At 72.0% G+C, this 113,104-nt stretch carries 102 protein-coding genes (1 of these 102 cut by a window edge); 36 read left to right on the forward strand and 66 right to left on the reverse strand.

Annotated features, from left to right (window positions below):
- Positions 1 to 321 precede the first annotated feature (321 nt).
- Together ACFE7W_RS14715 and ACFE7W_RS14720 are read right to left on the reverse strand one after the other, a co-directional pair.
- Complete coding sequence (locus ACFE7W_RS14715) at positions 322 to 876, reverse strand: cysteine hydrolase (protein WP_375425561.1); 555 nt, start codon at positions 874 to 876, stop codon at positions 322 to 324.
- Entirely contained in the window at positions 873 to 2,360 is a 1,488-nt protein-coding gene (locus ACFE7W_RS14720) for a purine-cytosine permease family protein (protein ID WP_375425562.1), read from the reverse strand. Before ACFE7W_RS14720 ends, ACFE7W_RS14715 begins: the two co-directional genes overlap by 4 nt.
- Before the next feature lie 92 nt (positions 2,361 to 2,452).
- Between ACFE7W_RS14720 and rarD the strand changes: the two genes are divergently transcribed.
- Positions 2,453 to 3,367, forward strand: coding sequence for an EamA family transporter RarD (gene rarD, locus ACFE7W_RS14725; protein WP_375425563.1), 915 nt, complete (start codon positions 2,453 to 2,455; stop codon positions 3,365 to 3,367).
- Positions 3,368 to 3,385: 18 nt separating this feature from the next.
- On the opposite strand, the gene ACFE7W_RS14730 is transcribed toward rarD, so the two are convergent.
- From ACFE7W_RS14730 to ACFE7W_RS14755, 6 genes are all read right to left on the reverse strand, one after another.
- Complete coding sequence (locus ACFE7W_RS14730; protein WP_375425564.1) at positions 3,386 to 3,994, reverse strand: TetR family transcriptional regulator; 609 nt, start codon at positions 3,992 to 3,994, stop codon at positions 3,386 to 3,388.
- Positions 3,995 to 5,248, reverse strand: coding sequence for an FAD-dependent oxidoreductase (locus ACFE7W_RS14735; RefSeq protein ID WP_375425565.1), 1,254 nt, complete (start codon positions 5,246 to 5,248; stop codon positions 3,995 to 3,997).
- Positions 5,249 to 5,316: 68 nt separating this feature from the next.
- Positions 5,317 to 6,219, reverse strand: coding sequence for an ABC transporter permease (locus tag ACFE7W_RS14740; RefSeq protein WP_375425566.1), 903 nt, complete (start codon positions 6,217 to 6,219; stop codon positions 5,317 to 5,319).
- Complete coding sequence (locus ACFE7W_RS14745; protein WP_375425567.1) at positions 6,216 to 7,070, reverse strand: ABC transporter permease; 855 nt, start codon at positions 7,068 to 7,070, stop codon at positions 6,216 to 6,218. Before ACFE7W_RS14745 ends, ACFE7W_RS14740 begins: the two co-directional genes overlap by 4 nt.
- Positions 7,067 to 7,885, reverse strand: coding sequence for an ABC transporter ATP-binding protein (locus ACFE7W_RS14750; protein WP_375425568.1), 819 nt, complete (start codon positions 7,883 to 7,885; stop codon positions 7,067 to 7,069). The genes ACFE7W_RS14745 and ACFE7W_RS14750 overlap by 4 nt, the downstream gene beginning before the upstream one ends.
- Positions 7,886 to 7,924: 39 nt before the next feature.
- On the reverse strand, positions 7,925 to 9,067 hold the full coding sequence (locus tag ACFE7W_RS14755) for an ABC transporter substrate-binding protein (protein ID WP_375425569.1): 1,143 nt from the start codon (positions 9,065 to 9,067) through the stop codon (positions 7,925 to 7,927).
- 232 nt (positions 9,068 to 9,299) lie between these two features.
- Between ACFE7W_RS14755 and ACFE7W_RS14760 the strand changes: the two genes are divergently transcribed.
- Positions 9,300 to 11,273, forward strand: coding sequence for a M13 family metallopeptidase (locus ACFE7W_RS14760; RefSeq protein ID WP_375425570.1), 1,974 nt, complete (start codon positions 9,300 to 9,302; stop codon positions 11,271 to 11,273).
- 171 nt (positions 11,274 to 11,444) lie between these two features.
- Here ACFE7W_RS14760 and ACFE7W_RS14765 read toward each other — a convergent pair whose 3' ends face one another.
- From ACFE7W_RS14765 to ACFE7W_RS14850, 18 genes are all read right to left on the reverse strand, one after another.
- Complete coding sequence (locus ACFE7W_RS14765; RefSeq protein ID WP_375425571.1) at positions 11,445 to 12,425, reverse strand: polyprenyl synthetase family protein; 981 nt, start codon at positions 12,423 to 12,425, stop codon at positions 11,445 to 11,447.
- 42 nt (positions 12,426 to 12,467) lie between these two features.
- Positions 12,468 to 14,120 (reverse strand): NADH-quinone oxidoreductase subunit NuoN, encoded by a 1,653-nt coding sequence (gene nuoN / locus ACFE7W_RS14770; RefSeq protein WP_375425572.1) that lies wholly within the window; start codon positions 14,118 to 14,120, stop codon positions 12,468 to 12,470.
- Entirely contained in the window at positions 14,121 to 15,704 is a 1,584-nt protein-coding gene (locus ACFE7W_RS14775; protein WP_375425573.1) for an NADH-quinone oxidoreductase subunit M, read from the reverse strand.
- Positions 15,705 to 15,715: 11 nt separating this feature from the next.
- A complete protein-coding gene (nuoL, locus tag ACFE7W_RS14780) occupies positions 15,716 to 17,629 on the reverse strand; it encodes an NADH-quinone oxidoreductase subunit L (RefSeq protein WP_375425782.1) in 1,914 nt (637 codons plus the stop codon).
- 31 nt (positions 17,630 to 17,660) lie between these two features.
- Positions 17,661 to 17,960 (reverse strand): NADH-quinone oxidoreductase subunit NuoK, encoded by a 300-nt coding sequence (gene nuoK / locus ACFE7W_RS14785; RefSeq protein WP_375425574.1) that lies wholly within the window; start codon positions 17,958 to 17,960, stop codon positions 17,661 to 17,663.
- Positions 17,961 to 18,032: 72 nt separating this feature from the next.
- Positions 18,033 to 18,818, reverse strand: coding sequence for an NADH-quinone oxidoreductase subunit J (locus ACFE7W_RS14790; RefSeq protein WP_375425783.1), 786 nt, complete (start codon positions 18,816 to 18,818; stop codon positions 18,033 to 18,035).
- 14 nt (positions 18,819 to 18,832) lie between these two features.
- Positions 18,833 to 19,444, reverse strand: coding sequence for an NADH-quinone oxidoreductase subunit NuoI (nuoI, locus tag ACFE7W_RS14795; RefSeq protein ID WP_375425575.1), 612 nt, complete (start codon positions 19,442 to 19,444; stop codon positions 18,833 to 18,835).
- On the reverse strand, positions 19,444 to 20,829 hold the full coding sequence (gene nuoH, locus ACFE7W_RS14800; RefSeq protein WP_375425576.1) for an NADH-quinone oxidoreductase subunit NuoH: 1,386 nt from the start codon (positions 20,827 to 20,829) through the stop codon (positions 19,444 to 19,446). Before nuoH ends, nuoI begins: the two co-directional genes overlap by 1 nt.
- Positions 20,826 to 23,342: an NADH-quinone oxidoreductase subunit G gene (locus ACFE7W_RS14805; protein ID WP_375425577.1), complete on the reverse strand. Its 2,517-nt coding sequence runs from the start codon at positions 23,340 to 23,342 to the stop codon at positions 20,826 to 20,828. The genes nuoH and ACFE7W_RS14805 overlap by 4 nt, the downstream gene beginning before the upstream one ends.
- Before the next feature lie 130 nt (positions 23,343 to 23,472).
- Positions 23,473 to 24,792, reverse strand: a complete 1,320-nt coding sequence (nuoF, locus tag ACFE7W_RS14810) for an NADH-quinone oxidoreductase subunit NuoF (protein WP_375425578.1) — start codon at positions 24,790 to 24,792, stop codon at positions 23,473 to 23,475.
- Entirely contained in the window at positions 24,789 to 25,625 is an 837-nt protein-coding gene (gene nuoE / locus ACFE7W_RS14815; RefSeq protein ID WP_375425579.1) for an NADH-quinone oxidoreductase subunit NuoE, read from the reverse strand. The genes nuoF and nuoE overlap by 4 nt, the downstream gene beginning before the upstream one ends.
- A gap of 307 nt (positions 25,626 to 25,932) precedes the next feature.
- Positions 25,933 to 27,291: an NADH-quinone oxidoreductase subunit D gene (locus ACFE7W_RS14820; RefSeq protein WP_375425580.1), complete on the reverse strand. Its 1,359-nt coding sequence runs from the start codon at positions 27,289 to 27,291 to the stop codon at positions 25,933 to 25,935.
- Positions 27,291 to 28,091: an NADH-quinone oxidoreductase subunit C gene (locus ACFE7W_RS14825; RefSeq protein ID WP_375425581.1), complete on the reverse strand. Its 801-nt coding sequence runs from the start codon at positions 28,089 to 28,091 to the stop codon at positions 27,291 to 27,293. Before ACFE7W_RS14825 ends, ACFE7W_RS14820 begins: the two co-directional genes overlap by 1 nt.
- A complete protein-coding gene (locus ACFE7W_RS14830; protein ID WP_375425582.1) occupies positions 28,088 to 28,642 on the reverse strand; it encodes a NuoB/complex I 20 kDa subunit family protein in 555 nt (184 codons plus the stop codon). The genes ACFE7W_RS14825 and ACFE7W_RS14830 overlap by 4 nt, the downstream gene beginning before the upstream one ends.
- A 49-nt stretch (positions 28,643 to 28,691) precedes the next feature.
- Positions 28,692 to 29,051, reverse strand: coding sequence for an NADH-quinone oxidoreductase subunit A (locus ACFE7W_RS14835; RefSeq protein ID WP_375425583.1), 360 nt, complete (start codon positions 29,049 to 29,051; stop codon positions 28,692 to 28,694).
- Between the two features lie 34 nt (positions 29,052 to 29,085).
- Positions 29,086 to 30,378, reverse strand: a complete 1,293-nt coding sequence (locus ACFE7W_RS14840; protein ID WP_375425584.1) for a geranylgeranyl reductase family protein — start codon at positions 30,376 to 30,378, stop codon at positions 29,086 to 29,088.
- Positions 30,379 to 30,566: 188 nt separating this feature from the next.
- Positions 30,567 to 31,772 carry an NTP transferase domain-containing protein gene (locus ACFE7W_RS14845; RefSeq protein WP_375425585.1) on the reverse strand — a complete coding sequence of 402 codons (1,206 nt, stop codon included), beginning with the start codon at positions 31,770 to 31,772 and terminating at the stop codon, positions 30,567 to 30,569.
- A 4-nt stretch (positions 31,773 to 31,776) separates the two neighbouring features.
- Positions 31,777 to 33,114, reverse strand: coding sequence for an isochorismate synthase MenF (locus ACFE7W_RS14850; RefSeq protein WP_375425586.1), 1,338 nt, complete (start codon positions 33,112 to 33,114; stop codon positions 31,777 to 31,779).
- 88 nt (positions 33,115 to 33,202) lie between these two features.
- On the opposite strand from ACFE7W_RS14850, the gene ACFE7W_RS14855 reads away from it, so the two are divergent.
- Positions 33,203 to 34,768, forward strand: a complete 1,566-nt coding sequence (locus ACFE7W_RS14855) for a molybdopterin-dependent oxidoreductase (RefSeq protein ID WP_375425587.1) — start codon at positions 33,203 to 33,205, stop codon at positions 34,766 to 34,768.
- A 61-nt stretch (positions 34,769 to 34,829) separates the two neighbouring features.
- Here ACFE7W_RS14855 and ACFE7W_RS14860 read toward each other — a convergent pair whose 3' ends face one another.
- The gene (locus ACFE7W_RS14860; protein WP_375425588.1) at positions 34,830 to 36,467 is read right to left on the reverse strand and encodes a DUF6297 family protein; all 1,638 of its coding nucleotides are present in this window, start codon (positions 36,465 to 36,467) and stop codon (positions 34,830 to 34,832) included.
- Positions 36,464 to 37,108 carry an ATP-binding cassette domain-containing protein gene (locus ACFE7W_RS14865; protein ID WP_375425589.1) on the reverse strand — a complete coding sequence of 215 codons (645 nt, stop codon included), beginning with the start codon at positions 37,106 to 37,108 and terminating at the stop codon, positions 36,464 to 36,466. Before ACFE7W_RS14865 ends, ACFE7W_RS14860 begins: the two co-directional genes overlap by 4 nt.
- 191 nt (positions 37,109 to 37,299) lie before the next feature.
- Between ACFE7W_RS14865 and ACFE7W_RS14870 the strand changes: the two genes are divergently transcribed.
- From ACFE7W_RS14870 to ACFE7W_RS14895, 6 genes are all read left to right on the forward strand, one after another.
- Positions 37,300 to 37,986 (forward strand): fasciclin domain-containing protein, encoded by a 687-nt coding sequence (locus tag ACFE7W_RS14870; protein ID WP_375425590.1) that lies wholly within the window; start codon positions 37,300 to 37,302, stop codon positions 37,984 to 37,986.
- A 34-nt stretch (positions 37,987 to 38,020) separates the two neighbouring features.
- On the forward strand, positions 38,021 to 38,689 hold the full coding sequence (gene sigK / locus ACFE7W_RS14875; protein WP_375425591.1) for an ECF RNA polymerase sigma factor SigK: 669 nt from the start codon (positions 38,021 to 38,023) through the stop codon (positions 38,687 to 38,689).
- Complete coding sequence (locus tag ACFE7W_RS14880; RefSeq protein WP_375425592.1) at positions 38,686 to 39,471, forward strand: anti-sigma factor domain-containing protein; 786 nt, start codon at positions 38,686 to 38,688, stop codon at positions 39,469 to 39,471. Before sigK ends, ACFE7W_RS14880 begins: the two co-directional genes overlap by 4 nt.
- 87 nt (positions 39,472 to 39,558) lie before the next feature.
- The gene (locus tag ACFE7W_RS14885) at positions 39,559 to 40,971 is read left to right on the forward strand and encodes a hypothetical protein (protein WP_375425593.1); all 1,413 of its coding nucleotides are present in this window, start codon (positions 39,559 to 39,561) and stop codon (positions 40,969 to 40,971) included.
- Positions 40,972 to 41,027: 56 nt separating this feature from the next.
- Complete coding sequence (locus ACFE7W_RS14890; protein ID WP_375425594.1) at positions 41,028 to 41,738, forward strand: demethylmenaquinone methyltransferase; 711 nt, start codon at positions 41,028 to 41,030, stop codon at positions 41,736 to 41,738.
- On the forward strand, positions 41,735 to 43,516 hold the full coding sequence (locus ACFE7W_RS14895) for a TM0106 family RecB-like putative nuclease (protein ID WP_375425595.1): 1,782 nt from the start codon (positions 41,735 to 41,737) through the stop codon (positions 43,514 to 43,516). The genes ACFE7W_RS14890 and ACFE7W_RS14895 overlap by 4 nt, the downstream gene beginning before the upstream one ends.
- A 4-nt stretch (positions 43,517 to 43,520) precedes the next feature.
- On the opposite strand, the gene menD is transcribed toward ACFE7W_RS14895, so the two are convergent.
- Together menD and ACFE7W_RS14905 are read right to left on the reverse strand one after the other, a co-directional pair.
- Complete coding sequence (gene menD, locus ACFE7W_RS14900) at positions 43,521 to 45,155, reverse strand: 2-succinyl-5-enolpyruvyl-6-hydroxy-3-cyclohexene-1-carboxylic-acid synthase (protein ID WP_375425596.1); 1,635 nt, start codon at positions 45,153 to 45,155, stop codon at positions 43,521 to 43,523.
- Positions 45,148 to 46,098, reverse strand: coding sequence for an o-succinylbenzoate synthase (locus ACFE7W_RS14905; protein ID WP_375425784.1), 951 nt, complete (start codon positions 46,096 to 46,098; stop codon positions 45,148 to 45,150). The genes menD and ACFE7W_RS14905 overlap by 8 nt, the downstream gene beginning before the upstream one ends.
- A gap of 65 nt (positions 46,099 to 46,163) precedes the next feature.
- Between ACFE7W_RS14905 and ACFE7W_RS14910 the strand changes: the two genes are divergently transcribed.
- Positions 46,164 to 47,333 (forward strand): AMP-binding protein, encoded by a 1,170-nt coding sequence (locus ACFE7W_RS14910; protein WP_375425597.1) that lies wholly within the window; start codon positions 46,164 to 46,166, stop codon positions 47,331 to 47,333.
- Positions 47,330 to 48,232 carry a 1,4-dihydroxy-2-naphthoate polyprenyltransferase gene (locus ACFE7W_RS14915; RefSeq protein ID WP_375425598.1) on the forward strand — a complete coding sequence of 301 codons (903 nt, stop codon included), beginning with the start codon at positions 47,330 to 47,332 and terminating at the stop codon, positions 48,230 to 48,232. The genes ACFE7W_RS14910 and ACFE7W_RS14915 overlap by 4 nt, the downstream gene beginning before the upstream one ends.
- Here the strand turns inward: ACFE7W_RS14915 and ACFE7W_RS14920 are convergent.
- Genes ACFE7W_RS14920 through ACFE7W_RS14930 form a run of 3 tightly spaced genes read right to left on the reverse strand, consistent with a single transcriptional unit; the run spans position 48,229 to position 51,062 of the window.
- Complete coding sequence (locus ACFE7W_RS14920) at positions 48,229 to 49,347, reverse strand: PLP-dependent cysteine synthase family protein (protein WP_375425599.1); 1,119 nt, start codon at positions 49,345 to 49,347, stop codon at positions 48,229 to 48,231. The genes ACFE7W_RS14915 and ACFE7W_RS14920 overlap by 4 nt on opposite strands.
- A 36-nt stretch (positions 49,348 to 49,383) precedes the next feature.
- Entirely contained in the window at positions 49,384 to 50,214 is an 831-nt protein-coding gene (locus tag ACFE7W_RS14925) for a glycosyltransferase family 2 protein (RefSeq protein ID WP_375425785.1), read from the reverse strand.
- Between the two features lie 50 nt (positions 50,215 to 50,264).
- Positions 50,265 to 51,062, reverse strand: a complete 798-nt coding sequence (locus ACFE7W_RS14930; RefSeq protein ID WP_375425600.1) for a CDP-alcohol phosphatidyltransferase family protein — start codon at positions 51,060 to 51,062, stop codon at positions 50,265 to 50,267.
- Between the two features lie 87 nt (positions 51,063 to 51,149).
- Between ACFE7W_RS14930 and ACFE7W_RS14935 the strand changes: the two genes are divergently transcribed.
- On the forward strand, positions 51,150 to 51,407 hold the full coding sequence (locus tag ACFE7W_RS14935; protein ID WP_375425601.1) for a PLDc N-terminal domain-containing protein: 258 nt from the start codon (positions 51,150 to 51,152) through the stop codon (positions 51,405 to 51,407).
- A 26-nt stretch (positions 51,408 to 51,433) separates the two neighbouring features.
- On the opposite strand, the gene ACFE7W_RS14940 is transcribed toward ACFE7W_RS14935, so the two are convergent.
- The gene (locus tag ACFE7W_RS14940; RefSeq protein ID WP_375425602.1) at positions 51,434 to 52,651 is read right to left on the reverse strand and encodes a CDP-glycerol glycerophosphotransferase family protein; all 1,218 of its coding nucleotides are present in this window, start codon (positions 52,649 to 52,651) and stop codon (positions 51,434 to 51,436) included.
- Between the two features lie 38 nt (positions 52,652 to 52,689).
- Positions 52,690 to 54,183: an NADP-dependent phosphogluconate dehydrogenase gene (gene gndA / locus ACFE7W_RS14945; RefSeq protein ID WP_375425603.1), complete on the reverse strand. Its 1,494-nt coding sequence runs from the start codon at positions 54,181 to 54,183 to the stop codon at positions 52,690 to 52,692.
- 149 nt (positions 54,184 to 54,332) lie between these two features.
- Here gndA and ACFE7W_RS14950 point away from each other — a divergent pair, with 149 nt between their 5' ends.
- Positions 54,333 to 55,334, forward strand: coding sequence for a hypothetical protein (locus ACFE7W_RS14950; protein ID WP_375425604.1), 1,002 nt, complete (start codon positions 54,333 to 54,335; stop codon positions 55,332 to 55,334).
- 122 nt (positions 55,335 to 55,456) lie between these two features.
- Here ACFE7W_RS14950 and ACFE7W_RS14955 read toward each other — a convergent pair whose 3' ends face one another.
- Entirely contained in the window at positions 55,457 to 55,609 is a 153-nt protein-coding gene (locus ACFE7W_RS14955) for a hypothetical protein (protein ID WP_375425605.1), read from the reverse strand.
- 494 nt (positions 55,610 to 56,103) lie between these two features.
- Between ACFE7W_RS14955 and ACFE7W_RS14960 the strand changes: the two genes are divergently transcribed.
- Positions 56,104 to 57,486 (forward strand): protealysin inhibitor emfourin, encoded by a 1,383-nt coding sequence (locus tag ACFE7W_RS14960; RefSeq protein WP_375425606.1) that lies wholly within the window; start codon positions 56,104 to 56,106, stop codon positions 57,484 to 57,486.
- 25 nt (positions 57,487 to 57,511) lie between these two features.
- On the opposite strand, the gene ACFE7W_RS14965 is transcribed toward ACFE7W_RS14960, so the two are convergent.
- Positions 57,512 to 58,027: a universal stress protein gene (locus ACFE7W_RS14965; RefSeq protein ID WP_375425607.1), complete on the reverse strand. Its 516-nt coding sequence runs from the start codon at positions 58,025 to 58,027 to the stop codon at positions 57,512 to 57,514.
- A 158-nt stretch (positions 58,028 to 58,185) separates the two neighbouring features.
- Between ACFE7W_RS14965 and ACFE7W_RS14970 the strand changes: the two genes are divergently transcribed.
- Positions 58,186 to 59,853, forward strand: coding sequence for a phospholipase D family protein (locus tag ACFE7W_RS14970; protein ID WP_375425608.1), 1,668 nt, complete (start codon positions 58,186 to 58,188; stop codon positions 59,851 to 59,853).
- 39 nt (positions 59,854 to 59,892) lie between these two features.
- Here ACFE7W_RS14970 and ACFE7W_RS14975 read toward each other — a convergent pair whose 3' ends face one another.
- Positions 59,893 to 60,636: a YoaK family protein gene (locus tag ACFE7W_RS14975; protein ID WP_375425609.1), complete on the reverse strand. Its 744-nt coding sequence runs from the start codon at positions 60,634 to 60,636 to the stop codon at positions 59,893 to 59,895.
- Between the two features lie 89 nt (positions 60,637 to 60,725).
- On the opposite strand from ACFE7W_RS14975, the gene ACFE7W_RS14980 reads away from it, so the two are divergent.
- Together ACFE7W_RS14980 and ACFE7W_RS14985 are read left to right on the forward strand one after the other, a co-directional pair.
- Positions 60,726 to 61,778: an aldo/keto reductase gene (locus tag ACFE7W_RS14980; RefSeq protein ID WP_375425610.1), complete on the forward strand. Its 1,053-nt coding sequence runs from the start codon at positions 60,726 to 60,728 to the stop codon at positions 61,776 to 61,778.
- A 113-nt stretch (positions 61,779 to 61,891) separates the two neighbouring features.
- Positions 61,892 to 62,815 carry a homocysteine S-methyltransferase family protein gene (locus ACFE7W_RS14985; RefSeq protein ID WP_375425611.1) on the forward strand — a complete coding sequence of 308 codons (924 nt, stop codon included), beginning with the start codon at positions 61,892 to 61,894 and terminating at the stop codon, positions 62,813 to 62,815.
- A gap of 24 nt (positions 62,816 to 62,839) precedes the next feature.
- Here the strand turns inward: ACFE7W_RS14985 and ACFE7W_RS14990 are convergent, their stop codons facing one another.
- The 3 genes from ACFE7W_RS14990 to ACFE7W_RS15000 are packed head-to-tail and all read right to left on the reverse strand — an operon-like array spanning position 62,840 to position 65,840.
- Positions 62,840 to 63,493, reverse strand: coding sequence for a lactate utilization protein C (locus ACFE7W_RS14990; protein ID WP_375425612.1), 654 nt, complete (start codon positions 63,491 to 63,493; stop codon positions 62,840 to 62,842).
- Positions 63,490 to 64,986 carry a LutB/LldF family L-lactate oxidation iron-sulfur protein gene (locus ACFE7W_RS14995; protein WP_375425613.1) on the reverse strand — a complete coding sequence of 499 codons (1,497 nt, stop codon included), beginning with the start codon at positions 64,984 to 64,986 and terminating at the stop codon, positions 63,490 to 63,492. Before ACFE7W_RS14995 ends, ACFE7W_RS14990 begins: the two co-directional genes overlap by 4 nt.
- Positions 64,983 to 65,840 carry a (Fe-S)-binding protein gene (locus ACFE7W_RS15000; protein ID WP_375425786.1) on the reverse strand — a complete coding sequence of 286 codons (858 nt, stop codon included), beginning with the start codon at positions 65,838 to 65,840 and terminating at the stop codon, positions 64,983 to 64,985. The genes ACFE7W_RS14995 and ACFE7W_RS15000 overlap by 4 nt, the downstream gene beginning before the upstream one ends.
- Positions 65,841 to 65,920: 80 nt before the next feature.
- Between ACFE7W_RS15000 and ACFE7W_RS15005 the strand changes: the two genes are divergently transcribed.
- Both ACFE7W_RS15005 and ACFE7W_RS15010 read left to right on the forward strand, forming a co-directional pair.
- Positions 65,921 to 66,223 (forward strand): putative quinol monooxygenase, encoded by a 303-nt coding sequence (locus ACFE7W_RS15005; RefSeq protein WP_375425614.1) that lies wholly within the window; start codon positions 65,921 to 65,923, stop codon positions 66,221 to 66,223.
- Positions 66,224 to 66,310: 87 nt separating this feature from the next.
- Positions 66,311 to 66,859 (forward strand): dihydrofolate reductase family protein, encoded by a 549-nt coding sequence (locus ACFE7W_RS15010; protein WP_375425615.1) that lies wholly within the window; start codon positions 66,311 to 66,313, stop codon positions 66,857 to 66,859.
- A gap of 10 nt (positions 66,860 to 66,869) precedes the next feature.
- On the opposite strand, the gene ACFE7W_RS15015 is transcribed toward ACFE7W_RS15010, so the two are convergent.
- From ACFE7W_RS15015 to ACFE7W_RS15030, 4 genes are all read right to left on the reverse strand, one after another.
- Positions 66,870 to 67,697 carry a carbohydrate ABC transporter permease gene (locus ACFE7W_RS15015; RefSeq protein WP_375425616.1) on the reverse strand — a complete coding sequence of 276 codons (828 nt, stop codon included), beginning with the start codon at positions 67,695 to 67,697 and terminating at the stop codon, positions 66,870 to 66,872.
- Positions 67,697 to 68,629, reverse strand: a complete 933-nt coding sequence (locus ACFE7W_RS15020; RefSeq protein ID WP_375425617.1) for a carbohydrate ABC transporter permease — start codon at positions 68,627 to 68,629, stop codon at positions 67,697 to 67,699. Before ACFE7W_RS15020 ends, ACFE7W_RS15015 begins: the two co-directional genes overlap by 1 nt.
- A gap of 95 nt (positions 68,630 to 68,724) precedes the next feature.
- A complete protein-coding gene (locus ACFE7W_RS15025) occupies positions 68,725 to 70,065 on the reverse strand; it encodes an ABC transporter substrate-binding protein (RefSeq protein WP_375425618.1) in 1,341 nt (446 codons plus the stop codon).
- A 213-nt stretch (positions 70,066 to 70,278) separates the two neighbouring features.
- The gene (locus ACFE7W_RS15030; RefSeq protein ID WP_375425619.1) at positions 70,279 to 72,549 is read right to left on the reverse strand and encodes a family 78 glycoside hydrolase catalytic domain; all 2,271 of its coding nucleotides are present in this window, start codon (positions 72,547 to 72,549) and stop codon (positions 70,279 to 70,281) included.
- A 164-nt stretch (positions 72,550 to 72,713) separates the two neighbouring features.
- On the opposite strand from ACFE7W_RS15030, the gene rhaI reads away from it, so the two are divergent.
- From rhaI to ACFE7W_RS15045, 3 genes are read left to right on the forward strand one after another with little or no spacing between them, the layout of a single operon-like run.
- Entirely contained in the window at positions 72,714 to 73,877 is a 1,164-nt protein-coding gene (rhaI, locus tag ACFE7W_RS15035) for an L-rhamnose isomerase (protein ID WP_375425620.1), read from the forward strand.
- Positions 73,878 to 73,889: 12 nt separating this feature from the next.
- Positions 73,890 to 75,923 carry a bifunctional aldolase/short-chain dehydrogenase gene (locus ACFE7W_RS15040; protein ID WP_375425621.1) on the forward strand — a complete coding sequence of 678 codons (2,034 nt, stop codon included), beginning with the start codon at positions 73,890 to 73,892 and terminating at the stop codon, positions 75,921 to 75,923.
- Positions 75,920 to 77,383: a rhamnulokinase family protein gene (locus ACFE7W_RS15045; protein WP_375425622.1), complete on the forward strand. Its 1,464-nt coding sequence runs from the start codon at positions 75,920 to 75,922 to the stop codon at positions 77,381 to 77,383. Before ACFE7W_RS15040 ends, ACFE7W_RS15045 begins: the two co-directional genes overlap by 4 nt.
- On the opposite strand, the gene ACFE7W_RS15050 is transcribed toward ACFE7W_RS15045, so the two are convergent.
- Positions 77,370 to 78,431, reverse strand: coding sequence for a LacI family DNA-binding transcriptional regulator (locus tag ACFE7W_RS15050; protein WP_375425623.1), 1,062 nt, complete (start codon positions 78,429 to 78,431; stop codon positions 77,370 to 77,372). The genes ACFE7W_RS15045 and ACFE7W_RS15050 overlap by 14 nt on opposite strands.
- A gap of 145 nt (positions 78,432 to 78,576) precedes the next feature.
- Positions 78,577 to 79,521 (reverse strand): substrate-binding domain-containing protein, encoded by a 945-nt coding sequence (locus ACFE7W_RS15055; RefSeq protein ID WP_375425624.1) that lies wholly within the window; start codon positions 79,519 to 79,521, stop codon positions 78,577 to 78,579.
- Between the two features lie 205 nt (positions 79,522 to 79,726).
- On the opposite strand from ACFE7W_RS15055, the gene ACFE7W_RS15060 reads away from it, so the two are divergent.
- Positions 79,727 to 80,170, forward strand: coding sequence for a DUF3099 domain-containing protein (locus ACFE7W_RS15060; protein ID WP_375425625.1), 444 nt, complete (start codon positions 79,727 to 79,729; stop codon positions 80,168 to 80,170).
- A 19-nt stretch (positions 80,171 to 80,189) separates the two neighbouring features.
- Here the strand turns inward: ACFE7W_RS15060 and ACFE7W_RS15065 are convergent, their stop codons facing one another.
- From ACFE7W_RS15065 to ACFE7W_RS15090, 6 genes are all read right to left on the reverse strand, one after another.
- The gene (locus ACFE7W_RS15065) at positions 80,190 to 80,675 is read right to left on the reverse strand and encodes a hypothetical protein (RefSeq protein WP_375425626.1); all 486 of its coding nucleotides are present in this window, start codon (positions 80,673 to 80,675) and stop codon (positions 80,190 to 80,192) included.
- A gap of 32 nt (positions 80,676 to 80,707) precedes the next feature.
- Positions 80,708 to 80,953, reverse strand: coding sequence for a hypothetical protein (locus ACFE7W_RS15070; RefSeq protein WP_375425627.1), 246 nt, complete (start codon positions 80,951 to 80,953; stop codon positions 80,708 to 80,710).
- 112 nt (positions 80,954 to 81,065) lie between these two features.
- Positions 81,066 to 81,536, reverse strand: coding sequence for an RpiB/LacA/LacB family sugar-phosphate isomerase (locus ACFE7W_RS15075; RefSeq protein ID WP_375425628.1), 471 nt, complete (start codon positions 81,534 to 81,536; stop codon positions 81,066 to 81,068).
- A gap of 28 nt (positions 81,537 to 81,564) precedes the next feature.
- Complete coding sequence (locus ACFE7W_RS15080; RefSeq protein ID WP_375425629.1) at positions 81,565 to 83,289, reverse strand: dihydroxyacetone kinase family protein; 1,725 nt, start codon at positions 83,287 to 83,289, stop codon at positions 81,565 to 81,567.
- A 34-nt stretch (positions 83,290 to 83,323) separates the two neighbouring features.
- Positions 83,324 to 84,106: a triose-phosphate isomerase gene (locus ACFE7W_RS15085; RefSeq protein WP_375425630.1), complete on the reverse strand. Its 783-nt coding sequence runs from the start codon at positions 84,104 to 84,106 to the stop codon at positions 83,324 to 83,326.
- 38 nt (positions 84,107 to 84,144) lie between these two features.
- The gene (locus ACFE7W_RS15090; protein WP_375425631.1) at positions 84,145 to 85,278 is read right to left on the reverse strand and encodes an alcohol dehydrogenase catalytic domain-containing protein; all 1,134 of its coding nucleotides are present in this window, start codon (positions 85,276 to 85,278) and stop codon (positions 84,145 to 84,147) included.
- A 92-nt stretch (positions 85,279 to 85,370) separates the two neighbouring features.
- On the opposite strand from ACFE7W_RS15090, the gene ACFE7W_RS15095 reads away from it, so the two are divergent.
- Together ACFE7W_RS15095 and ACFE7W_RS15100 are read left to right on the forward strand one after the other, a co-directional pair.
- Entirely contained in the window at positions 85,371 to 85,685 is a 315-nt protein-coding gene (locus ACFE7W_RS15095) for a hypothetical protein (RefSeq protein WP_375425632.1), read from the forward strand.
- A 54-nt stretch (positions 85,686 to 85,739) separates the two neighbouring features.
- Positions 85,740 to 86,372, forward strand: coding sequence for a GNAT family N-acetyltransferase (locus ACFE7W_RS15100; protein WP_375425633.1), 633 nt, complete (start codon positions 85,740 to 85,742; stop codon positions 86,370 to 86,372).
- Between the two features lie 104 nt (positions 86,373 to 86,476).
- Here the strand turns inward: ACFE7W_RS15100 and ACFE7W_RS15105 are convergent, their stop codons facing one another.
- Positions 86,477 to 88,171: a hypothetical protein gene (locus tag ACFE7W_RS15105; RefSeq protein WP_375425634.1), complete on the reverse strand. Its 1,695-nt coding sequence runs from the start codon at positions 88,169 to 88,171 to the stop codon at positions 86,477 to 86,479.
- Between the two features lie 188 nt (positions 88,172 to 88,359).
- On the opposite strand from ACFE7W_RS15105, the gene ACFE7W_RS15110 reads away from it, so the two are divergent.
- The 6 genes from ACFE7W_RS15110 to ACFE7W_RS15135 all read left to right on the forward strand — a co-directional run bounded on the left by ACFE7W_RS15110 (position 88,360) and on the right by ACFE7W_RS15135 (position 94,126).
- A complete protein-coding gene (locus tag ACFE7W_RS15110; RefSeq protein WP_375425635.1) occupies positions 88,360 to 89,205 on the forward strand; it encodes a 50S ribosomal protein L11 methyltransferase in 846 nt (281 codons plus the stop codon).
- Positions 89,206 to 89,260: 55 nt separating this feature from the next.
- The gene (locus ACFE7W_RS15115; protein WP_375425636.1) at positions 89,261 to 90,139 is read left to right on the forward strand and encodes a hypothetical protein; all 879 of its coding nucleotides are present in this window, start codon (positions 89,261 to 89,263) and stop codon (positions 90,137 to 90,139) included.
- Between the two features lie 145 nt (positions 90,140 to 90,284).
- The gene (locus tag ACFE7W_RS15120; protein WP_375425637.1) at positions 90,285 to 91,589 is read left to right on the forward strand and encodes a hypothetical protein; all 1,305 of its coding nucleotides are present in this window, start codon (positions 90,285 to 90,287) and stop codon (positions 91,587 to 91,589) included.
- A 76-nt stretch (positions 91,590 to 91,665) separates the two neighbouring features.
- Complete coding sequence (locus tag ACFE7W_RS15125; protein ID WP_375425638.1) at positions 91,666 to 92,214, forward strand: hypothetical protein; 549 nt, start codon at positions 91,666 to 91,668, stop codon at positions 92,212 to 92,214.
- Entirely contained in the window at positions 92,205 to 93,449 is a 1,245-nt protein-coding gene (locus ACFE7W_RS15130; protein ID WP_375425639.1) for a sensor histidine kinase, read from the forward strand. Before ACFE7W_RS15125 ends, ACFE7W_RS15130 begins: the two co-directional genes overlap by 10 nt.
- On the forward strand, positions 93,446 to 94,126 hold the full coding sequence (locus ACFE7W_RS15135) for a response regulator (RefSeq protein WP_375425640.1): 681 nt from the start codon (positions 93,446 to 93,448) through the stop codon (positions 94,124 to 94,126). The genes ACFE7W_RS15130 and ACFE7W_RS15135 overlap by 4 nt, the downstream gene beginning before the upstream one ends.
- Before the next feature lie 49 nt (positions 94,127 to 94,175).
- Here ACFE7W_RS15135 and ACFE7W_RS15140 read toward each other — a convergent pair whose 3' ends face one another.
- Together ACFE7W_RS15140 and ACFE7W_RS15145 are read right to left on the reverse strand one after the other, a co-directional pair.
- Positions 94,176 to 94,664, reverse strand: coding sequence for a hypothetical protein (locus ACFE7W_RS15140; RefSeq protein ID WP_375425641.1), 489 nt, complete (start codon positions 94,662 to 94,664; stop codon positions 94,176 to 94,178).
- 207 nt (positions 94,665 to 94,871) lie between these two features.
- Entirely contained in the window at positions 94,872 to 95,075 is a 204-nt protein-coding gene (locus ACFE7W_RS15145; RefSeq protein WP_375425642.1) for a hypothetical protein, read from the reverse strand.
- 195 nt (positions 95,076 to 95,270) lie between these two features.
- On the opposite strand from ACFE7W_RS15145, the gene ACFE7W_RS15150 reads away from it, so the two are divergent.
- A complete protein-coding gene (locus ACFE7W_RS15150) occupies positions 95,271 to 98,198 on the forward strand; it encodes an AAA family ATPase (RefSeq protein ID WP_375425643.1) in 2,928 nt (975 codons plus the stop codon).
- Positions 98,199 to 98,233: 35 nt separating this feature from the next.
- On the opposite strand, the gene ACFE7W_RS15155 is transcribed toward ACFE7W_RS15150, so the two are convergent.
- Positions 98,234 to 98,587, reverse strand: coding sequence for a hypothetical protein (locus ACFE7W_RS15155; RefSeq protein WP_375425644.1), 354 nt, complete (start codon positions 98,585 to 98,587; stop codon positions 98,234 to 98,236).
- Positions 98,588 to 98,814: 227 nt separating this feature from the next.
- Positions 98,815 to 99,135: an EthD family reductase gene (locus tag ACFE7W_RS15160; protein WP_375425645.1), complete on the reverse strand. Its 321-nt coding sequence runs from the start codon at positions 99,133 to 99,135 to the stop codon at positions 98,815 to 98,817.
- Between the two features lie 176 nt (positions 99,136 to 99,311).
- On the opposite strand from ACFE7W_RS15160, the gene cls reads away from it, so the two are divergent.
- From cls to ACFE7W_RS15175, 3 genes are all read left to right on the forward strand, one after another.
- A complete protein-coding gene (gene cls / locus ACFE7W_RS15165) occupies positions 99,312 to 100,721 on the forward strand; it encodes a cardiolipin synthase (RefSeq protein ID WP_375425646.1) in 1,410 nt (469 codons plus the stop codon).
- Positions 100,722 to 100,825: 104 nt separating this feature from the next.
- Positions 100,826 to 102,142: a bifunctional o-acetylhomoserine/o-acetylserine sulfhydrylase gene (locus ACFE7W_RS15170; RefSeq protein ID WP_375425647.1), complete on the forward strand. Its 1,317-nt coding sequence runs from the start codon at positions 100,826 to 100,828 to the stop codon at positions 102,140 to 102,142.
- Positions 102,143 to 102,167: 25 nt separating this feature from the next.
- Positions 102,168 to 103,295 carry a homoserine O-acetyltransferase gene (locus ACFE7W_RS15175; protein ID WP_375425648.1) on the forward strand — a complete coding sequence of 376 codons (1,128 nt, stop codon included), beginning with the start codon at positions 102,168 to 102,170 and terminating at the stop codon, positions 103,293 to 103,295.
- 35 nt (positions 103,296 to 103,330) lie between these two features.
- Here the strand turns inward: ACFE7W_RS15175 and ACFE7W_RS15180 are convergent, their stop codons facing one another.
- The 5 genes from ACFE7W_RS15180 to ACFE7W_RS15200 all read right to left on the reverse strand — a co-directional run bounded on the left by ACFE7W_RS15180 (position 103,331) and on the right by ACFE7W_RS15200 (position 109,844).
- A complete protein-coding gene (locus ACFE7W_RS15180; protein WP_375425649.1) occupies positions 103,331 to 105,061 on the reverse strand; it encodes a dipeptide ABC transporter ATP-binding protein in 1,731 nt (576 codons plus the stop codon).
- Entirely contained in the window at positions 105,058 to 106,728 is a 1,671-nt protein-coding gene (locus ACFE7W_RS15185; RefSeq protein WP_375425650.1) for an ABC transporter substrate-binding protein, read from the reverse strand. The genes ACFE7W_RS15180 and ACFE7W_RS15185 overlap by 4 nt, the downstream gene beginning before the upstream one ends.
- A 94-nt stretch (positions 106,729 to 106,822) precedes the next feature.
- The gene (locus ACFE7W_RS15190) at positions 106,823 to 107,830 is read right to left on the reverse strand and encodes an ABC transporter permease (protein ID WP_375425651.1); all 1,008 of its coding nucleotides are present in this window, start codon (positions 107,828 to 107,830) and stop codon (positions 106,823 to 106,825) included.
- A complete protein-coding gene (locus ACFE7W_RS15195) occupies positions 107,827 to 108,750 on the reverse strand; it encodes an ABC transporter permease (protein ID WP_375425652.1) in 924 nt (307 codons plus the stop codon). Before ACFE7W_RS15195 ends, ACFE7W_RS15190 begins: the two co-directional genes overlap by 4 nt.
- 242 nt (positions 108,751 to 108,992) lie before the next feature.
- Positions 108,993 to 109,844: an SDR family oxidoreductase gene (locus ACFE7W_RS15200; protein ID WP_375425653.1), complete on the reverse strand. Its 852-nt coding sequence runs from the start codon at positions 109,842 to 109,844 to the stop codon at positions 108,993 to 108,995.
- A 77-nt stretch (positions 109,845 to 109,921) separates the two neighbouring features.
- Between ACFE7W_RS15200 and ACFE7W_RS15205 the strand changes: the two genes are divergently transcribed.
- Positions 109,922 to 110,419, forward strand: a complete 498-nt coding sequence (locus ACFE7W_RS15205; protein ID WP_375425654.1) for an Rrf2 family transcriptional regulator — start codon at positions 109,922 to 109,924, stop codon at positions 110,417 to 110,419.
- On the opposite strand, the gene ACFE7W_RS15210 is transcribed toward ACFE7W_RS15205, so the two are convergent.
- From ACFE7W_RS15210 to ACFE7W_RS15220, 3 genes are all read right to left on the reverse strand, one after another.
- On the reverse strand, positions 110,406 to 111,266 hold the full coding sequence (locus ACFE7W_RS15210) for a sulfurtransferase (protein WP_375425655.1): 861 nt from the start codon (positions 111,264 to 111,266) through the stop codon (positions 110,406 to 110,408). The genes ACFE7W_RS15205 and ACFE7W_RS15210 overlap by 14 nt on opposite strands.
- A 27-nt stretch (positions 111,267 to 111,293) precedes the next feature.
- Positions 111,294 to 112,670: a purine-cytosine permease family protein gene (locus ACFE7W_RS15215; RefSeq protein WP_375425656.1), complete on the reverse strand. Its 1,377-nt coding sequence runs from the start codon at positions 112,668 to 112,670 to the stop codon at positions 111,294 to 111,296.
- 88 nt (positions 112,671 to 112,758) lie between these two features.
- Positions 112,759 to 113,104, reverse strand: partial view of an FMN-dependent NADH-azoreductase gene (locus ACFE7W_RS15220; RefSeq protein ID WP_375425657.1) — the 3' portion only. 305 nt of this gene lie beyond the right edge of the window; 346 of the gene's 651 nt are visible here — the last part of the coding sequence; its start codon lies off the right edge, out of view; its stop codon occupies positions 112,759 to 112,761.

Raw genomic sequence — 113,104 nt, forward strand, 5'->3', positions numbered from 1 at the left:
CTTTTAGCACGCTGTTAAGTTCTCAAAACTCAGACACACACCACACCAGAACCAACCAATCCCGGCTCGGGGCAACTCGCTAAACATTAGTTCGTAGCCGGGTCGGAGTCAAATCCTCACCTTTTCGAACTACCGCCGCCCGCAACCGAACCGATCGATCCGAAAGGACCGACCTGCACGGTGAGGATCAGTGGTGCCCTCGGGCCGGCCGTCAGGTCTTGCGACCGACGTCCCGCTTCCCTCAGGGCCTCGCCTACGTTACACCTTCTGGCCGGAGACGCAAGCCAGACCGGCGGACCCGCGAGGGGTGGGAGCTCGAGGCTACGAGCCGAGCCCGGCCGAGCGCCGGACCTCGTCGACCGTGGTGAGGGTGATCAGCGGAGCGAAGAGCGCCATCGCGTCCAGGGCCCGTTGGTGGTCGGAGTCGCTGGCCCCGGCACAGGCGTCGCTCACCACCCGGACGGTCACGCCGGCGTCCGCGGCGGCGAGGGCGGTGGCCAGCACGCAACAGTCGGTCGATACTCCGGTGAGGACGAGGTCGGCCTCTCCCACCAGGGTCGCCAGCTCGGTGCCCCACTTGCCGAAGGTCGTGGCGGTCACGACCGGGTCGTCACCCGGGGGCAGCACCAGGTCGTAGAGCGCGTCGTCCGGCGGGACCAGCGCGAACGGCCAGTCCCGGTAGTACGGAATCCACGAGCCGGCCGGTTCGGCGGGGGCGACGAAGCGGGTGTGGACCGTACGGCCGACGAAGGCGGGCAGCAGGGATCGGGTGCCGGCCAGGGAGTCGGCGAACTTCTCCGTCGCCCACGGGCTGGCCGGGTCGGCGAAGACGGTCTGCAGGTCAATCGCCACCAACCAGGGAGCGGCCGGGCTCACCGAGCTTCCGACGGGAACGTCGCCTCCTGAGCCCGGACCGCCTTCGCGGTAGCCAGCGTGCCGAGGAAGCCGACGAGCAGGGCCACGAGCACACCGAGGTTCGCGTACGCCCAAGCGCCCTCGCGGCCCCCGATCGGACCCAGCAGGTAGCCCTGCCAGCCCAACCAGGACGCGAGGGTGTTGGTCACCAGTCCCCAGCCGAGGAACGTCCCGACCACGATCAGCACGACGGGCCACCAGCGGACGTCGCCGTACCGGCCGGCGCGGTCGTAGAGCGCCGGCTCGTCGTAGTCGCGCCGCCGCAGCGCGAGATCGGCGAGGAAAATCCCACACCACGTGGCGATCGGCACCCCGAGAGTGATCAGGAAGCCCTGGAACGGGACCACGAAGTCGGGGGCGAAGAAGACGACATAGATCGCACCGAGCACCATCAGCACGCCGTCGACCCCGGCCGCGGCGTAGCGGGGGACGCGGACGCCGGCACTGAGCAGCGCCAGCCCCGAGGAGTAGATGTCGAGCACGGCCCCACCGACCAGTCCGAGGACGGCGACCAGGGCGAAGGGCACGAGGAACCAGGTGGGGAGCAGCGTGGTCAGGGCACCGATCGGGTCGTTGGCGATGCCGTCGTTCAGCTCGGTGGACGATCCGGCCAGCAGCACCCCGAACACCACCAGCAGCACCGGGGCCAACGCACCGCCCAGGGTCGTCCAGCCCACCACGCCGGCGCTGCCGGTGCGCCGCGGCAGGTAGCGGGAGTAGTCCGCCGCGGCGTTCACCCAGCCGAGACCGAAGCCCGTCATCATGAAGACCAGCGCGCCGATCACCGCCGGCGCGGCCCCGCCGGGGATCGCGGTGACGGCGCCGAGGTCCACCTTGCCGGCCACCAGCACGATGTAGACCACCGTGAGCACGCCGGTGATGACCGTGATCCAGCGCTGCAGCCGCATGATGACGGTGAAGCCGGCGACCCCGGCCGCGACGATCAGGGCGGCCACGACCACCAGGGCCACGAGCTTGGTGCCCGTGCCCCCGCCGGCGCCGAGCCGGGTGAAGACGGTCGCGGTGCTGAGCACGGCCAGCGCGGTGAGCGCGGTCTCCCAACCCACGGTCAGCAGCCAGGACAGCAGCGAGGGCAGCCGGTTGCCGCGAATCCCGAAGGCGGCCCGGCTCAGCACCATCGTGGGTGCCGAACCCCGCTTGCCCGCCAGGGCGACGATGCCGCAGAGCAGGAACGACAGCACGACGCCGGCGATGCCGACCACGGTCGCCTGGACGAACGAGATGCCGAAGCCGAGCACGAATGACCCGTAGCTGATTCCCAGCACGGAGACGTTGGCGCCGAACCAGGGCCAGAAGAGGTCGCGGGCGCGGCCGTGGCGCTCGCTCTCGTCGATGGTGTTGAGTCCGTTGAGCTCGATGCCCCCACGCGTTGCTGACGGTGCGTCGGGCGCGGTCGAGGCGGCGCTGCGGTCGGTCGCGGTCATGGCTTGATCGTAGTGATCGGACCAGCCCCACACGGACTAATCTCGACGGGGCCGGCGGCGGAGCCGGCGGCGGACAGGGAGAGGCGGGGCGGGTGGCCGAGCGGGACCGCGAGCGTGCTGGCGTCGGGTACGGGCTGGGCGCGTACGTGCTGTGGGGGGTGGTGCCCCTGTTCTGGCCGCTGGTCAAGAGCTCCGGGGCGCTCGAGGTGCTCGCACACCGGATCGTCTGGTCGCTGGTCATCTCCGTGGTGCTGGTGGTGACCCTGCTGCCGAAGGGCTGGTTCGGCCGGATCGGGACGCGGCGCAACCTCGCCATGCTGGCCCTGGCGGCCGCCGTGGTCTCGGTGAACTGGGGGACCTACATCTGGGCGGTCAACCATGGCCACGTCCTGGAGACCTCGCTCGGCTACTACATCAACCCGATCCTCTCGATCCTCGTCGGCGTGGTGGTGCTGCGGGAGCGGATGGCCGCGGTGCAGTGGGCCAGCGTGGGGCTGGCCGTGCTGGCGGTGGTGGTGCTCACGGTCGACTACGGCCGCCTGCCCTGGATCTCCCTGGTGCTGGCGACCAGCTTCGCGACGTACGGGGTGATGAAGAAGCGGGTCAACGGCGGGGCGGTGGAGACGCTGGCCATCGAGTCCGCTGTGCTGACGCCGGTGGCGCTGGGATACCTGGTCTACCTGCAGGTCCAGGGCGGCACGACGTTCGTCGTCCTGGGCTGGGCCCACAGCCTGCTGCTGGTCGCGACCGGAGCGGTGACGGTGCTGCCGCTGCTCTGCTTCGCGGCCGCGGCGACCCGGCTGCCGCTGAGCACCCTCGGCGTGCTGCAGTACCTGGCGCCCACGCTCCAGTTCCTGCTCGGCATCACCTACTTCCACGAGCAGATGTCGCCGGGCCGCTGGGTCGGCTTCACCCTGGTCTGGGTGGCCCTGATGATCATGACCGGCCACGGCATCCACCGGGCCGGGGTCCACCGGCGCTCGCGGCTGGTGGCCGAGGCGGTCTGAGGCGTTGACCGCCTCGAGTCAGAGCGGGCCGGTCAGGTAGCGCTGGACCGTCGGCGCGACGGCGGCCAGCACGTCAGGGTGGACGGCGCTCGCCAACGGCTCCAGCCGCAGCACGTAGCGGACCACGATCAGCCCGACGACCTGGCTGGCCACCAGCGCGGCGCGCCACTGCCGCTCGTCCGGACCTCCCGCGATGGCCGGGCTGAGCGGCCCGAGAATCTGGCTGAGCGCGAGGTCGCGGACCAGGCCGGTCGTGTCGTCGCGCTGCAGCGCCGTCCGGACCGCAGCGATCGCCCCCGCGCCGGCCGGGGAGTCCCACACCTGCAGCAGCCGACCGAGCAGGCGGACGGCCAGCTGCTCGGACGGTCCCTCGAGCGCGCCGGCGATCTCCACGGCCGGGTCCAGCGGGATCTCCAGCACCGCCCGGAAGAGCGCGGCTTTGGAGCCGAAGTGGTGGCTGATCATGGCCGGGTCCACTTCGGCTGTCGCCGCGATCTGCCGCACGGTCACCGCCTCGAAGCCCCGGTCCGCGAAGGCCGTCCGGGCCGCGTCCAGGATCAGCTGTCGTGTCCGGCTCGGTCCGGGCCGCCGGCCGCTACTGCGGCCTCGCGACGTCGCGCCGTCCACTCAGCGGCTCACCGGCGCCGGGCGACGAGCGAAGTCGGGCGCGTGCTCGGGTAGCGGACCGAACGCGATCAGCTGGGCCGGGATCCGGGTGACCGAGGGCACCGCACGGGCCACGGCGGCGACGACCCGGACGGCCGAGGGCGTCCGGCCCGCGAGAGCGGGCACGAAGACCAGCCGGTGGAGCACTCGCTGGGCCGCCTGGATCACCGCGGTGGGCACCAGCCGCCGCCGGCGGACCCGGGCGAGGTCCGGGACCGTGAGCCGGTGCTCGCGCAGCGGCTCGGCCAGCAGGGCGGCCGCCGCCACGGCGTCCTGGACGGCCAGGTTGATCCCGACCCCGCCGGCCGGGGACATCGCGTGCGCGGCGTCGCCGATCAGCAGCAGCCCGTCGCGGTGCCAGCAGGGCACCCGGTTGAGCTTGACGTCCAGCATGTGCAGCTCGTCGGTCGAGGTCAGGGCCTCCAGCCGGTCGGTGAAGTCCGGCCGCAGCCGGGCGACCCGCTCCCGGAACCGCTCGATCCCCTCCGCGCGCAGCCGCCCGTCCATCCCCTTGCGGTTGAAGTAGGCGACCTGGAAGTAGCCGGTGCGCGGGAAGCTGAGCAGGATCTCCTCCCCCGCGAGCCGGGGCACGAGCGCAGCCTGCTCACCCTGCTCGGACTCCAGCCGCGGCAGCCGGAACCACCAGGTGTCGAAGGGCACCGGGTACTCGTGCGGCGTCAGGCCGGCCGCCGCCCGTAGCACCGAACCGCGACCGTCGGCCGCCACCACGAGGTCGGCGTGCAGGTCCTCCTCGATGCCGCCGGCGGTACGCGTCCGCACGCCGGCGATGCGCTCGCCGTGCTCTGCGTCCCCCAGCAGGCCGGTCGCCGCGGTGCTCATCCGCAGGGTGAAGGTGGGCTCGACCCGGGCAGCGTCGGCCAGCAGGTTGAGCAGGTCCCACTGCGGCACCATGGCCACGTAGTCGTACGGCGCGGGGAGCCGGCGGAAGTCGCCGAGCGTGACCGGGTGGCCGTCCCGCTGCGGCAGCTCGAGGTTCTGCAGCCGGCTCTGCGGCAGTGCACGGAACTCAGTGCCGAGCCCGAGCTCGTCCAGCAGCCGGATGGTGGAGGCGTGCACGGTGTCACCACGGAAGTCGCGCAGGAAGTCCGCGTGCTTCTCCAGCACCGTCACCTCGACGCCGGCGCGGGCCAGCAGCAGACCCAGCATCATCCCCGCGGGGCCGCCACCGGCCACCACGCATGTCGTCGTCGGCATGCTTCCTCCTGAAATTCAACGCTTGATGAATTTCAGTGTGCTCCTCAGCAGGACTGCTGTCCAGGACGTCAGCGCTTGCCGGCGTTCGGTCCCCACGCGGCCAGCGCGGCGGACTCGACGACGGCCGCGACCGCGTAGCCGATGATCGAGGTCGCGACCGAGACGACCACGACGGCCCAGACCCCGCCGAAGTTGCCACGACCCTTGTACGCGCTCAGCACCCCTCCCAGCCCGGTGAAGCCCGAGAGCCACTCGGCGAGCATGGCGCCGACGATCGCGCCGGGCACCGAGATCCGGATGGAGGCGAAGATCGCGGGCAGGGCGGCGGGGATGCGCACCATCAGCATCTCCTTGAGCCCACCGCCTCCGTTGACCCGGATCAGGTCTACCGCCAGCGGCGAGGCCGAGCGCAGCCCGAGCACGATGTTGACCAGCGCCGGAAAGAGCACCACGATCGCAGCGATCGTCGCGATCCCCAGCTTGCCCTGGCCGACGATGAGCAGCAGCACGGGAGCCAGCGCCACCAGCGGCACGGATCGGAGCAGCATCGCGATCGGCATGAAGGCGAACTCGAACGGCTTGAACAAGATGAACAGGACCGCGATCACCGTGGCGGCGACCAGGCCGGTGACGAAGCCGATGCCGGCGTCGAGCAGGGTGACCAGCCACGCGGAGCGGAGGCCCGAACGGGCCGCCTCGGCGGTGATCGAGGTGGGTCGGACGCCCCGTGCCGGGTGCTCGGTGAAGAGGTAGTGGTAGACGTCCAGCGGCGTCTTGCCGACGAAGGTGGAGACGTCGAAGAGGTTGAGCAACGCGGTCCAGACCAGCGCGAGCAGCGCCAGAGCCAGGACGACCACGAGCAGCGAGCTGCCGATCCGGCGCGCCACGATCGTCGCGACTGCCCGCGACGACGCGGTCTCCGCGACGGGGGCGGTGCTGGCGGGGACGGCCACGACCGGGGCGGCGCTCACGGTCGGCTCCCCTCGGTGCCGGAGGACCAGGGAGTGACGAAGCGGGCGACCAGACCGACCAGGGCGTAGGCCAGGCCGGCCGTGCCCCCGGAGACCAGCGCCAGGTACCACAGCTGCGGCGCGTCGGAGTTGGTCTGGGCGGCGATCAGTGCGCGCCCGAGGCTCTTGTCGCCGCCGCTGCCCAGGTACTCCGCGAGCACCGCGCCGAGGAAGGCGGCGGGCGCGGCGATCTTGAGGGCGGCGAACAGGTTCGGCAGGGCGGCGATCAGCTGCACCAGGCGCAGCTCGGCCAGCCGGGTGCCACCGTAGGCGCGGACGACGTCCAGGCTGGTCCGCGGCGCCGCGCGCAGGCCGAGGAGGGAGCCGACGACGGTGGTGAAGAAGACGCTGAGCGCGGCCAGCACGACCGAGGCGCCCGCCGGGGCGTCACGACCGAAGACGATGACCAGGATCGGCCCGATGGCCACCAGGGGCAGGCAGTAGGTGACGATCGCGACCTGGGTGATCACCTGCTCCAGCGGTGGTACCAGCAGGACGAGCATCGCCAGCAGCAGCGCCGCCACGTTCCCGAACAGGTAGCCGCGGGCGGCGGCGGCCAAGGTGCCGCTCAGGTTGGACAGCGTGGTGGCCCAGGTGGAGGCGGAGAAGAACTTCGCCACCACCTCGGGCGGGCTCGGGATCGCGTTGCTGGAACGGAAGAGCAGGGCCGAAGCCAGCCACCAGACGACCACGATGACCAGCACGCCGATCACCGCGCCGAGCCAGGTCGGCAGCCCGGAGATCCGGTCCCGCACCGGGGTCCGGCCCGGCACCGCCGAGACGGGCGCACCTGAGGGGGCAAGCGTGGTCACTCGGCGTCGCCGCCGCGACCGAAGAGGATCTCCGAGAGCCGGTCGGCGTAGCCGTGGAACTCCGGCGTCCGCATCATGTCCGGGGTCCGCGGCCGGGGCAGGTCGATCGGCACGACCTCGACCACCCGGCCAGGCCGAGGGCTCATCACCGCCACGACGTCGGACAGGAAGACCGCCTCGTTGATCCCGTGCGTGACCATCAAGGTGGTGGCGGGCTTCTCGGTCCAGATCCTCAGCAGCTCTACGTTCAGCCGCTGCCGCGTCATGTCGTCCAGCGCGCCGAACGGCTCGTCCAGCAGCATCACCGACGGCTTGACCACCAGGCAGCGCGCGATGGCCACCCGCTGCCGCATGCCGCCGGACAGCTGCGCCGGCTTGGCTCTCTCGAACCCCTGCAGCCCGACGAGGGCGATCAGGTCGTCGATGAAGCCCGGGTCGGCCTTGATCCCGGCGACTTCGAGCGGCACCCGGATGTTGGCCGTGACCGTCCGCCAGGGCAGCAGCGCTGCGTCCTGGAACGCGATGCCGAGCTCGTGCTGGCGCTGCATCTCCGTCATCGACATCCCGTTGACCAGGGCGGTGCCGCCGGTGGGCGCCTCCAGGCCCGCGAGGATGCGCAGGATGGTGGACTTGCCGCAGCCCGAGGGCCCGAGCAGCGAGAGGAACGAGCCTTTGGCCGTCCCCAGGTCCGTCGCCTGCAGCGCGTGCACCGACTTGCGGCCGAGGGTGAAGGTCTTGCTCAGCCCCTGGATGTTCAGCCCCGTCGCCGAGGCCGGCTCGGCGGCAGGGTCGCGGGTCGCGATCGGTGTGGGCACACCGACATTCTGCGCGCGCATCTCGGTCGTCACGAGAGCTCAGCCCTTGATGAGGTCCGGGTTGGCGGCGTAGATCTCCTTGAGGAGGCTCATGTCGAACAGCTCGTCGGCGCCGATCTCGATGCCGAGCGCCCCGATGGCGGCGATGATCTTGGTGATGAACTCATCCGTCAGGGTGAACAGGCCGTTGGTCTTGGTGTCGGCGCTGACCACGAGCTCGTTCTGGGCCTTGAGCTGCTCGGTCTGGCCGGCGAGCTTGAGCCCGAGGTCCTTGCCGTAGGTGTTGACGGCGAGCTTGGCGCCACCCTCCGGGTCGGCCACGGCGTCGTTCCAGCCCTTGATCTCCGCGGTCAGGAACGCCTTGAACTTGTCCCGGTTGTCCGCCAGCGCGGTCTTGGTGACGCAGAAGGTCTCCGCGGTCAGCGGCAGGCCGTTGTCGGCGAAGGGCAGAGTCACCGGGGTGAAGCCGTCGGCCTTGACGATGAAGGGCTCGTTGGTCGTGTAGGCCATGAAGCCGTCGACCTTCTTCTCGGTCAGCGGGGTCGGCTCGTACTGGACCACGGTGGTCTTGAAGGTGGAGGTGTCGACGTTGTTGGCCTTGCAGAAGCCCTCGAAGATCGACTGGTTCGTGCCCGCCTGGATGCCGATCGTCTTGCCCGCGAGGTCGGCGACGGTCCGGATCGGCTTGCCCTCCTCGAGGCTGAGGATGCAGAACGGGTTCTTCTGGAACGTCGAGCCGATGATGACCAGGTCGGCGCCCTGCTCGGTGATCAGCCGGGCCGTCGCGTCGGGTGCGGAGAGGCCGACGTCGATCTTGCCCGTCGCGACCAGGGTGTCGGCGCTGTCGACCGGGCCGGTGACGAGGTCGACCTTGGTGAAGCCGGCGTCGGTGTAGTAGCCCTTCGAGTCGGCGAAGTACTCACCGGCGAACTCGATGTTCTTGATCCAGGAGAGCTGCAGCGAGAGCGTCTTGTACGTGCCCGCGGCGACCGACGCGGGACCGGCGCTGGGTGCGGCGGCCGAGGTGGAGGTGGAGCCGCCGCTCGAGCTGTTGCCGCCACAGGCGGCGAGGGCGGCGAGGCTGGCGGCACCGAGCCCGGTGGAGGTCAGGAAGCGACGGCGGCTCGAGCTGCGCGGCAGCAGGCCGGCGGCCGCGGACAGGGCGGGGCGGGGCGGGGTCATGGTTCTCCAAGGGTCGCGAACGGCTGGATCGTGCGTGCGGAGCTGGTCAGCGTGCAGGGCGATCGTGCGGGGACGGTGACCCCCGGGGGACGGCCCCGCCTCAGGATGCCAGCGACGAACGGCACGGATGTTGCACCGACGTAACGGCCACATTTCTGTGTCTTCTGCCCTCGCTTCGCTCGGCTGCGGATCGCGCTCGGGTGATGGTCGTTCCCCTGAGTAGGCTCGGCGGGTGACTGAGCCCGTACCCGCACTGCCCCTGTCCGACTTCGATCCGGGCGTCCGCGTGCAGGACGACCTGTACCGGCACGTCAACGGAGGCTGGCTGGCCCGGGCGGAGATCCCTGCCGACCAGCCGCTGACCGGCAGCTTCATCGAGCTGCGCAACCGGGCGGAGGCGGCCGTCCGCGACATCATCACCAGGATCGGAGAGCGGGGACCGGACGCGCTCGAGCCGGGCAGCGACGAGGCGAAGATCGCCGCGCTGTACGCCTCGTTCATGACCGAGGAGAGGATCGAGGCGGCCGGGGCGGCCCCGCTGGCGCCGTTGCTGGCCGAGGTCGACGCCGTCGCCGGGGCTGAGGACCTGCAGCGGGTGCTGGGCACCTTCGCCCGGCGCGGCATCGCGGGGCTCATCTCGTTCGAGGCCGAGTCCGACCCGGGCGATCCGTCGCGGTACGTGATTTTCGTCGGTCAGGACGGCCTGGGCCTGCCGGACGAGAAGTACTACCGCGAGCAGACCTACGCCGAGATCCGGACCGCCTACGCCGCCCACGTCGCCGCCTCGTTCACCCTGGCCGGAGTGCCGGACGCGGCGGCCGCAGCAGCCACGGTGCTCGAGCTGGAGACCGAGATCGCTGCCCGGCACTGGGACCAGGTCCGGACCCGGGACCTGCGCGCGATGTACAACCTGCGCACGCTCGAGGGGTTCACCGACGAGGTACCCGGTCTGCACTGGCGCGCGTTTCTGGCCGGGGCGGACATCGCGGACACGACCATGGCCGAGCTGGTGGTGGCCCAGCCCTCCTTCTTCACCGACGTGGTGACCCTGCTGACCGAGGAACGGATGCCGGCGTGGCGGCTCTGGGCGAAATGGCACGTCATCTCCTCGCTCTCGCCCTACCTGTCCGCCGCCTTCGTGGCGGAGCGGTTCTCGTTCTACGGCACCGTGCTTTCCGGCACGCCCCAGCTGCGGGATCGCTGGAAGCGGGGCGTAGCCCTGGTCGAGGGCGCGCTGGGCGAGGCGGTCGGCAAGATCTACGTGGAGCGGCACTTCTCCCCGACGGCGAAGCAGCGGATGGACACCCTGGTGGCGAACCTGATCGAGGCCTACCGCCGTTCCATCACCGACCTGGAGTGGATGACCGGGGAGACCAAGCAGGAGGCGCTGGCCAAGCTGGGCAAGTTCCGGCCGCACATCGGCTACCCGATCCGGTGGCGCGACTACTCGGCCCTCGAGGTCCGGGCCGACGACCTCGTCGGCAACGTGGCGGCGGCCGCCTCGTTCGAGCTGGACCGGACGCTGGCGAAGATCGGTGCGCCGATCGACCGCGAGGAATGGCTGATGACGCCTCAGACGGTCAACGCCTACTACCACCCGCTCCGGAACGAGATCGTCTTTCCGGCCGCCATCCTGCAGCCGCCGTTCTTCAACGAGAACGCCGACGACGCCGTCAACTACGGTGGTATCGGCGCGGTGATCGGCCACGAGATCGGTCACGGCTTCGACGACCAGGGCTCGACCTGCGACGGCGACGGCGCCCTCCGCGACTGGTGGACGGCCGAGGACCGCGAGGCCTTCGAGGCCCGGACCGGCGCGCTGGTCGAGCAGTACGACGCGCTCACCCCCGACCTCGCCGACGGCGAGCACGTCAACGGCAAGCTCACCATCGGGGAGAACATCGGCGACCTCGGTGGGCTGAGCATCGCCCACCTGGCCCACGGCATCGCCACCTCGGCCGAGGGAGCCGCGCCGATCGAGGGCTACACCCCCGAGCAGCGGCTGTTCCTCAGCTGGGGCGCGATCTGGCAGAGCAAGTCACGCGCCGAGACCGTCCGTCAGCGTCTGGCCACCGACCCGCACTCGCCGCCGGAGTTCCGCTGCAACCAGATCGTCCGCAACCTCGGTAGCTTCCACGACGCCTTCGGCGTCACCGAGGGCGACGACCTCTGGCTCCCCGAGGACCAGCGCGTCAAGATCTGGTGAGCTCGGGCCGCGGTCGCTGGTCGCGGGGGTCGTCTGACGGTCACTTCACACGCCCCGGGACCGCACCACAGCCCTGGGGGCAGGCGCAACGCGGTCCGTAGGGCTGTGAAGTGACCGTCAAGCTTCGCCCGGGAGCCCTGGAGCCCGGGGGCCAGGGCCTTGGGGCCGAGGTCAGGACGAGCGGGTGACGATCTGCTCGCAGAGTTCTTCCAGGGCCGTACGGGCAGGGCCGGCGGGGAGCTCGGCCAGCAGGCCGCGGGCGATGGCGGCCCGGCGCTCCACCTCGGCGGTGGCCTGGACGAGGGCGGGGTGACGGCGCAGCAGCCCCAAGGCCTCGGCCAGGGCAGCGTCGTCATGCAGGTCGGAGTCGAGCAGCTGCAGCAGCCGGGCGTCCGCCGGGTCGGTCGAGCGTCGAGCCAGCAGGGTCGGCAGGGTGGGAATGCCCTCGCGCAGGTCGGTGCCGGGGGTCTTGCCGGTGACCTCGGACGTGATGTCGATGATGTCGTCGCTGAGCTGGAAGACCATCCCGATCTGCTCACCGAACTCGATCATCCGCTGCTGCAGCAGGGGGTCGGCCCCGGCGATCTTCGCTCCGAACAGTGCGGAGGTGGCGATCAGTGCCGCCGTCTTGTCCGCCACGACCTGCAGATAGTGGTCGAGCGGGTCCTGGCCGGGCTGCGGCCCGACGGTCTCGGCGATCTGGCCCTGGACGAGCCGGGAGAACGTCCGCGCCTGGATCCGCACGAACTCCGAACCGAGCTCGGAGACGATGTCGGAGGCCCGGGCGAACAGCAGGTCACCGACCAGGATGGCGACGGTGTTGCCCCAGCGGCTGTTGGCGCTGACGGAGCCGCGACGGATCCGGGCCTCGTCCATCACGTCGTCGTGGTACAGGCTCGCCACGTGAGTGAGCTCGACCACGACGGCCGCCTTGATGACGTCCTGCTCGGAGGCTCCGGGAACGAGCCGCGCCCCGAGGGCGACCAGCAGTGGCCGGAAGCGCTTGCCGCCGGCGGCGATGATGTGCTGGGCAGCCTCGGTGACCATCGGCGTCTGCGCCTCGGCCGCCCGCAGCAGCGCCGCCTCGACGGCGTCGAGCTGGGCGCGGACGTCGGCCTCGAAGACCTCGTCCCGCGTCTGTTCTGCTAGCACTTCTCTCCTCAGGGCCTCACCAGGGGGTCCCGGCGCCGCACGTCAGCGGATGAACTCCCCGGCGTGCTGCGCGAGGTCGAGCAGTGGTCCGGGGAACACGCCCAGAGCCACAGTAGCGACCAGGCCAACTCCGATGGCCACGATCGTGGTGATCTGGGGCCGGACGACGATAGCCGTCCGCTCCAGCGTCAGCAGCCCGCCGGTGCCCGCTCCCCCGGTCGCGGCGTCGTCGGTCGCGGCCGCCTCGGGATCGGAGAAGAACATCAGGACGATGACGCGGATGTAGAAGTACGCGGCCACGACGCTGATCACCACGGCCACCGCGACCAGCCAGTGGGCACCGCCGTTCCAGGCGGCGGCGAAGACCGTCCACTTGCCGATGAACCCGCTGGTCAGCGGGATGCCGGCGAAGCTGAGCAGGAAGATCGAGAACACGATGGCCGCCGCAGGTGAGCGTTGGCCGAGACCGACCCAGCTGGAGAGCAGGGTCGCCTCACCGCTGCTGTCCCGGACGGTGGTGACCAGGGCGAAGGCGCCGATCGTCGCCGCCCCGTAGGCCACCAGGTAGAACAGCACCGACGAGACGCTGGTCAGCGACCCGGACGGTGACCCGTTGCCGGCCTGGGAAGCACCGACGAACGCCGTCATGATGAAGCCGGCGTGGGCGATCGAGGAGTAGGCGAGCATCCGCTTGACGTCGGTCTGGGTGATCGCCAGCACCGAGCCGAGCGCCATCGTGGCCACGGCCACGATCGACATCAGCGGCTGCCAGTCCCAGCGGTCGGCACCCAGCGCCACGTAGAAGACCCGGAGCAGCGCGCCGGCCGCGGCGATCTTGGTGCAGGCGGCCATGAACCCGGTCACCGGGGTCGGGGCACCGGCGTAGACGTCGGGCGTCCAGGAGTGGAACGGCACGGCGCCGAACTTGAACAGCAGGCCGATGCCGAGCAGGCCCATTCCCGCCAACAGCAGACCCGGGCTCTCGGCGCCGCTCCGGATGGTCTCGTCGATGGCCGAGAGCTGGAAGGAGCCGGCGTACCCGTAGAGCAGCGCGACGCCGTACAGGAAGATCGCCGAGGAGAGGGCCCCGAGCAGGAAGTACTTGAGGGCCGACTCCTGCGACAGCAGCCGGCGGCGCCGGGCGAGCCCGCAGAGCAGGTACAGCGGCAGCGAGAGGATCTCGAGCGCGACGAACATCGTGATCAGGTCGTTCGACGCGGGGAACAGCAGCATCCCCGACAGCGCGAACAGCGCCAGCGGGAAGACCTCGGTGTGCTCCACCCGGCTCTCGATGGCCTGCCGCTCGGCCTGGCTGCCAGGCACGGTGGCCGCCTGGGCGGCGAACGCTCCACCGGTCCGCTGCTCACCGAAGGTCATGATCGAGACGGCGCCGAAGACCAGCAGGATCGTCCACATGAAGTACGTCGGGCCGTCCACGGCGAGTGAGTTCACGGCGGCGAGACCCGTCCGGCCGGCGTTCCAGTTGAGCAGGGTCACCCCGAGCGCTCCCACGATGGTCACCGCGGTCAGCACCAGCTGGGTGGTCCGCCGCATCGAGCGCGGAACCAGGGCCTCCACGAGCACCCCGAGGCAGGCTCCCGCGAAGACCAGCAGGAACGGCATCAGGATCCGGTAGTCCAGCGTCGGCGCCGTGAACTCCATCGGCACGAGTGTCACGAGCTCGGGCGTGGTCATCTAGCGGCCTCCCTCGGCCGCGACCCGGGGGGCCGGGTCACTGACGCCCACGTAGCTCATCGTGGCCTGGACGGCCGGGTTGATCAGGTCGAGCATCGGCTTCGGGAAGACCCCGAGCGCGAGGATCAGGAGCACCAGCGGCGCCATCGCGAGCCGCTCGCGACCGTTCAGGTCCCGGACGCGTCCCTCGCCGGCGACGTCGAGGCGGGGGTTGAGCGGGCCGGTCATCGTGCGCTGGTAGGTGATCAGGATGTAGAGCGCGGCCAGCACGATGGCCAGCGTCGACACGATCGCGTACGCGGGGTAGCGGCTGAACGTGCCGGCCAGCACCATGAACTCGGACACGAAGCTGGAGAGCCCCGGCAGCGACAGCGTCGACAGGCCGGCGAACAGCATCAGCCCGGCGAGCACCGGTGCGACCTTCTGCACCCCGCCGTAGGCGGAGATGTCGCGCGACCCACCCCGCTTTACCAGGTACCCGGCCGCGATGAACAGCGCCGCAGTCGAGAGCCCGTGGTTCAACATGTAGAGGGTCGACCCGGCCAGGCTCTGGGTGGTCAGGGCGAAGATGCCCAGCACGATGAAGCCGAAGTGGCTGATCGAGGTGTAGGCGATGAAGCGCATCAGGTCACGGCTGCCGATGGCGAGGACGGCCCCGTAGATGATCGACAGCGTCGCCAGGATCAGCACCACGGGCGTCGCCCACTGGCTGGCCTCGGGGAACAGGCCGAGGCAGAACCGGATCATCCCGAAGGTGCCGATCTTGTCCATGACCCCGACCATCATGGTGGCGCCGCCGGGGCTCGACTCCTCCGCCGCGTCGGGCAGCCAGGAGTGCAGCGGCACCAGCGGGGCCTTCACCGCGAAGGCGAACATGAAGCCGATGAACAGCCAGCGGCCGGTGACGGTGCCGATGGGCAGCTGGCTGAGGTCGCTCAGCAGGTAGCTGGGCGTGCCGGCCGCGGCCGACAGTCCGTACAGCCCGATCACCGACGCGAGCATCACGAAGCCGCCGAGCAAGCCGAAGATCAAGAACTTGGCCGCCGCCGACGAGCGCTTGGCCGTCGGCCCGAAGCCGCCGATCAGCAGGTACATCGGGATCAGGATGACCTCGAAGAACACGTAGAACAGGAAGACGTCGGTGGCGAGGAACAGGAAGAGGGCGCAGGTCTCCACCGCCAGCACGAGGGCGTAGAAGACTCCGGCGTCGTACTTCGGGGCCAGCTTGGCGCCGGCCGGCACGACCCGGGCCGCACCGGTCTCGGCCGGGTCGAAGTCGCGCCAGGAAGCCAGGACCACGACGGGCGTGACCAGGACGACCAGCAGCACCAGGGTCAGGCCGATGCCGTCGATGCCGAGGGCGTAGTAGGCGCCGAGCGGCTTGATCCAGCGGACCTGCTCGGTCAGCTGCATCCCCGAACCGGGGCTGTAGCCCGCCGCGACAGACAGCGCGACGCCGAGCGTGAGCAGCGAGACGACCAGGGCCACGAGCTTGGCCGCGCGGGCGCCGGCCAGCAGGCACACGACGGCGCCGACGGCGGGCAGCAGGGCGAGGATGGTCAGCCACGGCGGGCCAGAGGTCACGGTCATCTCCTTCAGCCCAGCCGGCCGAGTACGAGGACGGCACCGACGACGGCCGCGCCGGCCACCATGGTGAGGGCGTAGGAGCGGACGAAGCCGTTCTGCACCCGCCGGAGGCGACCGGAGAGGTCGGCCAGCGTGGCGCCCGTCCCGCTGGCGGTCCCGTCCACCGCGGCGGAGTCGAAGCGGGCCAGGGCGGCGGTCATCTGCTGACCCGGGCGCATGAAGACGGCCTCGTTGAACGCGTCACCGTACAGGTCGCGGCGGCCGGCCAGGGTGAACGGCGAGCGACTCGCGGGTGCCTCGGCCGGGATCCTTCGTCGCGGCCCGAAGAGCAGCACGCTGACCACGATGCCCGCAGCGACCACCACGAGGGTGACCACGCCGACCAGGGACACGTGCAGCAGGCCGGCCTGCTCGCCCGCGGCGTGCTCACCGCCGACGGCCGGGTCCAGCCAGCCCTCGATCCAGCCGTTCAGCACCGCGCCACCGATGACCGACGCGATCCCGAGCAGCACCAGTGGGACGGTCATCACCAGCGGCGACTCGTGCGGGTGCACGCCGGGCTGGTGGCGCCGCGCGCCGAGGAAGGTCATCAGCATCAGCCGGGTCATGTAGAAGGCGGTCACTCCCGCGCCGACCAGCGCCAGCACCCCGATCACCGTGTTCCGCTCGAAGGCGGCCTCGATGATGTGGTCCTTGGAGAAGTAGCCGGCGAAGCCCGGGAACCCGATGATCGCCAGGTAACCGGCGGCGAAGGTGACGAAGGTGACCGGCATCAGCCGGGCCAGGCCGCCGTAGTGCCGCATGTTCACGTCATCGTCCATGCCGTGCATCACCGAGCCGGCGCCGAGGAACATGTTGGCCTTGAAGAAGCCGTGGGTCAGCAGGTGGAAGATCGCAAACGCGTAGCCGGCCGGGCCGATGCCCGCGGCCAGCATCATGTAGCCGATCTGGCTCATGGTGGAGCCGGCCAGCACCTTCTTGATGTCGTCCTTCGCACAGCCGATCCAGGCGCCGAAGAGCAGCGTCACGGTGCCGACGATGACCACCGCGGTACTCGCGGCCTGAGACTCGGCGAAGACGGCGTGGCTACGGGTGACCAGGTAGACCCCGGCGGTGACCATCGTCGCGGCGTGGATCAGGGCGCTGACCGGGGTGGGGCCCTCCATCGCGTCTAGCAGCCAGGACTGCAGCGGCACCTGGGCCGACTTGCCGCACGCGCCCAGGAGCAGCAGCAGCCCCATCACGAGCGCAGCCGTCGACGGCAGCTGGGGCGCTCCGGCGTTGACGTCGACGAACGCCGAGGAGCCGAAGCAGTAGAGCATGAACATGATCGCCAGGCTCATGCCCATGTCACCGACCCGGTTGACCACGAACGCCTTCTTCGCGGCGGTCGCGGCGGACGGCTTGTGAGACCAGAAGCCGATCAGCAGGTACGAGGCCAGGCCGACGCCCTCCCAGCCGACGAAGAGCACGAGGTAGTTGTCGGCCAGGACCAGCAGCAGCATCGAGGCGACGAAGAGGTTGAGGAAGCCGAAGAACCGGCGCCGGCGCTCGTCGTCGGCCATGTAGCCGACGGAGTACACGTGGATCAGCCCGCCGACGAAGGTGATCAGCAGCACGAAGACGATGGACAGCTGGTCGACCTGCAACCCGACGCCGATGTGCCAGCGCCCGCTGGAGATCCAGTCGTACAGCGGCACCGACACCGACCGCTGGGCCTCGTCGCGGCCGAGGAGAGCCACGAAGAGCAGCAGCCCGATCACGAACGAGGCCAACGGGGCGAGCGTGCCCAGCAGGTGACCCCAGGCGTCGCCCGCGCGCCCGATCAGCAGCAGGACGGCCGCGCTGGCCGCCGGGATGGCGATCAGCAGCCAGGCGTAGGAGAAGAGCCCGGTGGCGGCCACCGGGCTCACCACGTCCATCGGGATCAGGGTCACAGAGATCGTCGTCCTGTCAGAACTTGAGGAGGTTCGCGTCGTCGACCGAGGCCGAGCGTCGGGTCCGGAAGATCGTGATGATGATGGCGAGCCCGACCACGACCTCGGCGGCGGCGACCACCATCACGAAGAACGCGGCGATCTGACCGTCAAGCTGGCCGCGGGTCTGGGAGAAGGTCACCAGCGCGAGGTTGGAAGCGTTCAGCATCAGCTCCACGCACATGAAGGCCACGATCGCGTTCCGCCGGATCAGGAATCCGAAGGCCCCGATGGTGAACAGGATGGCCGACAGGTAGATGTAGTTCTGCGGGTTCATGATCGCGCTCCCGGGAGATAGTCGTTCTGCGGGTTCATGACCGCGCTCCCGGGAGATAGTCGTGCTGCGGGTTCACCGGTCCTCCTCCCCGGCCTCGAGCGAGCGTGTCGTCTGCTGGATCGGCAGGACGAGGTCCTCGCTGTCCAGGATCGCGCCGCGGGCCCGCAGGGTGGCCGAGACCGAGAGCTCGGAGACCGAGCCGTCGGGCAGCAGGGCCGGGGTGTCCACCGCGTTGTGCCGGGCGAAGACCCCGGGTGTCGGCAGCGGCCCCGGGTGCTGACCGGTCTCGGCGTAGCGCCGCAACCGCTCGGCGGCCAGGTCGGCCTGGGTGACCTTGGGCGTCAGCCGCTCGCGGTGGGCCAGCACCATGGCGCCGACCGCCGCGGTGATCAGCAGCGCGGAGGTGGCCTCGAAGACGAAGACGTAGCGATTGAAGAGCAGGGCCGCGATCCCCTGGACGTTGCCGCCGTCCGCGGCGTTGGCGTCGATCAGGCCGATGGGTGAGTCCACCACGGCGTTGCCGACGGCGAAGACGAGCAGCAGGCCGAAGCCGACGCCCGCCACCACGGCGAGCGCACGCTGGCCCTTGATCGTCTCGACGAGGGAGTCGGCGGTGTCGACCCCGACCAGCATCAGCACGAAGAGGAAGAGCATCAAGATCGCGCCGGTGTAGACGATGATCTGCACGGCGAACAGGAACGGGGCGTCCTGGGCGGCGTACTGCACGGCGAGGGAGATCATCACCGTCGCCAGGCACAGAGCGGAGTGCACGGGCTTGCGGGACAGGATCATCCCCAGCGCGCCGAGGATCATCACCGGAGCGAGCAGCCAGAAGGCGAAGGAGTCGGCCGAGACCATCGGGACCAGCACGCCTACCTCCTCTCCCCGGTCGCGGCCGGGTGCTTGCGCTTGTTCACGTAACCCTGGTTGATCGGCTTCGGCACGGCACCGGAGACATCGCCGGCGCGGTCGTCGGGGCGTCCCGAGCCGGGCAGCCCGAGGAAGTATGCCTGTTCGTCGTCGCCGAGTCGACGCTCGTGGGGGGGTGAGTCCATTCCCGGCAGCAGCGGGGCGAGCAGGTCGGCCTTCTCATAGATCAGCGCGGCCCGGCTGTCGTCGGCGAGCTCGAACTCGTTCGTCATGGTGAGCGCACGGGTCGGGCAGGCCTCGATGCAGAGCCCGCAGAGGATGCAGCGCAGGTAGTTGATCTGGTACACCCGGCCGTACCGCTCGCCGGGTGAGAAGCGCTCCTCGTCGGTGTTCTGGGCCCCTTCGACGTAGATCGCGTCGGCCGGGCAGGCCCACGCGCAGAGCTCACAGCCGACACACTTCTCCAGCCCGTCGGGCCAGCGGTTGAGCTGGTGGCGGCCGTGGAAGCGGGGAGCCGTCACCTTGGGCTTGTTCGGGTAGTCCTCGGTGAAGGTCTTCCGGAACATCGTCCGGAAGGTGACACCGAAGCCGGCTACCGGGTCGAGGAAACCCATCAGCGCTCTCCTCCGTCTCTCGGTGAGGGGGCGTCCTGGGATGGTCGGGCTTCTCGGGATCGTCCGGGCGACACTTCGGGCTCCCCGGGCAATACCTGCGCGAGCTCGGGCAGTTGCTCTCCCTCGCCCGGCGGAACCGGGTAGCCGCCGGCGAAGGCATCGAACTCGGTCGGCGCCGCCGCTGCCGGTGCGCTCTCCTTGCCGCCGAGGAACGACAGCGCGAGCAGCACCACGAAGACGACCGCAGCTGCGACCCAGAACGCGGAGGTGGCGAACCAGCCCTCGCGACGGCCGACCCGGAAGGTGGCCACGAGGACGATCCAGCCCAGCGAGATCGGGATCAGCCACCGCCAGCCGAAACGCATGAACTGGTCGTAGCGGAGCCGGGGCAACGTACCGCGCAGCCAGACGAACAGCGACAGCATCAGCACGACCTTGAGCAGGAACCAGACCACCCCCCACCAGCCCGAGTCGAGCCCGGAGATCAGGTTGAAGGGCAGCGGCGCGTGCCATCCACCCAGGAACAGCGTCGTGGCCAGGGCGGACACCGTGATCATGTTCATGTACTCGGCCATGAAGAACATGGCGAAGCGCATCGAGGAGTACTCGGTGTGGAAGCCGCCGACCAGCTCGCCCTCGGCCTCGGGCAGGTCGAAGGGGGCCCGGTTGGTCTCCCCCACCATCGAGACCAGGTAGATCAGGAACGAGGGGATCAGCTGGACCGCGAACCAGACCGGCAGGTCGTGGCCGAAGATCGTGATGCTCGGCTCGGCCTGCCGGGCCACGATCTCGGAGGTGGAGAGCGTGCCGGAGTAGAGGAACACCGCCACGAGCGCCAGCCCCATCGCGACCTCGTAGCTGATCACCTGGGCGCTGGAGCGCAGGGCTCCCAGCAACGCGTAGGTCGAGCCGGACGACCAGCCGGCCAGCACGATCCCGTACACCCCGATCGAGGCGACGGCCACGATGAACAGCACCGACACCGGCATGTCGGTCACCTGCAGCGGCGTCGTGACGTTCGTGAAGGGGATCCGCACGACGCCCGCGATCGGGATCACGGCGAAGGCGGTGATGGCGGGCACGGCCGTCACGAAGGGCGCCACCATGAAGACCACCTTGTCGGCGGCCGTCGGGGTGAAGTCCTCCTTGAACATCAGCTTCATGCCGTCCGCGAGGGACTGCAGCAGCCCGAACGGGCCGTTCATGTTCGGGCCCTTGCGGTGCTGCATGAACGCCACCAGGCGCCGCTCGTACCAGATGGTGAAGAGGGTGAGCAGCAGCAGCAGGACCAGGGCGAGCACCGCCTTGATGCCCACGATCCACCACGAGTCGTGGAAGAACGGGGTCAGGTCGAGCGGGACGAGCTGGGGTACGGGGCCACTCATGCCGCGGGCTCCTCTGCGGTCGTGGTCTGGTCGGAGGTGTGCTCGGCAGGGGTGCTCTGCCGCGAGGTCGGCACCGGGACCGAGACCTCGACGAGGTCACCGGCACCGGCGGCCAGGTGTTCGTTGACGCCGAGTCCGGGCGCCTTGGCCGGCACCCAGACCACGCCGAGGACCATGCCCGGGTCGAGCTCCAGCGGCAGGGTCAGGCTGCCCCGCTCGTTGCTGATCGTGACGGCGTCGGTGAGCCCGGCCAGGTCGGCCGTGGCGGGGTGGATTCGTGCCACGGGGGTCCGTGCGGTGGCCAGCAGGAACGGCTCGCCGTCGACGGCGCGACTCTCGTCCAGGGCCATCCGCCAGGTGGCGAGCACCAGCTTGGTGGCCGAGGCCCGGGCCGGCGCGGCCGGCTCGACGCGCGGCTTCAGCACCCGGCGTCCCTCCCAGGGACCGAGCTCGGCGAGCTCGGCCCGCGCCCCCTCCGCCGTCCGGAAGCCCAGGTCGGTGCCGAACGCCTCGGCCAGGGCAGCGAGGACGCGGAGGTCCGACATCGTGTTGGCGCGGGTCAGTACGGCCTCGAACCGACGCTCCCGGCCCTCCCAGGTGACGAAGGTGCCGGGCCGCTCGGCGACCAGGGACACCGGGAAGACCACGTCGGCGCGCTCGGTCACGGCGGAGGCCCGCGTCTCCAGGCTGACCACGAACTGGGTCTCCTCCAGCGTCCGCAGGGCGGCCTGGGGGTCGGCCAGGTCGGCAGGGTCCAGCCCGGCCACGACGAGGGCGGCGAGCCGGTCGTTCCCGGCGGAGACCAGCATCTCGTGGGCGTCCCGGCCCGGCTCGGTGGGCAGGGTCTCGACCCCCCAGGTGGTCTGGGTGTCGATCCGGGACGCCGGGTCGCCCAGCGACCGGCCCCCGGGCAGGACGTTCGGCAGACAGCCCGCGTCGACCGCTCCCCGGTCTCCCGCCCGGCGCGGTACCCAGGCGAGCCGGGCCCCCGTACGGTCGGCCAGCCGGAGGCAGGCGGTCAGCGTCCCGGCGGACTGCGCCGCTCGCTCACCGACGAGGATCACCGAGCCGCTGTCCAGCGGCAGGTCCAGGTCGCTCAGCACGACGGCCTCGCCACCGGGCACGGCCGGGACCAGCGTGGACCCCATCTTGAACGCACCCGGGCTGAGCAGCGGCGCGACGGTCCACGAGGTCAGACCGGACTTCCGCATCGCCTTGCGCAGCCGGAGGAAGATCGCGCCGGCCTCCTCCTCGGGCTCGAAGCAGACCATCAGCACCGACGACGCGTGCTCGAGGTCGGCGTAGGTCACGCCACGCCCGCGGCCGGAGACGACGGCGCCGAGGAACTGCGCCTCCTCGTCGGAGTGGGGACGGGAGCGGAAGTCGATGTTGTTGGTGCCCAGCACCAGCCGCGCGAACTTGGCGTAGCCGTACGCGTCCTCCAGCGGCAGCCGACCACCGGTCAGCACCCCGACGCCCCGGCTCTCCTCGTCCGGGCCGGCCGACATGGCCCGCCGCAGCCCCACGACCGCGGCGTCGATCGCCTCCGGCCACGACGCCGGGCGCAGCACCCCGTCCTCACGCACCAGGGGACGGAGCAGCCGGTCCTCACCCTGGCCGTAGCGGTGGGCGAAGCGGTCCTTGTCGGTGATCCACTCCTCGTTGACCTCGGGGTCGTCCCCGGCCATCCGCCGGACCACGACGCCGCGGCGGTGGTCGACGCGGATGGCCGAGCCGCACGCGTCATGCTCGGCGATGCCGGGGGTGGAGACCAGGTCGAAGGGCCGGGAACGGAAGCGGTACGCGGCGTTGGTCAGCGCCCCGACCGGGCAGATCTGGATGGTGTTGCCCGAGAAGTAGGACTGGAACGGCTCACGCTCGTATACCCCGACCTGCTGCAGCGCGCCGCGCTCGACGAGGGCAATGAACGGGTCGCCGGCGATCTGCTCGGAGAAACGGGTGCAGCGCGCGCAGAGCACGCAGCGCTCCCGGTCCAGCAGGATGTTCGCCGAGATGTTGACCGGCTTGGGGTAGGTGCGCTTCAGGTCGACGAACCGGGTCTCGGCGTAGCCGTGCGACATCGCCTGGTTCTGCAACGGGCACTCCCCGCCCTTGTCGCAGATCGGGCAGTCGAGCGGGTGGTTGAGCAGCAGGAACTCCATGTTCCCGTGCTGGGCCTTGTCCGCGACCGGCGAGGTGACCTGGGTCTTGACGACCATGCCGGCGGCCACCTCGAGGGTGCAGGAGGCCTGGGGCTTGGGGATGCCGCGACCGTTGCCGGCGTCAGGCACCTCGACCAGGCACTGCCGGCAGGCCCCGACCGGGTCCAGCAGCGGGTGGTCGCAGAACCGCGGGATGTCCACCCCGATCAGCTCCGCCGCGCGGATGACCAGCGTCCCCTTGGGCACGCTGACCTCGACGCCGTCGATCGTCAAGGCGATCAGGTCCTCGCGCTTCGCGACCTCGGTGGACGTGGCCGGTCCTGAGCTCGTCGAAGGGCTGGTGACGGTCATGAGCGGAGCCTCTCGGGAGTGAGGAGGGATCCCGGCCGACACGCTTCTCCGTCGACCGGAGTCGCGACGACCGAGCGGGATCGGGCGGAGCTCAGCACCGCGGAGCGCGGAGCGCGGCAACGGGCACAGCTCATGCGGAGGCTCCCACGGGTTCCCGGACGAAGATGGTGCTGCGCTCGTAGGGGAAGAGCTCCCAGGCCGGCGTGTGCATCCCGGCCTCGAACTCGTCCCGGAAGTACTGGATGGCCGAGCTGATCGGTGAGGTCGCGCCGTCCCCGAGCGCGCAGAACGAGCGGCCGAGGATGTTCTCGCACAGGTCGAGCAGCTTCTCGATGTCGCCTCGCTGGCCCTGACCGGCCTCGAGCCGCTTCAGGATCTGCACCAGCCACCAGGTGCCCTCGCGGCACGGGGTGCACTTGCCGCAGGACTCGTGCTTGTAGAACTCGGTCCAGCGCAGCACGGTCCGGACCACCGAGGTGGTCTCGTCGAAGCACTGCAGCGCCTTGGTGCCCAGCATCGACTTGACGCTGGCCACCCCCTCGTAGTCGAGCGGGATGTCGAGGTGCTCCGGGGTCAGGATCGGAGTCGAGGAACCACCCGGCGTCCAGAACTTCAGCTCGTGACCGGCGCGGATACCGCCGGCCAGACCCAGCAGCTCGCGCAGGGTGATGCCCAGCGGTGCCTCGAACTGTCCGGCCCGGGTGACATGGCCGGACAGGGAGTAGATGGTCATGCCCTTGGACTTCTCGGTGCCCATGGAGGAGAACCAGGCGGCGCCGTGCCGCAGGATCGAGGGCACGGACGCGATCGACTCGACGTTGTTGATCACGGTCGGGCTGGCGTAGAGGCCCGCGACGGCCGGGAACGGCGGCCGCAGCCGCGGCTGGCCCCGACGGCCCTCCAGGGAGTCGAGCAGAGCCGTCTCCTCGCCGCAGATGTAGGCGCCCGCGCCGGCATGCACGATGATCTCGAGGTCGTAGCCCGTCCCGAGGACGTTCTTGCCCGCGTAGCCGGCGGAGTAGGCCTCGCGGACCGCCTGCTGCAGCCGGCGGACGACGTGCACGACCTCGCCGCGGACGTAGATGAACGCGGTGTGGGAGCGGATGGCGTACGCGGAGATGATCACGCCCTCGACCAGGGTGTGTGGCGAGGCCATCATCAGCGGGATGTCCTTGCAGGTCCCGGGCTCGGACTCGTCGGCGTTCACGACCAGGTACTTGGGCTTGGGGTTGTCCTGGGGGATGAAGCCCCACTTCATGCCGGTCGGGAAGCCCGCGCCGCCCCGGCCGCGCAGGCCCGAGTCCTTGACCGCGGCGACGACCTCGGCCGGCTCCAGGGCGAGGGCGTTCCGCAGCCCCTCGTACCCGCCGACGCGCTCGTAGTTCACCAGCTTCCAGGCGCGCTCGTCGGCCCAGTTGGCGGTGAGTACCGGGGTCAGGATGTCGGTCATGACTGCTCCGTCGGTTCGTCATCGGACTGTTCGGGCGGCGGCGGCGCGCTCGGCGCGTGCCAGCCGCGCTCCCGCGCGATCTGCAGGCCCAGCCGGGACGCCCCACCCGAGGTCGGACCCTCGTCGGCCTTGCCGTCCGGGAAGCCCGCGAGCACCCGTTCGGTCTCCTGCCAGGTGGCCACCCGGGCCCCCCGGGTCGCCTGGACCCGGACGCCGGACTGCAGGGCGTCGACGACCTGGACGGCGTTCTCCGGCGTCGCCTGGTCGAAGAACTCCCAGTTGACCATCATCACCGGGGCGTAGTCGCACGCCGCGTTGCACTCGAGGTGCTCGAGGGTGATCGCCCCGTCCTCGGTGGTCTCGTCGTTCCCGATCCCCAGGTGCTCCTGAAGCCGCGCGTACACCTCGTCGCCGCCCATGATCGCGCAGAGCGCGGTGGTGCAGACCCCGACGTGGTACTTCCCGACCGGCCGCCGCTTGTACATCGTGTAAAAGGTCGCGACCCCGCTGACGTCGGCGGTGCTGATGTCGAGGATCGCCGCGCACGCCTCGATCCCGGCCGGCGTCACCCGGCCCTCGACGCTCTGCACCAGGTGCAGCATCGGCAGCAGCGCCGACCGCGCCTGCGGGTACCGCGCCGCGATCATCCGCAGCTCCTCCAGCACGGCGTCGTCGATCAAGGTCTCCGGCGCCTCGAAGTCCAGCACCGGCTCGTCGAAGTGGGTGGTGAAGTGCCCGTGCGTGCCGTGCCCGGCCAGCTCCTCGGTCGCGTTCGTCCCCGCCGGCGCCCCCGCCCGCGCCCCGGGCCCCTGCGGCTCCACGGCCGCACTCATGCCTTCCCCTCATCCGCGGAACGGGCACCCCAGGGCGCGCTGCCGCCCGACGCACCGGCGGCGGTCGCCATCCACGCCCCCGTGATGCGCGGGGTGATCCGGCGCCGAGCCCGAAGCCCCAGCTCCGCCGAACGCGACGGTCCCGCTGGACGGTTTCCAGCGGCGCCTGGCCGGGTGGGTCGGGCGTTGCGAGCGGGACGAAGCGCTGGCGAAGTGCAGCGAGGAGGGCGGGCCAGGCGCCGCTGGGAACCCTCCGGCTCGACGAACAAACGCCCTTCGACAAGCTCAGGGAACGAAGGGAACGGGGTCACCGGTCCACCCCACCCATCACGGGGTCGAGACTGGCGACCGCCACCACCACGTCGGACACCATCGCACCCTCGCACATCGCGGGCATGGCTTGGAGGTTCGTGAAGCTCGGGTCGCGGAAGTGGGCCCGGAAGGGCCGGGTGCCGCCGTCGGAGACCACGTGCGCCCCGAGCTCTCCACGTGGGCTCTCGACCGGCACGTACGCCTGGCCCGGCGGGACGCGGAAGCCCTCGGTCACCAGCTTGAAGTGGTGGATCAGCGACTCCATCGACTCGCCCATGATGTGCTTGATGTGCTCGTTGGAGTTGCCCATGCCGTCGGAGCCGATGGCCAGCTGCGCGGGCCACGCGATCTTCTTGTCGGCGACCATGATCGGGTCACCCTTCATCTTCTCCAGCCGCGCGACGCACTGCTCGACGATCTTCAGGCTCTCCCACATCTCGTTCAGCCGGATCCGGAAGCGGCCGTAGGCGTCCATCGAGTCCCAGGTCTGGACCTCGAAGTCGTAGGTCTCGTAGCCGCAGTAGGGCTGACGCTTACGCAGGTCCCAGTCGTAGCCGGTGGCCCGCAGCGGGGGTCCGCTGATGCCCAGCGCGAGACAGCCGGCCAGGTCCAGGTGACCGACGCCGGACAGCCGGCCCTTGAAGATCGGGTTCTCGTTGCAGAAGGCGGCGTACTCGGGCAGGTGCTTGCGCATCCAGACGACCAGGTCACGGACGTGCTCGAGCGCGTTGTCGGGCAGGTCCTGGGCGACGCCACCGGGGCGGATGTAGGCGTGGTTCATCCGCAGGCCCGTGATCAGCTCGAAGGCGTCCAGCACCTTCTCACGCTCGCGGAAGCCGATGGTCATCACGGTCAGGGCGCCGATCTCCATGCCTCCGGTCGCGATGCAGACCAGGTGGGAGGAGATCCGGTTGAGCTCCATCATCATGACCCGGATGACGCTGGCCTTCTCGGGGATCTCGGCCTCGATGTCGAGGAGCCGCTCGACGCCCAGGCAGTACGTGGTCTCGTTGAACAGCGGGGCCAGGTAGTCCATCCGGGTGCAGAAGGTGACGCCCTGGGTCCAGGAGCGGTACTCCATGTTCTTCTCGATGCCGGTGTGGAGGTAGCCGATGCCGCAGCGGGCCTCGGTGACCGACTCACCCTCCATCTCCAGGATCAGCCGCAGCACGCCGTGCGTGGACGGGTGCTGCGGGCCCATGTTGACGACGATCCGCTCGTCGCCGCGCTCGGCCTGCTCGGCGGCGATCGAGTCCCAGTCCTGGCCGGTGACGGTGTAGACGTGGCCCTCGGCCGGGTCGGAGCCGTCGCTGCCGTCGGCGATGCCGTACGGGTCGGTGATCACGCTGGCCATCAGTTGTAGCTCCTGCGCTCGTCGGGAGGCGGCACGGTGGCCCCGATGTACTCCACCGGGATGCCGCCGAGCGGGTAGTCCTTGCGTTGCGGGTGTCCGGGCCAGTCGTCGGGCATCAGCACCCGGGTGAGGGCCGGGTGACCGTCGAAGACGATGCCGAACATGTCGAACGTCTCGCGCTCGTGCCAGTCCGCCGTCGGGTAGGTCGGCACCACCGACGGGATGTGCGGGTCCTCGGCCGGGGCGGAGACCTCGAGCCGGATCCGACGGTTGTGGGTCATCGACTGCAGGTGGTACACCGCGTGCAGCTCCGCACCCCGGTCGGCCGGGTAGTGCACCCCGGACACGCTCGAGCAGAACTCGAAGCGCAGCTGGGCGTCGTCGCGGAGGTGCCGGACCAGGGTGGGCAGTGCGGCACGCGCCACGTGGAAGGTGATCTCGCCGCGGTGCACCACGACCCGGGTGATGGTGTCGCTGTAGCTGGCGACCACCTCCCCGATCCGGTCGTTGACCTTGTCCCACCAGCCGCCGTACGGCGGGGCACTGGGCGCCGGGAACTCGATGGTGCGGGTCAGTCCGCCGTAGCCGGAGGTGTCCCCGGTGCCGCGGACGCCGAACATCCCGCGACGGACCTCGAGGACCTCGGTCTCGTCGCTGGGGAGGGCGGGCTCGGAGCCGGTGAGGGACTCGGGCCTGGTGCCGGCGTCCGGCTCGGACTCACCCTGGGGGTCCGCGCCCTTGACCCGGGCCTTGGCGTCGGACTCGGCATTGAGACCCGCCCGGGGGCTCTGCTCACTCATCGCAGCAGCCCCTTGAGCTCGATCGTCGACGGCGCCTGCAGCTGGACCTGCTCGGCCTCGCGCGCCGCGGTCACCGCGTTCAGGCCGACGGGGGTGTGCGCGACCTTCTCCTTCAGCTTGAACATCGCGTCGATCAGCATCTCGGGCCGCGGCGGGCAACCGGGGAGGTACATGTCCACGGGCACGACGTGGTCGACGCCCTGGACGATGGCGTAGTTGTTGAACATGCCGCCGCTGCTCGCGCAGACCCCCATGGCCAGCACCCACTTCGGGTTCGGCATCTGGTCATAGATCTGCCGCAGCACGGGCGCCATCTTCTGGCTGACCCGACCAGCCACGATCATCAGGTCGGCCTGCCGTGGGGAGGCCCGGAAGACCTCCTGACCCCAGCGCCCGGAGTCATACCGCGGCGCGCCGTAGGTCATCATCTCGATCGCGCAGCAGGCCAGGCCGAAGGTGGCCGGCCAGAACGCCGCGCTGCGCATGTAGCCGAACAGCCCCTCGACCGTGGTCAGCAGCACTCCCGTGGGGAGCTTCTCCTCTACGCCCATCTCAGTCCACCTGTCTGCGAGTTCCGGTCGAGCTGTGCCGTGCCGGGGGTCAGTCCCACTCGAGCCCACCCCGGCGCAGCACGTAGATGTAGGCGACGAAGACCGTCACGATGAACAGGATCATCTCGACCAGGGCGAAGGTGCCCATCTGGTCGAACGAGGCGGCCCAGGGGTAGAGGAAGACGATCTCGATGTCGAAGACGATGAAGAGCATCGCGGTGATGTAGTACTTCACCGGGAACCGGCCGCCGCCCACGGGTTGGGGCGTCGGCTCGATGCCGCACTCGTAGGAGTCGTACTTGGCCCGGTTGTAGCGGCCCGGGCCGACCAGCATCGAGGTGATGATGGTCAGCGCGACGAAGCCGGCGGCCAGCACCAGCAGGATCACGATGCCGAGGTAGCCGTTCACGCGTCTCCCCTGGGGTTGGTCGAGCAGGTCGCCGTCATGCCGCAGGCGCGATCTTCGACGCGACGTTGATCAGCTTGTCCATGGCGTCGCCGTCGCGGCTGTCGGTCAGGTTGGCCAGCAGCTTGAGGGTGAACTTCATCAGGGTCTTGCGGGGCAGCCCGTAGCGGGTGCACGCCTGCATCACGTGCGGGTTGCCGATCAGCTTCACGAAGGCCCGGCCGAGGGTGTAGTAGCCCCCGAGCTCGGCCTTGAGCTTGACCGGGTAGGACTCGAGCGCACGCTCGGCGCTCGCCGTGCCGGTGCCCCGGTAGTGCGCCTCGGCCATGGCGTCGGCGGCGATCTCGCCCGACTCCATGGCGTAGGCGATGCCCTCGCCGTTGAACGGGTTCACCATGCCGCCGGCATCCCCGACCAGCAGCAGCCCGCGGGTGTAGTGCGGCTGGCGGTTGAACCCCATCGGCAGGGCTGCGCCCCGGACCGGCGAGGTCATGTTCGCCTCGCGAAAGCCCCACTCCTCCGGGGTGTTGTTCAGCCAGCGGAGGAGCAGGTCCTTGTAGTCGGTCTTGCCGAACGCGCTGGAGGTGTTGAGGATGCCGAGACCGACGTTGCACGTGCCGTCGCCCATCCCGAAGATCCAGCCGTAGCCCGGCAGCAGGTTGCTCTCGCCCGGGCGCCCGTCCCACAGCTCCAGCCAGGACTCCATGTAGTCGTCATCGTGCCGGGGGCTCGTGTAGTACGTACGGACGGCCACCCCCATCGGACGGTCGTCGCGCCGGTTCAGGCCCATCGCCAGGCTGAGCCGGGTCGAGTTGCCGTCCGCGGCCACCACCATCGGTGCCCGGTACTCCGCGCCGTCCTTGGTCTGGACGCCGACGATGCGGTCGGTGCGCTCGTCCAGGATCGGCGCGACGACGTTCGCCTGCTCGTAGAGCTTGACGCCGGCGGCCTGGGCGTTGCGCACCAGCAGGTCGTCGAAGTCCGCGCGCGGCCGGACCAGCCCGTACGGCGGGAAGTCGGCCAGGTCGGGCCACTCCAGCTGGAACGGTCGGTCGCCGCCGTAGATGCGGAGGCCCTTGTTGTGCAGCCAGCCGGCCGCCTCGGAGGTGTCGATGCCCAACCGGATCAGCTGACGGGTGGCACGCGGGGTGAGGCCGTCGCCGCAGACCTTCTCGCGCGGGAAGGTCGTTTTCTCCAGCAGCGAGACGTGCAGCCCTCGACGGGCCAGGTGGGTGGCGGTGGCCGAGCCGGCCGGACCGGCCCCGACCACGATCACGTCGGACTCGACGGCCGTCCTCGCGGGCCGCAGCCCGTGGGAGGTGACTAACATCGAGACTCCTGCTCCTGACCGCCGTGCACACCGTTGCGAACGGCGCTCGTGAAAACCTTCACGAACTCCTTGCGGAGTCTACGACTCCACCCCGACACAAACCAACGCCGCCGGAACGGACGCGCCGGGCTCCCCCGATGGGGTTCTCACCAGGGCGGATACCCGTATTTACGTGCGCTCCGCGTGACCTAATCACCGGGGACGACGAGGTCGACGTCCACCGCCGTGCGCAGCCGCGAGAAGTGGTGCCGCTCGCCCCGTTCCCACAGCTCCTGCCGGCCCGGGTCGTCCCCTCGGGCGTCCCGGCGCTGCTGCCGGACGGCGTCGGGGACGGCGACCAGCGCGGTGGCCGTGACCAGGTCCGCCAGTTCGGGACGGGCGGCGTAGACGCCCTCCAGCACCACCAACGGCGCCGACGGCAGAGTCCGCGGCGGACCCAACCGGTCCGGGCGGGCTGTGCTCCCGCCCGCGCCGGCGCCCGTCCAGTCGTACGGTCGATAGCGCGCGGGTCGGCCCGCGGCCAGCGGCGCCAGGGCCTCGACCCGCAGCCGGGACCAGTCGAAGACGCGGTCGGCGATCTCGGCGTCGGTCAGCAGGGCCAGGTCGCCGGGGTCGGCGTCGGCGAACGCGACCGAGTAGAAGTCGTCGCCCGGCAGCACCGTCGCGCCGGTGCGGAGCCGGACCGCCTCGGCCAGGGTCGACTTGCCGGTGCCGCTGGCACCGTCGAGGGCCAGCACGACCGGGCGCCCGTCGGCGCGCCGATGTCGCTCGACCAGCTCGAGCAGCGCTGTCACCGCCGGCGAGTCCTGGGCGCTCCAGGCGGCGAGCTGGGCCGGGGTGTCGATGTCGAAGAGGGTGCGCGGCGACAACCGCACCCGCTCCAGCTGTGACCCGAGCGACCCGAGCAGCAGCCGCCGGGCCGACGCACCGGCGGCTCCGTCGACGGCGGCCGTGACCAGCGTGACCACCGCCGGACGCCGCAACACGAGCTGCAGCGGCTGCTCCCGGCCCTCGTCGTCCACCGCGACCAGGGCGGTGGCGGCGGGGTCGGCGGCCAGCGCGGCCAGCAGCGCGACCGCGGCCTCACCACCGGCCGGGGCGTCCGCGGGCAGGACGGCCAGCACCTGGGCCGTCCCGCTCAGACCCTGCCGCAGACCGGCCACCAGAGCCGCGGCCGGACCGCCGCCCGCCGGGTCCTCGCGGACGAAGCAGACCGGACGGCTGGTCGGCCGAACCGGCCCGACGACCACGACCTCGGCGGTCTCGGGCAGCGCGCCCAGAGCCACGTCCAGCAGCGACCGGCCTTCGACCGACGCCGCCAGCTTGTCCTGGCCGAAGCGGCGGGAGGTCCCGCCCGCCAGCACCACCACCGCGATCGGCTCGCCGGGCGGCACGTCGTCAGTCGCCGACGGCGGACGGCCCGTCGAGGGTCTGGCCGTCGAGGGTCTGGCCGCCGAGGGTCTGGCCGTCGAGGGCGAGGGCCTCGCGCATGGGCATCAGCTTGGCCACCGACTCGGCCAGCTCGGCCTCCGGGTCGGAGCCGGCGACGATCCCGCAGCCGGCGAAGATGCGGATCCGGCGGGGGTCGGTCTCGTCGAGCTGGCCGCAGCGCAGGGCGATCCCCCACTCGCCGTCCCCCCGGGCGTCGATCCAGCCGACCGGACCCGCGTAACGCTCGCGGTCCAGGTGCTCCAGCTCGGCGATCAGGGTCCGGGCCGCCGCGGTCGGGGTGCCACAGACCGCCGCGCTGGGGTGCAGTGCGGCGGCCAGGGAGAGCGAGCTGGAACCGGGCCGGACCAGGCCGGTGATGTCGGTGGCGAGGTGCAGCACGTTCGGCAGCTCGAGCACGTACGGCTCCTCGGGCACCTCGAGGGCGGAGCAGAAGGGGCGCAGCGAGCCGGCCACCGACGCGACCGCGTACCCGTGCTCCTCGAGGTCCTTGCTGGAGCCGGCCAGCGCCGCTCCGAGCCGCCCGTCGGCCCGCCCCTGGGTGGCCGGGGAGGGGGCGACGGACCGCCGGACGGTGCCGGCCAGGACCCGTGAGGCGACCCGGCCGGCCTCGACCCGGACGAGCATCTCCGGGGTGGCCCCGACCAGGCCGTCGACCAGGTAGGACCAGCAGCTGGGGTAGCGCTCCGACAGCCGGCCCAGCACCCAGCGCAGGTCGAGGTCGGTGCTCGACGTCGCCATCAGGTCGCGGGCCAGCACCACCTTGTCGAGCCGGCCGGCACCGATCCGGGCCACCGCCTCACTCACGGCCTGCTGCCAGCGCTCGACCGAGAGGGCGCCGCCGGCGTAGGTCAGGTCGCTCGGCGGTCGGGGCGCCGCCGCCGGCTCGAGGCTGGGCGGTTCGCCGAAGGCGGTCCCGATCCGGGTCAGCCAGGCTCGACCGGCACGGCGGCCCACGACGACCGCGGGCACCACCAGTGTGGACCGACCGGCCGAGTCGGGATCGAAGACGAAGCTGCCGAAGGCGAGCAGGCCGGCCCCGGCGGGCGGGTCCGCGAGCTCGGCCTCGACCACCACCGATCCGGCCAGCTCGGCCCACCACTCCTCGGCGTCGGCGATGCCGGTCGGCTTGTGCCGGACCGCCTCGCCCCAGCCGACGACGCCTTCTCCGTGGCGGACCCAGGCGAAGCCGCCGTCACCGGGCAGCAGGGCCGGGAGGGCCCCGGGGTCGTCGATCTCGACGGTGCGGACCCGCAGCGACGGCGGAGCCGGGTCGGTCGAGGTCACCCGGCAACAGTAGTTCGGCCCGCGGCAGCCGAGCCCCGGCGACCCGCGCCGACCAATCTGCGACCCGCCACGGTGACGAACCCTCCGTGTGACCACCCCCGACTCCCGCCGCCCACCAGCCCTGCTGCGGATGGCCGCCGGAGTCGTCGCGGCCGGCGTCGCCGTGGGGATCGGCCACCTCGTCGCCGCGCTGACCGACCCGGTCACCTCGCCGCTGATCGCCGTCGGCAGCGCCCTGATCGACGCCGCCCCGACGCCGGCCAAGGAGTTCGCGGTCCGCACGCTGGGCACGAACGACAAGCCGGTGCTGCTGTCCACAGTGGCCCTGGTCCTCCTGGTCTTCGCCGCGGTCCTGGGCCTGGTCGCCTGGCAGCACCGGCGGATCGCCTACGCCGGGATCGCGCTGCTCGGCGTCGCCGGCGTCGTGGCCGCCCTGACCCGCGGCGGCGTGCTGGACACCATCCCGTCCGTGCTCGCCGGCGTGGCCGGGGTGCTGGCGCTGCGCTTTCTTCTCACCAGGCGCCAGCCCCGGACCTCGGCCGAGGAGGCCGAGCCTCGGGCCGCGTCCGCCATCGACGCCGCCGCCGGACGCTCGCGACGCGGCTTCCTGCTGGCGCTCGGTGGCACCGCCGCCGTCGCCGCGCTGGCCGGAGGCGGCGGGATCGTCGTCGGCCGGGTCAAGGCCGCCGGGGCTGCCGCCCGCCGCGCGCTCGGCCTTCCCGCTCCCACCTCACCCGCGCCGCCGCTGCCCGAGGGCGTCCAGGTCAGCGGCGTCGACCGGTTCGTGACGGCCAACGCCGACTTCTACCGGGTGGACATCAGCCTGGTGACCCCGCGGGTCGACGCCAGCACGTGGACCCTGACCATCGACGGCATGGTCGACCACCCGCTGACCCTCAGCTACGACGACCTGCTCGCCATGCCGCTGATCGAGCGCAACATCACCCTGACCTGCGTCTCCAACGAGGTCGGAGGCTCCTACGTCAGCACCAGCAAGTGGCTGGGCGTGCCCTTCAGCGAGATCATCAAGCGCGTCGGCGTCCAGGCCGGCGTCGACCAGGTGTACTCCTACTCCTCCGACTCCGGCTACACCTGCTCCACCCCGTTCCAGGCGGTCAACGACGGCCGGGACGCGATGATCGTCATCGGCATGAACGGCGAGGTGCTGCCCGACGCGCACGGCTACCCCGCGCGGATGCTGGTGCCGGGGCTGTTCGGCTTCGTCTCGGCGACCAAGTGGCTCGAGCGGATCGAGTTCACCACCTACGCCAAGCGCACCGCCTACTGGACCGAGCGCAAGTGGGCGACCGACGCGCCGATCCTGACCCAGTCCAAGATCGAGGTCCCCAAGTCCCTCGCGACGCTGCCGAAGGACAAGCCGGTGATCGCCGGTGTGGCCTGGGCGCAGCACCGCGGCATCAAGAAGGTCGAGATCCGCATCGACGGCGGCGACTGGCACGACGTCAAGCTGGCCGCCGACGGCGGGATCGACCTGTGGCGACAGTGGTCCTACACCTACGACGGCCCCGCAGGGCTGCACGGGGCCGAGGTCCGCGCCACCGACCTGGACGGCAACACCCAGCCCGAGGCCCGGACCAAGGTCTTCCCCGACGGCGCCCGCGGCTGGCACCAGATCCAGTTCACCTCGGAGTGAACCGACCTGTCAGCCTCGCTGGTCCTCCGGGCGACCACTCACGCTGACAAGTCCGGGGGCATCAGCGCTTGCGCTGCCTGGACGTGGCGAGCTCGGCCTCGCGCTGCTTGCGCTGACGCTCGAGATCGGCCTTCTGCTCGGCCTGACGGGCGCGGAGCGACTCGGCGTCCATGGAGTTGAGCAGGATCAGGGCCGCGATGCCGGCGATCACCAGGGACCAGAACGGGGAGAGCCCCAGCAGCATCGGCGCGGTGACCAGCAGCGCGACGTCGAAGCCGCGGAAGAGGTTGGTCATCAGCCCGGGCGGGAAGGCGCCGGCCTGGGTGGAGATCATCGGCGCGCCGAAGTCGACACCCTTCGCCTGCGTCCAGCGGACCGCGGCGAGCAGGCCCGCGGCTGCGGTCGCGATGGCCATCAACGACGCGTCCGGGATCGACCGGGCGACCGCGCCGTCGCCGAAGCCGCGGTAGGCCGCGGTGGTCACGACCGCCCAGACTGCGGCGAGGACCGCCGGCACCGTGATCGAGGCGAGCTTGATCTGGGCCAGGGAGAACGGCAGGCAGCGGGCGAGGCCGCCGGTCCGGGTCAGCACGCGCAAACCACCGAGCAGCGGGATGAGGGCGGCGAACAGGGCCAGCGCGGCGAAGACGGGCGTCAACGTGCTCATCCCGAGGGCGTCCGCGGCGTAGGGGACCACGGCCGTCCCGGCCAGGGCGAGCAACGGCTGGGGGAAGCGCCGCAGCCGCTGCCACTCGCGCCAGGTCAGCGCCTGCAGGCCGAGACCCTTGCCGCGGACCGCTCGGACGTGACCCTTCTCGGCCGCCCGCCGTTCCACCACGATGTCGCGGGCCAGGCCGATGTCGAGGGCGAAGAACGCGCCCGAGATGCCGCTGACCAGGGCGCCGCCGCTGAGCAGCCGGGTCCGCCGGATCTGCTTCAGCCGCAGCTGCGCGACGACGAAGCTGGTCACCAGGACCGCCACCGCGAACCCGCCGAGGGCCATCGCCAGCTCGACGCCGAGGTCGTTGCTCAGCCCGAAACTCAGCCAGCCGGCGGCGATCCCGATCACCAGCCCCAGGGCCGCGACGCCGAGGAACCCGAAGACGTAGCTCGCCACCACGGTCAGCCGGTGGTGCTCGGCCCCCTGCTGTGCGGCCGCGAACGACACCGCCGCCGCGGCGGACAGGCCAGTCGCCGCCGACCAGGCCACCACCTCGGCGGCGCTGGAGCCGGTCAGGGCGGAGACCAGCGCACCGAGCGCCGCGCCGCCGACCAGGGCGATGCCGACGGCCATGAACAGCCGGGACCGCAGCAGCCGCGCCCGGGAGATGGGAGCGTCCAGCAGCCAGAAACCCTCGGCGGCCGACGCCAGCACCGGCCCGAACAGCCGGCTGATCGCCAGGGCGACCCCGACCGCGGCGGCGAACCCGGCCCAGGGCAGGACGGTGCGCGCCGACAGGCAGGACGTGGAGTCGCAGGAGGCGACCGTCCGCTGAGCCTTGAGGATGACGTTGATGACCATCGCGCCGAGCATCAGCGCCCCAATGAGGGCGACGTAGGCGTCGTGGAAGGCCTCGCTCAGGTTCTTGGTGGCCCGGCCGCGGCGCCAGTCCTTGATCAGCCGCTTGAGCTCCCGCGGCGAGGCCGGGACCAGGTCCGGCTCGGGGGTCAGGGCGTCGGTCGCGTCCAGGGTGCTCATCCGCGCGGCGCCCCGAGCTCGACCGTCCGGGTCGCGACCGTCTCCACCAGCGCCGGCTCGTGGCTGGCGAACACGATCGCCAGGCCCTGCGCGCGCTCGCTCTTGAGCCGCTCGGCCAGCCAGCGGACCCCCTCGGTGTCCAGGCGCTGCTCCGGCTCGTCGAGGATCAACAGCTTGCGTGGCCGGACGAACGCGGTCGCGAGCGCGAGCCGGCGGCGCTGGCCGGAGGAGAGGGTGCCGGGCAGCTGCCCCGACTGCGGCACCAGCTGGACCTCCTCGAGGACCTCGTCCACCACGGCGTCGGGGTCGGCGATGCCGTGCGCCCGGGCGAGCAGGTCGAGGTGCTCGACGACGCTGAGGTCGGGGAAGAAGTCGAGGTCGTCGATGACGGTGGCCACGTCCCGGCGGATCTGGGGTGAGGTCTCCGACATCGGGTTGCCCATGACCTCCACGGTGCCCTCGTCGGGCCGGTCGGCGCCGACCAGGCACCGCAGCAGCGTGGACTTGCCGGCACCGTTACGCCCCGTCAACGCGATGGCCTCCCCCGCCCGCACCTCGAGGGAGAAGCGGTCGAGGATCGTCACCGGCCCGAACGCCCTCCGCAGACCGGAGACCTTGAGGACGGTGGTGCGTTTGGCCATGGACGAATTCTGCCCTCTCCAGCCTCAAGCTCTCGACCATCGCGGGCGGCCAGGCCGGCGTCACCGTTCTCGAAGTCGGTGGCGCGCCAACCAATCCCGCCGACCAGGGGTGACGAATCACAGCCGAGAGACAGACCACACCGGGTCTGCGCCGAGCTTCGGATCTCACGTCGGTTCTCGAAAGGACCCCCATGTTCACCTCCACCCGTGTGGTCAAGTTCGCCGGCCTCGCCGCCGCGATGGCCCTTCCCCTCACCTTCGCCGCCTGCGGCAGCAGCACCGACTCCTCGGCCACTCCGTCCACCGGGACCTCGTCGGCGGCGTCCTCGCCGTCGATGAGCTCCTCGCCGTCGGCCTCCATGTCGCCTTCGGCCAGCTCGAGCATGACCGACCAGCCCTTCGGCGCGGCCTGCTCCAAGGTCCCGGCTTCCGGCAAGGGCTCGTTCGACGGCATGTCGTCCGACCCGGTCGCCACTGCCGCCAGCAACAACCCGCTGCTCAGCACCCTGGTCACCGCGGTGGGCAAGGCCGGCCTCGGCGACACGCTGAACAACGCCGACAACATCACCGTCTTCGCGCCGAGCAACGACGCCTTCGCCAAGATCCCGGCCAAGACCCTCAAGTCGGTCCTCGCGGACAAGAAGACGCTGACCTCGATCCTCACCGAGCACGTCACGTCGCCCAAGCTCACCCCGGACACCGTGGCCGGTGCGCACCAGAGCCTCAACAAGGCCCAGAAGATCACCGTCAAGGGCTCCGGTGAGAACTTCACCGTCAGCGTCGGTGGCGGGGCCTCGGCCAAGGTGCTGTGCGGCAACGTGCAGACGGCCAACGCGACGGTGTACATCATCGACACCGTCCTGCTGCCCAAGTCCTGATACCAGGTCACGACCGACACGTGAGACAGTGCTGATGACCAGACCTCATCTCGTGTCGGTGAAGGACACCATGAACGCGTCAACGCAGCCGCCCGAGTCCGGAGGCCAGTCCTCCAGGCTCGGGTCGGTCGCGGGCGGTACCGGTCGCGAGGTCGAGGCCGCTCGCCTCGTCGAACTCCTCTCCCGCTCCGCACGGGGACAGGAGGAAGCGTTCTCCGAGCTCTACGACCTCACGTCCGCCCGGATCTACGGGACGGTGCTACGGGTCCTGCGCTCACCCGACCACGCTGCCGAAGTCACCCAGGAGGTCTACGTGGAGGTCTGGCGCCAGTCAGCCCGCTTCGACGCCGCCAAGGGCAGCGCGATGGCCTGGATGACGACGATGGCCCACCGTCGGGCCGTGGACCGGGTCCGGTCGGTGACCAGCGAGGTCGCCCGCGACGAGCGGTACGCCGTCGTCGGGGTGGACCGCGAGGTCGACCACGTCTGGGAAGGCGTGGAGCAGAAGCTGGACGTGGAACGCGTCCGCAAGGGAATGGCCTCGCTGACCGCGATCCAGCGGGAGGCGTTGACCCTCGCCTACTTCGGGGGTTATACCCAGAGCCAGGTCGCTTCGCTGCTGAAGCTGCCTCTGGGCACAGTGAAGACACGAATACGAGACGGTTTGATCGGGCTGCGGGACGCCCTGGGGGTAGAGGCATGAGCGAGATCCACGGAGCGACCGGCTCCTATGTGCTGAACGCGTTGGACTCCTCCGAACTGGACGAGTTCGAGGCCCACCTCGCCGTCTGCCCGACCTGCAGCCAGGAGGTCGTCGAGTTCTGCGAGACGGCCGCCGAGCTGTCCCTGCTCGCCACGATCGCCGCGCCACCACCCGCCCTCAAGGGCTCGATCATGTCGGCCATCAGCGGCGTCCGGGTGCTACCCCCGGACGCACCCGTCGAGACCGCGCCGGTCGGCAAGGTCGCCCCGGTCGTCTACTCCCCCCACCGGGCCATGCCCGTGGACGAGCTGGCGATCCGTCGTGCCCAGCGGCGCAACCGGGTTCTCTCCCTCGCCGTCGCCGCCGCCATGGTGGTCGCGCTGGCGATGGGTGGCTGGGCCGTGAGCCTCACCCAGAAGCAGCAGAACCAGATTGCCGCGCCGTCGCTGGAGACCCAGGTCTACAACGCACCGGACGTCAAGATCCGCCAGTTCACGCTGAAGGACGGGACGCAGGCCTCGTTCGTGGCCTCGAAGAGCCTGAACAAGGCGTTCCTGACCAGCACGTCGCTGCCCGATCCCGGCGCCGGCAAGACCTACCAGCTCTGGACCCTGCGGGGGAAGCAGGCCATCCCGGACAACCTGCTCAGCGGGGGCAAGGGTGTCGATGCCTGGTTCAACGGTGACATCACCCAAGCCAGCCAGGTGGCTCTGAGCATCGAGCCGGCCAGCGGGTCGCAGCAGCCCACCGCCGACACCATCCAGACGGTCGCCACCCTCTGAGCCCTCGCCGCTCGGCTCGTGAGGGCGACGCGGGACCGTTACGGGGGCCTCGTTCCCAACCCGGGAGCATGCCGCCAGGATGGGCGCATGGAGATCGCCGCGGACACGCTGCAGAAAGCCCTCAGGATCAACCTCGACCCCCGGTGGTACGGGACGGTCGCCGAGATCGGAGCGGGCCAGGAGGTCGCCCGCTGGTTCTTCCGAGCCGGCGGGGCGGCCGGCACGATCGCCAAGTCGATGTCCGCGTACGACATGGCGGTCTCGGACGCGGTGTACGGCCACTCCCAGCGCTACGTCTCCCTCGGCCGGCTGCAGGCGATGCTGGACCACGAGCTCGACCTCAACGTCGAGCGGCTGTCGCAGAGCCGGGGTGACGACACCTGCTTCTTCGCCTTCGCCGACACCGTCGTCGCCCGCAGCTACGCGGGCGGCAACGAGTGCCACGGCTGGATGGGCGTCCGCTTCCAGGCGCACCCGATGGACGAGCCGAACCAGATCGTCGTCCACGTCCGGATGCTCGACGCCGACGCCGCGCTCCAGCAGGAGGCGCTCGGCGTCGTCGGGGTGAACCTGCTGCACGCGGCGTTCTTCGAGCGGCAGGAGCCCGAGGCGATCGTCCAGAGCCTGTTGGACCGGCTGTCGACGGGGCGGATCGAGATCGACATGATCCAGTTCAAGGGGATCGAGTTCCGCCACGTCGACAACCGGCTGATGGCCCTCGAGCTCGTCCGGCTGGGCCTGTCCGGGGTAGCCATGTTCGGCCCGGACCGTGAGGTCCTGCAGCCGAGTGAGGTGCTGCGCAAGCACGCCGTCCTGGTCGAGCGCGGCAGCTTCCGGCCACCCACCGTGGTGAACATCGACATGCTGGACTGCGCGCGGGAGAAGTTCGTGCAGGACCCGGCCGTCGCCGGCAAGCCGGTGCTGTGCCTGGCGGAGCTCTCGATGCGCAACCTGCTGGCCGGCGGCGGCGCCGTCGACCGTCGTGACTTCCTGGCCCGCGCCGACCTGCTCGCCGCCTGTGGGATGACGGTGCTCATCTCCGACTACTTCGAGTACAGCCGGCTCGCCGCCTACCTGGCCGCCCGGACCACCGAGCGGATCGGGATCGTGATGGGCGTGCCGAGCCTGGCCGACCTCTTCGACGAGTCCAACCACGCCCAGCTCCAGGGCGGCATCCTGGAGAGCTTCGGCCGGCTCTTCAAGAACGACCTCAAGCTCTTCGTCTACCCGATGCTGCGCTCGCCGGACCCGTCATCGACCGAAGGTGAGGTCGTGACCGTGGAGGACCTCGAGGTCGGTCCGGGCATCCAGCCCCTTTTCGACTACCTGGCGCAGCGCGGCAGCTTCGTGCACCTGGACCAGTACAAGCCGCAGTACCTGCCGATCCTCTCCCGCGACGTGCTGCGCCGGATCGGCTGCGGGGACCAGAGCTGGGAGCCGATGGTCCCGGCGGCCGTCGCGGAGCTGGTCAAGCAGCGGATGTTCTTCGGGCACCGCTGATCCACCGTGGCCTTCGTGCGCGGTCACTGTCAGTGGCTCGTGGGAGGCTTTTCGACGTGGCAGAGAAGCACGTGCAGAACCGGCGAGCGACGCTCGACAAGCGCAGGGCCGACGTGGCCGAGATGTTCGACCGCGTGGCGGGGCGCTACGACCTGGTCAACGACGTCCTGTCCCTCGGCCAGGACCGGGGCTGGCGGCGTCAGGTCGTCCGGGCCGTCGACGCCCGTCCCGGGCAGCGCATCCTCGACCTCGCCGCGGGGACGGGAACCTCCAGCGAGCCGTTCGACCGCGCCGGCGCCCTGGTGGTGGCCACCGACCTGTCGCTCGGGATGCTCGAGGTGGGGCACCGGCGGCGGCCGACGCTCAGCTTCGTGGCCGGCGACGCCCTCGCGTTGCCGTACGCGGACGGGTCGTTCGACTCCGTCACCATCTCCTTCGGCCTGCGCAACGTCGAGGACACGGCGGCGGCGCTGACCGAGCTGCGCCGGGTCACCCGGCCGGGCGGCACGCTGGTGGTCTGCGAGTTCAGCACGCCGACCTGGCGTCCCTTCCGGACGGTCTACCACGACTACCTCGTGGCCGCCCTGCCGCGGATCGCCCGCGCCGTGGCGTCCAACCCGATCGCTTATGAGTATCTGGCCGAGTCGATCCTGAGCTGGCCCGATCAGGCCGCGCTCGCCGCCCTGATCACCGACGCGGGCTGGCAGCAGGCGGAGTGGCGCAACCTCACCGGCGGCGTCGTAGCCCTGCACCGGGCGCGAGCATGAGCGCGGTCGCGGCCGAGCCGGCCGCGACGACGACGCGGGAGCCGGTGCTGCTGGGGTCGACGGCTGCCGGCAGCTGCCCGGTCAAGACCCATCACGCCTACGACCCGACCGCGACGCTGCCGACGGTGGAGGGCACGTCGGGACCCACGCCGCTGCCCGAGCGCGTCCAGCACGCCCGCGAGGTGGAGGCCCGGCTGCTCGAGGCGCTCATCGCGGCCGCGCCGGGGCTGGTCGTCGACCTGCGGTTGCTGGCCGAGGAGCCCGGCGTCGCCGCCGCCTCGTGCCTGCGGGCGATGACCGTGGGCGCCGAGGTGATCGTGGGCGGCCTGCTCCCCGCCGACCAGGCCGGCGGGAGGCTAGGCCGGCCCGACGTCCTGGTCCGCGGCGCCGACTCCGCCGAAGGCCGGCCCACCTACCACCCGGTCGAGGTCAAGGCCCACAAGGTGCTGCTGACCAGCCGTCGACGCGGAGCGCCCCCCGAGGAGCCGCCGCCCCCGGCCGTCCACGTGTCCCCGTTCACCGCACCCCGTCCGCTCGCGCTGGAGCCGCTGCCGGGCGCGGCGTTCCGGCTCCGCACCCGCGAGGCCGACCTGCTGCAGCTGGCGCACTTCACCCGGATGCTCCAGGCCGCCGGGTTCGCGGCGGCCCAGCCGCTGGCCGCGGTGATCGGGACGGACACGGGCAGCCCGGCCGCCCCGCTGCTCGCGTGGTTCGACCTGTCGGTACCGCTGGTCCGCACGTTCTCGCGTCTCGCGCCGGAGGGCTGGCGGCTGCGCAGCGTGCTCGAGCGCTACGACCACGAGCACGCGCTGCGCCTCGACGTCGCCGCCGTGGCCCGCCGGCAGCGCGGTGCCGCCGACGACCCGGCTCCCCTCGTGCAACCGGTGGTGGGCGATGAGTGCGGCCGCTGCCCCTGGTGGTCGCGCTGCCGCCCCGGGATCGCCGACGACGACGTCAGCCTGCGCATCGGCAAGGGCGCGCTCGACGTCCGGGAGGTGCTCGCGCTGCGCCGGCTGGGCGTCGGCACCGTCTCGACGTTGGCCGCGGCCGACCTGACCGAGCTGCTGCCGGCCTACCTGCCCCACGTCACCCACCGGGGCGGAGCCGACGGGCGGCTGCGGGTCGCGAACCGCCGCGCGCGGATGCTCCGGGACGACGTGGACGTCGACCGCGAGACCACGGGCGAGATCACCTTTCCTGGCGCCGAGGTCGAGGTGGACCTCGACATCGAGAGCGCCGCGGACGGCCGGATCTACCTCTGGGGCTTCCTGGTGCACGACCGCCGCGGGTCCGCACCCCCGACGTACACGCACGTGAGCGCGTTCGACGACCTCGACGAAGCCGACGAGCTCGACCTGGCGCGGTCCGCCTTCGGCTGGCTGCGCGACCTGGTGAACGGCTCTCCCTCGGTCCGGGTCTACCACTACAGCGCCTACGAGCCGGCCGCGATCCGGGGGCTGGCCGACCGGGTGCCGGACGACCCGCTGCTGGCCTGGGCGGCCTCGTACGCCGAGGCGGAGTTCGTGGACCTCTACGACGTGGTCAAGACCCACTTCTTCGGCGTCAACGGGCTGGGGCTCAAACCGATCGCCCAGCACGCGGGCTTCCGTTGGCGTGACGACGACCCGGGCGGCCTCAACTCCCAGGCCTGGTTCGCCGACGCCGTCCACCACGTCGACCCGGCCGTCCGCGACCGGGCGCGGACGCGGGTGCTGGAATACAACGAGGACGACGTGACGGCCACCCAGGTCCTCCGATCCTGGCTGCGCTCGGGGTAGCTGGTCAGAGGGTGGCGGCGATCTGGGCCATCGCCTGGCTGAGCGTGCGCCGGTGCGCTCGGTCGATGACGGCCTCGACCAGCTCCAGCCCGACAGGGGGCTCAGCCAGCAGCGCGGTGAGCTCGTCGGCGTCGCCGACGCGGTGGTAGCGGGTCCGGCTGACCGCCGCCAACGCCTGCAGGTCGGCACCATGAGGGGTGGCGAAGACCCGCTCGAACGCGCGCAGGTGCGCCGGCTGACCCTGTTCGAGGGTGGCGAAGATGCTGCCGCCGTCGTCGTTGGCGACCACCAGCCGCAGGTCCGGCCTCGGCTCCTGCGGCCCGATGACCAGCCCGCCGGCGTCGTGCAGCAGCGTCAGGTCGCCGAGCAGGGCGTGGGTCGGGCGGTCCCGGGTCAGGGCGACGCCGGCGGCGGTGGAGACCAGGCCGTCGATGCCCGCCAGCCCGCGGTTCGCGAACACCTCCGGCGGGTCGGCCGAGACGGCGGCCAGGTCGAGGTCGCGGACCGGGTTGGACGAGCCGACCACCAGCGCGTCGGCCCCGCCGAGCCCGGCCCACAGCGCCCCGGCGAGCGTCGGTCCGGTCAGGTAGGGCTGGGACGCCAGCAGCTCGTCCAGCTGCTCGCGGGCCTGGGCCTCCGCCTGTTGCCAGGCCGCGAGCCACACCGGCTCGCCCACCCCCTCGTCGAAGGTGACGCCGTCGGCGACCGTCGCGGCCGTCCGCCCGGGGTCGGGCCAGTCGGCGTACGGGGAGACGACGACCAGCTCGATGTCGGTCCGGGCGAGCAGCCGGTTCACCGGCCGGGAGAGCGTGGCCCGGCCGAACAGGACGACGCGTTCGATCTCCTCGGCCAGGTCGGCGGCCAGCAGCAGCCGGTAGGTCGACAGCGCCACGGGCCCGCGGCGCGCGTTGCTGGACGGCTCCGCCAGCAGCGGGACCCCGGCCGCCGCAGCCTGTGCGGCCACTGCCTGGCCGAGCGCCGGCGGCAGGTCTCCGGCCACCACGACGGTCTGCGGTCCGGCGGCCAACGATGTCGGCTCGGCAGCGCGGGCCGAGGCCACCCGGACGTCGGGCCCGGCGGGGATGGGAGCGACTTCGCCCGGCACCAGCGGCTCGGTGAAGGCCACGTTCAGCTGGACCGGCCCGGGCAGCCGGCTGCGGGCCCCCGTCGCCGCGGTCAGCAGGCGCAACGTCTCGAACCGCCAGCCTGCGACGTCACCGCCCACGTCGGTGACCGCGGCGAAGGCCCGGACGTGCCGCCCGAACAGGTGCTCCTGGTCGGTGGTCTGGTTCGCCCCGGTGTGGGCCAGCTGGCGCGGACGGTCGGCCGTGACCAGCACCAACGGCAGGTGCGCGTGCCAGGCCTCCAGCACGGCCGGGTGCAGGTTGGCCACGGCGGTGCCGGAGGTCGTGACCACCGGGACGACCAGGCCCGAGCCGCGGGCCAGCCCGAGGGCCAGGAAACCCGCGCTGCGCTCGTCGATCCGGACGTGCAGGGTGAGCAGGCCGATCCGGTCCGCCTCGTAGAGCTCATAGGCCAGGGGGGCGCTTCGCGAACCGGGAGCCAGCACCACGTCCCGTACCCCGGCGCTCAGCAGCGCCTCGACCAGCACCCGGGCGCAGCGCGTCGCCTCAGCCACGTCGGACCGCTCTCGTCGACTCGGCCAGCTCGCGGGTGCGCACGAGCCGAGCCTGCCAGAGGGCGTCGACGGACGGCGACGCCCCGTGCTCGGCCAGCCGTTCCTCGGCCGGCGCCAGGTCGGTGACCTCGAGCGCGCCGTCCCGGGCCACCAGCGGAGTGACGGCGAGGTCGGCGGCGAGCAGCGGCACCGTGTTCAGCCCGCACGCGTACGGCAGCTCGGGCAACGCGGCGGCCAGGGCCACCCCCGCGCGGATACCGACCGAGGTCTCCAGCGCGCTCGAGACCACCACGGGCAGCCCGATTCGCTCGGCGATCTCGAGGCAGGCACGGACGCCGCCCAGCGGCTGCACCTTCAGCACGGCGACGTCGGCCGCCTCGAGCTCCCGGACCCGGTACGGGTCCTCAGCCCGGCGGATCGACTCGTCGGCGGCGATCAGCACGTTCACGCCGGCACGGGCCAGGCGGCGGCGCAGGTCGGCCAGCTCCTCGACCGACGCGCACGGCTGCTCCACGTACTCCAGGCCGAAGCGGGCAAGCCGCCGGACGGCCGTCTCGGCCTCGTCCACCGTCCAGCCGCCGTTGGCGTCGACCCGGATACGGCCCGCCGGGCCCAGCGCGTCCCGGACGGCCTCGGCGCGGGCCAGGTCGTCAGCCAGGGTCTGGCCCCGCTCAGCCACCTTCACCTTGGCCGTCCGGCAGCCGGCGGCGGCGGCCAGCGCGCGCGCCCGGTCCGGGGGCAGGGCGGGGACGGTGCTGTTGACGGGGATGCGGCTCCGCACCGGCTCCGGCCAGCCCACCTCGGCCGCCTCGACCGCGGCCCGCCACCACGGCACCAGCTCCGGTCCGTCGTAGTCGAGGAACGGGCTCCACTCGGCCCAACCGGCGGCACCCCGCCAGACCATCCCCTGCCGCTCGTCGATGCCGCGGAACCGGGTGCGCATCGCGATCGCGTAGGTGCGGGGGGCGCTCACCCGACCAGTCTCGCGCACCCGGCTAACCTTCTGGCGTGCTGGAACCGACGGCCCCTGACCGGCGGCTGCGCCTGGTGGAGCCCGACAAGCTTCCGGAGGCGCTGGCCGCGGCGCTCGCGGGCGGTCCGCCGATCGCCCCGTTGCCACCGCCCGGCCTCGAACGCGAGCAGGCCATGGCCATGCTGGTGCCGGAGGAGCCCGTCGAGGCCGACGCGGCGGTGGTGGTCTCGACCTCCGGGTCGACCGGCCACCCCAAGGGCGTGCTGCTGTCGGCCCGGGCGATCCGGACCGCCACCGCCGCCACCCACGAACGTCTCGGCGGCCCGGGCGACTGGGTGCTGGGGCTGCCGGCGCACTACGTCGCCGGGCTGATGGTCCTGGCCCGGGCGGAGGTCGCCGGCACCACCGCAGCGCGCGTCCGCTCCGACCTCGCCGACCTTGCCCAGGTGACCGATCGGCTCGGGAGCCGCCGCTACCTCTCGATCGTGCCGACCCAGCTCGCCCGGGCGCTGGAGCAACCGGTCCTGTTGCCCGCGCTCACCAGCTTCGACGCCGTGCTGGTCGGCGGCGGTCCGCTCGCCGGGCCGCTCGCCGACGCCGCCGCACGGGCGGGCGTCGCGGTCGTGACCACCTACGGGATGAGCGAGACCTGCGGCGGCTGCGTCTACGACGGGGTCCCGTTGGCCAAGGTGGACGTGGCTCTCGACCCTGTCGACGGGCGGGTCAGCATCGGCGGAGGGTCGCTGTTCTCCGGCTACCGGCTACGCCCGGACCTGACCGCGGACGCCGTCCGGAACGGTCGGCTGGTCACCGCCGACCGCGGCCGGTGGGCCGACGGTCGGCTGACCGTCCTCGGCCGGCTCGACGACGTGGTGGTCAGCGGCGGGATGAACGTCGACCTGACCGAGGTGGAACGGGCGGTCCGCTCCTGGCCCGAGCTCGGGGTCGGCGACGTGGCCGTGGTCGGCGTCCCGGACGTCGAGTGGGGCACGGCGGTGGTGGCGGTGCTCGAGGGCGACCAGCCCGACCCGGAGGCGTCGGGCCGGCTGCGCGCCCACCTGCGCGACCGGCTGCCCGCATACGCCGCGCCGCGCGCCCTGCTCGGCCGCAGGCCGCTGCCGCGGACCAGCAGTGGGAAGATCGACCGCCGACGACTCGTCGCCGACCTCATCCCGTCCGACCCCCCGACCCAGGAGCCTGCGTGACCGCCGAGCTGGCACCGCACCCGACACCCGGCCAGTGGCTGGCGGGGTCGCGACCCCGGACCCTGCCCGCGGCCGCGTCCCCGGTCATCGCGGCGACCGGGCTGGCCGTCTTCGCCGACCGCTTCGCCCCCGTCGCCGCGCTGCTGGCCCTGGTCGTCGCCCTGGCCCTGCAGGTCGGGGTCAACTACGCCAACGACTACTCCGACGGCATCCGCGGCACCGACGCGAACCGGGTCGGGCCCGTGCGGCTGGTCGGCTCGGGGCTGGCGCGTCCGGCCGCGGTCAGGCGGGCCGCGTTCGGCTCGTTCGGGCTCGCCGGACTGGCCGGCCTCGGGCTGGTGCTGCTGACGGGGCACTGGTGGCTGATCGCCGTCGGCGTGGCCTGTGTGCTGGCCGCGTGGTACTACACCGGTGGACGCAGCCCCTACGGCTACCGCGGGCTGGGCGAGGTCTCGGTGTTCGTCTTCTTCGGCCTGGTCGCGGTGTCGGGAACGGCCTACGTCCAGGTCGGCCGGGTCTCGGCCGCGACCGTGCTCACCGGAGCCTGGGTGGGTGCGCTGGCCTGCGCCCTGCTCGTCGCCAACAACCTGCGCGACCTCCGTGGTGACGCGGCCACGGGCAAGCGGACGCTGGCCACCCGGCTGGGCGACCGGAACACCCGGCTGTTCTACGCCGGCCTCGTCGCGGGGGCCGCGGCGCTGGTCGTGGTGGTGGGCCTGCTGACCAGCGTCTGGGCCCTGCTCGGCCTGGCGGGGCTGGCCGTCGCCGTCCCGGCCTGCCGACGGGTGCTGGGCGGCGCCGTCGGCCCGGAGCTGGTGGCCGTGCTCAAGAACACCGGCACCACCGAGCTGCTGGCCGCCCTCGGCTTCGCCCTCGGCCTGGTCCTGTCCCGCCTCTAGGCCGACTTGTCAGAACCCAGTTGCCCTGGGGGACAACTCAGTTCTGACAACTCGGGTTCGAAGGCTCCGGTGCGCAGGAAATCGTCCAGGACCGCGGTGTAGGGGGCGAGGTCCCAGCCGTGGGCGGCCACCCAGTCATCGTCGTAGTAGCTGTTGACGTAGCGGCGCCCGTCGTCGCAGAGCAGGGTCACCACACTGCCCGGGGTGCCCGCGGCGACGAGCTCACCGACCAGCTGCAGCGCACCCCACAGGTTGGTGCCGGTGGAGCCGCCGACCCAGCGGTCCAGCTTCGCGGTGGCCCAGCGCATGGCGGCGACCGAGGCGGCGTCCGGGACCGCGATCATCCGGTCCACCACCTGCGGCACGAAGCTCGGCTCGACCCGGGGCCGGCCGATGCCCTCGATCCGGGAGCCGACGGCGGTGGCGTCCGGGTCGCCGGTCAGCCAGGCGGCTGAGAACGCCGAGCCCTCCGGGTCGACCACGCAGAGCCGGGCGTCCAGCCGCTTCATCCGCAGGTAGCGGCCGATGGTCGCGCTGGTGCCGCCGGTGCCCGCACCGACCACCACCCAGGCCGGCACGGGGTGCGGCTCGCGGGACAGCTGGGCGAACATCGACTCGGCGATGTTGTTGTTGCCGCGCCAGTCGGTGGCACGCTCGGCGTAGGTGAACTGGTCGAGGAAGTGCCCGCCACGTTCCGCCGCCAGCGCAGCCGCCACGGCGTAGATCGTGCCCGGGTCCTCGACCAGGTGGCAGCGGCCCCCGTAGAACTCGATCAGCGCGCACTTCTCCCGAACCGTGGTCGCCGGCATCACCGCGACGAAGTCCAGGCCGAGCAACCGGGCGAAGTAGGCCTCGCTGACCGCCGTCGAGCCGGACGACGCCTCGACCAGCGTCGTGCCCTCGGTGATCCAGTTGTTGCACAGCCCGTAGAGCATCAGCGAGCGCGCCAGCCGGTGCTTGAGGCTGCCGGTCGGGTGCACCGACTCGTCCTTGAGGTAGAGGGTGACCCCCCACGACGGCGGCAGCGGAAACACGTGCAGGTGCGTGTCCGCACTGCGGTTGGCGTCCGCCTCGACCTGACCGATCGCCCAGCTCGACCACTCCCGCGCGTTCATCCGGGTCACGCTACTGCTCACCCGCTGACGACTTCGTCAGATGAGCGGCGGGTGGCCGGCCAGGGCCATCCGGCCGACGGTGCGCCACGACATCGGTCGGCGCCGGCCGCCGTCGCGGCTGAGTCCCAGCCAGTACCCGCGGAGGGTCTCGACCACCGCCTCCCGGGTGCGCAGCCGGATCCCCCCGATGGCCGCCCAGACGAGCACGTAGACCACGCCGACGGGAACCGGCAGGTTGCGCCGGGCCAGCCAGACCCGGTTACGGGCCTGGAACCGGTAGAACTCCGCATGCCGGGTGGGCTGGATGGCGGGGTGCTGCACCTCGAGCTCGCCGTCGTAACGGACGTGGAAGCCCGCGTCCCAGACGCGCCAGGCGAGCTCGATGCCCTCGTGGGCGTACCAGAACCGTTCGGGCCAGCCGTTGGCGAAGTCGAAGGCCTGCCGGCGCATCGCCACCGCCCCCTCCCACACCGACATGGCCGGGCTGCTCCGGCCCGGGTCCCCGACCAGCACGCGTGGGGTCCAGCGCCGCGGCGCCGGCCGGCCGTCGGGGTCGACGACCCGCGGCTGCACCAGCCCCAGCTTCGGGTCGGCGGCGAACTGGGCCGCCATCGTGGCCAGCACCCGGTCGTGCGGCAGCCGGGCGTCGTCGTCGAGGAAGAACAGCAGGTCGCCACTGACCAGCGGGACGCCGGCGTTGCGACCGGCGGGAATGCCGAGGTTGAGCGGCAGCCCGTGCGCCCGGACGCCGGCCGGCAGGCCGACGGGCAGCCAGCCGTTGCCCACCACCACGACGTCCAGCTCCACCCCGGTCTGGCCGAGCAGGGACTCCAACGCGAGGCCGAGGTCGTCGGGCCGGTTCCCCATGGTGAGCACGACTGCCCCGAACCGCGGGTGGTCCTCCGCTGAGCCGCCGCTCATCGCAGCCGCGAGGAGGTCAGCACCGCGGCGAGGTGGCCCACCACGGTGACCAGGGCGGCCGCGACCAGGGCGGCCAGCAGGACGCGGGTGGCGGCACCGTCGGCGACGAGGTCCACGAGCGCCGCCACGAGCACCAGCAGCGACAGCTCGACGGAGTGGAAGACGCGGTGGAACGGGACGAACCGGGCCACCTGACGCGCCCGCCGGACCACACCGCGGGTCGGCACCTTCACGGCCTCGGCGTCGCGCACCTGGGCCATCCCGGCGTAGTGCCGGGAAACGTGCACCAGGTCGTTCTCGACCTTGTTCAGCGCCACCAGCAAGCCGAGCAGCAGGCCGGCGCTGATCCACACCCCGCTCAGGGCCAGACCACCCGTGGCCCGGACGCCGAGCGCGACCGCGATCCCGCACTCGGCGACGTAGTGGCCGATCCGATCCAGGTAGACCCCGAGCGGGGACGAGGTCCGCCGCCAGCGGGCCACCTCGCCGTCGGAGCAGTCCAACAGCATCTGCAGCTGGACGAACAGGACCGCCAGCACGGCGCCGACCACCGACGACCAGCCCGTGGCCACCGCGGCGAGGGCCGCGCTGAGGATCATCAGCCAGGTCACGCCGTTGGCGCTGAACCCGGCGCGGAGCAGCACCCGGGTCAGGTACGGCGAGATGTCGCGCAGGTACGCCGACGCGACCCAGTGCTCGGCGCCGGCCCGGGTCCGCACGCTCGGCGGCTGGGTGACGTCGCGCAGCTCGGCGATCGTCGGCCCGCCGGGCGCCGTCGGACGTGGTTCAGGCATCCGGTCAGCCTAACGGCGCGGTCGGCCCCAGCCGGGCAGCGCGCCCGCGGCGTTGTCCCCTCCGGCGCCGCGACGCATACTTCCCTTATGGGGAGGTACCTGCCGATCATCATCGTGGTCCTGTTGATGATCTACTGCGTGGTCGAGGTGGCGCAGGCCCCGCCGTACGCCGTTCGCCGGATGCCCCGCTGGCTGTGGGCCACCGCCATCATCTGTCTGCCGCTGATCGGCGCCCTCGGCTGGATGTTCCTGGGTCGGCCGAACGCGGACTCCCTCGGCACCCGGGCTCGGACCCAGCGGCCGACCGCCCCCGATGACGACGCCGACTTCCTCCGCGGGCTCTAGGAGCCCGTCGTGCTCGGCCAGCCGGCTCAGTGTCCGGTCGTCGCGTAGGCCTGCTCGATCGCGGCGGTGAAGCGCGCGGTGCTGGCCCGGTCGGCGGTCTCACCGAAGTAGTGCCGGCTCAGCTCGGCCAGCCCGGGGTCGGACACGGCCAGCCGCGCCAGCACGTCCGAGGCGTCGGCAGCGGCCAGCAGCGGCAGCCGTTCCAGCAGCGGTGAGACCGGCCGGTACGCCTCTTGTGCCGGCTGAGTGACCGCCAGCGGTTTCCCCGTACCCAGCCAGTCGTAGGCGACGGCCGAGACGTCGGTGATGCAGGCGTCCGCGAAGGCCCACTGCCAGCCGTACGGGCCCTCGTCCACCAGGTGCCGGTCGCGGTCGGCCCGCAGCAGCTCCCGGATCCGACGGTCCGCGGCCGCGTGCGCCGGGGACGCCGTACCCGTCCGGGGGTGCGGCCGGTAGACCACCCGGACCGACGCGTCGGCGAGGAGCGCCTCGACCAGGGCCACCCCGTGGCTGGCCAGGGAGCCGTACGCGATGCTCGGCCGATCCCCCTCCCAGGTCGGGGCGTACCAGACGCGCCGCCCCGAGCCGACGGGCCAGTCCGGGGCCCCGGGGTAGTCGTGGTCGAGCTGCGGACGGCCCACCTGGACGGTCCGGGTGGCCGGGTCGAACCCGCGCAGCGCGGCGCCCAGCCGCTCGCTGCCCGCTGGTCCGCCGACGAACGTCAGGTCGTACGCGACGTGCTGGTGGGAGACGCTCGAGGCCTTGTCGCTCTCGCCGTGGCCGAGCTGGATGTGCACGGGCGCGGCGAAGCGCAGCATCCGGAAGTTGGCCTCCACCTGGTTGAGGTAGAGCACCAGCCGGATGTCCCGCTCGGCCACCAGCTCCTCGAGGGCGGCACTCCCCCGTGCCAGGGTGACCGGGAGCCGGCTCTGCCGGATGAGCTCCGCGCCCGTGTCGGGGCGGTCGGTCACGACCACCACCGGGCGGTGCCCGGCCAACTCCTCCAGCGGCCGTCGCCACTGCTCGAACTGGTAGAGGTTCTCCGGACCGGTGGCGAAGAACACCGCCACCGCCCCGTTGGGCAGCATCGCGTGCCGAGCCGCCCGACGGGCGAAGCCGGGGGCCGCCACCTCGTTGGCCGCCCGGGTCGCGAGCGCCCCCGTCAGCCTTCCCACCCGTTCGACCGGTCGGGCGAACCGCCGTACGCCGGCCGGGAGCCCGGGCAGTCTCAGGACGGGGGGCATGCTCAGAACGGGGGGCCGCTTCAGGACCGGGGGCATCCTCAGGCCGGAGTCGGGTCCGCCTTCTCGGCCGGCTCGGGCACCGGCTTCGAGACGTCCTCGATCGCGGTCTCGCTGCGGTCTCCCGTCCACTCGGTGTGGAAGGAGCCCTCGAGGTCGACCCGCCGGTAGGTGTGGGCGCCGAAGAAGTCGCGCTGCGCCTGGATGAGCGCCGCGGGCAGCCGCTCGGCGCGGATCCCGTCGTAGTAGGCCAACGAGGACGAGAACGCCGGCGTGGGGATCCCGTTCTGCGCGGCCCCGGCCACGACCCGGCGCCAGGCGGCCAGGCTGTTGCCCACCGCGTCGGCGAAGTAGTCGTCCGCCAGCAGCAGCGGCAGGTCGGGCTCGCGCTCGTAGGCCTCGGTGATCCGGTTCAGGAAGCGGGCTCGGATGATGCAGCCACCCCGCCAGATCCGGGCCATCGCGCCCCGGTCGACGTCCCAGCCGTACTCGGCGCTGGCGGCGGCGATCTGGTCGAAGCCCTGGGAGTACGCGACCACCTTGGAGGCGTAGAGCGCCTGCCGGACGTCGTCGACGAAGGCCTCGGGGTCCGAGATGTCCCAGCCGGCGGTGTGCGCGGCCAGCTTGCCGCGGGCCGCCTCGCGCTGGGGCACCGAACCCGAGAGCGCCCGGGCGAAGGTCGCCTCGGCGATCCCGGTGATGGGGACGCCGAGGTCGAGCGCGTTCTGCACCGTCCAGCGGCCGGTGCCCTTCTGCTCGGCCTGGTCCAGGACGAGGTCGACGAACGCACCTCCGCTCTCGGCGTCGGTGTGGGCCAGCACGTCGGCGGTGATCTCGATCAGGAACGACTCGAGGTCGCCCTCGTTCCAGGTGGAGAAGATCCTGCCCGTCTCGGCGGCGCTCGCGCCGGTGGCCGCCCGGATCAGGTCGTACGCCTCGGCGATCAGCTGCATGTCGGCGTACTCGATGCCGTTGTGCACCATCTTGACGAAGTGGCCGGCGCCGTCGGGCCCGACGTAGGTGCAGCACGGCTGGCCGTCGACCTTGGCGGAGATGTCCTCCAGCAGCGGACCCAGCGTCTCGTAGGACTTCCGCGAGCCGCCCGGCATGATGGACGGCCCGTTCAGGGCACCCTCCTCGCCGCCCGAGACCCCGGTGCCGACGAAGTGCAGGCCGTGCTCCTTCAGCCAGCCCTCGCGCCGGATCGTGTCGGGGAAGTGCGCGTTGCCGGCGTCGATGACGATGTCGCCCTCGTCCAGCAGCGGGATCAGCTCCTCGATCACCGCGTCGGTGCCCGGACCGGCCTTGACCATGATGATCACCCGGCGCGGCTGCTCGAGGGACGCGACGAAGTCGGCCATCGACTCCGAGGCCACGAAGTCGCCCTCGGAGCCGGCCTCGGCCAGCAGCGACTCGGTCTTGGCGTAGGTCCGGTTGTGGATCGCCACCCGATGGCCGTGACGCGCGAAGTTGCGGGCGAGGTTGCGGCCCATCACCGCAAGACCGGTGACGCCGATCTGGGCAAGCTCGGGCATGAGGGCACTCCTTGGCTGGGTCGTCGGGCGGCGGTCAGGGGCGGTCGGTCCGCAGGTGCGGATCCCGAGGCCGGAGACATTCTCCTCACCCGCCCCCGGGCCGCTACAGTCTAGGGACCCCCACCCCTGAGGTCGAAGGACGACGTACCATGCTGCAACCCCTGGGCATCAGCACCGAAGCGGAGTCGGTCTACGTCGCCCTCGCGCCCATCGGTACCGCCGGGGCCGAGCAGCTGGGTGAGCTCACGTCGCTCCCGCCGGACACGGTGGCCTCGTCGCTGGAGAATCTGCGCGAGCTGGGTCTGGCGACAGAGCTGTCCCGCGGTCTGTGGCGAGCACTGCCCATGCCCGAGGTGATCAAGGCACTCCGGGCGCAACGCCTGTCCGAGCTGGAGATGGCTACCGTCGCGGCCGACTCGCTGCACAGCCACCTGCTGGCGGCGTCGCAGTCCCAGACCGACGACGTGCGCATCGTGGTGGGGCGGGAGGCGATCGTCGCCGCGAACCGCGAGCTCTGCGCCACGGCGCAGAAGGAGATCTGCGTCTTCGACAAGCCGCCGTACGCCGAGGAGCGGTCTCCCACCGAGGAGGCCCTGAGCGAGGAGGCGCCGGAGTGGCAGGCCCTCGAGCGCGGTGCGACTCTGCGCTGCGTCTATCACCCGGGCTTCGACGCCGACCGGTTGAAGGAGCTCACGCTCTACACCACGAAGGGCGAGCAGTCCCGGACCGCACCGGTGCCGATGAAGCTGGTGATCGTCGACGCCGAGCTGGCGATCATCCCGTCCATGCGGTCCTACCTGCCCGGCTACGAGCTGCGCATGTCGGTGGTGCGGCACTCGCTGCTGGTGGAGGCGTTACAGCGAATGTTCGACGCCGTCTGGGACACCGCGGTTCCGATCGTCGCATCCACGTTCTTGGAAATTGATCCGCGACGGCAGATGCTCATGTCGTTACTGATGACCGGGTCAACCGATCAAGCCATCGCCAGCAATCTCGGCATCAACGTCCGTTCGGTCCGCCGATGGATATCCGAACTGATGGACGAGCTCGGTGTGACCACGCGACTACAGCTTGGTGCCGCCATGGTGCGCGCCGAATATGTGCGCACCCAGACCACGGGAAATCTGGCTGGAGTCACGACTTTGCTTTGACGTGAGCGCCCTGACGCCGAATCCACCTGCCCGCGACCTCGATATGGCCGCGGGCCGAACTCTGACCATTCTCAGCCGTCAACTTCTGAACGCCCAGGCGTGGTCCCGCCAAGGACTGAGGCTCAGACGCCGTGTGCGCCGGAGGTCACCGAGACGTACTTGACGCCGTGGGCGGCGTGCGCCGGCGTGGCGCTGACGGCGCCGAGCAGCAGAGCGGAGACGGCGGCAGCGCCGAGAACACGAGCGGCCTGACGAGCGATGCGAGACGAACGCATGGCGATTTCCTTTCGATTGCCCGCAGTTGCTTGGGGGGTGCGCTGCGGAACTGATGAGGTTTCGAGAAGAACGTTAATCAGACCGCCCCAGGAAAGTCACCTCCCGAAGGTGGCAACTTGAGGACATGTCCTCAAGTGGACATGCCGAAATCGCGTTAGGTGCTCTCTGGCCCGATAACGCGTCCTGGTCTGCCGTCGCCGCACATGGTCCATAGCCCCCGTGGTCATGGAATCGCTCACCCCCGAGGGAGGAGCCGTCACCGTGCGTAGCGATCAATTGACCGCGAATGGTTCGGCGATTACTCTCGCTCGACACATTCACCGATCAGCCTCACCCTAATGATCACCCTCGTCAAGCCACAGCATCGGCGTTTTCGCTAAATTCCCTTCGCTCGAGGGCCGGTGGAACCAGTTCCCGGCCGGGGTCGAGGCGAGGTGTCAGTGACCCCTGCGAGGATCCTGGGACTCACCGCCCTCGAGCTCCCGGAGTCCACATGACCTGCACCTTCGTCCCGCCCTACCTCCTCGCTCGCCTCGCCTCGACCGGAGCCGACCCGACGCTCGCCGGGGCCGGCCGGAGCACCCTGCAGGTCGACGCGCGGTTGCGTGACCAGCGGGCGGGCGCACCCCGACAGCCCCCTGCAGCCCGGACGACGGCCGTCTCCTCCGACCCCGCCGAGCGCGTCATCCGCACCGCCGACCACACCGAGCAGCTGCCCGGGACGGTCGCCCGCGCGGACGGCTCGCCTCCGACCGGGGACGTGGCGGTCGATGAGGCCTACGACTCCTCCGCCCAGGTCTGGGACCTGTTCGCCACCGAGTTCAACCGGCCGTCCGCCGACGGCACGGGATCGACGCTGACGGTCACCGTGCACTACGGCCAGGACTACGACAACGCCTTCTGGGACGGCAGTCAGCTGGTCTTCGGCGACGGGGACGGCCAGGTCTTCGACCGCTTCACCAAGCCGATGGACGTGATGGCGCACGAGTTCGCCCACGGCGTCACCCAGTACACCGCCGGTCTCACCTACGAGGGACAGTCCGGCGCGCTGAACGAGAGCGTCAGCGACGTCTTCGCCTCGATGACCAAACAGCGCGCGCTCGGCCAGGACGCGGTGTCGGCGGACTGGCTGATCGGCGAGGGCATCTTCCTGCCGGGGATCAACGCCAAGGCGCTCCGCTCGATGACCGAGCCGGGCACGGCCTACGACGACCCGAGGCTCGGCCGGGACCCCCAGGTGGGGTCGATGGCCGACTACGTCACCACCACCGAGGACAACGGTGGCGTGCACCTCAACTCGGGCATCCCCAACCGCGCCTTCGCGCTGGCGGCCATCGCCGTCGGTGGCCTCAGCTGGGAGCGCACCGGCAAGGTCTGGTACGACGCGCTGACCGGCGGTGAGGTGGGTGCGGACGTGGACTTCGCCGGGTTCGCCGCCGCCACGGTCGGCTCGGCGACCCGGCTGTTCCCCGACGACAGCGCCGTGGCCGGCCACGTCCGGGCCGCCTGGCAGCAGGTCGGGGTGATCGCGACGGACGTGGCCGGCACGCCGGCACCGACCACGCCGCCGGTGGATGTCGCCCCGGCCGAGCAGGCTCGGCGGCTGGCCGTCCGGCGTACCGGCGGTTTCGCGGGGGCGACCCGGCGGGGCGAGCTGGACCTCGACGACGACCCGCGGGGTCCGCAGCTGCGCCAGCTGCTGCAGCGGGCAGACCTGACGACGCTCTCGCCCGGCGCGGCCAGCCCCGACCGCTTCGTCTACACGGTCGCGCTCGACGCCTGGCAGCTCACGCTGCCCGAGCAGGACCTCACCCCGGAGCTGCACGAAGTGGTCCGGATCGTCCTCGACGACGCCGGTGGAGTCGACCTGGGCTGAGCCGGATGCCGGGACCGCCACACGCTCAGCCCGGACCCGGCGGTTCCCAGGGCAGCGGGCCCCCAGCCGGCACCGGGGCGACCGGTACCACGATCACCGGGCGGTGCTGCCGGTGCGCCAGCTGGGCGGCGACCGAGCCGCCGAAGAACTCCTTCAGCCCCGAGCGGACGCCACGGCGCCGGCTACCCACGACGATGGCGTCGACGCCGCAGATCTCGGAGAGCCGGCTGAGGGCGTACGCGCGGTCGCCGGCCAGCTCCCGGAAGCTGACCTCGGTATCGCCGACCAGTGACCGGATGTGTTCAGCCAGGGATGGGTCGAAGTCGGTGTCGGCCAGCTCGGGCAGGTCGGGATCCAACGGCCGGGAGACGACCGTGCCGTCCGCACGCTCCTCCACGACGTAGCGGCCGACGTCGACGTGCGCGCAGACCAGTGCCGCATCCAGGGCTCGCGCGAACTGCAGCGCCTGCTGCAGGACCACCTCGGCCTGGCCGTGGTTGACCCCGACCAGGATGCAGCGCCGCCTGGACTGCTCGCTCATGGGTCCTCCTGCCGATGCTCGCCACGATAGCCCTGGTCGCGGCGGACGGCGAGGCCCTGCGCAGGCGGCAGGCGGGACACAGCCGGGGGACACCGAGGGAAGGCGCAGCGCCCACCCCGGCGCACTACTGTGAGGGCGTGCGGACGGCGGTGTAGCGAGTGGCTCTGGAGCTGGACGAGTGGTTGCTGAGCAAGGAGGAGCGCGGCAACGACCAGACTGCTCTCGACGACCAGCACCCGGGTCCGGGCGCCTGGTCGACCGGCAACCACGTCCGGCCTCTGGTGCACGGGGCGACGTACTTCGCCGAGCTGGCCGAGCGGATCGTCGGTACCGCACCGGGCGACCTGATCTACTTCACCGACTGGCGCGGCGACCCCGACGAGCAGCTGACCGAAGACCCGGCCAGCGGGATCGAGGACCTGCTGTCGGCCGCGGACGAGCGCGGCGTCGACGTCCGGGGCCTGATCTGGCGCTCCCACTGGGACAAGCTCTCCTTCTCGGCCGCGGAGAACCGGCACCTGGGTGAGCAGCTGCAGGCCCACGGGGCGGAGGTGCTGCTGGACATGCGCGTCCGGACCGGCGGCTCGCACCACCAGAAGCTGCTGGTCATCCGTTACGGCGGCGCCCCGGAGCGCGACATCGCCTACGTCGGCGGCATCGACCTCTGCCACTCCCGCCGTGACGACGCGCGCCACCTCGGCGACCCGCAGCCGCAGTCGATGGCCGGGGAGTACGGGCCGCGGCCGCCGTGGCACGACGTTCAGGCCGCCATCTCGGGACCGGCCGTGCACGACGTCGAGACCGTCTTCCGGGAGCGCTGGCTGGACCCGACGCCGCTGAGCCGCAACCCCTTGCAGCGGCTGCACGACCGGCTGACCCGGATGGACACCAGTCCCGACCCGCTGCCCGAGCAGGCGCCGCCGCCGGGGCCGGTCCCGGGCGGCACCCACGTCGTCCAGCTGCTGCGCACGTACCCGAACCTGCGGCACGGGCGGGACTACCCCTTCGCGCGAGGCGGGGAGCGGAGCGTGGCCCGCGGCTACAGCAAAGCCCTGGCCCGCTCCGACGAGCTGGTCTACCTCGAGGACCAGTACCTGTGGTCGGTCGACGTGGTCCGGGCGTTCGTGGACAACCTGCAGCGCAACCAGCAGCTGCGGGTCATCGCGGTGCTGCCCCAGCTGCCCGACCAGGCTGGTCCGCTCTCCCGCGTCCCCCAGCAGCTGGGTCGGCTCGAAGCCCTCCGGCTACTGAGCCGCGCCGGCGGCGACCGGGTCGCGGCGTACGGGCTGGAGAACCACGAGGGCACCCCGGTCTACGTGCACGCCAAGGTCTGCGTGATGGACGACTGCTGGGCCACCATCGGCTCGGACAACTTCAACCGACGCTCCTGGACCCACGATTCCGAGCTCTCGGCCGTGGTCGTGGACACCGATGGCGGCGACCACTCCGCGTACGCGCGGCGGGTCCGGCTCACCCTCGCCGCCGAGCACCTGGACCGCGAGATCGGCTCGGCGGAGTTCCCCGGCGACATCTCCCGCATCCAGCACGGCACGGCCCCCGGCGACGTGGACGACAGCGACCTGCTCGAGCTGATGGCCGACTGCCTCAGCGCGGAGGGCATGTTCGAGGTCTTCGCCGCCTCGGCAGCCCGGCTGCAGGCCTGGCGCGACGGCGGCCGGCAGGGTGAGCGACCACCCGGACGGCTGGTGCCGCTGCCCCCGATCACGCTCTCGCCGTGGCAGCGGGCGTGGGCCGAACCCCTCTACCGCGTCGTCCACGACCCGGACGGGCGGCCGAGGGCGCTGCGGCGGCAGGGCACGTTCTGAGGTGCTGCGCTGGATGATCGACCGTGACTCGTCGTCGCGTCAGGATCGATCAGCGGGGGTGGACGCGGGGCTCGAGACCGTGTCGGCGGCCCGGCCGAGCGCCAGCTGTGCGTCCCGACCCCGGGCGCGGCCCAGCACGGCGGCCGCCACCGCCATCACCACGCCGGCCAGCAGCAACGCGTACGGGCCGCCGAGGTGGTGGACGACCACCGCGGAGGCCAGGGCGCCGAGGCCCATGGTGAGCAGCGCGCCGATCCGGCGCGACCAGGCCACCGCCGCTCCACCGGCCAACCGGCTGTCGGCGGCCAGGTTGACCAGGGTCATGGTGACCACGACCGTCGAGAGGTCCCGCAGCCCGATGTGCCGCACCGCGGCCGCCTGGGCCCCCAGCAGCAGCGCGAGCAGACCGGTGAGCACGATCATCGTCGGCCGGCTGATCTCGCCGAGCGCCAGCCAGACCAGGGCCAGGACCAGGACCGCGACGGTGTCGACCAGCACGATCAGCAGCGCCCGGAGCGGCAGCCGGACGGGTCCGGAGGCACTGCGGGTGAGCCGCGAGCCGAGGGCCGCGCCGAGCGCGAAGGTGAGCAGGGCGACCAGGTTGTTGACCACCGGGATGCCCTCGACGCCCACCAGCCCGAACGCCACGAACAGCACGTTGCCCGTCATGTTGCCGGTGAAGACACGGTCCAGCGCGAGGTAGCTGACCGCGTCCAGGGCTCCGGTGGCCGCGGTCAGGATCAGCAGGCCCGCGGCGTAGCCGCTCTCGACCCGGTCCGACATGGGTTCCTCCTGAGACGTCAGCGCTGCCGGGCTCCGGCGTGCGCTCACCCTATGCGGGCTGCCGGACGCCCGGTTCTAGAGTCGGTTCCATGGACTACCGCCAGCTCGGCCGCTCCGGCCTCCGCGTCTCGACCATCACCCTCGGCACGATGGGGTTCGGTGGCAGTGGCTGGGCCGCTGCGGTCGGCCAGATCGACGTCGAGGGCGCCCGCCGGCAGATCGGGCTGGCCCGGGACGCGGGGGTCAACCTGTTCGACACCGCCGACGTCTACTCCAGCGGCACCTCGGAGGAGATCCTCGGGGCTGCCCTCGGGTCCGCGCGGGACGAGGTCCTGGTGGCGACCAAGGTGCGGATGCCGATGGGTGAGGGCCCCAACGACGCCGGCCTGTCCCGGCACCACATCATCCGGGGCGCCGAGGCGAGCCTGCGCCGGCTCGACACCGACTACATCGACCTCTACCAGGTGCACGAGTGGGACGGCCAGACCCCGCTCGAGGAGACGCTCAGCGCGCTCGACTCCCTGGTGACCTCCGGCAAGGTCCGCTACATCGGCTGCTCCAACTACGCCGCCTGGCACCTCATGAAGGCCCTGTGGACCTCCGACCAGGGCGGCTACCAGCCCTTCGTCAGCAACCAGCTGTACTACTCGCTGCAGAACCGGGACATCGAGAACGAGATCGTCCCGGCCTGCGTCGACTCCGGCGTCGGCATCCTGGTCTGGAGCCCGATCGCCGGCGGTCTGCTCTCGGGCAAGTACCGCCGCGACGTCGAGGCGCCGGCCGGCAGCAGGCACCTGGGCGAGTGGAGCGAGCCGCCGGTTAACGAAGAGGACAAGCTGTACGACACCATCGAGGAGCTGGTGGCCATCGGGGAGGGCCGCGGTGTCTCGGCTGCCCAGGTGGCGCTGGCGTACACGCTGGCCAAGCCCGCCGTGACCTCGCTGATCGTCGGCGCGCGGACCGAGGAACAGCTGAGCGACAACCTCGCCGCGGCCGAGCTGACCCTGTCCGCCGAGGAGCTGGGGCGGCTCGACACCGTCAGCGGGTCGCCGTTGGCCTACCCCTTCTGGCACCACGCCAACACCTCCAGCGACCGGCTCAGCCCCGCCGACCTGACGCTGCTGGGCCGCCACCTGAGCTAGTCCCGGTCGAGTGTGCGCAGGTCGCGGTCGACGGCGCGTCCCGGCCGCGATCTGCGCACAGTCGAGCCGCCGCTCCCTTGACCGGCACCAGGCGGCAGAGGACGATCTCGGTGATGGACCCCTGGCGAGGACCCTCCGGGCCGACCGTCACCGACGGTGGCCTGGAGACGGACCTGATCTTCCACCACGGCGTCGACCTACCGGCGTTCGCCGCCTTCCCGCTGCTGGAGGACGAGCGCGGATGCGAGCTGCTCGAGGGGTACTACCGCGGCTACGCCGAGGTGGCGCTCGCCACGGGGGCCGCGTTGCTGCTGGAGACACCGACCTGGCGCGCCAACTCCGACTGGGGTGCGCAGCTCGGCTGGGGTGCGGCCGACCTGGACCGCGTGAACCGGGCCGCCGTCAGCTGGCTGTCGGCCTTCGGCACCCGGTACGCGGACCGCTTGCCCGAGGTGCGGGTGGGCGGCACGATCGGCCCCCGCGGAGACGGTTACGTGGCGGGCGCGGCGGTGGACCCCGACGAGGCGACCGCCTACCACCGACCGCAGCTCGAGTCCTTTGCCGCGGCCGGGGCCGACCTGGCCAGCGCGTACACCCTGACGGGAACCGGCGAGGCGGTCGGGATCGTGCGCGCCGCCCGCGAGGTCGGCCTTCCGGTAGCCATCTCGTTCACCCTCGAGACCGACGGCCGCTTGCCCGACGGGACCGTCCTGGCGGACGCCGTGGCGCAGGTCGACGACGTCGCGGCACCCGACTACTACCTGCTGAACTGCGCCCACCCCTTGCACATCGCGCCGGCACTCCAGGACCGCGGCGCGTGGCGGGAGCGCATCCGGGGCCTGCGCTGCAACGCGTCGACGGCCACCCACGCCGAGCTCGACGCGGCCGAGGAGCTGGACGAGGGCGACCTCGAGCGGTTCACCACCGACCACGCCGACCTGCTGGCCAGCCTGCCTCAGGTGGTGATCCTCGGGGGATGCTGCGGCACCGACGTCCGGCACGTCGCGCGCCTGTGGGGCACGTCCTCGCAGAGCTGAGCGCCCACGCGCCGCAGCTCCGGGTCAGGAGCCGGTGACCACGATGACCTCGAGGGTGCGCGGTCCGTGCACGCCCTCGACCCGGTTCAGCTCGATGTCGCTGGTGGCGCTCGGGCCGCTGATCATGGTGGTGGGTCGGGTGATGTCGAGCCGCGCGACCAGCTGCGGGACGTCCGCGACGACCTGCTCAGGCAGCACCACGCACAGGTGGTAGTCCGGGATCAGGGTGACCACCCGACGTCCTTGGCCGGCTGAGCCGTCCAGCACGAGCGTGCCCGTCTCGGCCACGGCGACCGCGCAGCTGGTCAGCACGCCGTCGGTCCGGTCCAGCTCGGCCACACTCAGCTGGTCGCCCGGCCCGGTGCCGTCGACGCCCAGCACGCCGTCCGGCACGTCCGCCAGCCAGGCCTGGTCCAGCCCGGCCGGGACGACGACCCTCCGGGCCCCCCGCTCCGCGAGCGCCTGCGCGACCACCGACGCCAGCTCGCCGGCCGAGCACTGCCGGACCAGCGCCTTGTAGTCCAGCAGCCGGTCCACCAGCCGCTCCCGCAGGCCCTCGGCGTCCAGGCCGGACGTCGTTCGGTACCCCCGGGACACGGCCCCGTACGGCAGGTCCGGCGGCGGCGCCGACGCATGGGCGGCGGCGATCCGGGCCAGCACATCGTCGCGGGCGGTCACTCCCGCTCCCGCGGGGAGGCGCTGTCGTGCTCGGCGGCCCACCAGTCCCGGAAGGTCTGCCGGGGTGGCCGGGGGAGGTCGCGGCTGCCGGTCCACTGCGCGGCGACGGGCAGCGGAAGGTCTCCGATGACGCCGCGCGTGCGGCCCAGCAGCCGGCCCAGCCGGCCGCTGCGGAGGGTCAGCCTCCACCGGGTCGGGTTCCGCATCACCCAGGAGGCGGCCTTCATCGCCGAGGCCTCGGCGCTCGGCGCCCGGTGCTCCTCGGCGTAGGTCTCGGTGTGCTTGGCGCGCAGGTGGACCAGGATCGAGGGAATGTCGATCTTGACCGGGCAGGCGTCGTAGCAGGCGCCGCAGAGCGAGGAGGCGTACGGCAGTGAGGCGTTGTCCTCCACCCCGGTCAGCTGCGGCGACAGGATCGCCCCGATCGGACCCGGGTAGACCGACCCGTACGCGTGCCCGCCGGCCCGCTCGTAGACGGGGCAGACGTTCAGGCAGGCGCTGCAGCGGATGCAGTTCAGCGCGTCCCGGCCGCGGGAGTCCGAGAGCACCGCCGTCCGGCCGTTGTCGAGCAGCACGAGATGCACAGCACTCGGGCCGTCACCCGGGGTGACCCCGGTCCACATCGAGGTGTACGGGTTCATCCGCTCCCCCGTCGACGAACGGGGCAGCAGCTGCAGGAACACCTCGAGGTCCCGCGCCGTCGGCACCACCTTCTCGATCCCCATCACCGTGATGAGGGTCTGCGGCAGGGTCAGGCACATCCGGCCGTTGCCCTCGGACTCCACCACGGAGAGGGTGCCGGTCTCGGCGACGGCGAAGTTGGCCCCGCTGACCGCCACCCGGGCGGAGAGGAACTTCCGCCGCAGGTGCCGGCGGGCCGCCCCGGCCAGGGCCGCCGGGTCGTCGGACAGGTCCGGGTCGACGTCACCCATCTCGCGCAGGAAGATCTCGCGGATCTCGGCCCGGTTGCGGTGGATGGCCGGCACCAGGATGTGCGACGGCTTGTCGTTCCCCAGCTGCACGATCAGCTCGGCCAGGTCGGTCTCGAAGGCGGCGATCCCCGCGTCCTCCAGCGCTTCGTTCAGCGCGATCTCAGCCGTGGCCATGCTCTTGACCTTGACCACCTCGTCGCTGCCGGTGGCCCGGACCAGGTCGACGACGATCCGGTTGGCCTCGGTCGCGTCCCGGGCCCAGTGCACGACGCCGCCGCGGGCGGTGACCGCCGCCTCCAGCTGGAGGAGGTACTCCGGCAGGTGCGCCATCGTGTGCACCTTGAGCTGGCGGCCGGCCTCGCGCAGCTCTTCCCAGTCGGGGAGCTCGGCGACCACGGCGGCCCGCTTGGCCCGGATGGTGCTGGTGGCGAGGCCCAGGTTGCGGCGCAACTGGGTGTCGGTGAGGGAGTGCCGGGCGAAGTCGGGAAAGCTCTCCTCACCACGCAGGTGACCGACCCCGCGCGGGGAGACCACGGGCATCCCCAGGTCGACGGTGGTCATCGGGCCGCCCCGGCCGGTCCAGGTACGGGGGCGGGCTGGTCGCGGGTGGCGGCGAGGATCTGGGCGAGGTGCACCGTCTTCGCGCCGGCGCGCAGCCGCGAGAGCCCGCCGCCGATGTGCATCAGGCACGAGCTGTCGCCGGCGGTGCAGATCTCGGCGCCGGTAGCGGCGACGTTGCGCATCTTGTCCCCCAGCATGGCCGTGGAGGTGTCCGCGTTCTTGACCGCGAAGGTGCCACCGAAGCCGCAGCACTGCTCGGCGTCGGGCAGCTCGACCAGCTCGAGCGCCTCGACGGCCTGCAGCAGCCGCGTCGGTCGGTCCCCCACCCGCAGCATCCGCAGCGAGTGACAGGTCGGGTGGTACGTGACGCGGTGCGGGAAGTAGGCGCCGACGTCGGTGACGCCGAGCACGTCGACCAGCAGCTCCGACAGCTCGTACGTCTTCGCCGCGACGGCCCGGACCCGCTCCACCAGGGCGGGCGTCCCGAACCGCTCGGCGACCATCTCGTGCTGGTGCCGGACCGAGCCCACGCAGGAGCCGGACGGCACGACCACCGCGTCGTAGGGTGCGAAGACCTCGGCGAACCGCTCGACCAGGGGCAGCGCGTCCCGCTGGTAGCCGGTGTTGACGTGCATCTGGCCGCAGCAGGTCTGTCGGTGAGGGAACTCCACGGTGTGCCCGAGCCGCTCCAGCACCGTCACGCACGCCCGCCCGACGTCCGGGAACAGCGCGTCGGCCAGGCAGGTGATGAACAGGGCGATCTTCACGGCACCACTTCTCTCCCGGTCGACATCCGGCGGCGGACCGAGACTAGCCCGGCCTCCGGGAGCGGACGGGTGACGGGGCGGACCCAGCCGGAGCGGCGGCGGCAGGCGTCCGGCACGATGTGACGTGCCCCGGCTGGTAGAGCCGCCGGTGGGGCGGGAGGAGTGACGTGTTCGCCCTGGTGGTCCGGTTCGACCTGCATGACCCGACCGCGGCGACGAGCTTCGACGCGTTGGTCCAGCAGCTGCTGCCGGGCATCGCCGCCCACGAGCCCGGCACCGTGGTCTACACGGTCCACACACTCCTCGACGCGCCCCTGTCCCGGATCTTCTACGAGTGCTACGCGGACCGGGAGGCTTTCGACGAGCACGAGCGACAGCCGCACACCGCGACCTTCCTGCGCGACCGCGAGCGGCTGTGCCGCGCCACCCGGGTCGAGCTCCTGACCCCGACCGGCGGCACCGGAGCCTGACCCGGCCGATGAGATCCGGGGGCGGACCCGGTCTATCCCGGCGACGACACCGACACCCCAGCAGACCGACACCGGAGGGCCGACGCCATGGGAACCATCCAGGTACACGAGTTCATCAGCCTCGACGGCGTGATCGACACCCCGGTCTGGACGGCCGGCTACGGCTTCGACCCGGCGATGGGCGAGGCGATCGGAGCGGTGACCACGGACTGCACGGCCATCCTGCTCGGCCGCACCACCTACGAGATGTTCGAGCAGGGCTGGTCGAAGCGCACCGTGGCCGACGACCCCGGCGCCCCGTTCTTCAACGACAGCACCAAGTACGTGGTGTCCGGCACCCTGACGGAGCCGACCTGGCGCAACACCGAGCTGGTCGGCGGCTACGACCCCGAGGCGGTGCGCCGGTTGAAGGAGCAGGTCGACGGCGGCCTCTACGTCAGCGGCAGCGGCACCCTGGTCCGGGCGCTGCTCGCCGACGGCCTGGTGGACGACCTGCACCTCTTTCTCTACCCCACCGCCCGCGGCACCGGCCCGCGGCTGTTCGACACCGAGATCCCGCCGGGGACGCTCAGCCTCGCCACGACGCAGGCCTACCCGAACGGCGTGGTGTACCTGCACTACCGTCGGGCGTCCTGAGCGGACCGCCTCAGCCCTTGACAGAGCCGGCCGCCATGCCCTCGACGATCTTGCGGTTGAAGAACAAGAACATGATCAACGGTGGTATCGCGACCAGGAGGATGCCGGCGAACAGCAGATTGTACTGCGTGTTGTACTGGCTCTGGAAGTTGAAGAGGGTCAGCTGCACGGTGGCGTTCCGGGTACCGGGCAGGAAGTACAGCGGTGCTTGGAAGTCGTTGTAGATGAACACGGACTGCAGGATGATCACGGTCATGATCACCGACCTCAGGACCGGGAAGATCACCTGGAAGAAGATCCGCAGCGGGCTGGCGCCGTCCACCAGGGCCGCCTCGTCCAGCTCGCGCGGGACCCCGGCGATGAAGGCCCGGAACAGCAGGATGCAGAAGGGCAGACCGAACGCGATCTCCACCAGGATCAGACCTGGCATGGTCTTGAACAAGCCCAGCTTCTGCAGCACGTAGATCGTCGGGACGATGGCCGGCGGGACGATCAGCCCGGCCAGCACCACCAGGCTGATGGCCCCGTTGAGCCGGCTGGCGCGGCGCTGGAGGACGTAGGCGATCATCGCACCGAGGATCACCAGCGCGGCGACGCTCACCACGGTGAGGATGACCGAGTTGATGAAGGCGATGACCATCAGGTAGTCCCGCGCCCGCACCACCTGGACCAGGTTGCTCACCAGCTCGAACTGCCGGGGCCAGGAGAACTCCAGATCAGCGGACTCACGGACGGTCTTGCTGGCGATGGACACCACGAACAGGAACGGGATGATGAAGATCACGAAGGTGACCACGATCGACGCGGACCCGAGCAGGGTCCCCCGGACGTTCTTCATCAGCGGTCCTCGTTCTTGTTCAGCCAGTAGGTGAGGGGCACCACGACCAGGGTGACCATGAGGAAGAGCACGACGTTGCCGGCCGTCGAGAGCCCGAAGAAGCCGGCCTGGTACTGCTTGTAGATCACCGAGGCGATCACGTCGGAGGCGAACCCGGGCCCGCCCCGCGTCATCGACCAGATCAGGTCGAAGGACCGGAGGCCGCCGATCAGCGAGAGAGTGATCACGCTCGCCGTTGCGGGCTTGGCCAGGGGCAGGGTGATCCGGCGGAAGGACTGCCAACGGGTGGCCCCGTCCACCCGGGCGGCCTCGAAGTACTCCCCCGGGATCGAGACGATGCCCGCGATGAAGATGACGGTGGCGAGACCGACGCCCTTCCAGACATCGACCAGGCCGACGGAGACGATCGCGAGCTTCGGGTCGGTGAGCCATCCCGGACCGGCGATGCCCACCGAGGCCAGAGCCTTGTTGATCAAGCCCTGCTCGGGGTTCATCAAGACGGTGAAGGCCAGGCCCACCCCGATGGTGCTGACGAGCACGGGGAAGAAGATCACCGAGCGCAGGTAGCCGCGGGCGATGATCTGCGACGTGAGCAGGGTGGCCAGCGCCATCCCGATCACCACCTTCAGCCCTGACGTGAGCACCGCGTAGATGACGGTGTTGCGCAGGCCGATCAGCAGCGCCTGCTCGGCGAAGAAGGTGCGGTAGTTGTCCAGCCCGATGAAGGTCGAGGTGAAGAGGTCCCACCGGGTGAAGGAGTAGTAGAACGAGGCGAAGGTCGGGACCACGAAGAAGATCCCGTAGATCACCGCACCTGGCAGGTAGAACCAGTAGGGGTACGGCCCGGGCCGCCCGCGGCGCGGCCTGACCTGACCGCGCGGGCTGACCGGCGCCAGCCGGGAGGCATCCGTGGTGCTGAGCGTGCTGGCCATGCGTGAGCCTTTCGGGTGGCGCCCTGCTGCGGCCTCCGGAGGGACCGCAGCAGGGCCGGGACGTGAGGGGGTGGGCCTGACCTACCGCGTCGCGATCAGTCCCAGCCGGGCAGCCCCAGCTGCTGCGCCTGCTTCTTGACGTCGGCGTCGTAGAGCGCGGCACCCTTGTCACCGTTGACCTGACCGGTGCCGACCTGGATGCAGATCTGCTCCAGGGACGGGCCCTTGATCGGGGACTTGAACTCCAGGGCCGGACTGACCTTCCCGTCCTTGAAGTAGGCGCTCGTGTCCTTCGCGATGGTGATGACGTCGCTCGGCAGGGTGCAGTTGGTGCTGAGGTAGGGACCGGTCGGCTTCGCCGCCGTGCTCTGGGCGTCGCAGCCCGGCTGGGTCTGGCTGAACGCCACGAGCTTCTTCGCGGCGTCGAGCTTGGCGCCCTCGGCGGTCTTGGGGATGTAGAGACCGCCCGGTGACCACACGGTCAAGGTGTTGGTGGCGGAGTCGGTGCCGGGCCAGGCGAAGATGCCCACGTCGTTGGTCTTGCCGTCGGACAGCGCGTCCAGGCCGGAGGCGACCGCCCCGATCTGCGGGTACTGGGCGGCCTTGCCGCTGGCCAGGGCCTTGAGCCCGTCGTTGAACTTCGCGGACGCGAAGTCCTTGTTGAAGTAGCCGCCCTCGTGCAGCTGCTGGATGTGCTGGAAGCCCGCCAGCGCCGACGGCGTGGAGGCGTACTTGGCCTTGCCTGCGGTGTAGTCGGCGGCGAAGGTCGGGTCGGCCGCCTCGACGTTCGCGTAGTCGGCGAGCACGGGCAGCTGCGAGGTCCAGGTGTCTCCGTAGGTCGCCTCGACCGCCGTGATGCCGGCCGCCTTGATCTTGTCGTTGTTGGCCATGAACTCATCCCAGGTCTTGGGGATCGTCAGTCCGAGCTTCTCGTAGACCGGCTTGTTGTACATCACGCCGCCGCCGAAGGCCGTGCCGGACGGGGCGCCGTAGAGCTGCCCGTCCACGGTGGTCGCGTCCACGAAGACCTTGTTCAACGTGCTGGCCCAGGGCTCGCCCGTCATCGGCACGAGGTTGGTGGCCGGCTTCAGCGCGGCGAGCAGCGACCCGTTGTTGTAGTTGAACACCTCGGCCATGTCGCCGGTCGAGAGCTTGGTCTTGACGACGTTGTCCCCGTCGGAACCGGCCGGGTGGGTGTCCAGGGTGACCTTGATGTTGGGGTTCGCCTTCTGGAACGCCTCGATCAGCGCCTTGCCCCCCGCCACCGACGCGTCGGCGTTGTCGACCAGGTAGGTGATCGACACCTCACCCGGGCTGGCGCCGTCGTCGCTGCTGCTGCCGAGACTGCCGGCGCTGCACCCGGACGCGGCGAGGGCGGTCGCCGCCGCCAGGGCCGTCAGGGCGACACCGCGCCGGGCTGACACTGTGAACCTCATGGGACCTCCAAGTTCGGATGACAGCGAGGAACCGATTGAAGCTGGTCGGCCGATCGGCGTCGCTGCCTGGATCGTTTCAAGCGGGAACGCTAGCGCACCGCACTGACGGCGTCAACCATTTCCTCAGCCCGCGTTCATCCGGTGGCCCTGCGCTCCCGCCCCCCGAGCTGGATGGAGCGCTGGGCCACCGTGATGAAACGTTCGTGGCAGCGGTCAGGTCGCAGGGGACGGCGCGCTCAGCCGGTGCTGCCCGCCACCGAGCTCGCGCTCGGGGACCCCGGGCAGGCGGACGACGGCCCGCACGCCGGCCGGCACGTCCAGCTCCAGGTCGAGGTCGCCGTCGGCGGCGAGCGACCAGGACACCGCCACCCGGCCGTGCCGGGTCTGCAGTGAGGCCCGGGCCCAGGTGAGCCCGCCGCCGGGCTGTGGTGCGACCAGGACACTGGCGTAGCCGGCCTCCAGCGGTGCCAGGCCGGCGACGGTCCGGTGCATCCAGTCCACCACCGCACCGAGGGCGTAGTGGTTGAAGCTCGTCATCTCGCCCGGGTTGATGGTGCCGTCGGGCAGCATCGAATCCCAGCGCTCCCAGACCGTGGTCGCCCCCATGGTGACCGGGTAGAGCCACGACGGGCACTCGGTCTGCAGCAGCAGCCGGTACGCGTCGTCGAGGTGCCCGGTCACGGTCAGGGCGTCGGTGACGAAGGGCGTGCCCGCGAAGCCGGTCTGGATGTGGTGGCCGCCCTCGACGACGAGCTCGGCCAACCGCTTCCCGGCCCGTTGCTGCCCCTGCTCGTCGAGCAGGCCGAAGGCGATGGCCAGCGCATAGACGGTGACCGCGTCGCTGGCGATCCTGCCGTCGCCGTCGACGTAGTGCTCGACGAAGGCGACCCGGGTGCGCTCGGCCAGCTGTCTGAAGGCGGCCACCTCGTCCCGGCCGAGGATCTCCGCCGACTCCGCCACCAGGCTCGCGCTGCGGTACAGGCAGGCCGTGGCCACCACCCCCGTGTCGGCCTTGGCCAGGAAGGGCTGGTCGGGCGGGGCGTTCGGGTCCAGCCAGTCGCCGAACTGGAAGCCGGTGTCCCACAGGCCGGTCGGGGAGAGCAGGGACTCCACCCGGCGGACGTGGGCAGACATGGAGTCGAACGCGTCCGCCAGGACCTGAGGGTCGCCGTAGGCGCGGTACAGCGCCCACGGCACCCAGACGGAGGCGTCGCTCCAGACGGCCGTGCTGTCCGGGTCGGGGAACCCGGCCGGGGCCTCGATGTACTTGAGGACGTCGGGGACGACGAAGGCGACCATGCCGTCGGCGGCCGCCTGCTCCGCCGCGAGGTCGCGAAGCCAGTCGCGCAGGAACGCCTCCACGTCGAACAGGTACGCCGCTGACGGCGCGAAAGCGGCGATGTCGCCGGTCCATCCCAGCCGCTCGTCGCGCTGCGGGCAGTCGGTGGGTACGTCCAGGAAGTTGCCCCGGGTCCCCCAGACCGCGTTCGCGTGCAGCTGGTTGAGCAGGTCGGACGAGCAGGCGAACTCCCCGATCCGCTGCAGGTCCGAGGACACCACCACGGCGGTCAGCGCCTCCGGCGCCAGGTCGCCCGGCCAGCCCTCGACCTCGACGTAGCGGAAGCCGTGGAAGGTGAAGGTCGGCTCCAAGACGTCCTCGCCGCCGCTGAGGACGAAGCGGTCCGTGGCGGCGGCCGAGCGCAGCGGACGGACGCCCAGCTCGTCGTGCTCGAGCACCTCGGCGTGCCGGACGGTCACCTCGGTACCGGCCGGTCCGGTCACCGCGGCCCGGACCCAGCCGACGAGGTTCTGGCCGTAGTCGACCAGCGTCCGGCCGGCCGGGGAGGTCCAGATCCGTACCGGCGCGATCTCGGAGTGGCGGCGGACCGGCGGCCCGATGTAGGGCGTGAGCTTGGCCAGGTCGAGCTCGGCGACATGGACGCCGGTCCAGCCGTCGCCGGCGAAGCCGGGCTGCAGCCAGCCGTCCTGCCGGCGGCGCGCGTCGATGCTCTCGCCGTCGTAGAGGTCGTTCGCGGTCACCGCCGAAGGACCGGCCGACCAGCTCGGGTCCGTGACCAGCCGCTGCACGTAGCCGTCGGCGAAGGTGACCTCGAGCTGGGCGAGGGCGCCGAGCTCGGAGCCGTAGTACGCACGCCCCCCGCCCCAGCCGAGCCGGCCCCGGAACCAGCCGTTGCCCAGGGCGAGACCCAGCACCACCGGCTCGCCGGCCGTCGGCAGCAGGTCGGCCACGTCGTAGCTGCGGTAGCGCAGCCGCCACTCATAGCTCGACCAGCCGGGACTGAGCACGTCGTCGGAGACGGGGACACCGTTCAGACGGGCCTCGAAGACGCCGCAGGCGGTCGCGTGCAGCACCGCCGAGGCGACGTCGCCGTGACCCTCGGCGATGATGAGCTCACGGCGCAGCAGCGGCGCCCCGTCGAAGTCCTCGTCGGGACAGATGAGGGCGGCGGACCAGTCGGGCATGGGAGCACTCCTACTCGAGGACGGTTTGTGAAACGTGTCAGTCGAGGCAACCACCCCGGGCTGGCCTCCGTCAACCGGGGGTTGGCAACTCGCGTCGTTGCGCCCGCGGGGTCCGAGCGTCTAGCATGGCGCTTTCTTGAAACGTCTCAGACAGAGGAGCAACGGTGGACTTCGCGGACACCATCCCCCAGCTGGCCGCCCAGGCCATCGAGCTGCCCTCCTGGGCCTTCGGCAACTCCGGGACGCGGTTCAAGGTCTTCGGCAGCGCCGGTACCCCCCGCACGGTGCAGGAGAAGATCGCCGACGCGGCTCAGGTGCACGCCCTGACCGGGCTGGCGCCGAAGGTCGCCCTGCACATCCCGTGGGACCAGGTGGACGACTACGCCGCGCTCGGCCGCTACGCCGCCGACCTGGGTCTGGCCCTGGGGACGGTCAACTCCAACACCTTCCAGGACGACCTCTACAAGTTCGGCAGCCTGACCCACACCGACGCCGGGGTCCGCCGCAAAGCGGTCGACCACCACCTCGAGTGCCTCGAGATCATGAACCAGACGGGTTCGCAGGACCTGAAGATCTGGCTGGCTGACGGCACCAACTACCCCGGCCAGGGCGATATCCGCGGCCGCCAGGACCGGCTGCACGAGAGCCTCGCCGCCATCTACGACCGGCTGGGGCCTGAGCAGCGGCTGGTGCTGGAGTACAAGTTCTTCGAGCCGGCGTTCTACCACACCGACGTGCCCGACTGGGGCACCTCCTACGTCCAGGTGAGCGCGCTGGGCGAGCGGGCGCTGGTCTGCCTCGACACCGGTCACCACGCCCCCGGCACCAACATCGAGTTCATCGTCGCGCAGCTGCTGCGGCTGGGTCGGCTGGGTTCGTTCGACTTCAACTCCCGCTTCTACGCCGACGACGACCTGATCGTCGGTGCCGCCGACCCGTTCCAGCTGTTCCGCATCCTCTACGAGGTGGTGCGCGGCGGCGGCCTCGACCCGGCCAGCGGCGTGGCCTTCATGCTCGACCAGTGCCACAACGTCGAGGACAAGATCCCCGGCCAGATCCGGTCCGTGCTCAACGTGCAGGAGATGACGGCCCGGGCCCTGCTCGTCGACACCGAGGCACTCGCGATCGCCCAGGAGGCCGGTGACGTGCTGGGTGCGAACGCGTTGATCATGGACGCCTTCTACACCGACGTCCGCCCCGACCTCGCCGCCTGGCGCGAGTCCCGCGGGCTGCCCGCCGATCCCGTGCGGGCCTACGCCGAGTCCGGCTACCAGACCACGATCAACACCGAGCGGACCGGCGGAACCCAAGCCGGCTGGGGTGCGTGAGGGACGATGATCATGAACCAGACCGTGGCCGAGCTGCTCGGCCGATCGAACCGGTTGGGCGCGGACCCGGCGAACACCAACTACGCCGGCGGCAACACCTCGGCCAAGGGCACCGAGACCGACCCGGTGACCGGGCAGCCTGTCGAGCTGCTGTGGGTCAAGGGCTCCGGCGGTGACCTGGGGACGTTGACGGAGCCTGGCCTGGCGGTGCTGCGGCTGGACCGGCTGCGGGCGCTCGCCTCGGTCTATCCAGGCGTCGAGCGCGAGGACGAGATGGTGGCCGCGTTCGACTACTGCCGGCACGGCCTCGGCGGGGCGACGCCGAGCATCGACACCGCCATGCACGCGCTGGTCGACGCGCCGCACGTCGACCACCTGCACCCGGATGCCGGGATCGCCCTGGCCACCGCCGCCGACGGCGAGGAGCTGACCGCCAAGGTCTTCGGCGACCGGGTGGCGTGGCTGCCGTGGCGTCGTCCGGGCTTCCAGCTGGGACTGGACATCTCGCGCATCCAGGCGTCGCGTCCCGAGGCCATCGGCTGCATCCTCGGCGGCCACGGGATCACCGCCTGGGGCGCGACGTCGGCCGAGGCCGAGGCCAACAGCCTCGAGATCATCGCCACGGCCACCGCCTACCTGGAGGCGAACTCCCGGCCCGAGCCCTTCGGCCCGGTGCGCGAGGGCTACGCGGCGCTGCCGGAAGGCGAGCGGCGCGCCAAGGCGGCCGCGCTGGCCCCGACGCTGCGCTCGGTCGCTTCGGCCGACAAGCCGATGGTCGGGCACTTCAGCGACGACGCCCGGGTGCTGGACTTCCTCGCCGCCGCCGAGGCGCCACGGCTGACCGAGCTGGGCACCAGCTGTCCCGACCACTTCCTGCGGACCAAGGTCAAGCCGCTGCTGGTGGACCTCCCGGCGGGCACCAGCGTCGAGGACCTCATCGCTCGGCTGCCCGAGCTGCACGAGCGCTACCGCGCCGACTACCAGGCCTACTACGACCGGCACGCCGGCCCGGACTCGCCGGTGATCCGGGGAGCCGACCCGTTGGTCATCCTCGTGCCGGGCGTGGGGATGTTTTCCTACGGCGCGACCAAGCAGACCGCCCGGGTGGCCGGGGAGTTCTACCTGAACGCGATCAACGTGATGCGCGGCGCCGAGGGCGTCTCGAGCTACACGCCGGTCGAGGAGAGCGAGAAGTTCCGGATCGAGTACTGGGCGCTCGAGGAGGCCAAGCTCGCCCGGATGCCCGAGCCGAAGCCGCTCGCCTCCCGGATCGCCCTGGTCACCGGGGCCGCGTCCGGCATCGGCAAGGCGATCGCCACCCGACTGGCCGCCGAAGGCGCCTGCGTGGTCATCGCCGACCTGGACCTCGCCAAGGCCCGGGCCGCGGCGGCCGAGCTCGGCTCGAGCGACGTGGCGGTGGGGATCACGGTCGACGTGTCCGACGAGGAGGCCGTCCAGGCGGCGGTCGACGCGGCGGTGCTGGCGTTCGGCGGGCTGGACCTGGTGGTCAACAACGCCGGGCTGTCGCTGTCGAAGTCCCTGCTCGACACGACCGTCGCCGACTGGGACCTGCAGCACAACGTGATGGCGAAGGGGTCGTTCCTGGTGTCGCGGGCCGCGGCCAAGGTGCTGATCGAGCAGCAGCTGGGCGGCGACGTCGTCTACATCAGCAGCAAGAACTCGGTCTTCGCCGGGCCGAACAACATCGCCTACTCCGCCACCAAGGCCGACCAGGCCCACCAGGTCCGGCTGCTGGCCGCCGAGCTCGGCGAGCACGGGGTCAAGGTGAACGGGATCAACCCCGATGGCGTGGTCCGCGGCTCCGGCATCTTCGCCGGTGGGTGGGGCGCCAAGCGGGCTGCGGTCTACGGCGTCCCCGAGGAGGACCTCGGCACCTACTACGCCCAGCGAACGCTGCTCAAGCGCGAGGTGCTGCCCGAGAACGTGGCCAACGCGGTCTTCGTGCTCTGCTCGGCCGACCTGAGCCACACCACCGGTCTGCACATCCCGGTGGACGCCGGCGTGGCCGCGGCCTTTCTGCGGTGACCTCACGTCGCGAGCGTGCCGAGGAGCGGGTGTTCGGGGCCATCGACATCGGAGCCTCGAGCGGCCGGGTGGTGGCCGGTCGCCTCACCGGGGCCGGCCTCGCGCTGGAGGTCGTTCACCGCTTCCCCAACGGGGCTGCGCGGGCCGACGGGCACCTGCGCTGGGACCTGACCGGCCTGTACGAGGAGGTCCTGACCGGGCTCACCGAGCTCGGCCGGCGCCACCCCGACGTGGTGAGCCTCGGGATCGACACCTGGGCGGTGGACTACGGGCTGCTCGACGCGGACGGCCGGTTGCTGGCCGAGCCGGTGGCGTACCGGGACGACCGGACCGAGGCCGTCGTCGGGCAGGTGCATCGACGGGTGGGGCGCGAGCGGCTGTACGAGGTGACCGGGCTTCAGTTCCTGCCCTTCAACACCCTCTACCAGCTCGCCGCCGAGCAACGGGGACCACTCTGGTCCCGCGTCCGCCACGCGGTGCTGCTGCCGGATCTCCTGGCCTACTGGCTGACCGGGTCGTTGCGGACCGAGGTCACCAACGCCTCCACCACCGGGCTGCTGGACGCCCGGAGCCGGACCTGGTCGACCGAGATCCTCGACGCCCTGGGGCTGCCGCGCGACCTCTTTCCGCCGCTGATCAGCCCGGGCGAGACCCTGGCCGCCTTGGCGCCGGGGGTTCAGGCCCGGACCGGCCTACCCCCCGCCACCACCGTCGTCGCCGTCGGATCGCACGACACCGCGTCCGCCGTGGTCGGGGTGCCGGCCACCGGGCGACACCCGGGCTTCGTCTCCTGCGGCACCTGGTCGCTGGTGGGGGTGGAGCTGGACGAGCCGGTCCTGACCCGGGCCAGCCGGGAGGCCAACTTCACCAACGAGGGCGGGGTGGACGGTCGCACCCGGTACCTCCGCAACGTCGGTGGGCTGTGGCTGCTGCAGGAGTCCCTGCGCAGCTGGCGGGAGGCCGGGGAGTCCCCCGACCAGGGGCAGCTGCTGGCCGAGGCGGCCGAGCTGCCGGCCGGTGGACCGGTGGTCGACGCCGACGCGTCGGTCTTCCTGGCGCCGGGCGACATGCCGGCCCGCATCCGTGCCTTCTGCGCCGAGCGCGGCGAGCCGCCACCGGAGTCCCGGGCGGCGCTGGTCCGCTGCGTCCTGGACTCGTTGGCCCAGGGGTACGCCCGGACGCTCGCCGCGGCCGAACGGCTCTCCCGTCAGCAGGTCGACCTGCTCCACCTGGTGGGCGGCGGCAGCCAGAACGAGCTGCTCTGCCAGCTCACCGCTGACCTCACGGGACGCCCGGTACTGGCCGGCCCCGTGGAGGCGACGGCGCTGGGCAACCTCGCCGTCCAGGCGCGGGCCGCCGGCCTGCTGCCCGCCGACCTCGACGAGCTCCGCCGCCAGTCCGCCGCCGTTCTGCGGCCGCGCCGTTACCTGCCGACCGGTCAGAACCTCAGTGGGCCATAGCCCTTCCCCGTTCTGACAGGCTCGGGACCGTGGACCGGCGGACGACCAGGCTGGGGGTGAACCGGACGCTCTGGTGCTCGTGCGGCAGGTCGTTGTCGGCGGCCTCGATCTCGTCGAAAAGCAGCTCGGCGGCGCGGCGTCCGAGGTCGGCCCGGGGCTGGCGCACCGACGACAGGGGCACGGCGGCCGAGGCGGCGAAGGCGATGTCGTCGTAGCCGATGATGGCCATCTCCTCAGGCACCCGCAGCCCGTGGGTGACGAAGCCCTGCAGCAGCCCGATGGCCAGCAGGTCGTTGATGGCGAACACCGCCGTCGGCCGCTCCCCGTCCGGGAGGGCCACGAGCTCGTCGGCGGCCGCGACCCCCGAGCCGGGGTCGTGACCAGGGGTGGAGATCGAGAGGAGCCGGGCCTCGCCGCCGTGCTGGGCGAGGGCGAGGTCGGCCCCCAGCCGCCGGTCACGCACCTGCTGCAGCCGGCTCGGACCGCCCACGAGGGCGATGCTGCGGTGGCCCAGCTCGAGCAGGTGGGCGACGGCCAGCCGGCCGCCCTCGACGTCGTCGACCGACACCGAGCAGATGCCGCCCTCATCGCCGGCCCGGTCCACGACCACCACCGGGATGCCGCGCCGACGCAGGTCCTCCACCCGGTCGTTGAGGCCCCAGATCGGCGCGCAGAGCACCCCGCGGACCCGCTGCTGCTCGAACAGCCGCAGCTGGGCCCCCTCGCGCTCGGGCTGGGAGGCGCTGTTGCCCACCTGTACGGAGTAGCCGTGCTCCTGGACGCAGTCCTCGACGGCCATCAGCACGTCGGTGAAGAAGGGGTTGCTGATGTCCATCACGACCATGCCGATCGAGCGGCTGCGGCCGGCGCGGAGCTGCCGGGCCGACTCGTTCGGGACCCAGCCCAGCTTGGCGATGGCCACCTCGACGCGCTGGCGGGTGGGCCCGCTGACCAGGTCGGGTGAGTTGACCACGTTGGAGACGGTGCCGAGGGAGACGCCGGCCAGCGCGGCCACGTCCTTCATGCTGATCGAGGCCTTGCGCGCCACCCTCGTCCCATCTTCGCGTCGCCGTCCCGTGCGCAGGCCAGGCTTGTGCTGCGGCCTCGTGCCGACGCTCCTCGTGCGAGCAGGATAAACGTTCCCACTCACCGCCAGACGCCACGTGGCCCTGTCGGAGGCGTGGGGGCGACGGTCAGCGGCCGGGGCCCGCCCCGCCGGTCTCGGTGGTCGAGGAGGCGCGGACCACCAGCTCGGGGACGAAGCGCACCTGCTGGTGCCGGTGCGGCACGCCGCGGGCGGCATCGACCATCTCCGCGAGCAGCAGCTCGGTGGCCCGACGGCCCAGCTGGGCGCGCGGCTGGCGGACCGAGCTGAGCGGGACGGCAGCGGCGGCCGCGAGGTTGACGTCGTCGTAGCCCACCAGCGCGATGTCCTCCGGAACGCGCAAACCCGCGCCGACCAGCCCCTGCAACAGCCCGATGGCCAGCAGGTCGTTGGCGGCGAAGACGGCGGTGGGCCGTTCCTGGGGCGGCAGGGCGACCAGGCCGGCCGCCGCCTTGCGGCCCGCGGCGACGTCCAGGACGGTGGTGAGCACCGTCCGCAGCCGCAGCTGGTCGCCGTAGCCCGCGCTGGCCAGCTTGGCACCCAGCAGCCGGTCCCGCACCTGGTGCAGGCTGCCCGGACCACCGACGAAGGCGATCCGGCGGTGCCCCTGGTCGGTCAGGTGGGCGACGGCGAGCCGGCCACCCTCCACGTCGTCGACGGCCACCGAGCAGGAGCCCGGGTCGTCGCTGGCCCGGTCCACCAGCACGACCGGGATACCCCGCGAGCGCAGCCGCCCGACCTGCTCGGGGATCTCCCCGATCGGGGCCAGCAGCACCCCGTGCAGGCGCTGCTGCTCGAAGGTACGGAGATGGGCCGCCTCGTGCTCGACATCACCCCCGCTGTCCCCCATCCGGACGGCGTACCCAGCGTCGGCGGCCGCATCGGCCATCGCGTGCAGCACGTCGGCGAAGAACGGGTTCGCCAGATCCATCACGGCCAGGCCGAGCACGCGGGCCCGAGCAGAGCGACGGGATCGGGGCGGTGCTGCGGGCAGGTCGAGACCGTCAGCGGTCGCCGCCCTTGGCTCACCCATCGACCCCACCTTCGCGTCCATCCCCCGACGCCAACCGGAGGCCACGTCTGAGGGCCTCCGGTCCGGTCATGGTAAGCCAAGCGCCGGCTTGGCCGCCCTTCCCGTGCCGACCAGGGCCCTTCGGCAACGGCGCACCGGTGGATGCGTGAGATACCCGACCCCGCGCCGCCACCGCTCGCGGCCGGAGCGAACCTATGCTCGTCGCATGACGACGAGCACCCCCACCGGCAACGACGCCACCCTGACCGGCCACCGGTCGCAGCCGACCGTCATCACCAGCGCGCGCGGGGCCGCCAGTACCGAGCTGTCGGGCCGCGTCCGCCGCTACACCCTGGCAATGGCCTTCCGGATGGCCTGTTTCCTGGCCATGATCGTGGTCGACGGCTGGTTGCGCTGGGTGCTGCTGGCGGTCGCGGTCTTCATGCCCTACCTCGCCGTCGTGCTGGCCAACCAGGCCGACCATCGCAGCTCCTCCCCGCTCGAGTCCCTCACGCCCGAGCCGGAGGTCGCCCTGACCAGCGGGCCCGCCGCCGAGGCCGGGGCCGGCGAGGTGATCAGCGGAGAGGTCATCACCGTTGAGGTCATCAGTGCTGACGACGCCGACTCGGCGGAGGCTGACGCGGCCGACAGGCTCCGTCGCGCGGCCTGAGCCCGACGGCCGGTCCCCACTAGCGTCGGTGGCCCGTCAGCCGGCGCAGGCCTTGGCGCAGGGCCACCTCGACGCGACGCCGAGGCCTGCGTTGCCGGTCGAACACCGCCGGCAGGACGGCGGCGGGGGGCAGGGCGACCTCGAAGATCCTCGGACCTCCGATCGACCGGGTCAGGGCCCGGACCGACACGAGGTGGATCCGCGAGCTGCGCGTCACGAGCTGCTGCCACCAGGGGGCACGGACGCCGGAGCCGAGGCGGACCAGCGGCCCGTCCGGACCCTCGACCTGGACGGTGAGGCCCAGGTCGTCCAGCTGCTGGGCCAACGGCCGCACCAGCGGACGGGTGGCCGAGCCGCCCAGGGACGGCATCGGCGAGAGGTGGACCTCGACCTGAGAACCCTCCGCACGCACCCGGCCCGAGCAACGGGTCGGGTGCGCACCACGGCCGGCGTGCGGGGGCACGTCGACGGTGAAGGTCAGGTCAGCACGAAGCTGCAGGGCCATGACAGGTCTCGTCGTGAGGTGTGAACACCCGGTCAGGACGCGTTGTCGGTCGTGGTGATCTGCAGCGTGCCGTCGAACTTCCAGGTCGCCCGGGGCGCGTCCGCACCGGTGTCGCGCGGCACCTCGACGGTCATGTCGACCAGCTTGTAGTTGATGGCGGCTCCGCGACCCGTCAGGTAGGACCACATCTCCTTGCCCAGCTGGGTCCAGGACTGCGGCTCGGCGCCCCCGGTCCCTTCGGTCGGCTGCGCGGTGCCCTCGGTCGGCTGCGACGTCATGGTTCTCCTCGGTGCAGGTACACCTGCGCGGTGCAGGTTTCCTTGCTTCCCCGGGGGACCCACGCCCAGATGCAGTGCTTCCGGGTGCCGCCGACGAGCCGACCGGTGTGCGTCAGCCGGTGAGGGAGTCCTCGTAGTCGGTGATCTCGGTGACCTTGGGGCCGGACGGGGTGGTCGGGTCGAAGACGTAGCCCAACCACTCCTTCGCCAACCGGCGGGCCAGCTGCAGCCCGATGACCCGCTGCCCCAGGGTCAGGACCTGGCAGTCGTTGGACAGGATGGAGCGTTCGACGCTGAACGAGTCATGGGCGACGGTGGCGCGGATGCCGGGCACCTTGTTCGCTGCGATGGCCACGCCGATGCCGGTGCCGCAGAACAGGATGGCACGGTCGGCCTCGCCGGCTCGGATCTGCTCTCCCGCCGCGATGGCCACCGATGGGTAGGAGCCGCCGTCCAGGTCCCCGGCGTAGACGCCGAGGTCGGTCACGGTGACCCGCTCGTCGGCCTGCATGTCGGCCAGGATCGCGTCCTTGTAGTCGAAGCCGGCGCTGTCGCTGCCGACCAGCAGTCGGATGGGGCTCATCTGGTGTCCTCCTGGTTGTTCGGGTAGGTCAGTCCGCGTCGGGCGAGGCGAGCACCTCACCGACCGCGGTCACGATCAGGCCGAGGGAGACGGCCCCCGGGTCAGGGGTACCCACGCTGCGCTCGGCCAGCGGCCGTGCCCGCCCGATCTTCGGGGTCAGCTCGGCCGTGCTCTCCGCTGCGGCAACAGCGGCCTCGGCCGCCTTGTTCCAGGCGGCCCCCAACGGCTGCCCGGCCCCGGTCTCGGCGGTGAGCGTCTCCACGAAGGGGAAGAGCGCGTCGAGCATCGTCTTGTCGCCGCGTTCGGCCTTGCTGAAGGTCTGCAGCTTCTCCACCGCCTGCTGCACCGACGCGGCCACCCGCTCGGCGGTCGGCTCCTCGGTGTTCCCGAGGCCCTGGCCGACCCCGTCGAGCAGGACGCCCCACAGGATGCCGCTGGTCCCGCCGGCGCGGTCGCCGAACGCCGCTCCCGCCGCACTCAGGACGGTCTGCACGCCGCCCTCGGTGGCCTCAGCGGCCTCCGCGGCGGCCGTCGCCCCGCGGGACATGCCGATGCCGTGGTCGCCGTCCCCGGCCACGGCGTCGAGCTGGCCGAGGTGCTCCTTGTGCTGCTCGACGGTGTCGCGGAGTGCGGCCACCGCCCGCTTGACCACGACGGCGGCGGCGAGCGAGGCGTCGCTGGCCTCCTCGGCGTCGGCGGCGCTGGTATCGGGCACCTTCCGCTCCCGCGGCGTGCTGCGCTGCCGGGCCACGGCGTCGCCGCGCCGGAACGCTGGCGTGCTGGCCGGGGCGACCCAGTAGCCCTCGAGCTCGGAGTCCAGCCAGGTCACCGACAGCGAGCAGCCGGCCATGTCCAGGCTGGTCACCAGTTCGCCGACCTCGGGGGCCACCAGCTCGACGTCGGCGTCGCCCAGCAGGGTGGCCACCTCGCCCCAGAGCACGAACAGCTCCTCCCACTTGGTGGCTCCCAGCCCGTTCAGCAGCACGGCGGCACGGCCGCTCACCCCTTCGGGCCGCTCGGCCAGCACGGTCTCGACCAGCGTGGCCGCCAGCTCGTGGGCCGGCATCCAGGGTGCGGAGCTGATCCCCGGCTCACCGTGGATCCCCAGGCCGAAGTCCATCGAGCCGGGCTCGACGTGGAACAGCGGCTCGTCCGCCCCCGGCATGGTGCAGCCCTCGAAGGCCACGCCGAAGGAGTAGGTGGCGGCGTTCGCCGCGCGCATCACCCGTTCCACCTCGTCGAGGTCCAGGCCGGCCTCGGCGGCTGCGCCGGCGATCTTGTAGACGGTGAAGGTGCCGGCGATGCCGCGGCGGAGGTCCTGCTGGTCGGCGGGCCCGGAGGCGATGTCGTCGGTCACGTAGACGATCCGGGTGTCGATCCCCTCCGCGCGCAGCCGGTCGGCGGCCACGGCGAAGTTCAGCCGGTCGCCGGCGTAGTTGCCGAACGCGATGATCAGCCCGGCGCCGCCTTCAGCGGCCCGTCCGACGCGGTAGGCCTGCTCGGCCGACGGGGAGGCGAACAGGTCGCCGAGCACTGCCGCGTCGGCGAAACCGGTGCCGACCACGCCCGAGTACGACGGGTAGTGCCCCGATCCACCGCCCAGCAGCAGGCTCACCTTGCCGTCGACGGGTCCGCCCGCCCGGACGAAACCGGAGGCCTCGGCCACCCGCTCCACGTACGCCGGGTAGGCCAGCGCGAAGCCGCGCAGCACGTCGGTCTTGAAATCGGCGGGGTCGTTGTGGACGTGGGTCATGAATCCTCCAGCATCGTTGTCAGGCGGCTCAGGGTCAGGCGGTCGGTGGGGCGAAAGGGGCGCAGAGCTGCAGCAGCCGCAGGAAGCCGGCGGCATCCCAGCCGGCGCGGCCGACGAAGAGCCCGTCGGTGTGGGGGTCGGTGAGCAGGTCGGCGGCGTTGCTGGGGTCCACGCCGCCACCGTAGAGCAACGCCCGTAGCCCGGTACCGGCCGAGAGCCCGGCGGCCACCTCGGCGATCAGGGCCATCACCGGAGCGATCTGGTCGGGCCGCGCAGGCAGGCCGTGCTCACCGATGGCCCAGATGGGCTCATAGGCCACCAGCACCCGCCCCACCGCGTCCTCCGGGAGCCGCGACAGGCCGGCCCGGACCTGGCCGGCGACGAACTCCAGCTCCCCACCCGCGTCGCGGACCTCGGCCGGCTCGCCGACGCAGACCAGCGGCACCAGGTCGTGAGCCAGGGCGGCCTCGGCCTTGAGTCCCACCGTCTCGTCGGTCTCGCCGAAGCTCGCCCGCCGCTCCGAGTGCCCCATCTCCACCAGCGTCGCGCCGGCGTCGCGGACCATCCGCATCGAGACCTCGCCGGTGCCCGCGCCCTCGGGCCCCCAGTGCGCGTTCTGCGCCCCCAGCAGGATCGGCGAGTCCTGCGGCAGCCGTGCCCGGACGCTGGCCAGCGCCGTGTGCGGGGGCAGCACGAACGCTTGCAGACCTTCCGGAACGGGAGCGGCGGCGACCTCATCGACGAACGCCGCGGCCTCGGCCAGCGTCTTGTTCATCTTCCAGCTCGTCCCCACCCACAGGGTCTCGGCGTGACTCACCTGCGCCAGCTCACGAGCAGTCGATCATGAGCAGTTGATCATGGGATCAGGGAAACCTTGATCGACTCCTTGCCCGCCGCCACCAGGTCCAGGCCCTGCTGGAACTCTGCCAGCGGCAGCTGGTGGGTGCAGATCTTGTCCATCGGCAGCCGCCCGGACTCGATCATCCGGATCGCCGCCGGCCAGCAGTGCGGTCCGAGGTGGGCGCCGCGGACGTCCAGCTCCTTGTCGTCGCTGATGATTGACCAGTCGACGGTGACGTCGCTGCCGAAGACGCTGTACTCGACGTAGGTGCCCAGCTTGCGCAGCAGGTTGAGCCCCTGGGCCACGGCCGAGGGGTGCCCGGTGCCCTCGAGGTAGACGTCGGCGCCGTAGCCGTCGGTGAGCTCCTTGATGGTGGCCACCGCATCCTCGCTGCCGATGTTGATCACCAGGTCCGCCCCGCACTCCAGCGCGAGGTCCAGCTTGTCCTGGGCCATGTCGAGACCGACCACGAGCTTGGGATTCTTCGCCTTGGCGCCGGCGATCATGCCCAGTCCGATCGGGCCACAGCCGGCGACGACGACGACGTCCTCGAAGTGGATGTCGGCACGCTCGACCGCGTGCAGCGAGCAGGCCAGCGGCTCGGCGAACGCGGCGTGGGCCGGCGGCAGCTCAGCCGAGACCTGATGCACCCGGGCTCGGGCGGAGAACACCATGTACTCCGCCATGGCACCGGGGTTGCGCCGCTTGAAGCCGAACATGTCGTGTGGCTGACACATCCAGTACTGGCCGTTGCGGCAGTAGCGGCACTGCTCGCAGGGAACGATCTGCTCGGCGACCACCCGGTCACCGACGGCGACGCCCCACCGTGCGGCCGCGGCCTCGTCCAGCTCGAGGATGGTGCCGACGAACTCGTGGCCCGGGATCACCTCGGTCTCGGCCCAGGCCGGACGGTTCTCGTCGCCCCAGAACTTCGACGCCCCGTGGTAGCACTTCAGGTCGCTCGCGCAGATGCCGACGGCCTCGACCCGGACCAGCGCCTCGCCCGGTCCCGGGCGCGGGACGGCCACCGTCTCCAGCACGTAGTTCTCGGGACCGTGGCAGATCACCGCCTGCATGGTCGGGGGAATCGGGGAGCCGCCGGTGGGCAACTCGGGGGTGCGGGTGCCGGGCTCGGCCGTGGCGGTCATCGTCAGCCTCCATGCTGGTGCGCGATCGGACCACACCAGCATCCTCCTCGCCGGAGCCGGGAGCGGCTCGGGGCCCGCGCTATCGTCGCGTCGTGCCCCTGACCCCCGCCGCGAACGTGTCCACCGCCCCGTTGGTGTCCCTCGGCCTGCTGGGGGGCTACCTGACCGCACGCGAGACCGGCATCCGACCCTTGGGCGGCCTCGTGCTGGGCCTGGCCGGGGTCTACGCCGGCCGGACCTGGCTGGCCAAGCGGGGACCGGCGGTCACGGGCGTGCTCAGTGCCGTGTACGTGCTGGGCTTCGGCGCTTCCCACCCGCTGGCCAAGCGGATCGGGGCCTGGCCGTCGGTGCTGACGGTCACCGCCGCCTCCGCCGCCGCCTCCTGGGCGCTGTCGGACCGGGACTGATCCTCGGAAGAGATCCGGAAGCCGCTCGTCCGGAACTGCTCGTACGGTGTCGAGGTGAGCAGCGCAGCACTGGAGGTCGACGGCTACCCGGTCAAGCCGTTGAGCCCGGCCACCTGGCCTGACTTCGAGGCTCTCGCCGGGCGGCACAACGGCGTCTTCGGTGGCTGCTGGTGCACCTGGTTCCACCTCTACCCGGACCCGCCCGAGCGCAAGGAGCTGGGCAACTGCGGTTTCAAGCGTCAGCTGGTGCACGAGGACCGGGCCCACGCCGCGCTGGTGTTCGCCCCCGCAGCCGAGGACGGCGAACCCCCTGACGGTGCCGACGAGGCGATCGCCTGGGCCCAGTACGGCACCGTCACCGAGCTGGGGAACATCCATCACCGCAAGCAGTGGGAGCAGGAGCGGCAGCAGACACCGGACTTCCGGATCACCTGCCTCTTCGTCGACCGTCGCTACCGCCGGCGCGGGATGGCTGCGGTCGCCGTCCGGGGCGCGCTCGGCCTGATCGCCGCCGCCGGCGGTGGCCTGGTGGAGGCCTACCCGCACGACCTCCCGCCCGGCAAGAAGACGTCGTCGTCCTTCCTCTACAACGCCACCCGCACCATGTACGAGCGCCTGGGCTTCGACTACCAGCGGCCCAAGGGCAAGGGCAACTGCGTCATGACGCTCGAGGTGGCGCCCGCCTAGCCCTTCGGCGGGCTCGGGGACGGTCGACGGGGCCGGCGGGCGGCGACGAGCACGACATCGTGCAGCGAGTACGCGGCACCTCCCTACTCGATGTCTCGGAGCAGTCAGCGCCGGTCGACCCGCTTCAGGGTGAACGGGGGCGCAGGACGCTCGCTCAACGTGTAGTAGGCCGAGCCGTCGGGTGCGTACTCGATCGCCTCGCCCTGCTGCTCACCGCTCGGGGCCGTCAGGGCGACCGGCGTCGCGGCCAAGGCGGTGTCGAACGAGCCGCCGGTGGTGCCGCGGTACTCCCAGACCATGTAGGGAGTGCGGATGAGGAAGCGGTTGGCGGCCGGGTGGATGGCGGCGGCACTCACCTGGGCGTACCAGGTGGCGGCGTGGGTGTCGCTCGGGTCCCCGGTCCAGGTGGGCACGTGCAGCGTCGCCACCTTGGTCAGCGTGGTGACCGTGGTGGCCGAGGCGGCCGGCAGCGTGGTCGGGAAGGCGTAGACCCCGCTGACCCCGCTCTCCTCCTTGGTGATCACGTAGACCCGGCCGGTGGTCGGGTGCACCATCAGCGCCTCGGCGTTGTGCACGCCGTCGGGGTAGCGGAACCGGAACCAGTCCCCGGTCAGGGTGCCGGAGGTCTCACCGGCCGCGAGGTCGGGCTCGGTCACGCGGTAGACCGCGAAGGTGGACGGCGGGTGGGGAAGGCCGTTGAAGAGGCCGATGTCGCCGGCGAAGATGCAGCTGCCCGTCGGGCAGGGGCCGGTCGCGATGTCCTCCCAGTCCCACTGGTCCGGGATGGCCACGTCGTAGCGGCCGACGACCCGGGCGTCGGAGGTGCGTACGGCCACCATCCCCTCGACGTCGGACTCGCTGTGCACGTACTGGACGCCGGTGTTGACCCGGCTCGCGGCCAGACCGGACGGCTCGTGCAGCTCGCTGTCGGGCAGGGCCGTGTCGTGGCTGCCGTCGGCCGCGTAGCCGTTCCAGAGCTTGCCCACGTCGACCGACGCGCCCACGTAGCGGTCCGCGGCCTGGACGGCGGCGGCCGGGCGCAGGGTCAGCACCTGGGTGACGTTGGTCCGCGCGGCACCGGAGCGGCCCACGAGCCCCTTGCGGGACGCAGCCGCTCCGAGCTGGTCGTAGGAGGTCTCGATGGCCAGGCCGGAGCTCGCCGGCAGGCAGCTGTCCAGGGACTCGGTGAAGCTCGACGGTGGGGTGATCTGCAGCGCGTCGCAGTTGCTGCCGGTGGAGAGCTGGGTGCCGAACCAGACGGCCATCGCGTTGCCGGCGGTGGACTTGAGCGTCGGCGTGGTGAAGGTGGCGACGTTGCCGTTGACCTTGCCGGCGTAGGTGTCGACCGGATCGACGGTATCGACGTGGTCGAAGGCGCTGACGCTGGCGACCAGCGGGGTCTCGACGCTGGAGCCGAAGGTGTAGCTCGCCGGCTCGTCGGCGGTCGCGACCCGGGTCAGCACGACGGACTTGACCATCGCGGAGCTGTGGGTCGTCCCGGCCTCCTCCCAGCCGGCCCCGGTCAGCTCGGCGGTGACGTCGCCCCGGTTGGCCACCCGGGCGACGAGGACGTCACCGGCGACGACGCCGCTCGGGGCCGTCACCTCGACCGACGACGTGCCGGTGCTGCTGCCGCCGGAGGTGCCGCGGACCGTGATGGCCGCGCCCGCAGTCACCGTGGCCGACTGGGCCGGAGTGACCGATCCGGTGAGAGCGGTGGTCGCGACCGCCGTGGCGATCAGCGGGACGAGCAGCCGTCCGGGGCGCGGGCGCGCGACAGCGGCGTGATGTCGAAGCACGGGGGGATCCCTTCGATGAGTCCGACGCCATCGTCGAGAGACCGGGGCTGGAACACCGGCATGTTCGCCGAGTATGTCACGTCGTTCCTAGTCACGAGCCTTTTACGTGCGATCAAGCCCCGCTGCCCGGTCGGGGGTCGAACCGGCCGCCTACACTCGGCCACCGTCCCCCCACGGCGAGGAGCCTGTTGTCCGACGTCAGCGACCTCTGGTCCTCGACCGACTTTCCGTACGCCTGCCTCCGTGACCGGCGCCGGACCGGGACGCTGGGCCGGGTGGTCGAGGCCACCGTCCGACCGGGCGACACGGTGCTCGACGCGGGAGCCGGGACCGGGATCCTCTCCCTCTACGCCGCCCGCGCCGGCGCCCGCCGGGTGTACGCGGTCGAGCAGGACCCGGTGCTCTGCCGCTTCCTCCGCGACACCGTCGGACGCAACGGCTACAACGACGTGATCACCGTGGTCGAGGGTGACGCGCGGCTGGTGGCTCTGCCCACGGTGGACGTCGCCCTGGTCGAGATGGTCGAGACGGGGCTGGTGGAGGAGCACCTGGTCGAGGTCTACAACGCGCTGGTGGATCGCGCCGTCGTGGACCCACGGACGCGCTGCCTGCCGGCGGCGTACCGGACGTTCGTCCAGCCGGTGGCCACCGACGACCAGTTCGAAGGGTTCCACGTCGTCGCCCTGCGGCACGACTGGTCGACCTACGACCAGGACCCGCAGCTGTGGGGGACCTCGGGTTGGACGGCCACCGGCGACCCGGTCGCCGTGTGGTCCGGCGCCTTCGCCGCCCGGCCGCTGGACCCGACGGTGTCGGTCCGTCTGGAGGTGCCCGACCCGCGCGCCGACGCGCTGCGGCTGACCGGCGAGCTGACGATGCCCGACGGCAGCACCGCCGCCGACTTCCCGACCCTGAACGGTCCCAAGATCATCCCGCTGGCCCCCCGCCCGCCCGGAGGCGAAGCGCTGCAGCTGGACTACCGGATGTCCGGCGGCTTCGCCGGCTTCACCACGACCTGGCTCGTCGACGGCTGAGCCGGCCGGCGTGAGGCTGGCCGGTGCGAGGCTGGTCGGCGTACCGTCAGCAGGCATGAACGGCCCGCGCCGCAGCAGCCTCGCAGTCGTCGCCGCGCTCGCGCTGCTGACCGGGTGCGGCGGACCCGCGGACCTGATGGTCGACCGCCCCCTCGACCAACCGGACGTCCGGACGACGTGGGCGCTGCGGCACCGCGTCGTCGAGTCCGACGGTCTGCGGATAACCCACCGCTCGATCAGCGCCTTCGAGGAGTCGACCGGGGTGAGCCTCGGGCCGGGCCAGGACGACTCGTGCTACGTCTCGGTCTCAGCGCCGGGCCAGGGCGGGCCGGACAACAAGGTCGGGGAGAAGGTGGCGACCCGGTTCAAGGGCCGGCCGGCGGTCCGGGACGGCGCCGGAGCCGAGGGCCCGTACCTGATGTGGCGCCTGGGGGGCGACTCCTGGGTCGAGGTGTCCTGCCTGGAGCCGGGTCCGATCGACACGGTGGCGGCGGCAGTCCGGCTGACCCACTCCTCGGTCACCCTGCCGTTCGGCCTCGACTCCCTACCCGAGGGCTACCAGCTCGCCCAGATCGAGCAGGACCTCGGGCGGGGGACCACCGACCTCTACGTGGGCCGGGTCGAGCTCGGCCTGCCCGACAGCGACCTGCAGATCTCGCTGCTGGGCCCGGAGGTGCTGCGCGCACCCGCCGGGCGGACCGTGACGATCCAGGGCCTGCCGGCCCTGCTGGACGACAAGCCGACGAGCCCGCGGGTCTGCGTCCCGGTGCAGAGCCACCACATCTGCGTCGGGATCACCCCGAGCGACACCGGCCCCTATCCCGACCGGTCCGCCGAGATCCCCACGTTGCTGGCCATCGCGGAACAGCTGAGCTACGCCGCCGACCTCGACGACCGGTCGACCTGGACGCCCGCGGAGAAGTTCTTCGGTTGAGAGACGCGGCCGGGCAGCCGACCCTGCCCGATCGGGCCGACTTCTCCGGCGTCGGCCCGCCAGACGGATGCGACCCTGCGGACGGCCTGGTCCAGCCCCTACGCTGCCTGCGCGGGCCATGTCGTCCGAGCCCCAGGAGGAAGCCGTGAGCGCACCGAGTCCCCCGCCCTCGCCCGCGCGCCGGCTCGACCTCACGCCGCTGACCGCCCCGCTGGCCGAGGCGGAGCTCAGCGCGTTCGTCGCTGACTCGAAGGCGTCCGGCAAGCCGTGGCGGGTGATGACCACGGGCGCCCGCCGGCCGGGCGTCTCCGACGTGGCCGGCCAGCTGGTCCCAGCCCTGGTGCCGCTCGTCGGACTGGGCTTCTTCCTCTGGATCGGCCGCTGGAGCCTGGTCGAGGCCGTCTGGGAGTTCACCCTCGAGGCGCCGTTCCCGCTCAACCTGGTCATCGTCGCCGTTGTGGCCCTCGTTCTTGTCGCGGCGCTCCTGGCGGTCGTCCACGTCATCCGCCTGGTCGCTTCGCTGCGGATCCCCCGCATCTGGTGGGAGACGGCGTACCGGCTGGTGGGGTTCGCCGCGGCCAACGACCTCCGCTACGGCCACGACGAGCAGGTCGCCCACCCCGGGGTGATCTTCCTGACGGGCCAGGACCGGGTTGCCGAGCGGCGGCTGACCACCACGGCGGGCCGGCCGCTCGAGATCGGCAACTACCGCTACGCCGTCCAGGGCGAGAACGACGAGCAGCCACAGGTCCACCACTGGGGCTACGTGGCGATCACCCTCGACCGGCGGCTGCCGCACCTGCTGCTGGACGCGAAGGCCAACAACCGCAGCACCTTCGGGATCAAGACCTCCAACCTGCCGGTCGACCTCGCCCCCGACCAGCGGCTGGCCCTCGGCGGAGAGTTCGACGAGCACTTCACCCTCTACGCCCCGGACAACTACGGCCGCGACGCCTTCGGCATCTTCACCCCCGACCTGATGGCCCTGTTCATCGACCGGCTCGGCACCTACGACGTCGAGATCATCGACGACACGCTCTTCGTCTACGGCAGCCCCTTCGACCTGCTGGCCCCCCGGACGTACGCCTGGCTGCAGGAGGTGGTCGCGACCGTGGTCGCACGGACGGTGCGTCGCACCGAGCGCTACCGCGACGACTTCGCGCTGCTCGAAAGTGGACCGGACACGTCCTCGACCCCCGCCCCCTCCCCCCCGGTCGCGGCCGCGGCCGCGGCCGCGAAGCAGGGGGTGCCCGATCCGGAGCGTCCGGTCTTCGCCCTGGGCGGGGACGCCGGCTCGGGAACCGCGACCAACCGGGTCGCGGAGCAGGGCCGCCGGCTCCGTCGACGCCGCTGGGGCCCGGCGGCGGTCCTCGGCCTGCTGGTGGTCGCCTACTGGGTCTACGACACCATCGTCGCCCCCCTCTTCGGCCTCCCCGTCCTGCCGGGCTAGCGACCATGTATCAGCGCGCATCAGCGAACCTCCTGTCCGTGAGGCCTGCGTCAGCGGGCCGCGGGAGGATGCCGCTGTGACCGATGACCCGCGCACGGCCAACCCGAGCGCTCACCTCTACGGGCCCCGCGGACGGATCGGCGGCGTGGCCGGGGTGCTGGTCGGCACCGACGTCGCCGCATTCTCACCCTGGCCCCTCGCACTCGGCTACCGGACCGCGTTCGCCGTCCGCGTGGTCGCCGCCGACGGCAGCGCCGATGAGTGGACGACTCCGGTGGAGGTCGTCTACCTCCGGCTGGAAGGAGCGCCGGAGCGCACCAACGTTGCCGGCGTCCGGCTGGCGACCGGCTCGCGCTTCCCCGTCGTCCTGGGCGCCCGGGTGCCCGACGACGCGATCGTCGAGGCCCTTGCCGACACCGACCGCGGCAGCCGCGGCGCTCTGCTGAGCCTCGGCCCGGACCGGTTCCACGGCCTCGCCCACCGCTCCCGGCTGGCGCCCGCGGTGGCCCGGCCGATGCGCGGGGCCGGGCGGCCTCCCGCCGCCGTTCCCGCCAGCTTCGCCGTCACCACCGGGCCGCCGAGGTCGGCCCAGCTCTCCCTCTGCCGGATCTTCCGATGGGACTAGTACTCCCCTCCGGTTCCGCGGGCGGGGCCGGGGTCGCGACCCGGACGGTGGCCGTGGCCGTGCTGGCGGTCGGGCTGGACCTCGCGCTGTTCACCACGCTGGCCGACGCGTCGGACCAGGTCGGCTGGGCCGGCCTCCAACCGCCGGCCCTGGTGCTGGCCGCCGGTCTGCCGATGCTGCCCGTCCTGGCCCTGCGTCGCCGCGCCCCCGTGGGCGTCTGCGCCGTCCTGGCCGCGTACGCCGCGCTGCTGACCGCCGGCCTCGGCTCCCGGCCGCTGGTCACGTTGCTGGTGGCGCTTTACCCGGCCGCCGTCTGGGCCCCGCGCCGGCAGGCCCTGGCTGCCCTCGCCGCCGTCCTCGCGGCGCACGGGACGGCCGTCGCGTACGAGGCCTCGTTCGGCGGCGCCGGCTTGAGCGGCTTCGACGTGCTCGCCGTGGCCCTGGTCTACGCCGGGCTCGACACCGCCACCTTCGCCGCCGGGCGTTGGGGAGCCAGCGCCGCCGCCCGGCGACGCGCGACCCGTCGGCTGCAGCAGCAGGAGTCCGAGACCACGGCCGCGCTCGAGGCCGAACGGCTGCGCGTCGCACGCGAGCTGCACGACCTGGTGGCCCACGCCGTCTCGGTGATGGTGCTGCAGTCGGCCGGCGCCCGCCGGCTCAACGGCCGCGACCCGGTCCGGGCCGCCGAGGCGATGGGTGCGGTGGAGGAGCTGGGCCAGCAGGCGGTGGTCGAGCTGCGCCGTCTGCTCGAGGTGCTTCGGGCCACCGGGCCCACCGCCGAGGACGATCCGGGACGGCATAGCGTCGCCGACCTCGATCTGCTGCTCTGGCCAGTGCAGGCGGCCGGCATCGGGGTGGACGTGCGGCATCGGGGGGCACCCCGCTCCCTCGACCCGGGCACGGACCTGACGGCGTTCCGGGTGGTCCAGGAGGCCCTGACCAACGTGGTCAGGCACGCCGGAGCCGGCGCGACCGCGACGCTGACCCTGAGCTGGCAGCCGGGCGCGCTGGGCATCGAGGTCGTCGACGGCGGGCCGCCACCCGGTCGCCCCACGCCCTCACCGGGCCGGAGCGGCTACGGCCTGGTCGGGCTCGCCGAACGCGTCGAGCTGAGCGGCGGCAAGCTGGAGACCGGGACGCGCCCGGGGCAGCCGGGCTTCGCCGTCCGTGTCCTCCTGCCCACGGGAGCCGCGGCCTCCAGTCGTCACGGCACCGCCGAGCTGGTCCTCGCGTGAGCGTCCGCGTCCTGCTGGTCGACGACGAGCGCCTGGTGCGGACGGGTCTCGCGATGATCCTCGGGCTCGAGCCCGACCTCGAGGTGGTGGGCACGGCCGCGGACGGCACCGCCGGCGTGGCGGCAGCGTTCGAGCTGCGTCCCGACGTGGTGGTGCTGGACGTCCGGATGCCCGGCCTGGACGGGGTCGAGACGGCGACGGCGATCCTGGCCGACCCGGGAAACCGCTCGGCAGTGCTGATGCTCACGACCTACGCCGCCGACGAGGCTGTCCGGTCCGCGCTGCGGGCCGGCGCCTCCGGCTACGTGCTCAAGGACACCGCACCCGACGAGCTGGCCCGGGCGGTCCGCGCCGTGGCGGCCGGTCAGGCCTGGCTCGACCCGGCCGTGACGCGGGCGCTGCTGGCCGACTTCTCCTCACGTCCTGGTCCGGTCGCCCCATCTGCGGACCGGGTGCCCGAGCTGACCGCCCGCGAGCGCGAGGTCCTCCGGCTGGTGGCCCACGGCTTCTCCAACCACGAGATCGCCGAGCACTGCACGATCGCCGAGACGACGGTGAAGACCCACGTCGGCCGCATCCTGACCAAGCTCGACCTGCGCGACCGCGCCGCGGCGGTCGCCGTCGCCTACCGCCGGCACGTCCTCGCTCCGGACGAGCCGGTGCCGGCCCGGCGCTGAGCCGGACCGGCACTCGGAGACCCCTGCGAGATCGGCACCGGGGAACGGCCTACGACGTCTTGGACTCGACGGTGAAGCAGCCGTCCTCGAACGCGCCGCTCGTGCCCTTGGCGCCGCTGATCCGCCAGTAGGGGCGGACGGTGTGCCGGCCCGGACCGAGCGGGATCACCGCGATCGTGCTGCGGGTCTGCCAGAACTCGGTGTGGTTGGCCAGGTTGCCCGGTCCGTAGACCTTCTCCTGGACGGCACCGCCGTCCACGGAGTAGCCCACCCGGATCTCCGCGTCGGTGACCACGCCCATGTCCGCGGAGAGCTGGGAGATCGCCTTGCGGCTGACCTTGCCGTTGTTCAGGGTGACGCCGAGGCCGAGCTGCTGCCAGCCGTCCTCGACCTTGATGGTCTTCAGGCCGAAGGTGCACTTCTCCTGGGCGCCGGGGACGGCATCGGCGGGCGTGGCGACGAGGGCGTAGGTGCCCACCCCGCCGATCACGGCGGCGGCCGCGGCGAGTGCACCGGTGAGCTTGCGTGAACGAGTCATCGAACTTCTCCTTCTCGGACGGCCCGGCCGGGGTGGTCGGGCGCTGGTCGATGACTCGATGGTGTCCGTCGGAGGGGGGTCGGCACGTCCTGCTGGGAGAGGCACTTCGACGTCCTCCTGAGGGTGCAGGTCGTGGTCGGCCTGCACCCTCACGAGGACCCGGATCGCCCGAGCGGAGCGAGGGCAGAAGACACCGGATCGCCCCTCTCAGGAGGCGTGCCGGGCCTGGCGGTGCCGGGCGACCCACCCGGACTGACGGCGGGCGCTCCGCAGGTTCACGCGCTGCTCCGCCCAGCGGCTGAGGGCCGACTGAGGTCGCAGGTCGGCGGCCATCCGGTCCATCGCGGCGATGTCCTGGAGGTCGGCCATCCGCATCTTGTAGTCGAACAGGTAGCTGTAGTCGTCGGTCATGTCCGTCTCCTGAGCCTGCGGAACCGGGGTGGTTCCGATGGCTCCAACCTGGTGCTGAGGTGGGGGGCAGGACATGGGGCGGATGCCTGATCTTGGTCTCAGGTCGGCCGCCGGCTCGGGTCTGAGGTACCTAGGGGCCACCCGGTAGGACGTGGAGCCGGCCCGGTGTCAGACCCGTGGACCACAATGACGACCGTGCCTCCCCTCCCCGCCGCCGTCCCGCTCACCGGGCGTGACGTCGAGCTGGCGACGCTGGCCCGGCTGGCCGGGGTGACCTCGCCGCCCGCCCCGGGAGCCGTCCTGCTCAGCGGGGACGCGGGGATCGGCAAGTCGCGGCTGCTGGCGGCGCTGACGGCCCAGGCGGGCGAGCAGAGCTGGCGGGTGGCCACCGGGCACTGCCTCGACCTCGGGGGCAGCCCGCTGCCCTACCTGCCCTTCGCCGAGATCGCCGCTCGGCTGCAGGCGAACCGGCCCGAGCTGATGGAGAGCCTGGCCGGACGCTGGCCCGCGGTCCGCCGGCTGCTGCCGGCGACCGCCGGGTCCGGAGCCGTCGACACGCTCGACCGGGGTGCGTTCTTCGAGTCGATCTACGCCGTGCTGGCCGCTCTCGGCCGCGAGGCGCCACTGCTGGTGGTCCTGGAGGACCTGCACTGGGCCGACCGCTCGACCTGCGACCTGGTCAGCTACCTGTTCACCCGACGCTTCACCGTGCCCGTCTCGCTGGTGGCCAGCTACCGCAGCGACGACCTGCACCGACGGCACCCGCTGCGCAGCATCGCCGCCGGCTGGTCCCGGCTGCCCGGCGTCCGACGGCTCGAGCTGGCTCCGCTGTCCGACGACCAGGTCCGCGCGCTGGTCGTCGCGCTGCACCCTGAGCCGATGGCGGCCGCCCAGCTTGCGGCGGTGGTCGAGCGGGCGGAGGGCAACGCGTTCTTCACCGAGGAGCTGGTGGCGGCCGTCGGCAGCCACGCCCTGCCGCGTGACCTGGCCGGCCTGCTGCTGCTGCGGCTGGACCACCTCGAACCGGATGCCGCCCAGGTGGTGCGGGCCGCCTCGGCGGCCGGCCGCTCGGTCCGCGACCGCGTCCTCGGCGCCGTCACCGGCCTGGACCAGGGCCGCTTCGAGGACGCCGTCCGGGCGGCGGTGGAGTTCCACGTCCTGGTGGCCGAGGACGACGGCTACCGCTTCCGGCACTCGATGCTCGCCGAAGCGGTCTATGAAGACCTGATGCCGGGCGAGCGACGCCGGCTGCACACGGCGTACGTGGCCGCGCTGACCGGCCAGACGTTTCCCGACGGCGCCCCGGGGACGGCCGCCGACGTCGCCCGGCACGCCATCGCCGCCGACGACCACGCCACCGCGTACGCGGCCAGCCTGCGCGCCGGCGACGAGGCGCTCGCCGCCCAGGGGCCCGACGAGGCGGCCCGGCACTACCTGCTCGCCCTCGACGTCGCCGCGGCCGACGGGTCTCTCACCAGCGGGACCGCCGACGGGCTTGACGAGGGGGCGGGGATCGCGGCGCGGGTCGCGGTGACCGAGAAGGCGGTCGGCGCCCTGCTGGCAGCCGGCTCACTCCCCCGGGCGGAGTCGGTGGCGGTCGGCCAGCTGCGCTCGCTGCCACCGACGGCCACGCCGGAGCAGCGGGGCCGGCTGCTCGTCGCGGTGGCCGAGTCGGCGGTGCTGACCGAATCCGGGACCGACGAGCTGGCGGCGTCGTCGGAGGCCGTGCAGCTCGTCCCGGCCGATCCACCAACAGCGCTGCGGGCGCGCGCCGTGGCCATCCACGCGGCCGCCCTGCGTGGAGCCCGTCGTGAGGTCGAGGCGCTGCGCTGGGTCGAGGAGGGCCTGGCCATGCCGCCGGAGCTGCGGACAGGGTCGGTCAACGCCTCACTGCACACCACCCTGGCCCGGGTCTCCGAGCGCGGTGGGGACGCCGCGACCTCGCGACGCGTGCTGACCGAGCTGCACGCCGCCGTCCGGGGGGCCGACGGGCCGGCGGAGGTCCGGGTGCTCTTCCAGCTGGCCAGCATCGAGCACGAGCAGGGCGACCTGCCCCAGGCGCTGGCCACCCTCCGGCAGGCGGCCGACCGCAGCACCGAGCTCGGCCAGCCGTTCGCCCCGTACGGCTCCGAAGCCCGGGTCCAGGCCGCGCTCGTCGCCTACCAGCTGGGCCGGTGGGAGCTGGTCGAGGAGCTGACCGGGCACCTCGACGACGCCCCCGGGCTCGCGGCGGCCGGCCTGCTCGGCATCGCGTTGGGCGTCCGGGCCGCACGGGGCCGGACAGCGGGCTGGCCCGCCCTGCTGGAGCGGGTCCGGCCGTACTGGCCGGCCGACGGGATGATCGCCGTCCACAGCGGGGCGGCGGCCATCGACCTGCACGGGCCCGGCGAGCTCGACGAGGCGGTCGCCGTGCACGACGAGGTGCTGGCGTGCCTGCGGCGGGCGTGGCACGTCGACAACCCGCAGGCGCGGATCCGGCTGACGGCGCTGCTGCTGGGCCAGCTCGCGGCCGGCCTGCCGAGCCTGCCGCCGGGACGCCGGGCCGAGCTGCTCGAGCACGCCGTCGAGCAGGCCGCCCGGGCCGAGCTCGCGGTCGGGATGGGCCGCCGACCCGAGCGTGGGGCCGAGAGCAACGCCTGGCTGCTGCGGCTGCGGGCCGAGCTGGGCCGGCTCCGGCGGGCCGCCGGCGAGCCGGTGGACGTCGCCGCCCAGGCCACGGCGTGGTCGGAGGCGACGGCCGCCTTCGCCGCGTACGGGCACCGGTACGAGCAGGCCCGCTCGGCCGCGCGGTGGGCGATGGCGCTGCGGGGCACCGACGACGCCGGGCGGGCGCCGTCCGTGGCCGCCGCCGCCCTGGAGACGGCCCAGCAGCTGGACGCGGCTCCCCTGGTGGCCGAGCTGCGGCCGCTGGTCCGGCCGCCGTCGGTGGAGGTGCTGACCCCGCGGGAGCGCGAGGTGCTGGTACTGGTGGCCCAGGGCCTGAGCAACCGCGAGATCGGTGAGCAGCTCTACGTCAGCACCAAGACCGCGAGCGTGCACGTGTCGAACATCCTGGCCAAGCTGTCAGCGCACAGCCGGACGGAGGCGGCCGCGGTGGCCCGGCGGCGCGGGCTGATCGACTGACCGACCCGGACCCGGACCCCGGCCCGGACGCCCGGTCAGCGCAGGACGGCGTCGAGGGCCCAGAAGGCGTGCTCTGCGGTCGGGCACGGGTACTGGTCGGCGGGGTCGCGGTCGGTCGGGCGGCATTCCGCGCAGGTCAGGTGCGACCCCCCGTCAGGGTCCAGCTCGGGGACGGCGTGATGCTGACGGAGCACCAGGTAGAGCGCGGTGGCCAGACGCTGGCCGCTGGCCCCGGCCAGCCGGAGGACCCGGTCTGACTCGTCCGCGAAGGCCTGCTGCGCCGCGTAGGCGGGGTGCGGGTCGCGGACCAGGTGCAGCGGGACACGCTCCGGTCTCACCGGCAGCCCGAGCCCGCGCGGTAGGAGGTCGGTCGTGACGTCGACTGACATCTGGTGCTCCTGTCCACAGTTGGTCTGGCCCCCTCCGGCGGCGGCCGACCTCGGGCGAGGAGCGGCCGTTGTGGCGATGGCCCCCACGGTGCCGGGGCGACCTCAACCCCCTCCCGCCGCGCGCCCAAGAGCACCTCAGGAATGCCCCAGGATCATCTCGACCACCCCCGGAGACGCCCCGTCTCCTCCAGGAGCGGAGGGGGCGCGGCCTGATACCGGTCAGGACCTCAGAGCCTCACGGACTCCTCGACGTCGAAGAACACCAGCCGCACGCCACCGGTCGCCAGGCCGAGCACCGCCGGGAAGAAGGCGCCGGCCGCCTCGGTGGTCGTAGCCGCGCTCGCGCTGTCGTAGTCGGCGAAGGTGAGCACCATCATCCGGTAGGCGGGAGTGGGGCTGCCGTCCTCCTTCGGCCACACCTTGGACGTCTCGAGCTGCTGCAGCCCGGGCAGGGCTCGAGCGAGATCGACCAGCCCGTCGGCGTAGCCGGCCTCGAAGGCCGCAGGGTCGGTGGGGTTGTCGAAGATGACGGTGATCGTGGTGGGCATGGGGCTCCTCGGGTCCCGGTCAGTCTTGCGCGATCCGTCCCGCTCCGGAAGGGCCGGCCGGAGAGTGCCGGCACCGGTCGAGCGCAGTAGGCTCGCGCGCAGCCGACCCGGGAGGAGCAGCCATCGACTCGTTCCTGTCCGAGCTGACCGGCGCCGGCGTCCTGGGTCTGCTGCTGGTGGTCATGGTGGTGGTCGCGCTGGTCGTGGCTCCCCGCAACCGCCGGCCTTCCTCGGCCCTGGCCTGGATCCTGCTGATCAGCTTCCTGCCGGTGGTGGGGCTGCTGCTGTTCGTGCTGATCGGCAGCTCGAAGCTGCCGCGGGTGCGCCAGCAGCGGCAGCAGAGCATGGACGAGCTGATCACCGAGCGGACCCAGGCGCTGGAACACGCCCCGCAGCTGCCCGGGGCGCCCGAGTGGCTCCCGGCCGTGGCCCGGCTCAACCGGACCGTCGGGGCGATGCCCCTGCTGGGGGCGAACGACGCGAGGCTGCTGACCAGCTTCGACGAGCAGCTCGACGCGCTGGTCGCCGCCGTCCGGGACGCCCGCCGGTACCTGCACGTCGAGTTCTACATCCTGTCCCTGGACGAGACCACGTCACCCTTCTTCGCTGCCCTCTCAGACGCGGTGCAGCGCGGCGTCCGGGTGCGGGTGCTGTTCGACCACCTGGGCTCCCGCCCCTACCCGGGCTACCGGCGCACCTGCGCCGAGCTGGACCGGATGGGCGCGGAGTGGCGGCTGATGCTGCCGGTTCAGCCGCTGCGGGGCCGCTACCAGCGCCCCGACCTGCGCAACCACCGCAAGCTGCTGGTGGCCGACGGGCAGCTCGGCTACGTGGGGTCGCTCAACCTGATCGACCCGGGCTACGACAAGCGGGCGAACCGGCGTCGCGGCCTGCAGTGGCGCGACCTGCTGGCGCAGGTGCGTGGGCCGGTGGTCCGCGAGCTGGACGCGGTCTTCGCCACCGACTGGTTCTCCGAGACCGACGTCCTGATCGACGACCCCGGCGAGACGGAGACGCTGCCGGACGGCCGGGGTGAGCTGCTGGCCCAGATCGCCCCGAGCGGACCGGCCTTCCGGACCGAGAACAACCTCGCCCTGTTCAACTCGCTGCTTTACTACGCCTCGAAGCGGGTCAGCATCACGAGCCCCTACTTCGTGCCCGACGAGTCACTCCTGGGGGCGATCCTGACCGCCGCCCGGCGGGGGGTCGCGGTGGAGCTGTTCGTGGGCGTGATCGGCGACCAGTTCTTCGTCTTCCACGCCCAGCACTCCTACTACGCCGACCTGCTGGAGGCCGGTGTCCGGATCTACCTCTACCCGGCGCCCTCGATCCTGCACGCCAAGCACCTCTCGGTGGACGACGACGTGGCGGTGGTCGGCTCCTCGAACATGGACATCCGCTCGTTCCAGCTCGACCTGGAGCTGATGCTGATGGTCTGCGGCCGCTCGTTCATCGAGGAGCTGCGGGCCGTCGAGGACGGCTACCGCGCGGTGTCACGCGAGCTCACCACCGCCGAGTGGTCCGAGCGCACCCGGCGGCACCGGTTGGTCGACGACCTGACCCGGCTGACCTCGGCGGTGCAGTGAGGACGCCGCTGCGGACAGGTCCAGCCTGCGAGCGGACCCCTCTTCCCCAGCGCAGAAGTAGGTAACGTGACCGTTACCGCCGGACACCTGCAGAGGAGCTTTCGATGAGCGACACCTGGTCCTTCGAGACCCGCCAGATCCACGCCGGGCAGACCGCGGACGCCGCCACCCACGCGCGCGCGCTGCCGATCTACCAGACCACCTCCTACACCTTCGACAGCACCGACCACGCCGCCGACCTGTTCGCCCTGAAGCAGTTCGGGAACATCTACACCCGGATCATGAACCCCACCCAGGACGCGGTCGAGCAGCGGCTGGCCTCGCTGGAGGGCGGCGTCGGGGCACTGCTGGTGGCCAGCGGGCAGGCCGCCGAGACCATCGCGCTGCTCAACGTGGCCGAGGCCGGGGACCACATCGTCTCCAGCGCCCGCCTCTACGGGGGCACCTACAACCTGTTCCACTACAGCTTCGCCAAGCTCGGCATCGAGGTCAGCTTCGTCGAGGAGCCTGACGACCTGGACAACTGGCGCGCGCTGGTCAAGCCGAACACCAAGGCGTTCTTCGCCGAGACGATCTCCAACCCGCAGATCGACGTGCTGGACATCGAGGGCGTCGCCAGCGTCGCGCACGAGGCCGGAGTACCCCTGATGGTCGACAACACCATCGCCACGCCGTACCTGATCCGGCCGATCGAGTGGGGCGCGGACGTGGTGATCCACTCCGCCACCAAGTACCTCGGCGGCCACGGCACCGCGATCGGCGGCGTGATCGTGGACAGCGGTCGCTTCGACTACGCGGCCCAGCCCGAGCGGTTCCCCGGCTTCAACACCCCCGACGCCTCCTACAACGGCCTGGTCTACGCCCGCGACCTCGGGGTCGGCTCGGCGCTGGGGGCGAACCTGGCGTTCGTGCTCAAGGCCCGCGTCCAGCTGCTCCGCGACCTCGGCTCGTCGGTCTCGCCGTTCAACGCGTTCCTGATCAGCCAGGGCATCGAAACCCTCAGCCTCCGGCTGGAGCGGCACGTCCAGAACGCCACCGCCGTGGCCACGTGGCTGGCCGACCGGGACGAGGTGGAGAGCGTTAACTACGCCGGCCTGCCCGCCAGTCCCTGGTACGAGCGGGGCCAGAAGTACGCGCCGCTCGGCACCGGCGGGGTGCTGTCGTTCGAGATCCAGGGTGGGATCGAGGCGGGCCGGACGTTCGTCGAGGCGCTCGAGCTGCACAGCCACGTCGCGAACATCGGCGACGTACGCAGCCTGGTCATCCACCCGGCCTCGACAACGCACTCGCAGCTGTCGCCGGACGAGCGGGTCAAGGCCGGCGTCACCGAGGGTCTGGTCCGGCTCGCCGTCGGCCTGGAGCACATCGACGACATCCTGGCCGACCTGGACGCCGGGTTCCGCGCGGCGAAGTCAGCCTGACCGCGGCCCACATCCTGAGCCGAGCGTGAGGTACGGCGGCTGGCGGGCCGGCGACCCGGTCGCGGCCCGCCGGTTCGCCGAACTCGGGCACCTGCCCCTGGAGTCCGGGACGGAGCTGCCCGGGCTGACCGTCGCGTACGAGACGGCGGGCACCCCCCGGCTCGAGGCCGGCCGGATCGCCAACGCCGTCCTGGTCGAGCACGCGCTGACCGGCGACGCGCACGTCACCGGTCCGGCCGGACCGGGCCAGCCGACGGCCGGCTGGTGGGACGCGCTGGTCGGGCCGGGTCGGGCGCTCGACACCGACCGCTGGTACGTCGTGTCCAGCAACGTGCTGGGAGGCTGCCAGGGCACGACGGGTCCCTCGTCGCTCATGCCTTTCTCCAGCAGCTCGAGCGGACGGCCGTGGGGCTCACGGTTCCCGGTGGTCACGATCCGCGACCAGGTGGAGGTCGAGCGTCGGCTGGCGGACGCGCTGAAGATCGAACGCTGGGCCGCCGTCGTGGGCGGCTCGATGGGCGGCATGCGGGCCCTGGAGTGGGCGGTGAGCTGGCCCGGACGGGTGGGCGCGGCCCTGGTGCTGGCCACCGGCGCCGCCGTCACCGCCGACCAGATCGGCCTGCAGAGCGCACAGATCCTGGCCGTCACCTCCGACCCTGCCTGGCAGGGCGGTGACTACCTGGCGGCCGGCTCGTTCCCTGCGGTGGGGCTGGGCCTGGCCCGTCGGCTGGCCCACCTGAGCTACCGCAGCGAGCGCGAGCTGGACGAGCGCTTCGGCCGGCAGCGCCAACCGGGTCGCGGGGACCTGTACGCCGTCCAGTCCTACCTCGACCACCAGGCCGGCAAGCTGGTCGGACGCTTCGACGCCGGCAGCTACGTCACTCTCACCGAGGCCATGAACAGCCACGACGTCGGCCGCGGCCGGGGCGGGGTGGCGGCGGCCCTGCGCGGCGTCGGGGTACCGGTGGTGGTGGCCGGCATCGACTCCGACCGTCTCTACCCACTGCGGCTGCAGCAGGAGCTGGCCGAGCTGATCCCCACCTGTCCTTCCCTGGACGTGCTGCCGTCGAGGTTCGGCCACGACGGCTTCCTGCTGGAGGCCGAGGCGGTGGGGGCCCTGGTGCGGCGAACCCTGGCGCTGGATAGTTCGTAAACGAAGGCGGCATGCTCCCCTCCTTCGTTCACGGACTATCGCCTTGAGACCTCCAACGCGTCCCAGGCCTGGCGCCGCTCGGCCTGAGCGACGGGGTCGGGCACGGGGACGGCGGCGAGGAGGCGCCGGGTGTAGGCCTCAGCCGGGTCGGAGAGCACGTCGGCGGTGGGCCCGGACTCCACGAGCCGGCCGTCGTACATCACCGCGACGCGGGAGGTGACGGCACCGACCACGGCGAGGTCGTGGCTGATGAACAGGCAGGCGAAGCCCAGGTCGCGCTGCAGCTCGGCCAGCAGCTCCAGCACGGTGGCCTGAACCGAGACGTCGAGAGCGCTGGTGGGCTCGTCGGCGATCAGCAGGGCCGGGTGGTCCACCAGAGCCCGGGCCAGGGCGACCCGCTGCCGTTGCCCCCCGGACAGCTCGTGTGGCAGCCGGCCGGCGAGGTCGCGGCCGAGCCGGACCCGGTCCAGCAGCTCCTCGACCCGTTCCCGGCGGGCGGTCGGGTCGGAGGTGCCGTGCAGCTGCAGCGGCTCGGCAATGCTGCGACCGACGCTGTGCCGCGGGTTGAGACTGGAGGCCGGGTCCTGGAACACGATGCCGAGGTGCGTACGCGCCTCGCGCAGCACCCGGCGGGACGCGCCGGCCAGGTCGATGCCGGCCAACCGTGCCTGGCCCGAGGTCAGAGGCACCAGTCCGGCCAGCGCCCGGCCGACCGTCGACTTGCCCGAGCCCGACTCCCCCACCAGGCCCAGGAACTCTCCCGGCGCGATGGTGAGCGAGACTCCGTCCACCGCAGGTACCTCGCCGGCCCGGCCGCCGTAGACCACGGACGCGTCGGCGAGCTCAGCCGCCGGCCGGCTCTCGGAACCTGTCCCCGGGGAGGAGAGCTGAGCCCCGCTCCCTGGACCTGCGGAAGGACGGGTGAGGTGGGGCACGGCCTGGAGCAGCGAACGGGTGTAGTCGGCCTCCGGCCTGGCGAAGATGCGGCCTGTCGGCCCGCTCTCCACGATGGCGCCGCCGCGCATCACCGCGACCTCGTCCGCGACGTCGGCGACCACCCCCATGTCGTGGGTGATCAGGAGCACCGCCGTCCCGAGCCGGTCGGTCAGGTCCCGCAGCAGGCTGAGGATCCCGGCCTGGACCGTGACGTCCAGGGCCGTGGTCGGCTCGTCCGCGATGAGGACGGCCGGGTCGTTGCTGATGGCCATCGCGATCATCGCCCGCTGCAGCTGGCCGCCGGACACCTCGTGCGGGTAGGCCCGGGCGATCCGCCGGGGGTCGCGGACGGCGACCAGCTCGAGCAGCTCGAGCACCCGTCGCCGGACCCCGTCACGGCCGAGGTCAGGCTGGTGGATCTCGACCGCCTCGGCGATCTGGTCCCCGATCCGGAAGACCGGGTTGAGCGCGCTCATCGGCTCCTGGAAGATCGCCGCAATCCTCCTGCCCCGGACGCCGGCCAGCTCGGTGGCCGAGGCCCCGATCAGCTCGGTGGCCTGCCCGTCCGGTCCGGTGAGCACGGCCGAGCCGCCGACCCGGGCGTTGCGGGGCAGCAGCGAGAGCAGCGCCATCGCCGTCACGCTCTTGCCCGAGCCGGACTCCCCGACCAGGGCCAGCACCCGTCCCCGCTCGAGGGCGAAGCCGACCCCGTGGACCACCTCGCGCGGCGGCCTGGGACGGCGCGCGCCAGCGGCCGCGAAGGCGACGGTGATCCCCTCGACCGTCAGCACAGGCGCGGCCAGCACGCGCTGCCCAGGCTCGTCGCTCACTGGCTCAGCGTCACCTTCAGGTAGTTCGGGTAGGCCGGGAAGGCTCCGATCTGGAAGTTCTGCACCTTGGACCCGTGCATGAAGGAGTTCTTCGTGTAGGTCAGCGGGATGACCGGCGCGTCGCCCATGATCGTCTTGTCGATCGCCGCCCACTGGGTCGCCGCGTCGGCCTGGTCCACGGTGCCGGTGGCCTTGGCGATGGCCGCGTCGACGCCGGCGTTCTTGTAGCGGGAGATGTTGAAGCCCCCGCCGCCGATCTGACTGGAGTCGAACAGGGGCTGGATGTTGCCGTTCGGGCTCGGGAAGTCCGGCTGCCAGCTGCCGATGTACATGTCGTAGTCGCCGGACCCGGCGGTGACCCGCTCGATGGCGGTGTTCTGGTCCAGCGGCACCAGCGTCACCTTGACGCCGGCCTTCGCGAAGCCCTGCTGGATCGCCTGGCCCTGGGCCAGGGAGACCGAGTCGTTCTGCACGACGAGGTTCAGGCTCAGGTCGGTGGCGTGACCGGCGGCGGCCAGCAGCTGCTTGGCCTTGTCGATGTCACCGGTGGCCGGGGCGGGGTACAGGTCGTAGTCGGCCCGCCCGGGGATGCCCGGGGTGATCAACGTGGTCGCGGCCGCGCCCGAGATGTCCCCGCCCGAGGCGAGCAGGAAGGCCTGCCGGTCGGCGGCGTACTCGAGCGCCTGGCGGACCTTGACGTCCTTGAGCGCGCCGCGCGCGGTGTTGAAGGCCAGGTAGGCCAGCGCACCCGGGTCGGAGGTGACCAGCCGGCTCTTCGCCGTCGGGTTGCCCTGCGCCTGGGCCAGCTGCGCGGGCGGCACGAACTGGGCACCGAACGAGGTCTGCGCCTCGCCGCTGTCGGCGATCAGCGACTGGGCGGCCACCGTGGCGTCCTGGCTCATCGTGAAGGTGATGGTGTCCGGACCGGCCGTCCGGACGGTGTCGGTCGCCGCGCTCCACTTCGGGTTACGGACCAGCTTCAGTGCGACTCCCTGGGAGTAGGACTCGACCTCGTACGGGCCGGAGGCCGCAGGCTTTTCCCCGTAGGTGGCGGGCTTGGTGTCCTTGGCCTTCGGCACCGGAGTGAACGCGGGCATCGAGGCGATCCAGGGCCAGTCGCCGTAGGGGGTGTTGAGCTCGAAGACGATCGTCTTGTCGTCCGGGGTCTTGATCGACGACAGCTCCTTGCCGTCGTAGGGGCCCTTGTAGTTCGCAGCACCGGCCAGCAGCGACTTGTGGTACCCGAGGCCGCCGGACAGCTCGGGCGCGAACGAGCGCTCGATGCCGTACTTGATGTCGCCGCTGGTGATCGGCGTGCCGTCGTCGTAGGTCAGGCCGTCCTTGAGCGTGTAGGTCCAGGTCTTGCCGCCGTTGCTGGACGTGCCGGTGTCGGTGGCCAGGTCAGGCACGTACTTGGCCTCCTGACCGGGCGTGATGTCCCAGGTGGTCAGCCGGCGCTCGACCAGGCCGAGCGAGGTGATGGCCAGGCTCTGGCTCTTCGCCGGGTCGAAGCTGATCTCGGTCTGGGAGGTCAGGATGCTGAGGTCACCGCCCTTGGTCACGGGAGCGCTGGAGCTCCCGGCGGGGGTGCTGGGGTTGGCGTTGCAGCCGGCCAGCAGCAGGGTGCCGGCCGCCAGCAGGGCGCCGACGGTGGTCGCGCGCTTCATCAGAGATAGGTCCTCTCGGGGGTGGTGCGGATCGGTGCGCCCTTGGTCAGGCTCAGGGAGCGGAGTCAGGCTCAGGGCACGGATGGGAACGGGCTCAGCCGGCGCGCGCCTTCACGCGGGGGTCGAGCAGGCCGTAGGTGAGGTCGACGAGGAAGTTCGCGACGACGATCACGAAGGCCGAGAACAGGGTGACGCCGACCAGCACCTGTAGGTCCAGGTTGCCCACGGCGTCGAGCAGCAGGGCGCCCAGGCCCTGCATCGAGAACACCTTCTCGGTGATCACCGCGCCGCCGAGCAGGCCGCCGAGGTCGAGGCCGAAGACGGTGGCCACCGGGATCAGCACGTTGCGCAGGGCGTGGTGGCTGACGGTGCGCCGCTCGCTCAGCCCCTTGGCCCGGGCGGTGCGGATGTAGTCCTCCCCCAGCACCTCGAGCATCTCGCCGCGAGTCAGCCGGGTGTACAGGGCGGCGTTCAGGAAGGCCAGCACCAGCCACGGCAGCACCAGGTGCCAGGCCCAGTCGACGGGGCTCTGGGTGAGCGGCACGTAACCCGCGACCGGGACCATGTTGAGCGTGAAGCCGAACAGCAGGATGCCCAGCAGCCCCACCAGGTACGCGGGGGCGGAGACGCCGGCGACGGCGGCGGTCATCAGCAGCCGGTCGGTGACCGACCCACGCTTCAGCGCGGAGACCACACCGGTCGCCACCCCGATCACCAGCCACAGCACGGCCGCCCCGAGAGCGATCGAGAAGGTCACCGGCAGCCGGGTGAGGATCAGCTCGGTGACCGAGGAGTGCAGCCGGAACGAGTAGCCGAAGCAGGGCGCCGCGCACTGGATGGCGGCCGCGCCCGTGCCGTAGGTCCGGCCCCCGACCAACCCACCGAGGAACGCGCCGAACTGCCGCCACCACGGCTGGTCGTAGCCCATGAAGGCCTCAGCCTGGGCCAGGCGGTCGGGGGTGCACGGTCGGCCGCACGAGAGCTGGGCGGGGTTGGCCGGCAGCAGGTAGAAGATCACGTAGCTGATCAAGGCGATGATCAACAGCACGGCGACCATGCCCAGCAGCCGGCCGGCGAGAAAACGCAGGAAACTCTCGTTCATCGGCGCAGGCTCGCCGACCGGGGGTCGAGCGCGTCGCGCAGCCCGTCGCCGAAGAGGTTGAAGGCCAAGGTGATCAAGAACAGGGCCGCGCCGGGGAAGATCAGGAACATCGGGTCGGTCTGCACCCAGCCGATCGCCTCGCCGATCGAGCGCCCCCAGGCCGGGGTGGGCGGCGGGACGCCGACGCCGAGGAAGGACAGGGCGGCCTCGGCGCCGATCTTGCCGGGGATCGAGATGGTGGCGAAGACGATGATCGTGGCGCTCAGGTTGGGCAGGATCTGCCGGAAGATGATGTGCGCGGCACCCGCCCCGGCGGCGCGGGAGGCGACGACGTAGTTGCGCTCGGCCAACAGCAGCGTCTGGCCGCGGACCACCCGGGCGATCGGCGGCCAGCCGAAGAAGCCGATCACCAGCACGATCAGTGCCGACTTGGGCAGCCAGGCGGGCGCGATGGCCCCGAGAGCGATCATGAAGATCAGCCCCGGGAAGCCGAAGACCACGTCGGTCGCGCGGCTCAGCAGCCGATCGGTCCAGCCGCCCGCGTACCCCGCCACCAGGCCGACCAGCACGCCGATCACCACCGAGACCACCGTCGCGGCGACGCCGACCAGGATCGAGGTACGGGCGCCGTAGACCACGACCGCGAAGAGGTCCCGGCCCGTCAGCGGCTCGACCCCGAACCAGTGGTTCGCGCTGATGCCGCCCAAGCGGCCGGCGGGGGCGCCGCTGCCGGCGAGGGCAGCGACGTCGTAGTCGTACGGGTTGTGGCCGGACACGCGGACCACCAGCGGCGCGAGGGCGGCGGCCAGCACGAAGACGGCGATCAGCACGGCCCCGAGGACGGCTCCGCGGTCGGCTCCGAGCCTCCGGACCACCTGGCGCCCGGCGGAGGGAGTATCGGTCACAGCAGCGGTGGTCATCGCCCTCCTCCTACCCGTGGTGTCGGGCGCCAACCTCGGACGCCGGTTCCCGACCGTAACGGTGGGGATACTCCGCCCATTCCGGTCTCGGGGAGTGGAAGCCGGGAGTGGCGGGCCGGCGGAGGTGCATGGCCTCTACGCCGTGCTCGTCCAGGCAGGCCGTACCGTCCCGAGATCGACGGTGCGCCCCAGCAGGCTGGCCACGCTTCGACGCCTGCTGGAGCGCACAGTCGATGAGCCCGTCAGGCTGCGGGGACGAGGTCGGCGAGAGCCGTTGGCTGGTGTCCCGTCAGGTCGAGGACGGCCGAGCTCACGGTGGCCAGGAACCCGCCCCGGACGCTCGCTCCGAACGAGGTGAGCAGGTCCGCGACCGGCTCCGGCAGGCCGGCGGACCGCAGTCCGGCACGGTAGGCGTCGTCGTCGAGGGCGACGAGCTCGACCTCGCGACCGCTGGTGCGCCGTGCGAGGGCGACCAGGTCGGCCGCGGTCAGCGCCTCGGGCCCGGTGATGTCGTAGGCCCGGCCGTCGTGCCCGTCGGTGGTCAGGACGGCGGCGGCCGCGGCGGCGCAGTCCTCGCGCGTCACGTACGCGGTCGCGCCGTCGCCGGTGTTGGTGACCAGCTGTCCCGAGGCCGCCGCCTGCTCGAGCACGGGCAGCTGCATGTGTGCGTAGAGGTTGTTGCGCAGCATCGTCCAGGTCAGGCCGCTGTCCCGCAGCGCCTGCTCCGTACCGGCGTGGTCCGGAACGACCCCGGCCGGGTTCGCCGCGACCGGCTCGGGCACCGAGGTGTAGACCACGTGCTGCACGCCCGCGGCGGCCGCGGCCGCGATGGCGTCCCGCTGCTGGTCCAGCCGCTCTCCCACCGTGTCGGTCGAGACCAGCAGCAACCGGTCGACACCGGCGAAGGCGCCCGGCAGCGTCGACGCGTCGGAGAAGTCGGCCCGACGCACGTCGGCGCCACGCGCCGCGAGGTCGGCCAGGCTCTCCGGGTGACGGGTGGTGAGGACGACCTGGGCCGGGTCGACCCGCTGGAGGACCAGCTCGGCCGTGGCCCGTCCAAGTGCGCCGGACGCGCCGGTGATCGCGATGGTCATGGGAGTTCCTATCCGTAGTCGATTCAGTTGCGGTTACAACTGTAATCAGAGCGGTTGCGATATGACAAGATGGGGTCGTGCCCAGGACCACCAACACCCAGTTCGCGGTGGCGGTGCACGTGCTCACCTACCTCGCCGGGGCGGGCGCGGACCGCCCGGTGAGCTCCGAGGCGCTGTCGGGCAGCGCCGACGTCAACCCGGTTTACATCCGCCGGATCCTGGGTCCGCTGCGCGAGGCCGGCCTGGTCCGCTCCCGTGCCGGGGCCCATGGCGGCTGGGAGCTGGCGGTCGACCCGCGCCGCGTGACGCTTGCGCAGGTCTGGCGCCTGCTGCAGGGTGACGACCCGGTGCTCGGGCTGCACGGGACCAACCCGGACTGCCCGGTCGGCCGGAGCATCCAGCAGTCGCTGGTGGCCCTGGACCGGGACGTGGCAGCGGCCATCGAGGCCGAGCTCGGCCGCACCACCGTCGCCGACCTGCTCCCCGCCGGGATCGGCGCTCGAGCCGAGCGGGGCAGCGCTCAAGCCGAGCGGAGCAGCGCGAGAGCCGAACCGATCACCCTCAGCCGGGGCTGACCGACTCCTGGCCGTCCAGGCCGGTGGTAGCCACCGGCCGGTCGGGATGGTTCGACCACTGCGACCACGAGCCGGGGTAGACCGCCGGCCGGTAGCCCGCCAGGGTCAGGGCCACCGCGGTGTGGGCCGCGGTGACGCCCGACCCGCAGTAGACGCCTACCTCGCTGCCCGGCGCCAGGCCCAGCTCGGCGAAGCGGGCCTGCAGGGCGGGTACGTCGAGGAAGCGGCCGTCCGCGTCCAGGTTCGCGGCGGTGGGCGCATTGACCGCACCCGGGATGTGGCCCGCCGTCGGGTCCATCGGCTCGACCTCGCCGCGGTAGCGCTCGGGTGCCCGCACGTCCAGCAGCACCCCGTGCTCCGGGTACGCGGCCGCGGCCTCGAGGCCCAGCACGGGCAGGCTGCCGTAGTGCAGCGTGACGTCGCCCGGCTCGGCCGGCTGGTCGCCCTCAGCGAGGGGCAGTCCGGCGGCGCGCCAGGTCGGGAGCATCCCGTCGAGCAGCCGGACGTCGGTCAGACCCGCGTGGGTCAACAGCCACCAGGCCCGGCCCGCGGCCAGTCCGCCGGCGTCGTCGTAGACCACGACCGACCGCCCCTCATGCAGACCCCAGCGCCGGGCCGCGTCCTGCAGCACCGCGACGTCGGGCAGCGGGTGCCGGCCCTCGGTCGGGGCCCTGTGCCCGGACAGCTCCGTCTCGAGGTCGACGAACACCGCGCCCGGGACGTGACCGGTCAGGTAGGCCGGGCGGCCGTCGGGCTGGGCGAGGGTCCAGCGGACGTCGAGCACGAGCGGCGGCGTGGGCGTGTCCAGCAGCTCCGCCAGCTCGGCGGCGGTGACCAGCAGGGACATGGGGAGCGTTCTCCTCGGGGGTCGGGGTCAGCCGGCAGCGCGGATGGTCCGACGGGTGGCGAGGTTGACGACCACGGTGACCAGCCCGGCGGACAGGAACGAGAGCAGCGAGGCGCTCATCCAGCTCTGCGGCACGAAGCCGATGGCCGCGGCGACGCCCTCCCACGCGCTCGCCCACCAGCTCACCTGGCCGGGGTAGATCAGCTGGTAGACCACGAAGCCGACCGCCCAGGGCAGCAGCATCAGCGGCCGGGGACGCGCGGACTCACTGAGGTTCCACCTCCGCCGGCCGCCCAGCAGGAAGTAGTCGACCACCAGCACCGCGAACATCGGCACGAACAGCGACCCGATCAGGGAGAGGAAGCTGGCGTAGCCGTAGATGTCCAGGTTCAGGGCCAGGACGGTGACCACGACGCCGATCGCCACCGCGATCGCCCGACGGTCCCACCGCGGCCGCAGGTTCTGCAGCGAGACGGTGGTGGAGTAGACGCTGGTGAAGGACTGGTCGAGCTCGCGCAGCACCAGGACGCCGAAGGCGAGCGCGCCGAGCGGGACGGCCAGGAACGAGGAGAAGACGCGCTCCGGGTCGCCGGCCACGGTGAGCAGAGCCAGCAGCCCCAGCGCGTAGCAGGCAACCTGGCTGAGGCTGAAGCCGACCAGCGGCGCGACCGCGGCGGCCCGGGCGCTGCGCGAGTGCCGGGTGTAGTCGGCCGCGACCGGCACCCAGGAGACGGCCACGGCGAGCGTGGTGTCCACGCCGATGCTGAACCCGGACCAGCCGCCTCCGGAGACGGCGGGGAGGGGCTGCCGCAGGAGCTGCACGAAGAGGTAACCCAGCGCCACCACCATCGCGACGGTGACGTAGCGACGCAGCACCCGGACGGTGGTCAACGGCCACAGGGCCAGCCCGGTGGTCAGCAGACCGATCACCACCACGAAGACCCATTCCGGGACCGCGGGCACCAGCTGGCCGGCCGCGGTGGCGATGGTCACCACCTCGAACGTGCTCCAGCCCAGCATCTGGACGGTGTTGAGCACGGTGGGCACGTAGGAGAGCCGGGCGCCGAAGAGCCCGCGCAGCAGCATCATGCCGGGGGCGCCGGTCCGGGCGCCCGCCACCGCGGCCAGGGCGATCGCCCCGGCCCCCAGCACGGTCCCGACGACGGTGGCCGTGAGCGCAGCGAGCAGGGACAGGCCGGGCGCGTCCGGGCCGTTGGGGTGCAGCAGGACGACGGCGCCGCCGAAGCCCAGCAGGCTCACCCCGAGGTTGCCCCACAGGCCGAGCTGGTCGAGGAGCCCGAGGGCCCGGGGCGCCGGCTCGGCGAGGGTGCGAGGCACCTCGACGTGCGGGTCCAGGGTCGCGGCTTCCCCGCGGAGGAGGTCGCGGTCGGTCAACGAGGACATCTGGTCACCGACGACAACTCACACTCCTCAGAACGCACACCCTGGCCCCCGGACCCTAACAAGGGAGTCCGGGGGCCGGGGGTGGTTCTCAGACGGTGACCAGGTCGGCCAGCGAGCGGCCGTGCTCGCGGGCCTCCCCCTCGGCCCGGCGGCGCAGGTCGGCGGCCAGGTCCTTGAACTGGTCCAGCGCCGGGTTGACCCCGACGAGGGTGAACTCGCTCTCGACCACCGAGAGGTTGAGCTGCCAGACGTCGGCGAGGATGCGCCGCATCCAGCCGGTCGCGTGGTCCCATCCCTCGCGCGGCGTCCCGGCGGCGTAGCTGCCACCACGGACGGTGACAAGGACGGCCGGCTTGCCGGCGGTGGCGGGGGTGGCGCCGGCGGCCATCCGCGGGTCGGTGATCACGAGGTCGGCCCAGGTCTTGAAGTGCTGG

The sequence above is a fragment of the uncultured Friedmanniella sp. genome (assembly GCF_964244285.1).
Taxonomy (GTDB): Bacteria; Actinomycetota; Actinomycetes; order Propionibacteriales; family Propionibacteriaceae; genus Microlunatus.

What these genes read in the sequence shown, in the direction of transcription:
- ACFE7W_RS14720 (WP_375425562.1), bottom strand. Translation starts at nt 2,360, where the DNA reads ATGACCGCGACCGACCGCAGCGCCGCCTCGACCGCGCCCGACGCACCG.
- ACFE7W_RS14735 (WP_375425565.1), bottom strand. Translation starts at nt 5,248, where the DNA reads ATGCCGACGACGACATGCGTGGTGGCCGGTGGCGGCCCCGCGGGGATG.
- ACFE7W_RS14755 (WP_375425569.1), bottom strand. Translation starts at nt 9,067, where the DNA reads ATGACCCCGCCCCGCCCCGCCCTGTCCGCGGCCGCCGGCCTGCTGCCG.
- nuoN (WP_375425572.1), bottom strand. Translation starts at nt 14,120, where the DNA reads ATGACCACGCCCGAGCTCGTGACACTCGTGCCGATGGAGTTCACGGCG.
- nuoL (WP_375425782.1), bottom strand. Translation starts at nt 17,629, where the DNA reads ATGGACGTGGTGAGCCCGGTGGCCGCCACCGGGCTCTTCTCCTACGCC.
- nuoK (WP_375425574.1), bottom strand. Translation starts at nt 17,960, where the DNA reads ATGAACCCGCAGAACTACATCTACCTGTCGGCCATCCTGTTCACCATC.
- ACFE7W_RS14790 (WP_375425783.1), bottom strand. Translation starts at nt 18,818, where the DNA reads ATGGTCTCGGCCGACTCCTTCGCCTTCTGGCTGCTCGCTCCGGTGATG.
- nuoI (WP_375425575.1), bottom strand. Translation starts at nt 19,444, where the DNA reads ATGGGTTTCCTCGACCCGGTAGCCGGCTTCGGTGTCACCTTCCGGACG.
- nuoH (WP_375425576.1), bottom strand. Translation starts at nt 20,829, where the DNA reads ATGAGTGGCCCCGTACCCCAGCTCGTCCCGCTCGACCTGACCCCGTTC.
- ACFE7W_RS14805 (WP_375425577.1), bottom strand. Translation starts at nt 23,342, where the DNA reads ATGACCGTCACCAGCCCTTCGACGAGCTCAGGACCGGCCACGTCCACC.
- nuoF (WP_375425578.1), bottom strand. Translation starts at nt 24,792, where the DNA reads ATGACCGACATCCTGACCCCGGTACTCACCGCCAACTGGGCCGACGAG.
- nuoE (WP_375425579.1), bottom strand. Translation starts at nt 25,625, where the DNA reads ATGAGTGCGGCCGTGGAGCCGCAGGGGCCCGGGGCGCGGGCGGGGGCG.
- ACFE7W_RS14820 (WP_375425580.1), bottom strand. Translation starts at nt 27,291, where the DNA reads ATGGCCAGCGTGATCACCGACCCGTACGGCATCGCCGACGGCAGCGAC.
- ACFE7W_RS14825 (WP_375425581.1), bottom strand. Translation starts at nt 28,091, where the DNA reads ATGAGTGAGCAGAGCCCCCGGGCGGGTCTCAATGCCGAGTCCGACGCC.
- ACFE7W_RS14830 (WP_375425582.1), bottom strand. Translation starts at nt 28,642, where the DNA reads ATGGGCGTAGAGGAGAAGCTCCCCACGGGAGTGCTGCTGACCACGGTC.
- ACFE7W_RS14840 (WP_375425584.1), bottom strand. Translation starts at nt 30,378, where the DNA reads ATGTTAGTCACCTCCCACGGGCTGCGGCCCGCGAGGACGGCCGTCGAG.
- ACFE7W_RS14860 (WP_375425588.1), bottom strand. Translation starts at nt 36,467, where the DNA reads ATGAGCACCCTGGACGCGACCGACGCCCTGACCCCCGAGCCGGACCTG.
- ACFE7W_RS14865 (WP_375425589.1), bottom strand. Translation starts at nt 37,108, where the DNA reads ATGGCCAAACGCACCACCGTCCTCAAGGTCTCCGGTCTGCGGAGGGCG.
- ACFE7W_RS14870 (WP_375425590.1), top strand. Translation starts at nt 37,300, where the DNA reads ATGTTCACCTCCACCCGTGTGGTCAAGTTCGCCGGCCTCGCCGCCGCG.
- sigK (WP_375425591.1), top strand. Translation starts at nt 38,021, where the DNA reads ATGACCAGACCTCATCTCGTGTCGGTGAAGGACACCATGAACGCGTCA.
- ACFE7W_RS14880 (WP_375425592.1), top strand. Translation starts at nt 38,686, where the DNA reads ATGAGCGAGATCCACGGAGCGACCGGCTCCTATGTGCTGAACGCGTTG.
- ACFE7W_RS14885 (WP_375425593.1), top strand. Translation starts at nt 39,559, where the DNA reads ATGGAGATCGCCGCGGACACGCTGCAGAAAGCCCTCAGGATCAACCTC.
- ACFE7W_RS14895 (WP_375425595.1), top strand. Translation starts at nt 41,735, where the DNA reads ATGAGCGCGGTCGCGGCCGAGCCGGCCGCGACGACGACGCGGGAGCCG.
- ACFE7W_RS14905 (WP_375425784.1), bottom strand. Translation starts at nt 46,098, where the DNA reads ATGCGCACCCGGTTCCGCGGCATCGACGAGCGGCAGGGGATGGTCTGG.
- ACFE7W_RS14920 (WP_375425599.1), bottom strand. Translation starts at nt 49,347, where the DNA reads ATGAACGCGCGGGAGTGGTCGAGCTGGGCGATCGGTCAGGTCGAGGCG.
- ACFE7W_RS14925 (WP_375425785.1), bottom strand. Translation starts at nt 50,214, where the DNA reads ATGGGGAACCGGCCCGACGACCTCGGCCTCGCGTTGGAGTCCCTGCTC.
- ACFE7W_RS14930 (WP_375425600.1), bottom strand. Translation starts at nt 51,062, where the DNA reads ATGCCTGAACCACGTCCGACGGCGCCCGGCGGGCCGACGATCGCCGAG.
- ACFE7W_RS14935 (WP_375425601.1), top strand. Translation starts at nt 51,150, where the DNA reads ATGGGGAGGTACCTGCCGATCATCATCGTGGTCCTGTTGATGATCTAC.
- ACFE7W_RS14940 (WP_375425602.1), bottom strand. Translation starts at nt 52,651, where the DNA reads ATGCCCCCCGTCCTGAGACTGCCCGGGCTCCCGGCCGGCGTACGGCGG.
- gndA (WP_375425603.1), bottom strand. Translation starts at nt 54,183, where the DNA reads ATGCCCGAGCTTGCCCAGATCGGCGTCACCGGTCTTGCGGTGATGGGC.
- ACFE7W_RS14950 (WP_375425604.1), top strand. Translation starts at nt 54,333, where the DNA reads ATGCTGCAACCCCTGGGCATCAGCACCGAAGCGGAGTCGGTCTACGTC.
- ACFE7W_RS14955 (WP_375425605.1), bottom strand. Translation starts at nt 55,609, where the DNA reads ATGCGTTCGTCTCGCATCGCTCGTCAGGCCGCTCGTGTTCTCGGCGCT.
- ACFE7W_RS14960 (WP_375425606.1), top strand. Translation starts at nt 56,104, where the DNA reads ATGACCTGCACCTTCGTCCCGCCCTACCTCCTCGCTCGCCTCGCCTCG.
- ACFE7W_RS14965 (WP_375425607.1), bottom strand. Translation starts at nt 58,027, where the DNA reads ATGAGCGAGCAGTCCAGGCGGCGCTGCATCCTGGTCGGGGTCAACCAC.
- ACFE7W_RS14975 (WP_375425609.1), bottom strand. Translation starts at nt 60,636, where the DNA reads ATGTCGGACCGGGTCGAGAGCGGCTACGCCGCGGGCCTGCTGATCCTG.
- ACFE7W_RS14980 (WP_375425610.1), top strand. Translation starts at nt 60,726, where the DNA reads ATGGACTACCGCCAGCTCGGCCGCTCCGGCCTCCGCGTCTCGACCATC.
- ACFE7W_RS14985 (WP_375425611.1), top strand. Translation starts at nt 61,892, where the DNA reads ATGGACCCCTGGCGAGGACCCTCCGGGCCGACCGTCACCGACGGTGGC.
- ACFE7W_RS14995 (WP_375425613.1), bottom strand. Translation starts at nt 64,986, where the DNA reads ATGACCACCGTCGACCTGGGGATGCCCGTGGTCTCCCCGCGCGGGGTC.
- ACFE7W_RS15010 (WP_375425615.1), top strand. Translation starts at nt 66,311, where the DNA reads ATGGGAACCATCCAGGTACACGAGTTCATCAGCCTCGACGGCGTGATC.
- ACFE7W_RS15015 (WP_375425616.1), bottom strand. Translation starts at nt 67,697, where the DNA reads ATGAAGAACGTCCGGGGGACCCTGCTCGGGTCCGCGTCGATCGTGGTC.
- ACFE7W_RS15020 (WP_375425617.1), bottom strand. Translation starts at nt 68,629, where the DNA reads ATGGCCAGCACGCTCAGCACCACGGATGCCTCCCGGCTGGCGCCGGTC.
- ACFE7W_RS15025 (WP_375425618.1), bottom strand. Translation starts at nt 70,065, where the DNA reads ATGAGGTTCACAGTGTCAGCCCGGCGCGGTGTCGCCCTGACGGCCCTG.
- ACFE7W_RS15030 (WP_375425619.1), bottom strand. Translation starts at nt 72,549, where the DNA reads ATGCCCGACTGGTCCGCCGCCCTCATCTGTCCCGACGAGGACTTCGAC.
- ACFE7W_RS15040 (WP_375425621.1), top strand. Translation starts at nt 73,890, where the DNA reads ATGAACCAGACCGTGGCCGAGCTGCTCGGCCGATCGAACCGGTTGGGC.
- ACFE7W_RS15055 (WP_375425624.1), bottom strand. Translation starts at nt 79,521, where the DNA reads ATGGGTGAGCCAAGGGCGGCGACCGCTGACGGTCTCGACCTGCCCGCA.
- ACFE7W_RS15060 (WP_375425625.1), top strand. Translation starts at nt 79,727, where the DNA reads ATGACGACGAGCACCCCCACCGGCAACGACGCCACCCTGACCGGCCAC.
- ACFE7W_RS15065 (WP_375425626.1), bottom strand. Translation starts at nt 80,675, where the DNA reads ATGGCCCTGCAGCTTCGTGCTGACCTGACCTTCACCGTCGACGTGCCC.
- ACFE7W_RS15070 (WP_375425627.1), bottom strand. Translation starts at nt 80,953, where the DNA reads ATGACGTCGCAGCCGACCGAGGGCACCGCGCAGCCGACCGAAGGGACC.
- ACFE7W_RS15075 (WP_375425628.1), bottom strand. Translation starts at nt 81,536, where the DNA reads ATGAGCCCCATCCGACTGCTGGTCGGCAGCGACAGCGCCGGCTTCGAC.
- ACFE7W_RS15080 (WP_375425629.1), bottom strand. Translation starts at nt 83,289, where the DNA reads ATGACCCACGTCCACAACGACCCCGCCGATTTCAAGACCGACGTGCTG.
- ACFE7W_RS15090 (WP_375425631.1), bottom strand. Translation starts at nt 85,278, where the DNA reads ATGACCGCCACGGCCGAGCCCGGCACCCGCACCCCCGAGTTGCCCACC.
- ACFE7W_RS15115 (WP_375425636.1), top strand. Translation starts at nt 89,261, where the DNA reads ATGAACGGCCCGCGCCGCAGCAGCCTCGCAGTCGTCGCCGCGCTCGCG.
- ACFE7W_RS15130 (WP_375425639.1), top strand. Translation starts at nt 92,205, where the DNA reads ATGGGACTAGTACTCCCCTCCGGTTCCGCGGGCGGGGCCGGGGTCGCG.
- ACFE7W_RS15140 (WP_375425641.1), bottom strand. Translation starts at nt 94,664, where the DNA reads ATGACTCGTTCACGCAAGCTCACCGGTGCACTCGCCGCGGCCGCCGCC.
- ACFE7W_RS15145 (WP_375425642.1), bottom strand. Translation starts at nt 95,075, where the DNA reads ATGACCGACGACTACAGCTACCTGTTCGACTACAAGATGCGGATGGCC.
- ACFE7W_RS15155 (WP_375425644.1), bottom strand. Translation starts at nt 98,587, where the DNA reads ATGTCAGTCGACGTCACGACCGACCTCCTACCGCGCGGGCTCGGGCTG.
- ACFE7W_RS15160 (WP_375425645.1), bottom strand. Translation starts at nt 99,135, where the DNA reads ATGCCCACCACGATCACCGTCATCTTCGACAACCCCACCGACCCTGCG.
- ACFE7W_RS15170 (WP_375425647.1), top strand. Translation starts at nt 100,826, where the DNA reads ATGAGCGACACCTGGTCCTTCGAGACCCGCCAGATCCACGCCGGGCAG.
- ACFE7W_RS15185 (WP_375425650.1), bottom strand. Translation starts at nt 106,728, where the DNA reads ATGAAGCGCGCGACCACCGTCGGCGCCCTGCTGGCGGCCGGCACCCTG.
- ACFE7W_RS15190 (WP_375425651.1), bottom strand. Translation starts at nt 107,830, where the DNA reads ATGAACGAGAGTTTCCTGCGTTTTCTCGCCGGCCGGCTGCTGGGCATG.
- ACFE7W_RS15195 (WP_375425652.1), bottom strand. Translation starts at nt 108,750, where the DNA reads ATGACCACCGCTGCTGTGACCGATACTCCCTCCGCCGGGCGCCAGGTG.
- ACFE7W_RS15200 (WP_375425653.1), bottom strand. Translation starts at nt 109,844, where the DNA reads ATGACCATCGCGATCACCGGCGCGTCCGGCGCACTTGGACGGGCCACG.
- ACFE7W_RS15210 (WP_375425655.1), bottom strand. Translation starts at nt 111,266, where the DNA reads ATGTCCCTGCTGGTCACCGCCGCCGAGCTGGCGGAGCTGCTGGACACG.
- ACFE7W_RS15215 (WP_375425656.1), bottom strand. Translation starts at nt 112,670, where the DNA reads ATGTCCTCGTTGACCGACCGCGACCTCCTCCGCGGGGAAGCCGCGACC.